Annotated in this window: 108 protein-coding genes and 1 pseudogene (1 of these 109 cut by a window edge); 52 read left to right on the top strand and 57 right to left on the bottom strand. The window is 49.2% G+C overall.

From position 1 onward, the window contains the following. From catC to patD, 11 genes are all read left to right on the top strand, one after another. Window positions 1–255 carry the 3' portion of a muconolactone Delta-isomerase gene (gene catC / locus GC128_RS06115; RefSeq protein WP_151993561.1) on the top strand. The gene continues 36 nt to the left of window position 1, outside the view, so the window shows 255 of its 291 coding nt (coding positions 37–291); its start codon lies off the left edge, out of view; the stop codon is at window positions 253–255. Between the two features lie 77 nt (window positions 256–332). Beyond that, entirely contained in the window at window positions 333–1,259 is a 927-nt protein-coding gene (gene catA / locus GC128_RS06110; RefSeq protein ID WP_151993560.1) for a catechol 1,2-dioxygenase, read from the top strand. 88 nt (window positions 1,260–1,347) lie between these two features. Beyond that, window positions 1,348–2,733: a Rieske 2Fe-2S domain-containing protein gene (locus tag GC128_RS06105; protein WP_151993559.1), complete on the top strand. Its 1,386-nt coding sequence runs from the start codon at window positions 1,348–1,350 to the stop codon at window positions 2,731–2,733. Then, window positions 2,730–3,218 (top strand): benzoate 1,2-dioxygenase small subunit, encoded by a 489-nt coding sequence (gene benB, locus GC128_RS06100; protein WP_151993558.1) that lies wholly within the window; start codon window positions 2,730–2,732, stop codon window positions 3,216–3,218. The genes GC128_RS06105 and benB overlap by 4 nt, the downstream gene beginning before the upstream one ends. A 14-nt stretch (window positions 3,219–3,232) precedes the next feature. After that, window positions 3,233–4,261, top strand: coding sequence for a benzoate 1,2-dioxygenase electron transfer component BenC (gene benC, locus GC128_RS06095; protein ID WP_151993557.1), 1,029 nt, complete (start codon window positions 3,233–3,235; stop codon window positions 4,259–4,261). Between the two features lie 9 nt (window positions 4,262–4,270). Continuing rightward, window positions 4,271–5,044 (top strand): benzoate diol dehydrogenase BenD, encoded by a 774-nt coding sequence (benD, locus tag GC128_RS06090; RefSeq protein ID WP_151993556.1) that lies wholly within the window; start codon window positions 4,271–4,273, stop codon window positions 5,042–5,044. A gap of 338 nt (window positions 5,045–5,382) precedes the next feature. Further along, entirely contained in the window at window positions 5,383–6,528 is a 1,146-nt protein-coding gene (gene ydcS / locus GC128_RS06085; RefSeq protein ID WP_151993555.1) for a putative ABC transporter substrate-binding protein YdcS, read from the top strand. 13 nt (window positions 6,529–6,541) lie between these two features. Further along, a complete protein-coding gene (locus tag GC128_RS06080) occupies window positions 6,542–7,567 on the top strand; it encodes an ABC transporter ATP-binding protein (RefSeq protein ID WP_151993554.1) in 1,026 nt (341 codons plus the stop codon). 7 nt (window positions 7,568–7,574) lie between these two features. Continuing rightward, entirely contained in the window at window positions 7,575–8,513 is a 939-nt protein-coding gene (locus GC128_RS06075; protein WP_370640065.1) for an ABC transporter permease, read from the top strand. After that, on the top strand, window positions 8,503–9,309 hold the full coding sequence (locus GC128_RS06070; RefSeq protein ID WP_151993552.1) for an ABC transporter permease: 807 nt from the start codon (window positions 8,503–8,505) through the stop codon (window positions 9,307–9,309). The genes GC128_RS06075 and GC128_RS06070 overlap by 11 nt, the downstream gene beginning before the upstream one ends. Before the next feature lie 19 nt (window positions 9,310–9,328). Further along, window positions 9,329–10,753, top strand: coding sequence for an aminobutyraldehyde dehydrogenase (gene patD / locus GC128_RS06065; protein WP_151993551.1), 1,425 nt, complete (start codon window positions 9,329–9,331; stop codon window positions 10,751–10,753). Between the two features lie 46 nt (window positions 10,754–10,799). Here patD and GC128_RS06060 read toward each other — a convergent pair whose 3' ends face one another. From GC128_RS06060 to GC128_RS06050, 3 genes are all read right to left on the bottom strand, one after another. After that, entirely contained in the window at window positions 10,800–11,936 is a 1,137-nt protein-coding gene (locus GC128_RS06060) for an HlyD family secretion protein (protein ID WP_151993550.1), read from the bottom strand. A 4-nt stretch (window positions 11,937–11,940) separates the two neighbouring features. After that, complete coding sequence (locus GC128_RS06055) at window positions 11,941–12,267, bottom strand: DUF3302 domain-containing protein (RefSeq protein ID WP_072009402.1); 327 nt, start codon at window positions 12,265–12,267, stop codon at window positions 11,941–11,943. A 184-nt stretch (window positions 12,268–12,451) separates the two neighbouring features. Further along, the gene (locus tag GC128_RS06050) at window positions 12,452–12,640 is read right to left on the bottom strand and encodes a YegP family protein (RefSeq protein WP_151993549.1); all 189 of its coding nucleotides are present in this window, start codon (window positions 12,638–12,640) and stop codon (window positions 12,452–12,454) included. A 166-nt stretch (window positions 12,641–12,806) separates the two neighbouring features. On the opposite strand from GC128_RS06050, the gene GC128_RS06045 reads away from it, so the two are divergent. Together GC128_RS06045 and yqfB are read left to right on the top strand one after the other, a co-directional pair. Next, window positions 12,807–12,980 (top strand): GhoT/OrtT family toxin, encoded by a 174-nt coding sequence (locus GC128_RS06045; protein WP_151993548.1) that lies wholly within the window; start codon window positions 12,807–12,809, stop codon window positions 12,978–12,980. Window positions 12,981–13,047: 67 nt separating this feature from the next. Beyond that, window positions 13,048–13,362: a N(4)-acetylcytidine aminohydrolase gene (gene yqfB / locus GC128_RS06040; RefSeq protein ID WP_151993547.1), complete on the top strand. Its 315-nt coding sequence runs from the start codon at window positions 13,048–13,050 to the stop codon at window positions 13,360–13,362. Window positions 13,363–13,574: 212 nt separating this feature from the next. Here the strand turns inward: yqfB and GC128_RS06035 are convergent, their stop codons facing one another. Beyond that, window positions 13,575–13,790 (bottom strand): YdcH family protein, encoded by a 216-nt coding sequence (locus GC128_RS06035; RefSeq protein ID WP_064518993.1) that lies wholly within the window; start codon window positions 13,788–13,790, stop codon window positions 13,575–13,577. 303 nt (window positions 13,791–14,093) lie between these two features. Between GC128_RS06035 and GC128_RS06030 the strand changes: the two genes are divergently transcribed. The 3 genes from GC128_RS06030 (at window position 14,094) to tsr (ending at window position 17,204) form a co-directional block, all read left to right on the top strand. Continuing rightward, on the top strand, window positions 14,094–14,855 hold the full coding sequence (locus GC128_RS06030; protein WP_151993546.1) for a siderophore-interacting protein: 762 nt from the start codon (window positions 14,094–14,096) through the stop codon (window positions 14,853–14,855). 10 nt (window positions 14,856–14,865) lie between these two features. Continuing rightward, complete coding sequence (locus tag GC128_RS06025) at window positions 14,866–15,453, top strand: PadR family transcriptional regulator (protein ID WP_151993545.1); 588 nt, start codon at window positions 14,866–14,868, stop codon at window positions 15,451–15,453. Between the two features lie 86 nt (window positions 15,454–15,539). Next, on the top strand, window positions 15,540–17,204 hold the full coding sequence (tsr, locus tag GC128_RS06020; RefSeq protein ID WP_151993544.1) for a methyl-accepting chemotaxis protein: 1,665 nt from the start codon (window positions 15,540–15,542) through the stop codon (window positions 17,202–17,204). Window positions 17,205–17,290: 86 nt separating this feature from the next. Here tsr and GC128_RS06015 read toward each other — a convergent pair whose 3' ends face one another. From GC128_RS06015 to GC128_RS06000, 4 genes are all read right to left on the bottom strand, one after another. Beyond that, a complete protein-coding gene (locus GC128_RS06015) occupies window positions 17,291–18,898 on the bottom strand; it encodes a carboxylesterase/lipase family protein (protein ID WP_151993543.1) in 1,608 nt (535 codons plus the stop codon). A 171-nt stretch (window positions 18,899–19,069) separates the two neighbouring features. Continuing rightward, a complete protein-coding gene (locus tag GC128_RS06010; protein ID WP_151993542.1) occupies window positions 19,070–20,107 on the bottom strand; it encodes a type II toxin-antitoxin system HipA family toxin in 1,038 nt (345 codons plus the stop codon). A gap of 2 nt (window positions 20,108–20,109) precedes the next feature. Further along, complete coding sequence (locus GC128_RS06005; RefSeq protein ID WP_151993541.1) at window positions 20,110–20,424, bottom strand: HipA N-terminal domain-containing protein; 315 nt, start codon at window positions 20,422–20,424, stop codon at window positions 20,110–20,112. Further along, on the bottom strand, window positions 20,409–20,732 hold the full coding sequence (locus tag GC128_RS06000; protein ID WP_151993540.1) for a helix-turn-helix domain-containing protein: 324 nt from the start codon (window positions 20,730–20,732) through the stop codon (window positions 20,409–20,411). The genes GC128_RS06005 and GC128_RS06000 overlap by 16 nt, the downstream gene beginning before the upstream one ends. Before the next feature lie 311 nt (window positions 20,733–21,043). Here GC128_RS06000 and GC128_RS05995 point away from each other — a divergent pair, with 311 nt between their 5' ends. From GC128_RS05995 to GC128_RS05960, 7 genes and pseudogenes are all read left to right on the top strand, one after another. Next, window positions 21,044–22,078 carry an MsnO8 family LLM class oxidoreductase gene (locus tag GC128_RS05995; protein ID WP_151993539.1) on the top strand — a complete coding sequence of 345 codons (1,035 nt, stop codon included), beginning with the start codon at window positions 21,044–21,046 and terminating at the stop codon, window positions 22,076–22,078. A gap of 10 nt (window positions 22,079–22,088) precedes the next feature. Next, window positions 22,089–23,225 carry an amidohydrolase gene (locus GC128_RS05990; protein WP_151993538.1) on the top strand — a complete coding sequence of 379 codons (1,137 nt, stop codon included), beginning with the start codon at window positions 22,089–22,091 and terminating at the stop codon, window positions 23,223–23,225. Between the two features lie 63 nt (window positions 23,226–23,288). Continuing rightward, window positions 23,289–25,561, top strand: a pseudogene (locus GC128_RS23060) (NtaA/DmoA family FMN-dependent monooxygenase). Window positions 25,562–25,571: 10 nt separating this feature from the next. Continuing rightward, window positions 25,572–26,075 carry a GNAT family N-acetyltransferase gene (locus GC128_RS05975; RefSeq protein WP_134182543.1) on the top strand — a complete coding sequence of 168 codons (504 nt, stop codon included), beginning with the start codon at window positions 25,572–25,574 and terminating at the stop codon, window positions 26,073–26,075. A gap of 9 nt (window positions 26,076–26,084) precedes the next feature. After that, a complete protein-coding gene (locus GC128_RS05970; protein ID WP_064518975.1) occupies window positions 26,085–27,011 on the top strand; it encodes an amino acid ABC transporter permease in 927 nt (308 codons plus the stop codon). Next, entirely contained in the window at window positions 26,995–27,774 is a 780-nt protein-coding gene (locus GC128_RS05965; RefSeq protein WP_064518973.1) for an amino acid ABC transporter ATP-binding protein, read from the top strand. Before GC128_RS05970 ends, GC128_RS05965 begins: the two co-directional genes overlap by 17 nt. A gap of 9 nt (window positions 27,775–27,783) precedes the next feature. Beyond that, on the top strand, window positions 27,784–28,680 hold the full coding sequence (locus GC128_RS05960) for a transporter substrate-binding domain-containing protein (RefSeq protein WP_151993535.1): 897 nt from the start codon (window positions 27,784–27,786) through the stop codon (window positions 28,678–28,680). Here the strand turns inward: GC128_RS05960 and GC128_RS05955 are convergent. Next, entirely contained in the window at window positions 28,667–29,251 is a 585-nt protein-coding gene (locus tag GC128_RS05955) for a TetR/AcrR family transcriptional regulator (RefSeq protein WP_151993534.1), read from the bottom strand. The two genes, GC128_RS05960 and GC128_RS05955, sit on opposite strands and share 14 nt — an antisense overlap. 94 nt (window positions 29,252–29,345) lie before the next feature. Here GC128_RS05955 and GC128_RS05950 point away from each other — a divergent pair, with 94 nt between their 5' ends. Further along, on the top strand, window positions 29,346–30,236 hold the full coding sequence (locus GC128_RS05950) for an ABC transporter six-transmembrane domain-containing protein (protein WP_064518969.1): 891 nt from the start codon (window positions 29,346–29,348) through the stop codon (window positions 30,234–30,236). Here the strand turns inward: GC128_RS05950 and tyrP are convergent, their stop codons facing one another. Both tyrP and GC128_RS05940 read right to left on the bottom strand, forming a co-directional pair. Beyond that, the gene (gene tyrP / locus GC128_RS05945) at window positions 30,237–31,448 is read right to left on the bottom strand and encodes a tyrosine transporter TyrP (RefSeq protein ID WP_151993533.1); all 1,212 of its coding nucleotides are present in this window, start codon (window positions 31,446–31,448) and stop codon (window positions 30,237–30,239) included. It abuts the gene before it with no gap. Between the two features lie 608 nt (window positions 31,449–32,056). Beyond that, complete coding sequence (locus GC128_RS05940) at window positions 32,057–32,977, bottom strand: DMT family transporter (RefSeq protein ID WP_151993532.1); 921 nt, start codon at window positions 32,975–32,977, stop codon at window positions 32,057–32,059. Between the two features lie 205 nt (window positions 32,978–33,182). Between GC128_RS05940 and GC128_RS05935 the strand changes: the two genes are divergently transcribed. Both GC128_RS05935 and GC128_RS05930 read left to right on the top strand, forming a co-directional pair. Further along, on the top strand, window positions 33,183–34,097 hold the full coding sequence (locus GC128_RS05935; protein ID WP_151993531.1) for a LysR family transcriptional regulator: 915 nt from the start codon (window positions 33,183–33,185) through the stop codon (window positions 34,095–34,097). Window positions 34,098–34,271: 174 nt separating this feature from the next. Further along, the gene (locus GC128_RS05930; RefSeq protein ID WP_064518959.1) at window positions 34,272–34,907 is read left to right on the top strand and encodes a carbonic anhydrase; all 636 of its coding nucleotides are present in this window, start codon (window positions 34,272–34,274) and stop codon (window positions 34,905–34,907) included. Between the two features lie 633 nt (window positions 34,908–35,540). On the opposite strand, the gene GC128_RS05925 is transcribed toward GC128_RS05930, so the two are convergent. From GC128_RS05925 to ycgZ, 7 genes are all read right to left on the bottom strand, one after another. After that, a complete protein-coding gene (locus tag GC128_RS05925; protein WP_151993530.1) occupies window positions 35,541–36,833 on the bottom strand; it encodes a glycoside hydrolase family 10 protein in 1,293 nt (430 codons plus the stop codon). Window positions 36,834–37,147: 314 nt separating this feature from the next. Continuing rightward, window positions 37,148–38,485, bottom strand: a complete 1,338-nt coding sequence (locus GC128_RS05920) for an HlyD family type I secretion periplasmic adaptor subunit (RefSeq protein WP_226812008.1) — start codon at window positions 38,483–38,485, stop codon at window positions 37,148–37,150. Beyond that, window positions 38,485–40,224, bottom strand: coding sequence for a type I secretion system permease/ATPase (locus tag GC128_RS05915; RefSeq protein ID WP_151993528.1), 1,740 nt, complete (start codon window positions 40,222–40,224; stop codon window positions 38,485–38,487). Before GC128_RS05915 ends, GC128_RS05920 begins: the two co-directional genes overlap by 1 nt. 10 nt (window positions 40,225–40,234) lie before the next feature. Beyond that, window positions 40,235–45,562 (bottom strand): peroxidase family protein, encoded by a 5,328-nt coding sequence (locus GC128_RS05910; RefSeq protein WP_151993527.1) that lies wholly within the window; start codon window positions 45,560–45,562, stop codon window positions 40,235–40,237. Between the two features lie 860 nt (window positions 45,563–46,422). After that, on the bottom strand, window positions 46,423–46,701 hold the full coding sequence (locus tag GC128_RS05905; protein WP_034455564.1) for a biofilm development regulator YmgB/AriR family protein: 279 nt from the start codon (window positions 46,699–46,701) through the stop codon (window positions 46,423–46,425). A gap of 37 nt (window positions 46,702–46,738) precedes the next feature. Then, on the bottom strand, window positions 46,739–47,062 hold the full coding sequence (locus tag GC128_RS05900; RefSeq protein WP_151993526.1) for a hypothetical protein: 324 nt from the start codon (window positions 47,060–47,062) through the stop codon (window positions 46,739–46,741). A 167-nt stretch (window positions 47,063–47,229) separates the two neighbouring features. Further along, window positions 47,230–47,469, bottom strand: a complete 240-nt coding sequence (gene ycgZ, locus GC128_RS05895) for a regulatory protein YcgZ (protein WP_151993525.1) — start codon at window positions 47,467–47,469, stop codon at window positions 47,230–47,232. Window positions 47,470–47,816: 347 nt separating this feature from the next. On the opposite strand from ycgZ, the gene GC128_RS05890 reads away from it, so the two are divergent. From GC128_RS05890 to GC128_RS05870, 5 genes are all read left to right on the top strand, one after another. Continuing rightward, complete coding sequence (locus tag GC128_RS05890; RefSeq protein ID WP_151993633.1) at window positions 47,817–49,037, top strand: diguanylate phosphodiesterase; 1,221 nt, start codon at window positions 47,817–47,819, stop codon at window positions 49,035–49,037. An 89-nt stretch (window positions 49,038–49,126) separates the two neighbouring features. Next, the gene (locus tag GC128_RS05885; protein ID WP_151993524.1) at window positions 49,127–49,867 is read left to right on the top strand and encodes a MerR family transcriptional regulator; all 741 of its coding nucleotides are present in this window, start codon (window positions 49,127–49,129) and stop codon (window positions 49,865–49,867) included. Window positions 49,868–49,958: 91 nt separating this feature from the next. Then, on the top strand, window positions 49,959–50,186 hold the full coding sequence (locus tag GC128_RS05880) for a hypothetical protein (RefSeq protein WP_034455569.1): 228 nt from the start codon (window positions 49,959–49,961) through the stop codon (window positions 50,184–50,186). Between the two features lie 348 nt (window positions 50,187–50,534). After that, a complete protein-coding gene (locus GC128_RS05875; RefSeq protein WP_151993523.1) occupies window positions 50,535–51,185 on the top strand; it encodes a cell envelope integrity TolA C-terminal domain-containing protein in 651 nt (216 codons plus the stop codon). A gap of 850 nt (window positions 51,186–52,035) precedes the next feature. After that, complete coding sequence (locus tag GC128_RS05870; RefSeq protein ID WP_151993522.1) at window positions 52,036–52,980, top strand: hypothetical protein; 945 nt, start codon at window positions 52,036–52,038, stop codon at window positions 52,978–52,980. A 365-nt stretch (window positions 52,981–53,345) separates the two neighbouring features. On the opposite strand, the gene arsH is transcribed toward GC128_RS05870, so the two are convergent. Further along, on the bottom strand, window positions 53,346–54,050 hold the full coding sequence (gene arsH / locus GC128_RS05865; protein WP_151993521.1) for an arsenical resistance protein ArsH: 705 nt from the start codon (window positions 54,048–54,050) through the stop codon (window positions 53,346–53,348). Window positions 54,051–54,136: 86 nt separating this feature from the next. On the opposite strand from arsH, the gene GC128_RS05860 reads away from it, so the two are divergent. The 3 genes from GC128_RS05860 to arsC all read left to right on the top strand — a co-directional run bounded on the left by GC128_RS05860 (window position 54,137) and on the right by arsC (window position 56,284). Next, window positions 54,137–54,457 carry a metalloregulator ArsR/SmtB family transcription factor gene (locus tag GC128_RS05860; protein WP_034455583.1) on the top strand — a complete coding sequence of 107 codons (321 nt, stop codon included), beginning with the start codon at window positions 54,137–54,139 and terminating at the stop codon, window positions 54,455–54,457. A gap of 46 nt (window positions 54,458–54,503) precedes the next feature. Further along, window positions 54,504–55,793 carry an arsenic transporter gene (locus GC128_RS05855; protein ID WP_151993520.1) on the top strand — a complete coding sequence of 430 codons (1,290 nt, stop codon included), beginning with the start codon at window positions 54,504–54,506 and terminating at the stop codon, window positions 55,791–55,793. Between the two features lie 62 nt (window positions 55,794–55,855). After that, the gene (gene arsC, locus GC128_RS05850; protein ID WP_151993519.1) at window positions 55,856–56,284 is read left to right on the top strand and encodes a glutaredoxin-dependent arsenate reductase; all 429 of its coding nucleotides are present in this window, start codon (window positions 55,856–55,858) and stop codon (window positions 56,282–56,284) included. Window positions 56,285–56,372: 88 nt separating this feature from the next. On the opposite strand, the gene GC128_RS05845 is transcribed toward arsC, so the two are convergent. Together GC128_RS05845 and GC128_RS05840 are read right to left on the bottom strand one after the other, a co-directional pair. Further along, the gene (locus GC128_RS05845; protein WP_151993518.1) at window positions 56,373–56,735 is read right to left on the bottom strand and encodes a VOC family protein; all 363 of its coding nucleotides are present in this window, start codon (window positions 56,733–56,735) and stop codon (window positions 56,373–56,375) included. 118 nt (window positions 56,736–56,853) lie between these two features. Beyond that, entirely contained in the window at window positions 56,854–57,324 is a 471-nt protein-coding gene (locus GC128_RS05840) for a GNAT family N-acetyltransferase (protein WP_151993517.1), read from the bottom strand. 206 nt (window positions 57,325–57,530) lie between these two features. On the opposite strand from GC128_RS05840, the gene GC128_RS05835 reads away from it, so the two are divergent. Further along, a complete protein-coding gene (locus tag GC128_RS05835; RefSeq protein ID WP_151993516.1) occupies window positions 57,531–59,144 on the top strand; it encodes an ABC-F family ATP-binding cassette domain-containing protein in 1,614 nt (537 codons plus the stop codon). Window positions 59,145–59,283: 139 nt separating this feature from the next. Next, on the top strand, window positions 59,284–59,985 hold the full coding sequence (locus tag GC128_RS05830; RefSeq protein WP_151993515.1) for a GNAT family N-acetyltransferase: 702 nt from the start codon (window positions 59,284–59,286) through the stop codon (window positions 59,983–59,985). A gap of 63 nt (window positions 59,986–60,048) precedes the next feature. On the opposite strand, the gene GC128_RS05825 is transcribed toward GC128_RS05830, so the two are convergent. Then, complete coding sequence (locus tag GC128_RS05825) at window positions 60,049–60,942, bottom strand: LysR substrate-binding domain-containing protein (RefSeq protein WP_151993514.1); 894 nt, start codon at window positions 60,940–60,942, stop codon at window positions 60,049–60,051. A 170-nt stretch (window positions 60,943–61,112) separates the two neighbouring features. On the opposite strand from GC128_RS05825, the gene GC128_RS05820 reads away from it, so the two are divergent. After that, on the top strand, window positions 61,113–61,955 hold the full coding sequence (locus GC128_RS05820) for an MBL fold metallo-hydrolase (protein ID WP_151993513.1): 843 nt from the start codon (window positions 61,113–61,115) through the stop codon (window positions 61,953–61,955). Window positions 61,956–62,013: 58 nt separating this feature from the next. Here GC128_RS05820 and GC128_RS05815 read toward each other — a convergent pair whose 3' ends face one another. The 7 genes from GC128_RS05815 to GC128_RS05790 form a co-directional block, all read right to left on the bottom strand. After that, window positions 62,014–62,724, bottom strand: a complete 711-nt coding sequence (locus tag GC128_RS05815; protein WP_151993512.1) for an ArsR/SmtB family transcription factor — start codon at window positions 62,722–62,724, stop codon at window positions 62,014–62,016. Further along, window positions 62,721–63,113, bottom strand: coding sequence for an amino acid-binding protein (locus GC128_RS05810; protein WP_151993632.1), 393 nt, complete (start codon window positions 63,111–63,113; stop codon window positions 62,721–62,723). The genes GC128_RS05815 and GC128_RS05810 overlap by 4 nt, the downstream gene beginning before the upstream one ends. Beyond that, a complete protein-coding gene (locus GC128_RS05805) occupies window positions 63,106–63,429 on the bottom strand; it encodes an antibiotic biosynthesis monooxygenase family protein (RefSeq protein ID WP_151993511.1) in 324 nt (107 codons plus the stop codon). Before GC128_RS05805 ends, GC128_RS05810 begins: the two co-directional genes overlap by 8 nt. A gap of 232 nt (window positions 63,430–63,661) precedes the next feature. After that, window positions 63,662–63,826, bottom strand: coding sequence for a YnfU family zinc-binding protein (locus GC128_RS23055; RefSeq protein ID WP_226812007.1), 165 nt, complete (start codon window positions 63,824–63,826; stop codon window positions 63,662–63,664). Between the two features lie 203 nt (window positions 63,827–64,029). Next, a complete protein-coding gene (locus tag GC128_RS05800) occupies window positions 64,030–65,196 on the bottom strand; it encodes a methyl-accepting chemotaxis protein (protein ID WP_151993510.1) in 1,167 nt (388 codons plus the stop codon). A gap of 198 nt (window positions 65,197–65,394) precedes the next feature. Then, window positions 65,395–65,985, bottom strand: coding sequence for a lipid-binding SYLF domain-containing protein (locus GC128_RS05795; protein WP_151993509.1), 591 nt, complete (start codon window positions 65,983–65,985; stop codon window positions 65,395–65,397). Between the two features lie 310 nt (window positions 65,986–66,295). Further along, window positions 66,296–66,517, bottom strand: coding sequence for a hypothetical protein (locus GC128_RS05790; RefSeq protein ID WP_151993508.1), 222 nt, complete (start codon window positions 66,515–66,517; stop codon window positions 66,296–66,298). Window positions 66,518–66,747: 230 nt separating this feature from the next. Between GC128_RS05790 and GC128_RS05785 the strand changes: the two genes are divergently transcribed. Beyond that, window positions 66,748–67,473 carry a substrate-binding domain-containing protein gene (locus GC128_RS05785; RefSeq protein ID WP_151993507.1) on the top strand — a complete coding sequence of 242 codons (726 nt, stop codon included), beginning with the start codon at window positions 66,748–66,750 and terminating at the stop codon, window positions 67,471–67,473. Here GC128_RS05785 and GC128_RS05780 read toward each other — a convergent pair. The 3 genes from GC128_RS05780 to GC128_RS05770 are packed head-to-tail and all read right to left on the bottom strand — an operon-like array spanning window position 67,457 to window position 70,252. Then, window positions 67,457–68,209 carry an ABC transporter ATP-binding protein gene (locus GC128_RS05780; protein WP_151993506.1) on the bottom strand — a complete coding sequence of 251 codons (753 nt, stop codon included), beginning with the start codon at window positions 68,207–68,209 and terminating at the stop codon, window positions 67,457–67,459. The genes GC128_RS05785 and GC128_RS05780 overlap by 17 nt on opposite strands. Continuing rightward, on the bottom strand, window positions 68,206–69,210 hold the full coding sequence (locus GC128_RS05775) for a FecCD family ABC transporter permease (RefSeq protein ID WP_151993505.1): 1,005 nt from the start codon (window positions 69,208–69,210) through the stop codon (window positions 68,206–68,208). Before GC128_RS05775 ends, GC128_RS05780 begins: the two co-directional genes overlap by 4 nt. Continuing rightward, window positions 69,200–70,252 carry an ABC transporter substrate-binding protein gene (locus GC128_RS05770; protein WP_151993504.1) on the bottom strand — a complete coding sequence of 351 codons (1,053 nt, stop codon included), beginning with the start codon at window positions 70,250–70,252 and terminating at the stop codon, window positions 69,200–69,202. Before GC128_RS05770 ends, GC128_RS05775 begins: the two co-directional genes overlap by 11 nt. A 143-nt stretch (window positions 70,253–70,395) precedes the next feature. Between GC128_RS05770 and GC128_RS05765 the strand changes: the two genes are divergently transcribed. The 3 genes from GC128_RS05765 (at window position 70,396) to GC128_RS05755 (ending at window position 73,379) form a co-directional block, all read left to right on the top strand. After that, entirely contained in the window at window positions 70,396–71,187 is a 792-nt protein-coding gene (locus GC128_RS05765) for an ABC transporter ATP-binding protein (protein ID WP_226812006.1), read from the top strand. 231 nt (window positions 71,188–71,418) lie between these two features. After that, window positions 71,419–72,375 (top strand): ABC transporter substrate-binding protein, encoded by a 957-nt coding sequence (locus GC128_RS05760; protein WP_151993502.1) that lies wholly within the window; start codon window positions 71,419–71,421, stop codon window positions 72,373–72,375. Then, the gene (locus tag GC128_RS05755) at window positions 72,375–73,379 is read left to right on the top strand and encodes a FecCD family ABC transporter permease (RefSeq protein ID WP_151993501.1); all 1,005 of its coding nucleotides are present in this window, start codon (window positions 72,375–72,377) and stop codon (window positions 73,377–73,379) included. The genes GC128_RS05760 and GC128_RS05755 overlap by 1 nt, the downstream gene beginning before the upstream one ends. A gap of 26 nt (window positions 73,380–73,405) precedes the next feature. Here the strand turns inward: GC128_RS05755 and GC128_RS05750 are convergent, their stop codons facing one another. Both GC128_RS05750 and GC128_RS05745 read right to left on the bottom strand, forming a co-directional pair. Next, entirely contained in the window at window positions 73,406–74,194 is a 789-nt protein-coding gene (locus tag GC128_RS05750) for a phosphotransferase family protein (protein ID WP_151993500.1), read from the bottom strand. 22 nt (window positions 74,195–74,216) lie between these two features. Further along, the gene (locus GC128_RS05745) at window positions 74,217–74,507 is read right to left on the bottom strand and encodes a VF530 family protein (protein ID WP_154150454.1); all 291 of its coding nucleotides are present in this window, start codon (window positions 74,505–74,507) and stop codon (window positions 74,217–74,219) included. Between the two features lie 145 nt (window positions 74,508–74,652). On the opposite strand from GC128_RS05745, the gene dsbG reads away from it, so the two are divergent. After that, window positions 74,653–75,417, top strand: coding sequence for a thiol:disulfide interchange protein DsbG (dsbG, locus tag GC128_RS05740; protein ID WP_151993499.1), 765 nt, complete (start codon window positions 74,653–74,655; stop codon window positions 75,415–75,417). 24 nt (window positions 75,418–75,441) lie between these two features. Here the strand turns inward: dsbG and GC128_RS05735 are convergent, their stop codons facing one another. From GC128_RS05735 to GC128_RS05715, 5 genes are all read right to left on the bottom strand, one after another. Continuing rightward, window positions 75,442–76,377, bottom strand: coding sequence for a zinc-dependent alcohol dehydrogenase family protein (locus GC128_RS05735; RefSeq protein WP_151993498.1), 936 nt, complete (start codon window positions 76,375–76,377; stop codon window positions 75,442–75,444). 63 nt (window positions 76,378–76,440) lie between these two features. Then, window positions 76,441–77,892 (bottom strand): tagaturonate reductase, encoded by a 1,452-nt coding sequence (locus tag GC128_RS05730; RefSeq protein ID WP_151993497.1) that lies wholly within the window; start codon window positions 77,890–77,892, stop codon window positions 76,441–76,443. Between the two features lie 155 nt (window positions 77,893–78,047). Next, a complete protein-coding gene (locus GC128_RS05725; protein ID WP_151993496.1) occupies window positions 78,048–79,487 on the bottom strand; it encodes a GGDEF domain-containing protein in 1,440 nt (479 codons plus the stop codon). A 171-nt stretch (window positions 79,488–79,658) separates the two neighbouring features. Beyond that, complete coding sequence (gene glsB, locus GC128_RS05720; RefSeq protein WP_151993495.1) at window positions 79,659–80,585, bottom strand: glutaminase B; 927 nt, start codon at window positions 80,583–80,585, stop codon at window positions 79,659–79,661. A gap of 118 nt (window positions 80,586–80,703) precedes the next feature. Then, on the bottom strand, window positions 80,704–81,501 hold the full coding sequence (locus GC128_RS05715) for a PhzF family phenazine biosynthesis protein (protein ID WP_151993494.1): 798 nt from the start codon (window positions 81,499–81,501) through the stop codon (window positions 80,704–80,706). A gap of 165 nt (window positions 81,502–81,666) precedes the next feature. Between GC128_RS05715 and GC128_RS05710 the strand changes: the two genes are divergently transcribed. Further along, window positions 81,667–82,860, top strand: a complete 1,194-nt coding sequence (locus GC128_RS05710; protein WP_151993493.1) for a sugar transporter — start codon at window positions 81,667–81,669, stop codon at window positions 82,858–82,860. A gap of 42 nt (window positions 82,861–82,902) precedes the next feature. Here the strand turns inward: GC128_RS05710 and GC128_RS05705 are convergent, their stop codons facing one another. After that, complete coding sequence (locus GC128_RS05705; protein ID WP_120064240.1) at window positions 82,903–83,574, bottom strand: MarC family NAAT transporter; 672 nt, start codon at window positions 83,572–83,574, stop codon at window positions 82,903–82,905. Window positions 83,575–83,774: 200 nt separating this feature from the next. Between GC128_RS05705 and marR the strand changes: the two genes are divergently transcribed. Genes marR through marB form a run of 3 tightly spaced genes read left to right on the top strand, consistent with a single transcriptional unit; the run spans window position 83,775 to window position 84,872 of the window. Then, entirely contained in the window at window positions 83,775–84,209 is a 435-nt protein-coding gene (marR, locus tag GC128_RS05700; protein ID WP_151993492.1) for a multiple antibiotic resistance transcriptional regulator MarR, read from the top strand. Between the two features lie 20 nt (window positions 84,210–84,229). Continuing rightward, window positions 84,230–84,604 (top strand): MDR efflux pump AcrAB transcriptional activator MarA, encoded by a 375-nt coding sequence (gene marA, locus GC128_RS05695; RefSeq protein WP_151993491.1) that lies wholly within the window; start codon window positions 84,230–84,232, stop codon window positions 84,602–84,604. A gap of 52 nt (window positions 84,605–84,656) precedes the next feature. After that, complete coding sequence (gene marB, locus GC128_RS05690; protein WP_034455622.1) at window positions 84,657–84,872, top strand: multiple antibiotic resistance regulatory protein MarB; 216 nt, start codon at window positions 84,657–84,659, stop codon at window positions 84,870–84,872. Window positions 84,873–84,917: 45 nt separating this feature from the next. Here marB and eamA read toward each other — a convergent pair whose 3' ends face one another. Beyond that, window positions 84,918–85,811 (bottom strand): O-acetylserine/cysteine exporter, encoded by an 894-nt coding sequence (eamA, locus tag GC128_RS05685; RefSeq protein WP_151993490.1) that lies wholly within the window; start codon window positions 85,809–85,811, stop codon window positions 84,918–84,920. A 188-nt stretch (window positions 85,812–85,999) separates the two neighbouring features. Here eamA and ydeE point away from each other — a divergent pair, with 188 nt between their 5' ends. After that, a complete protein-coding gene (ydeE, locus tag GC128_RS05680; protein ID WP_151993630.1) occupies window positions 86,000–87,202 on the top strand; it encodes an efflux MFS transporter YdeE in 1,203 nt (400 codons plus the stop codon). A gap of 40 nt (window positions 87,203–87,242) precedes the next feature. Here the strand turns inward: ydeE and GC128_RS05675 are convergent, their stop codons facing one another. The 9 genes from GC128_RS05675 to atzF form a co-directional block, all read right to left on the bottom strand. Continuing rightward, complete coding sequence (locus GC128_RS05675) at window positions 87,243–88,412, bottom strand: GNAT family N-acetyltransferase (protein ID WP_226812005.1); 1,170 nt, start codon at window positions 88,410–88,412, stop codon at window positions 87,243–87,245. A gap of 103 nt (window positions 88,413–88,515) precedes the next feature. Continuing rightward, complete coding sequence (urtE, locus tag GC128_RS05670) at window positions 88,516–89,214, bottom strand: urea ABC transporter ATP-binding subunit UrtE (protein ID WP_151993488.1); 699 nt, start codon at window positions 89,212–89,214, stop codon at window positions 88,516–88,518. 1 nt (window position 89,215) lies between these two features. Continuing rightward, a complete protein-coding gene (gene urtD, locus GC128_RS05665) occupies window positions 89,216–90,013 on the bottom strand; it encodes an urea ABC transporter ATP-binding protein UrtD (RefSeq protein WP_151993487.1) in 798 nt (265 codons plus the stop codon). Beyond that, window positions 90,013–91,086: an urea ABC transporter permease subunit UrtC gene (urtC, locus tag GC128_RS05660; RefSeq protein WP_151993486.1), complete on the bottom strand. Its 1,074-nt coding sequence runs from the start codon at window positions 91,084–91,086 to the stop codon at window positions 90,013–90,015. Before urtC ends, urtD begins: the two co-directional genes overlap by 1 nt. Further along, on the bottom strand, window positions 91,086–92,576 hold the full coding sequence (urtB, locus tag GC128_RS05655; protein ID WP_151993485.1) for an urea ABC transporter permease subunit UrtB: 1,491 nt from the start codon (window positions 92,574–92,576) through the stop codon (window positions 91,086–91,088). The genes urtC and urtB overlap by 1 nt, the downstream gene beginning before the upstream one ends. Before the next feature lie 58 nt (window positions 92,577–92,634). Continuing rightward, window positions 92,635–93,906, bottom strand: a complete 1,272-nt coding sequence (gene urtA, locus GC128_RS05650) for an urea ABC transporter substrate-binding protein (RefSeq protein WP_151993484.1) — start codon at window positions 93,904–93,906, stop codon at window positions 92,635–92,637. A gap of 28 nt (window positions 93,907–93,934) precedes the next feature. Then, window positions 93,935–94,615 (bottom strand): GntR family transcriptional regulator, encoded by a 681-nt coding sequence (locus tag GC128_RS05645; protein ID WP_151993483.1) that lies wholly within the window; start codon window positions 94,613–94,615, stop codon window positions 93,935–93,937. Next, entirely contained in the window at window positions 94,612–98,232 is a 3,621-nt protein-coding gene (gene uca, locus GC128_RS05640; protein WP_151993482.1) for an urea carboxylase, read from the bottom strand. The genes GC128_RS05645 and uca overlap by 4 nt, the downstream gene beginning before the upstream one ends. A 10-nt stretch (window positions 98,233–98,242) precedes the next feature. After that, complete coding sequence (atzF, locus tag GC128_RS05635; RefSeq protein WP_151993481.1) at window positions 98,243–100,039, bottom strand: allophanate hydrolase; 1,797 nt, start codon at window positions 100,037–100,039, stop codon at window positions 98,243–98,245. Window positions 100,040–100,488: 449 nt separating this feature from the next. Between atzF and dtpB the strand changes: the two genes are divergently transcribed. After that, on the top strand, window positions 100,489–101,967 hold the full coding sequence (dtpB, locus tag GC128_RS05630) for a dipeptide/tripeptide permease DtpB (RefSeq protein WP_151993480.1): 1,479 nt from the start codon (window positions 100,489–100,491) through the stop codon (window positions 101,965–101,967). Window positions 101,968–102,035: 68 nt separating this feature from the next. On the opposite strand, the gene GC128_RS05625 is transcribed toward dtpB, so the two are convergent. From GC128_RS05625 to GC128_RS05610, 4 genes are all read right to left on the bottom strand, one after another. Further along, the gene (locus GC128_RS05625) at window positions 102,036–102,269 is read right to left on the bottom strand and encodes a DUF2526 family protein (protein ID WP_151993479.1); all 234 of its coding nucleotides are present in this window, start codon (window positions 102,267–102,269) and stop codon (window positions 102,036–102,038) included. Between the two features lie 325 nt (window positions 102,270–102,594). Beyond that, window positions 102,595–103,095 carry a GNAT family N-acetyltransferase gene (locus tag GC128_RS05620; RefSeq protein WP_151993478.1) on the bottom strand — a complete coding sequence of 167 codons (501 nt, stop codon included), beginning with the start codon at window positions 103,093–103,095 and terminating at the stop codon, window positions 102,595–102,597. Between the two features lie 72 nt (window positions 103,096–103,167). Continuing rightward, the gene (locus GC128_RS05615) at window positions 103,168–104,766 is read right to left on the bottom strand and encodes an ABC transporter substrate-binding protein (protein ID WP_151993477.1); all 1,599 of its coding nucleotides are present in this window, start codon (window positions 104,764–104,766) and stop codon (window positions 103,168–103,170) included. Window positions 104,767–104,938: 172 nt separating this feature from the next. After that, window positions 104,939–105,652, bottom strand: a complete 714-nt coding sequence (locus GC128_RS05610; protein WP_151993476.1) for a glutamine amidotransferase — start codon at window positions 105,650–105,652, stop codon at window positions 104,939–104,941. A 197-nt stretch (window positions 105,653–105,849) separates the two neighbouring features. Between GC128_RS05610 and GC128_RS05605 the strand changes: the two genes are divergently transcribed. Genes GC128_RS05605 through GC128_RS05595 form a run of 3 tightly spaced genes read left to right on the top strand, consistent with a single transcriptional unit; the run spans window position 105,850 to window position 112,286 of the window. Then, window positions 105,850–107,178, top strand: coding sequence for an SrfA family protein (locus GC128_RS05605; protein ID WP_151993475.1), 1,329 nt, complete (start codon window positions 105,850–105,852; stop codon window positions 107,176–107,178). A 3-nt stretch (window positions 107,179–107,181) separates the two neighbouring features. Next, window positions 107,182–110,154 carry a virulence factor SrfB gene (locus GC128_RS05600; protein ID WP_151993474.1) on the top strand — a complete coding sequence of 991 codons (2,973 nt, stop codon included), beginning with the start codon at window positions 107,182–107,184 and terminating at the stop codon, window positions 110,152–110,154. Beyond that, window positions 110,151–112,286 (top strand): virulence factor SrfC family protein, encoded by a 2,136-nt coding sequence (locus GC128_RS05595; protein ID WP_151993473.1) that lies wholly within the window; start codon window positions 110,151–110,153, stop codon window positions 112,284–112,286. The genes GC128_RS05600 and GC128_RS05595 overlap by 4 nt, the downstream gene beginning before the upstream one ends. 48 nt (window positions 112,287–112,334) lie before the next feature. Here GC128_RS05595 and GC128_RS05590 read toward each other — a convergent pair whose 3' ends face one another. After that, entirely contained in the window at window positions 112,335–112,718 is a 384-nt protein-coding gene (locus GC128_RS05590) for a tautomerase family protein (protein WP_151993472.1), read from the bottom strand. Continuing rightward, entirely contained in the window at window positions 112,718–113,026 is a 309-nt protein-coding gene (locus GC128_RS05585) for a carboxymuconolactone decarboxylase family protein (protein WP_151993471.1), read from the bottom strand. Before GC128_RS05585 ends, GC128_RS05590 begins: the two co-directional genes overlap by 1 nt. 100 nt (window positions 113,027–113,126) lie before the next feature. On the opposite strand from GC128_RS05585, the gene GC128_RS05580 reads away from it, so the two are divergent. Next, window positions 113,127–114,014 carry a LysR substrate-binding domain-containing protein gene (locus GC128_RS05580; protein WP_151993470.1) on the top strand — a complete coding sequence of 296 codons (888 nt, stop codon included), beginning with the start codon at window positions 113,127–113,129 and terminating at the stop codon, window positions 114,012–114,014. A 305-nt stretch (window positions 114,015–114,319) separates the two neighbouring features. Here GC128_RS05580 and GC128_RS05570 read toward each other — a convergent pair whose 3' ends face one another. After that, window positions 114,320–115,117: an MBL fold metallo-hydrolase gene (locus tag GC128_RS05570; protein WP_151993469.1), complete on the bottom strand. Its 798-nt coding sequence runs from the start codon at window positions 115,115–115,117 to the stop codon at window positions 114,320–114,322. Between the last annotated feature and the right edge of the window lie 226 nt (window positions 115,118–115,343).

The raw sequence follows: 115,343 nt of genomic DNA, 5'->3' as shown, positions 1-115,343 counted from the left end.
CTAGATATGCCGGAAGCAATAGCTACAGAAGTTAAAGCTAAAGAAAAGGCCTATTCGCAAGCTTTACAGCAAGAAGGTAAGTGGCGACATATTTGGCGCGTTGCCGGTCTGTATTCAAATATCAGCATTTTTGATGTCAAAGATGCTGATGAACTGCACGAAATATTAATGGGGTTGCCGCTATACCCTTACATGGATATTCAAGTGGACGCTTTGTGTCGCCATCCATCATCAATTCGTAACGACGATAAGTAAATAACAATAATAATCTATCTTAACCATGCTCTTTTTTAGGGTGTGGTTCCCTACAAATAAGCAATGAGACAATCATTATGACAAAGAACTTTATTAACCAACCTGAAGTGCAAGCATTATTAAGAGAGAGTGCCGGTTTAAATAGTGCGGAGGGTGATGAGCGTTTTAAGAATATTATTCATCGCCTGTTAGAAAATATTTGTGCATTGATTGATGATTTTAATGTTACAGAAGAAGAGTTCTGGCACGCAGTTAATTATCTGCACGAGTTGGGTGGCAGCAAAGAGGCGGCATTATTAGCCGCTGGCCTTGGCATTGAGCACTACCTGGATTTACGCCAGGATGCTCTGGATGCAGCAGCCGAGATTGAAACCGGCACCCCACGTACTATTGAAGGCCCCCTGTATGTTGCTAACGCGCCACTTTCTCAGGGCCATGATCGCATGGATGACGGGAAGGACAATGGTAAAACCATGTGGCTGTTCGGAACTGTGCGTGACACGAAAGGCAACCCGGTGGCAAATGCTGTTGTTGATATCTGGCACGCCAATACGCTGGGTAACTACTCCTTCTTCGACTCAAGTCAGAGCGAATACAACCTGCGCCGCCGCATTAAAACTGGTAGTGATGGGCGTTACAGCGTGCAAAGTATTGTGCCATCAGGCTACGGTTGCCCACCGAACGGCCCGACACAGCACCTATTGAATGGTTTAGGACGTCACGGAAATCGCCCAGCACATATTCATTTCTTTGTTTCCGCGCCAGGCCATAAACATCTCACCAGCCAGATCAATCTCAGTGGTGACAAATATCTGTGGGATGATTTTGCCTTTGCAACTCGTGACGGATTAATTGCCGATCCGGTAGAAGTGACCGATACGCAGACTATTAAAACGCGTGGCTTAAATGGCCCGCATACCGAAGTGAATTTTGACTTCACGCTTTGCGTTTCTCATTCACCAGAAGAAGAGTCCCGTATCGCTCGCCTGCGCGCCAAAGAATAATAAGAGTGCCAGCACAAGCTGGCACCGCTTTCACCTCTGGCCACATATTACATCGCGAAATAAAAGATCCCCAACGGGAGATTAAGCTATGCAAAATAAACTGGATTTATTAAAGAAAAAAATCAGTAACGCGCTAATTGTTGATCGTGAAAATAACATTTATCGCTACAACAGAAATATCTTTATTGACGAGCAGCTATTTGAACTCGAAATGAAACATATATTTGAAGGAGGTTGGGTCTATCTGGCCCACGAAAGCCAAATTCCTGAGCCAGGTGATTATTTCACGTTAACCCTTGGTAGGCAGCCAATAATTATTACACGTGATAAAAAGAATGAATTGCACGGTTTAATTAATAGCTGTGCTCATCGTGGTGCCATGTTATGCCGCCGTAAAGCGGGTAATAAAAGCTCGTTCACCTGCCCATTCCACGGTTGGACGTTTAGCAATAACGGTAAGTTACTAAAAGCTAAAGACGAGAGTGTGGGTGGCTACCCAGAAAACTTTAAGCAACACGGTTCCCACGATCTTAAAAAGTTACCGCGCTTTGAGTCATATCGCGGGTTCCTGTTTGGCAGCCTTTCAGAAGATGTTATGCCGCTTAATGATTATCTCGGTGAAACTCTAAAAATCATCGATCTGATAGTGGATCAGGCACCTGATGGGCTCGAAGTTCTGCAAGGTGCATCGAGTTACATTTACGAGGGTAACTGGAAACTGGGTGCTGAGAATGGGGCCGATGGTTATCACGTCAGTGTCGTCCACTGGAATTATGCCTCGACTATGTCGCGCCGTAATTATGAAGAAGAGGGGACTCAGGCGGTGGATGCCAATGGCTGGTCGAAAAGCATTGGCGGTGGCTACGGTTTTGAACATGGGCACATGCTGCTCTGGACGCGAGCACTTAACCCGCAGGTACGCCCGGTATTTGCCGAGCGTGAACGTTTGACTACCCAGTTTGGTGAGTTGCGTGCCGATCAAATGGTGAATGAAACGCGCAATCTATGCCTGTACCCCAATGTTTATCTGATGGATCAGTTCTCCACTCAAATCCGTGTAATCCGCCCTCTGGCGGTGGATAAAACCGAAGTCACAATCTATTGCTTCGCACCTAAAGGCGAAGCCTCTGAAACACGAGCCACACGCATTCGCCAGTACGAAGATTTCTTCAATGTCAGCGGTATGGGCACGCCGGATGATTTGGAAGAGTTCCGTGCCTGCCAGAATGGATATCTCGGGCAAAATCTTGAATGGAGCGACCTGAGCCGTGGAGCGCAGCATTGGGTTTATGGGCCTGATGAACATGCCCAAAAAGCAGGGTTTGTGCCGCAAATGAGCGGCGTACGTTCCGAAGACGAAGCGTTGTACATCGCGCACCATCATCACTGGCAGCAAACCATGCTGGCGGCGATTGAAAAAGAGCAGCGCAGTTACGACGCCTCCATTACCCAACGTGTGGAGGTGACGCCATGAGTCTGGATATCAACGCTATCAGCCAGTTTCTCTATTATGAAGCGAGTCTGTTAGACGATCGTCAATGGGATGAATGGATTAGCTGCTATAGCCCGAAAGTGGTGTACTGGATGCCAGCCTGGGGCGATGACGATCAACTCACTACCGATCCTTATAGCCAAATTTCACTAATTTTTTACCCAAACCGCCAGGGTCTGGAAGACCGTGTATATCGCATTAAAACGGAGCGTTCCGGGGCCAGTACGCCCGAGCCAAGAACGACGCATATGCTGTCAAATATCGCCATTGTCGGCCAAAGCGGTAACAGCGTCGATGTGCGCTACAACTGGGTGACACATAGCCATCGCTATCAGCAGAGCGGTTATTTCTTTGGCACCACATACTGCACCCTGGATTTGAGCGAAAGTCGCCCGCAAATCACCCGCAAAACTATTCATCTGAATAACGATTACATCCGTCAAGTGATCGACATCTATCACGTCTGAGAAGAGGTAATGCCATGAGCTTTAACATCGCCCTCAACTTTGAAGATGGGGTCACACGCTTTATTTCCTGCAATGTGGGTGAAAAGGTGCTGGATGCGGCCTATCGCCAGAAAGTGAATTTACCGATGGATTGCTCTGATGGCGTATGCGGCACCTGTAAGTGCCACTGTGCGAGCGGAGAGTACAATCTCGGTGAAGATTTTCTGGAGGACGCGCTCACCGAAGATGAAGTACAGCAACGCCTGGTACTAACTTGCCAGATGGTACCCGACTCTGATTGTGTGATTGATGTGCCAGTATCAGCGTCGGCCTGCAAAACAGGCATCGGCAGTTTCGAGGGGACGGTAATACGCAGTGAACCACTGACATCCAGCGCAATAGAACTGGTCATCGGCCTTGATAAGGGCATCGATTTCTTGCCAGGGCAGTACGCCAATATCCAGATCCCTGGTGGGACACAGGTACGCGCCTATTCGTTTAGTTCGCTACCTGGTGATTCGCAGGCAAGTTTTCTGATTCGCAATGTTCCTGGCGGCATGATGAGCACCTGGCTTGCGCAGCACGCGAAAGCAGGGGATGTATTAACGCTCACAGGCCCAATGGGTAGTTTTTATCTGCGCCCGGCGTTACGCCCGATTTTGATGTTGGCCGGTGGTACGGGACTGGCACCGTTTCTTGCCATGCTTAAACAGTTGGCGAAAACTCCCGCCGAACAGCCGATTACGCTGCTTTATGGTGTGACGAAAGATACCGATCTAGTGATGGTCGAGGTACTTAACGAACTGGCGGCTCGCTTGCCAAATTTGACCTGGCTGCCGGTAGTCACCGATGAAGCTTCCGCCTGCCCACAAAAAGGCTATGTCACCGATCACTTCAGTGAAGAGTTGCTTAACCAGGGTGAGGTGGATGTGTATCTGTGCGGGCCACCACCGATGGTTGATGCGGTTTTACGCAGTTTCCGCGAGCGCCAAATAACCCCAGCGAATTTTCATTACGAAAAATTCACTCCCAGCCAGAATGCAACGGACAGCGCGGCAGCCTAAGGAGCCATAATGCGATTTCATAACAAAGTAATGGTGATTACCGGGGCGGCCCAGGGCATTGGTCGCCAGGTTGCTGAACAAGCCGCTAAAGAGGGCGCGCGACTGGTTTTGATTGATCGCGCTCGCTACGTTCACGAACTTGCGCAAAACTTGCGTCAACAAGGTAGCGAAGTGCTGGCCATTGAGGCCGATCTTGAACAGTGGCAGAGCACTGAAAAGGCGATGAGTGAAGCGCATCAGCACTTCGGCGTGATTGACGTGCTGGTTAATAATGTTGGCGGGACAATTTGGGCTCGTCCTTTTGTTGAGTATCAGGCTGAGCAAATTGAAGCTGAAATCCGACGCTCGTTATTTCCTACGCTGTGGGGATGTCGCGCCGTCTTACCTTACATGCTCACCCAACAACGCGGTGCGATTGTGAATGTTTCTTCTGTGGCAACACGTGGGGTTAACCGCGTGCCATATTCCGCCGCCAAAGGTGGGGTAAATGCGTTAACACAATCGTTGGCGATGGAATATACCGGAAGCGGCATCCGTATCAATGCCACGGCACCGGGCGGCACAGAGGCGCCTGCACGCCTGACTCCTCGTAACCAGGAGCAGCCAAGTCCACAGGAGCAAGAATGGTATCAGCAGGTAGTAGACCAAACCAAAGAGAGCAGTCTGATGCATCGTTATGGCTCGCTTACTGAGCAGGCTAATGCGATTTTATTTCTGGCAAGTGACGAGGCAAGCTATATCACTGGAACTATCTTGCCAGTAGGCGGTGGTGATTTAGGTTAGCGATAAAAAGAATAGAGGCCGGTTATCCGGCCCCAGTCGGACGCCTCACTTTCACCGCCATCCATATGAAATTTCAATAATTGCGAAAATCGATAGCGCAGATTAGCCGCCTCGCTTACACCTTATCTACACTTTAAAAATCATCCAGTTATCTTACCGCGGGAAAAATTTCAGTGATGCGCCTTACTGCGCTGTCTATCACATCCTGGTGAAATTTCCTTGCCGTCCTGTGCTTGCCATATTTACGCAGACTATTGTTTTTGTACGGGGATTTTTTTGGACTTCGGCACTGATTGTTTAAGCGTGCCGCCTTTACCTTTCAGACAGGAGTAGCAGCAATGCGTACAAAACAGGCTATATGGTCTCTTTCCACCCTCTGTTTGACCGTGCTTTCTGCACAGGCGGCGGGGCTTCCAGACAAAATAGGTGCCGGTGAAGGGCAGCTCGATATCATCGCCTGGCCGGGTTATATCGAACGAGGTGATACCGACAAAGCGTACAACTGGGTTACTGATTTTGAAAAAGAGACCGGTTGTAAGGTGAATGTGAAAACCGCCGCGACCTCTGACGAAATGGTCAGTTTAATGGCGAAGGGTGGTTATGACCTGGTCACCGCCTCGGGCGATGCTTCGCTGCGCCTGATTATGGGCAAACGCGTGCAGCCGATTAATACAGCACTGATCCCAAACTGGAAAAATGTCGATCCACGGCTGGTGAAAGGCTCCTGGTTTAACGTGGGCGATAAAGTTTATGGCACACCGTATCAGTGGGGGCCGAACCTGCTGATGTACAACACCAAAACCTTCCCAACACCGCCTGACAGCTGGAGCGTGGTGTTCGTCAAACAAGATTTACCGGATGGCAAAACCAACCAGGGGCGTGTGCAGGCCTACGATGGGCCAATTTACATCGCCGATGCCGCGCTTTTTGTGAAAGCCACACAGCCACAACTGGGCATTATCGACCCTTATCAGCTCACCGAAGAACAATATGCCGCAGTGTTAAAAGTACTGCGTGACCAGCATGGTCTGATTCACCGTTACTGGCATGACACCACCGTTCAGATGAGCGACTTCAAAAACGAAGGCGTGGTCGCTTCCAGCGCCTGGCCATATCAGGCTAACGCCCTGAAAGGCGAAGGCCAGCCGATTGCCACCGTATTCCCGAAAGAGGGCGTCACCGGGTGGGCAGATACCACCATGCTGCATGCTGATGCGAAACATATGAACTGCGCCTACAAATGGATGGACCACTCGCTAAAAGCGAAAGTCCAGGGGGACGTGGCGGCCTGGTTTGGCTCACTGCCTGCGGTAGCGGAAGGCTGTAAAGCCAGTACGCTTCTGGGTGACAAAGGCTGTGAAACCAACGGCTACAACTACTTCGATAAGATTGTGTTCTGGAAAACTCCGGTCGCCGAAGGCGGTAAATTCGTGCCGTACAGTCGCTGGACCCAGGATTATATCGCCATTATGGGCGGCCGCTAAGCCTGGAGGCGTTATGTCGTACGCTGTGCAGTTCAGAAACGTTTCGCGCCTGTACGGTGACGTGCGGGCCGTGGATAACGTCTCGATTGATATCGATGACGGGGAGTTTTTCTCGATGCTCGGGCCTTCCGGCTCGGGCAAAACCACCTGTTTAAGGCTGATAGCCGGTTTTGAACAGGTGACTTCTGGGGAGATAGCTATTTTTGGCAAACCGGCACAAGACGTGCCGCCTTATCAACGCGATGTGAACACCGTTTTCCAGGATTACGCCTTATTCCCCCATATGACGGTACTGGAAAACGTCGCTTATGGACTGATGGTGAAAGGCGTTGATAAAAAGACGCGACTTGCCAAAGCTCAGGAAGCACTGGAACGCGTGGCGCTCGGCTTTGTTCATGCCCGTAAACCGTCGCAGCTTTCCGGTGGCCAGCGTCAGCGTGTGGCACTGGCACGAGCGTTAGTGAATCGTCCGCGAGTGTTGTTACTTGATGAGCCGCTGGGGGCACTGGATCTTAAACTGCGTGAGCAGATGCAGGGCGAGCTGAAGAAACTCCAGCGTGAATTGGGCATCACCTTTATTTTCGTCACCCACGACCAAAGCGAAGCGCTGTCGATGTCCGACCGCGTGGCGGTGTTCAATAACGGGCGCATCGAGCAAGTGGATACGCCACGCCAATTGTATATGCAGCCGCGCACCGCATTTGTGGCCAGTTTTGTCGGTACATCAAACGTGTTACAACCGGCCCTTGCGGGGAAAGTGTGTGGTGAGGAGGGGCTATTTTCTCTACGCCCTGAGCATATTGTGCTCAACGATCATTCTGGCCAGAGCGGTGGAATCAGCGTTAGCGGCATGATTCAGGAGATCCATTATCAAGGGGCGGCGACGCGACTCGAACTGCGCCTTGCCGACGGCGAAAAACTGCTGGTCAGTGAAGCGAACCCACAGCGGATTATCAGCGAAGAGCGCTATCAAATTGGCCAGCAGGTCACCGCAGTCTGGCCTCGTGCGGCGATGGTCCCGCTGTTGGGGGAAGGATGAAATGGATATGAGTCTCCCCACATCGCATCCTGACAACCGCCTGATGCGGCGCATCGCCACATTTTTGTGGCAGCGTCCAGGATTCTGGTTGGCCTTACTGCTCCTGCCACCGCTGTTATGGTTCGGTGTTATTTATCTTGGTTCGTTACTCACGCTACTGTGGCAGGGGTTTTACACCTTCGATGATTTCACCATGTCGGTCACGCCTGACCTGACCTTTGCCAATATCGCGGCGCTGTTTAACCCGGCTAACTACGACATTATTCTGCGCACCCTGACGATGGCGATTGCGGTCACGCTTGCAAGCGCCGTGCTGGCGTTTCCGATGGCGTACTTTATGGCGCGTTATACCACCGGCAAGCTGAAAGCGTTTTTCTATATCGCCGTGATGCTGCCAATGTGGGCCAGTTACATTGTTAAGGCTTACGCCTGGACGCTGTTACTTTCCCGTGATGGCGTAGCGCAATGGTTCCTTAACCATATGGGACTGGAACCACTATTAAACCTGATGCTGACCATTCCAGCTGTGGGCGGTAATACGCTATCCACATCCGGTTTTGGGCGCTTCCTGGTGTTCCTCTACATCTGGTTGCCGTTCATGATTTTGCCGATTCAGGCCGCTCTTGAGCGTTTGCCACCGTCATTATTACAGGCATCGGCAGATTTAGGCGCACGCCCGTCGCAAACCTTCCGCCATGTGATTTTACCGCTGGCAATTCCTGGTGTGGCCGCAGGTTCAGTGTTTACGTTTTCGCTTACGCTGGGTGATTTTATTGTGCCGCAGTTGGTGGGGCCGCCGGGGTATTTCATCGGCAATATGGTCTATTCCCAGCAAGGCGCGATAGGCAATATGCCAATGGCGGCTGCGTTTACTCTTGTACCGATTGTATTAATCGCTATTTATCTTTCACTGGTGAAACGACTGGGGGCCTTCGATGCACTCTGAACGCGCACCATTACTGCTAAAAATTGCCGCCTGGGGTGGGGTTATCTTCCTGCATTTCCCGTTGGTGATAATCGCTCTTTATGCGTTTAACACCGAAGAGGCGGCATTTAGCTTCCCACCAAAAGGACTGACGTTGCACTGGTTCAGCGTGGCGGCATCGCGCAGTGACATTCTTGACGCTGTGACGTTGTCACTTAAAATTGCTGCACTGGCAACTATACTTGCTTTGATCCTTGGCACACTGGCTGCCGCTGCACTGTGGCGGCGTGAATTCTTCGGCAAAAATGCCATCTCGTTATTGTTGCTGTTACCGATTGCTTTGCCGGGAATTATCACGGGCCTTGCGCTGTTAACCGCCTTCAAGATGATGAATTTTGATCCGGGCTTTTTCACCATCGTGGTTGGGCACGCAACGTTTTGCGTCGTTATTGTGTTTAACAACGTCATCGCTCGTTTTCGTCGTACCTCTTACAGTTTGATTGAGGCGTCGATGGATCTTGGTGCCGACGGCTGGCAGACCTTCCGCTATGTCATTTTGCCTAATTTAGGGTCGGCATTACTCGCTGGAGGGATGTTGGCGTTTGCGCTGTCGTTTGATGAAATTATCGTCACTACCTTTACCGCCGGACATGAACGCACATTGCCGCTGTGGCTCCTCAACCAATTAGGGCGTCCGCGCGAAGTTCCGGTCACGAATGTGGTGGCGCTAATGGTGATGTTGATGACAACCATTCCGATTTTAGGGGCGTACTGGCTGAGCCGTGGTGGAGATGAAGTCGCGGGCAGCGGTAAATAATGTTGAAAAGGGTATCACTATGCAAAGCCAGCTATTAATAAACGGCCAGTTAGTGCAAGGCCTTGGGGAAAAATTGCCGGTATACAATCCGGCGACTGGGGAAGTGCTGCTTGAGATTGCGGAAGCCAGCGCGGATCAGGTAAACGATGCGGTACGGGCTGCAGATATTGCTTTTGCTACCTGGGGGCAAACCACGCCAAAAGAGCGTTCGGAACATCTACTAAAACTGGCAGATGTTATCGAGAAAAATGGCGAAGTATTTGCCCGTCTGGAATCGCAAAACTGCGGCAAACCCTATCATTGTGTATTGAATGATGAGATCCCGGCTGTGGTGGATGTATTCCGCTTCTTTGCGGGCGCAAGCCGCTGTTTGAATGGTTTGGCGGCGGGGGAGTATCTCAGTGGTCATACATCGATGATTCGCCGTGACCCTGTGGGCGTGGTGGCATCTATTGCACCCTGGAACTATCCACTAATGATGGCGGCCTGGAAACTCGGCCCGGCACTCGCCGCGGGTAACTGTGTAGTGATCAAGCCTTCCGAAATTACACCGCTTACTGCTTTCAAACTCGCTGAATTGGCAAAAGATATTTTCCCGGCTGGCGTATTGAACGTGTTGTTCGGACGCGGGCAAACTGTGGGGGATGTGCTGACCGGTCACCCGAAAGTACGCATGGTCTCCTTAACCGGCTCAATTGCCACAGGCGAACACATCATCAGCCACACCGCACCTTCGATTAAGCGCACCCATATGGAACTGGGAGGTAAAGCGCCGGTGATTGTCTTTGATGATGCGGATTTAGATGCCGTCGTCGAAGGTGTACGCACATTCGGATATTACAACGCCGGGCAAGACTGTACTGCCGCGTGCCGAATTTACGCCCAGAAGGGTATTTACGACAAACTGGTGGAAAAACTAGGGGAAGCGGTCAGCAGCCTGAAATATGGTGCGCCAGACGATGAGTCTACAGAACTTGGCCCGCTGAGTTCCGCCGCTCACCTCGAGCGCGTAAGCCTTGCGGTGAATGCCGCTAAAGCGCTGGCACACGTCAAAGTGGTGACGGGCGGGGCGAAAGTAGAAGGGCCGGGATATTACTTCCAGCCAACGCTACTTGCGGGTGCGAAGCAGGAAGATGACATCGTACAAAAAGAGGTGTTCGGCCCGGTGGTCAGCATCACGAGCTTTGATGATGAGGAGCAGGTTCTGGGTTGGGCTAACGACTCAAGTTATGGATTGGCTTCATCAGTCTGGACAAAAGATGTCGGTCGCGCACATCGCCTGAGTGCTCGTTTGCAGTACGGTTGTACATGGGTGAATACCCATTTCATGCTGGTAAGCGAAATGCCGCACGGTGGGCAAAAACTCTCAGGTTACGGCAAGGATATGTCGCTGTTTGGGCTTGAGGATTACACCGTTATTCGCCACGTGATGATTAAGCACTAGCGTTATCTCACCACCTCCGGGAGAGGTGGTGATTATTTTTTACAACTTAATGATCCAGATACAAATAGTGCATCCAACTGGTCATCCGCAATAATACCTTACGCATAACAGACACATGGGTGAAGTGATCGGAATAGACGGCAACTTGTGCAAAGATCCCATCGGGTAAGGCATCCACTTGCGCATTTGGTACGAGCTCAATCACCGCTAATACGCCGTCACTTCCGGGGGTTAGCGTTAGAGATTGCAACGTACCTTGAGCCTGATAAGAACCGCCTGGAACCACAGGCAGAACCGTTGTCAGTTTACCCTGGAAAACCTGCCCCGGTAGCGCATTGAACACCACTTCGGCTTCGTCACCAACTTCTAAGCGTAACAAAGAGTTTTGTCTGAATTGGGCAATAATCTGGCGTTTTTGTTGCGGGATAAACACCATCACCGGACGTAACGGAAGGGCGGCTGCATAGGTTCCCGGACGAATCAGAACTTGCGTAACATAACCATCGCTGGGGGCACGAATAACGGTTTGGTTAAGATTATATTTGGCTTCAGCAAGCTGGGCGCGCAGGCTGACAATCTGTGATTGTTCGCCGTTCACCATGCTGTCTAACTGGCTTTTAATTTGAGACTGTTCAGCAACAGAGCCTTTTACCAGTGCATCTTGCGCCAGAAAGTTTTGTCGTGCGTTATCAATATCGCTTTCAGAGAAGGGATTCACGCGGGCTTTGCTGCCCTGAAGATAACGTTGGTAGTCTTTATACAGTCTGTCGCGTTCGGCGGTGACGCGGGTCGTGTTGGCCACAGCAGCATCAAGTTGAGATTTGAGTGACTCTGTGCTGTGAATTTCCGTCATTAAATCAGCTTGCAACCTGTCGACACGAGCTTGATAGCGCGTAGGGTCTATTTTAAAAAGGACTTCACCTTTTTTAATCATCATATTTTGTTTATCGGTGACTTCACTGACAATTCCCGTTACCTGTGGAGTAAGTGGAATAGAAATAACCGCTTTTTGTGCGAGATAAGTATAAGGGTGGTTGTAGTTCATTAATAAAATAAGCGCACCAATTAAAAACACCCCGCCTAAGGCAGCTGTTGGCACTGTCCATTTATTTACCGGTATTTTAAAAATCTTAAATACGGCCCACGCAAAAGCAACATACGTCAGGATAATGAGCAGATCCATGATATTACTCCGATGGAGTTATTTTGTTGTTATCCAGTTTCTGTTCCAGTTCGCTTACGCGTTGCTGTAACGAAGCCAGTGTTGCGTCGGCATTTTGTTGCATGCCCCATCCGCGTTCAGGGCGGTAGAGCGTTGCCCAAATCCATAAGAATGGCCATATAACATGCAGAGTAAATAAACTTACCCACCCGGCGACGTGAATCGCATCGGCGTGAGGGTGGTTGCGGGCTTTGGCTATCAGGTAGGGAATGTCGTGAAGAATAATAATCCCATAAAAAATAATGAGAAAGACAACGATCAGAACACCCAGCGCGAAATAGTTGAGGAACATAATGACCTCGATTGAGAACTGCATTTTTATTAAAGATAGTCGTTATCTAACTCAGGGTTTATGAATCAGTAAAATTTCACCCGGAATAATTAATTACCGCCCTAATGACGAGGACAACGCCGGCATTTCCTTTCCTGAAAAATCGTAATAATGAAAACTGGCGTCATCCTTTTTCTTTTGTTAATTACTCAGTTTCGTCGCGTATATCCGTCGATGAGGCATTTTTTTGAACGGATTCAATCCCTTTTTGGGCCGCCGCTTTTGATGAGTACATTTCGCTTTGTGCAATAACTTGCCCGTTTGACGCTTTCAGCACGAAATAAAATGGCTCCGCTGTCGCTTTCGTTGATTTCTTTAAAACATAGTGTCCCATAGAAAATCTCCGCAGTTACCCAAGGCCCAATGCCTGTGGGATAACTTAAATATAGTGCAATCAACAAGCGAGACGGTCAGGGGAGTTTGATGGGAGCAAAAACTTGATCTGAGTCATAAAAAAGAGCATATTTTGCGGGAAATTTTTCAAACTACCCATTATAAAAATGACTCTTTATCAAGATATGTTGGTTTTTTACGCTGTAATGTCGTTAATCACTGCTTCTGTTACCTGGTTTTTGGCTCATGATACCAAACGAATTAAACTATTAAGCTCTGTGCTGGTGGGAGCGACCTGGCCAATGAGCTTTCCAGTGGCTTTAATGTTTTCTTTGTTCTAAAAGCCGTCATAATTCAAGCCGAATCACTACAACTCGAATGATTTTGGGTTAGCTAACCAGGTATTCCATGAATGACATAACTTTTTTCCAGCGTTTCGAGAACGATATCGTCGCCGGGCGCAAAACAATCACATTGCGTGATGCCTCTGAATCTCACTTCACCGCAGAGCAACAACTGCGAGTCGGGCGTTATGAAGATGACGTTTATTTTTGCACTATTGAAGTGGTCAGTGTGACGCCAGTGGCTCTTGACCAACTGACCGATGAGCATGCACGGCAGGAAAACATGACGCTGCCAGAACTCAAGGAAGTGATTGCTGAAATTTATCCGGGTCTGAATGAGCTTTACGCGATTGTATTTAGCTTGGTATACCCTAAATAATTCGAGTTGCAGGACAAAAGGCTTTAGCCTTTTGAACAGCGCTTGCGCTGGCCCCTTCGGGGCGAGGCTACGCCGAGTAACGCGGCGACGCAGTGAGTCCCCAGGAGCTTACTTGAGTAAGTGACTGGGGTGAGCGAGGAAAGCCAACGCACATGCAACTTGAAGTATGACGGGTATAAAGGAAGGGGAGCGCCCCCTTCCTGACAACGAACCTAATGACTGGCTTTCTTCAACATCTGATACAACTCATCTTTTAGCCGCAGCTTCTCTTTTTTCATCTGCACGACCTTTTCGTTGTATCCCGTCCCTTTTGGTCCCCCCTGGCGTAAAATCTCATCGTCGAGTTGATTGTGCTTGTCAAACAAGCTGAGGAAACGTGGGTTAGCGGATTTTAGTTCGTTGATCAATTCACGGTACTCAGGAAACATTGCGAACCTCCTGGACTGTTCTACCCGTCATGCTTCAATTGCGAATTATTTGGGTAGAGGGTGGGTGAATGGAATTTGCTGGCAGTCACTGCCAACCCCAGTGTATGCACCACTTAAAGCAAATTGAAAGCGCCGCTTGGTAAGGGTTTGTCAATTTGCGACCTGTGAGACGAGTTAGTTAAATTGATTAAATTTTCATCGGAATGCGACTTGTATAATCGCAAAAATTGATAACGACAATCTCATACTCATGTGCTAAAACATATCTATGATATATCTTACACAACAAATAATGAGAAACCGATGACCACACAAACCAAACCTAAACTTCCTAAGCGCGTAAAAAACGAGCTCAAATTCCGTGAATTAACCGTTAAAAGCAAACAAACGGTCGCTGGCTGCTTCCACCGTATTGTTTTTACCAGTCCTGAACTGGTTGGCTTTTCTTCACAGGGGTTTGATGACCATGTAAAAGTCTTCTTCCCACCTGAAAACGGCGACTTTGCGCGCCCATCAGTTACCGACGACGGCATTGTCTGGGGCGAAGGGCTGCGTCCCATTTCTCGCGATTACACGCCTTTGTCTTTTGATGCCACACATAACGAATTGACGCTCGATTTCTATATTCACGATGGTGGAGTGGCAAGCATGTGGGCTGATAAGGCTGCTGAGGGCGATACATTGCTTATCGGCGGGCCAAGAGGGTCGCTCGTTATCCCAACCGATTACGCATTCCAACTCTATATTTGCGATGAAAGTGGTTTACCTGCAGTCCGTCGCCGCTTGCTCTCCTTACCCGAACACATTTCATCTGTCGTGCTAGTCAATAGTCACCATGCACAAACTCACGAATATCTCAGCGATTTTGAACATGCGTGCGTTGAGTGGCTTGATACCGAATCCATCGCAAGCAACGTCCGTTCCATTGAATTCCCGGAGACTGACTATTTCGTCTGGATTACCGGCGAAGGGCACGATGTGAAACAACTGAGCGATGAGCTGCTGGAAAGCCGTGGCCTGGACGCTGATTACGTTCGCGCTGTGGCTTACTGGCATAACAAATAAGGAAACGAACATGAGAATCCAACATATTCATCATCGTTTTTGCGCCAAACATGAACGCCATGAACAGCATGGTTTACACGGTGGCCATCATGGTCATCACGAACACGGGGGAATGGAAGGCAAAGCGCGGATGCGCCGTGAACGTTTGTTTGATGCCAACGACATTCGTCTGCTGATCCTGCACTTCCTCTCAGCCAACACAGCCCATGGTTATGAGCTGATTAAATCCATCGAGGCCACCGCAAAAGGTGAGTATGTGCCAAGCCCTGGGATTATTTACCCGAACCTCTCATTGCTTGAGGAGATGGGGTTTATCAGCGCCGTGCAGGGCGAAAGTAACAAAAAAGCCTGGATGCTAACCGAAGAAGGACATGCCGAACTTGCTCAGCAACATGAGCACCTCGGCCATATTATCTCGAGGCTTGAATCGCTAGGAGTATTAGGCGATAACCGCCGGATTCCAGAAATACAGCGTGCCATCCATAACTTCAAAATGGCGCTCAATACCAAACTTGGCCAGAGCGATTTGCCAAAAGAGACGCTGTATAAAATCATCGATACCCTTGATCAGGCGGCGAAGGATATCGAACGCAGTTAATTTCTCCAGTTCTCGACAATGAAGCATAAAGATTCGCCCAAATCTGCCGAAACTATATGCTTCTGTTGCCATGAGAACAAATTAGCATGTTAAATCGCATAAAAGTTGTAACCAGCCTTCTGTTTGTGCTGGGTTTATTCGGCATTTTACAAATGACGTCTGGCGGGTTGTTCTTCAACGCGCTGAAAAACGACAAAGAAAACTTCACCGTACTGCAAACTATTCGCCAGCAGCAGTCCACACTCAACGGCAGCTGGGTTGCGTTATTGCAGACTCGTAACACGCTAAACCGTGCCGGTATCCGCCATATGATGGATACCAACAATATCGGTAGCGGTGCGACGGTAAATGAGCTGATGCTGATTGCCAGCCAGTCGTTAAAGCAGGCCGAAAAAGAGTGGGCGGCATATGAATCTTTGCCACGCGACCCGCGTCAGAGCGAAGAGTCCATCAATGAAATCAAGCGCAACTATGTGATTTACCACGGTGCGTTGGCCGAGCTGATTCAGCTGCTTGGCGCAGGCAAAATCAACGAGTTCTTCGACCAACCAACCCAGAAATATCAGGATGGGTTCGAACAGCAGTACGTCAACTATCTGCAACAAAATGACCATCTGTATCAACAAGCGGTAGACGACAATAACCAGTCATACTCACAGGCCATCTGGATTCTGGTGGTGATTCTGGCGCTGGTTATCGCGGCGATTATTACCGTTTGGCTGGGTATCAAGAAAACCCTTATCGAACCTTTGCATCGCTTGATTGATAACATCCGCCATATTGCGGACGGTGACCTGATGCATTCTATTGATGTGCAAGGGACCAACGAAATGGGCCAACTGGCAGCAAGCCTGCGTCATATGCAGTCGGAGCTGGTGAGCACAGTGAACGAAGTTCGTAACGGCGCACATGCGATTTATAGCGGTGCCAGCGAAATCTCTATCGGTAATAACGACCTTTCTTCCCGTACTGAACAACAAGCGGCTTCGCTTGAAGAGACTGCTGCCAGCATGGAACAGTTAACTGCGACCGTGAAACAGAATGCGGAAAATGCGCGTCAGGCAAGCCAGCTGGCATTAAGCGCATCAGAAACTGCGCAGAAGGGCGGCAAAGTGGTGGATAACGTGGTGCGCACCATGAATGACATCGCCGGTAGCTCGAAGAAAATTGCTGACATCACCAGCGTGATTGACGGTATCGCTTTCCAGACTAATATCCTGGCACTGAACGCCGCCGTTGAAGCTGCACGTGCCGGTGAACAAGGACGTGGTTTTGCGGTTGTTGCCGGTGAAGTGCGTAACCTGGCGCAGCGTAGTGCGCAGGCGGCGAAAGAGATTAAAGGGCTGATTGAAGATTCCGTCAATAAAGTAGATACCGGTTCAACCCTGGTTGAAAGTGCGGGTGAAACCATGGGCGAAATCGTCAATGCGGTCACGCGTGTGACGGATATTATGGGTGAGATTGCCTCGGCGTCTGATGAGCAAAGCCGTGGTATCGACCAGGTTGGGCTGGCGGTTTCTGAAATGGACCGTGTGACGCAGCAAAACGCCGCATTGGTTGAGGAATCTGCCGCTGCTGCTTCGGCTCTTGAAGATCAGGCAAGTCGGCTGACCCAGGCGGTAGCCGTGTTCCGTATTGGTCAGGAAGCCAAAAAAGAACCCCGTAGCGTTGAGCCGAAGCTGACTCTCACTCCGGTACAAAATCGCAAAACCCCGGTGAGCGATTCAAACGAGAATTGGGAAACCTTCTGATTTTCGTCATGTGAGTCTTGAATACGGGCAACAACATAAATGCTGTTGCCCGATATTTTGACTTCGCGAACTGTTGCGGATAGCCGTTATTGCACGTCTGTGCGCCAGCGCATCGGGAATACCCCATCGACACGGAAACTTGAAAGAAAACGGAAACGCTCAAGTTGAGCAACGCCTTTAGGTTCTGTCGTTTTACCCAAAACCTGGATCAAACCCTTTTCGTCATAAACCGGCCAGTGCGGTAATCCTGGGCCATTCGGATCCGATTTCTTCGCAAAATTGGTCCAGTAATTCATTAAAAGGTCAGAGAATGCATAATCGGGTGCTGCCGCAGGAACCCTACTTCCGATAACATGTTGAGGTGTTAGGGTGCCGAACACAAACGGGACATCGGTTATATGAGAGGCGATGGCGACATAAGGTGAGGTGTAAGTAAATTCGTAGCCATACACCGGCTCACCAGACTTGCTCTGCAACTCAAGCCACTGCCAGGTTTGCTCGCTGATGGTAAAGTCAGAGGTCAAGTTCTCTGCCGACGTATTGGCCTCGGCATCTGTTGAAGCCGGGTAGAGTTTCAGAAACTCGGCAAGTCGTTCCTTCCCGAACATACGCTGCGCTGCATCTCTGAACTCCTGGGCATTGGCATGGGGCAAAGAAAATGCCTTGAAAGGATAATATTCAGCTTCCTGCCATCCGGCCAGAAGAGGGATTTTCATCTGTTCGCCACGGGCGAATACCGCTGCTGGAAACTCTGGTACGACAAAATGATCGACGTTCGGCGAGAATGCGGTGATGATCGGATTCTTGTCAAAATTCCATAGCGCGGCATTATTTAACGCATCCGCAGGCATGGATCTGAGTTCAGAAATAGATTTCGCGCCCATTTTTTGCATATACGCCTGGCCCCTTAAGCGAGATTCCTCAAAGCTCTCCAGCGGGCCATATTTACCGTCCCAGAATGCGCCACTCTGGCCGATAGCTTTATGAAACAGTCCCTTCGCAGGCGGAGACATCATCAATATCCCCACGGACATTGCACCAGCCGACTCACCAAATAACGTGACGTTGTCGGGGTCACCACCAAACGATGCAATATTATCTTTCACCCAGCGTAACGCAGCGATTTGATCCTGCAGGCCGTAATTACCTGATGCGCCTTCGGCATCCAGTTCAGGATGGGCCATAAAGCCCAATACCCCAAGGCGATAATTTAAGGTGACCAGCACGACACCTTTTTCCGCCAGTTTGGTTCCATCGATGGTTGGGTCGCTGCCTGAACCGAACTGAAAACCACCGCCGTGCAACCAGACCATGACGGGCTGTTTATCAGACGTTTTTTTACTGGTGGTCCAGATGTTTAATGTCAGACAGTCTTCATTTCGGGGGGCGCCGGGGACCGGATCTTTTTCCAGTGCCGACAAACAACGGTTTCCTGGCAGATGCGCATCCCGCACACCATCCCATGCTTTATGCGGCACAGGCGCATGCCAGCGAAGCTCACCCACTGGGGGTTCTGCATAGGGAACACCTTTAAAAGCCAGCACGCCATGTTCATCACGATCGACACCCCGGATGACACCTGAGCGTGTCTGCACTTCTTCGCGTACTTCTTCAGTATCCGTATCCGCATTGGCAAAGCGAACCGGTACAAAGGCGGCGCAGGCAATTAACCCAGACAATAGTAAAAGTTTCATAAAATTCCTTTTTAATCTAACCGTTAGAGATTTAGCTCTCAGTGACTCGATGCAGTCTGGTGGCAAAAGAAGATAATATGAAATAGATAATTTTGACCAATCAATCATTTTTAATGATTGATTGGTGATTGAGATAGTGATTGATGGAATTACGCCGCCTGTCTGTGCGTTCTACAACTCGACCTCATCAAGGCGCATTAAACGATCCAGGCGCTGATGATAACAACGCAGCGTGGCATCAATTGCCTCGGCTGGCATAAATGAATCACGATATACGGACTCCACAACCCGGCTCTCTTTTTGCAAATCGTTCAGCAGTTTCACAATAAGCTTCTCGGTTAAGCCCATTCCTAACCCAAGCTCCCGGAAATCCATTCCCAGATATTCTCCATATGCCGTTTTGAAACCCGGCGCTAACTCCCGGTCACCTTCTTCACAGATAAGCAGGGGCAGCGCCATAAATCCGGAACTAAAAATAGCCGGATAGGGTGCAACAGAGACAAAGTCATAAACCGGGGATAGAGTGGGTTCGCCAACTCTCGGGTGCATCAACCCGAAATTGCGCAGATGCATATCGTTATTACCCAGCAAATAGGCATAGGCGATACGGCGGAACAAGTCGATTTTAAAGGCGAGGTTGCTGTTTACATGCTGGGTCAGGAACACAGCCAGTTGCTGATAACTGACATATTGCTTTCCGTCACTGCCGGTTTTGCCGTACTTTTCACCGACATTCATTGCTGCATCAAGTTGTTCCTGGTGAACAGCAACCCCGGTTATCATATCCCGATCAAAGCGACGGATAACAAAGGCCAGCTCACGCTCAGTATCACTTCCTTCGGGCGAAAAACTCACTAATCCATGCGGCGGTACGTCAAACCCCAGTCGCGACATGAGCGCCATTGTGGCGTGTTCGTTTTCCGCCAGATGAGGGAATTCGGCCGGAGAGGGTTTGAGTATGTATTCACCCTGATGCTCTACCACCGCAAATTCGCTATCGCGTACCACCATTTGCAGTTTCGGCTGATACCCGGAAATACTCATTCCGCGCTGGGCTTTTGGCAATTCGTGAATAAATTCACTGCGCGTAAAACTCAGCTGCGGGTTGACCTTACCGGAGCTGGTCAGGTGCTTGAGGCCTTTGTTCGAATAACCAGACTCTCGCTCTTTGGCCTGTACCAACGGAGTCAAAAGAATGTGGCAGCGCATTGTTAATCCTCCAGGGTATTGACCAGCTGTACTGCGCCAATCAGGTTTTTGCCGTTATCAATCAGCATACCGAGTAGATCATGCTCATCGCGTTGTTGCAGTTGGCTGTAACGCATCTTCAACCAACCTTCCGGTGCTAATGATGCAAAAAAGGGCGGTAGTGTCCGGCTGTGAAAGTGGCCGACACGCACCGGTAAACTTAAGGAGAGCGGCGGCCCGATATAGTCGGCATAGTAGCTAAATGCAAAACCGTCATCGTCCTGGCGCAGTTCACCCACAGGTTCACCGTATAGCCACACTTCTACACGGCGGCGCACAGTTTCACTCCTAATGCGTCAGCAACTCGCAAAACGGTACCAAATTTGACCTGGTCGGGATCTTTAAACAGGCGCTTCAATGTTGATCCCGACACTCCCGTTTGCAGCTCAAGGGTTGCTAAATCGATGTCCAACTCTTTGCGACGTTGGTTTAGTTGTTGCCCCAACTGCTCAGACTCAGTAATGGTCTGCTCGGTTAGCGTCAGGTCAGATTCTTGGGCTCGCAACGCTACCGCTTTTTTAACATCACTCAATAATTCGCTCATGGTATGCAGTTTGGCTTCGAGCGTTGCATTGTCATAGTTCATATATGACCCTTATATTGACATTCTTACAATGAATAGGTTTTTTATGAGCCATAATTTATGGAAAGTATCATAAATGGTCTTTTTGATAAATTAATAATAAAAATGGGTCATTTATGGACCACTGTCAATCAAAGGTATCATAAAAGGTCTTTTTATGATTAAAAAATACAAATGAAGACCAAATATGAGCCTTCCAATTGCAGCGTACGGGCTTATCCAGTTTTTGGCTAACTAAATGTAAATTAATTGTTTCACTCGTGTTGGCGAAAACCTTATTAATTAAGGCATGTTAAACAATACGAGTTTGTCGCATGTCTTATCGAATCAGCCTGCTGGATAAAAGTCCGGTCGCAAAGGATGGCACTCCTGGCGACGCTCTGAAGCACACGTTACATCTGGCTCAACAGGCCGAAGACTGGGGTTATCACCGTTTCTGGATTGCCGAACACCACAACACTTCCCGTCTGGCAAGTCCGTCTCCTGAGTTGCTTATTGCCTGGATTGTTGGGCAAACCCGCCGCATTCGTGTCGGCTCCGGCGGGGTGATGTTGCAACATTACAGCCCTTATAAAGTGGCGGAAAACTTCAATTTATTAGCAAGTCTTGCTCCGGGCCGTGTGGATCTCGGTGTAGGTAAAGCGCCGGGTGGGTTGCCGCTTTCCACGCAAGCATTGCAACGTGCCGGGCAAGATAAAGAGTCGTTCGCGGAAAAACTCACTCAGCTTGATAACTGGCTCTCATTACCAGCAGCGCAGGATGACGAGGAAACCTTACGTGCAACCCCCGTTCCTGCACAAAGCGCTGAGCGTTTCTTGCTGGGTGCAAGCCTTGAGAGCGCAGAACTTGCCGCAAATCTTAACTGGAATTTCGTCTACGCCGCCCATCTGAATGGCGATAAAACTCTAATGCGCGACGTTCTTAACGCCTGGCACAGCAAAAGCCAGCGCGACACGCAGGTGGCTGTGCAGGTGATTGTGGCAGCGGATGCGCATACTGCCGACGCACTGGCAAGTCTGGTTGAAATCTGGAGCGTTGAGCTTGAAAACAACCAACGCGTTAGTGTCGCCAGTGAAGCGCAGGCACACGCATTTTCTCGCCAGGCGGGCAGCGCCATCAAAAAAATCGAACACCGCGAACCCTCGCTGCTTAAAGGCACCGCCGAGGTAGTTCAAGCCGGGCTTGCGGCATTAAGCCAGCAGTTTGGCATCGATGAATTTATTATTGATACCCCAATTGCCGACCCGGCAACACGTTTGCAGTCGCTGCGTTTGTTGGCAGGTAAAACGACCGAGAAACCCGTGTCTGATTTTGCCCCCTCCTTTACTGCACAGCATGAAGCCTGGTAAGGGGATGACAATGACATTCGCCCCACAGACATTCGAACAACAGCTTATCGACTGGCGACGTGAGCTCCACCAAAACCCTGAACTGTCCGGCGAGGAAGTGGCAACTACCGCTCGTATAAGGCACTGGCTGGAATCCGCAGGGCTGCGTCTGTTGCCGTACTCACTTACCACTGGTGTGGTGGCTGAAGTAGGGCACGGCGATAAGGTGATTGCGCTACGTGCTGATATTGACGCACTGCCTATTCATGAAACCAGCGGCGTCTCTTTTAGCTCACAACATGACGGCGTGATGCATGCCTGCGGGCATGATGTTCACAGCAGCGTGATCCTCGGCGCAGCCTTGTTACTTAAGGAGCGTGAAGACCAATTGGCGGGTCGCGTTCGCTTGCTGTTTCAACCGGCAGAAGAAAACTTTACCGGCGCAAAGGCATTGATTAAGGCCGGTGCGCTGAAAAATGTCTCAGCCATTTTTGGAATGCATAACGAACCCGGTTTACCTGTCGGCACCTTTGCCACCAGAGGCGGTGCATTCTATGCCAATGTCGACCGCTTTGTTTTGCGGGTGAAAGGGAAAGGCGCGCATGCCGCTCGCCCACATGAAGGCCACGACCCGATTGTGTTGGCAAGCCAGCTGGTTCTCGCGCTACAAACTATCGCCAGCCGCGATATCGATACGCTGGATTCAGTGGTCGTAAGTGTGACTCGCATACAAGGAGGGAATACCTGGAATGTGCTGCCTGAAAACGTTGAGCTTGAAGGAACGGTGCGCACGCATCGTGGCGATATTCAAAAACAGGTCGAGAAACGTATCCGCGAAATTGCTTTCGGCTTAGCCAGTGCATTTGGCGCACAGATTGAAGTGGAGTGGTTTAACGGGCCGGTGACGTTAATCAACGATGAGAAATGGGCAGCGTTTTCTATGCAGGTCGCAGAAAATGTGGGTTACAAGACACAAACCTCCGAACTGCATATGGGTGGCGAAGACTTTGCTGTTTATCTGCAAACCATTCCCGGGGCGTTTGTCAGTATTGGTAGTGCCAGCCCTTATGGTTTACATCATTCGGCGTTTAATCCGGATGAGGCATTAATTGAGAATGCGGCGCGATATTTCGCGACACTTGCCGAACAGGCATTACTAAAAAATTAACTATTGCTCATTTGCAGGGGTATCACTCCCCGGGATGCGTGCGGCCAAAATAAAGGGGTACATATGTCAAATAATCGACAACTGCGTCTTGGAACAATCTTACATGGCGCATCAGGAAATATGTCGGCATGGCGTCACCCGGCAGCGATTGCTGATGCCAGCATTAGTTTTGAATTTGTGAAAGAAACGGCGTTAAAAGCAGAAACGGGCAAGCTGGATTTTTTATTTGTCGCAGACGGTTTATATATTAACGAAAAATCGATCCCTCACTTCCTGAATAGATTTGAGCCATTAACGGTGCTGTCAGCATTAGCCAGCGTCACTTCGCATTTGGGGTTGGTTGGCACACTGTCTACCTCCTACAGTGAACCCTTTACCGTCGCTCGCCAGTTTGCAAGCCTTGACCATTTGAGTAAAGGGCGTGCGGGCTGGAACGTGGTGACATCGCCACTGGAAGGCTCGGCGAAGAACTTCTCCCGTGAAAAACATCCGGAACATGCGCTGCGGTACCGCATTGCTGATGAATATCTGGATGTGGTGAAAGGGCTGTGGGATTCCTGGGAAGAAGATGCATTTATCCGTGATAAAGCCAGTGGGCAATTCTTTGACCCCAATAAATTACATACCCTGGATCATCGCGGAGATTTCTTCCAGGTAGCAGGTCCATTAAATATTTCCCGCACGCCGCAAGGGCGTCCGATTGTATTCCAGGCTGGCGCATCAGACGACGGCAAGAAATTAGCCGCCCGCCATGCAGATGCTATTTTCACCCATCATGAAACCCTCGAAGAAGCGCAACATTTCTATCGGGATGTTAAACAACAGCTGGAAACTCATGGTCGCCGTCATGAAGACCTGCACATATTCCAGGGTGTGAGCGTGATTGTTGGCAAAGATGCTGACGATGTGGAGAACCAGTATCAAACGACCGCCGCACTGGTCTCAATTAACGATGCTCTGAATTACCTCGGCCGCTACTTTGAGCACCACGATTTTAGCCAGTATCCGCTTGATGAGCCGTTCCCGGATCTCGGAGACCTAGGGCAGAACAGCTTCCGCAGTACTACAGATGAAATCAAACGTAATGCTCACACTCGCAATCTGACGCTACGCCAGGTGGCACTTGAAGCCGCATCACCGCGCCCACGTTTTTCCGGGACGGCACAGCAAGTGGCAGATGGGTTGCAGCAGTGGTTTGAAAGCTATGCCGCCGACGGTTTCATTATTCAGGGCGGTACACCAGATACCTTCCCACGCTTTGTCGATGAAGTGGTCCCGGTTCTGCAAGCTCGCGGGTTGTTCCGCAAGGAGTATCCCGGCACCACGCTGCGCGAAAGTTTGGGCCTGGCAGAACCCGTGAATCAGTTTTCGTAACATCACAATAAAAAAGAGAACCTGCTATGCAAAAAATATCGCTAATCCTTGCTATCGCTCTGGCACTTTCTTCGGCACAAACTCTGGCGCAAGAAGTCACCATTAACGGCACTGGCGTCAGCCTCGAAGCCAATAAAACGCCGATTAACACGGCCGTGAATCCATCGGCAGTGGCCCAACTGCCAAAAGATCATCATTTTGCGGTTCCCGGTAAATTCACCGTGGCAGTTGCAGCGCTTAACTCACCACCACTGACAGTGTTTGCTGAAGACAACAAAACGTTGCTCGGCAGCGAAGTCGATATTGCACGTCTGGTGGCTGACAGCTTAGGACTTGAGCTCAACGTCGTACCCACATCCTGGGAAGACTGGCCATTGGGTGTGGCATCGGGGAAATACGATGCGGCAATCAGCAATATTACCGTGACCAAAGAGCGCAAACAGAAATTTGACTTCGCCACCTACCGTAAAGACTCGCTAGGGTTCTACGTGAAAGCCAACAGCCCAATCAAGAAGATTGAGAAAGCAGAGGATATTGCCGGGCTGCGCATTATTGTCGGCTCGGGAACCAACCAGGAATCTATTTTGCTGGCGTGGAATGAAGAGAACCTTAAGAAAGGGCTTAAACCTTTCACCCCGGTTTATACCAAAGACGATGCGGCACAAACGCTGGCATTGCAGTCCGGCCGCGCCGATGCGTTCTTTGGCCCCAATGTAACGGGAGCCTGGAAGGCCGCACTCACGCAGAAAACCCAATTAGTTGGTGTGGTTGATGGCGGCTGGCCGAAAGCTGCGCATATCGCCGTCACGTTGAAGAAAGGCAGTGGACTCGTGGAACCGGTACAAACCGCGCTTAATGGCGTCATCAAAAATGGTGATTACCACAAAGTACTGAACCGCTGGGGAGAAGGTGTAGAGCAAATCCCTTCATCTGAAGTTAACCCAGCCGGTCTTGGCGATTAAGGAGCAGAACATGCGTGAACAATTTCGTGATGTTTCACCCGAGGCGCCAGAGCTGCAGCCGATCATTGCTGGGCTATTTGGCGAATATGAAGCGCGATACGGGGACTATTTTTCCCGTGATGCCGAAGTCGAACTTACCGAGTGGTACCTGGCACCGCAGGGCCTGTTTATTGTTCTGGAGCGTGACGGTGAAATTATTGCCACCGGCGCTTATAAGCCATTTGATGAACAGACTGCCGAAGTTAAACGTATCTGGACGCATCCCGCACTACGCCAACAAGGGCTTGCTCAGCGTGTGATGCGTGAACTGGAAAGTCGGGCGCAGGTTGCCGGTTATCGCCATATCTATCTGACTACCGGTTTTCGCCAGCCAGAAGCGGTGAAGCTTTATCTGAGTCTTGGCTACCAACCGCAGTTTGATATTCACCGTAACCGGGAAGAATACAGTGTGGCTCCGTTCGACGGCCGCTTACGTTTTACCAAAGAGTTGGCTCGTCTGAGCAAAACGGCCTGAGGAATACTTATGCATACCCCATCAACGATAAAAGTGGTTCCTGCGCGCTATCCACTCAGAACACTCGGTGCAATTATCGCTCTGTTTGTGCTGGCTGTGGTTATCCAGTCGGTTGCATTTAACCCCCGTTGGGAGTGGAGCGTCTTTGCCCGCTGGTTCTTCGACCCGGTGATTCTTGAAGGACTGGCGCAAACTTTACTGCTGACGCTAATAGGGACTGTGCTGAGTGTCGTGATTGGCGGCATGCTGGCGCTGGCACGGCTTTCATCTTCGTGGCTGCTAAATAGCCTTGCGTGGAGCTATATCTGGCTGTTTCGTTCACTACCACTGATCGTGGTGCTAATTATTCTCTATAACTTCTCCTATCTGTACGACACGCTCTCGATTGGTATTCCGTTTACCCAAATTCAGTGGGGAAGTTACCAAACGATAAACGTGCTGGGGCAGTTTTCTACCGCCGTGGTTGGGCTGACGTTAGTACAAAGTGCCTATACAGCCGAGATTATTCGCGGTGGTTTCCTTGGTGTGGATCACGGCCAATATGAAGCGGCTGCGGCATTAGGGTTACCCGCATGGCGACGTACGCTGCGTATTATTCTGCCGCAGGCGCTGCGCACCATCTTGCCTTCAGGTTTTAATGAAATTATCAGTCTCGCTAAAGGCACAGCGATGGTTTACGTGTTGGCGATGCCTGAGCTGTTCTACACCATTCAGATGATATACAACCGCACTCAGGAAGTGATCCCACTGCTAATGGTGGGGGCGGTCTGGTATCTGGTTATCACAAGCGTGCTGTCGCTGATTCAACATCTGGTCGAACGTTGGCTGGCACGTAGTGAACGCCGCTCGGCGATTAATCAACAAACTCCCGCTCGTAATCCGTCACATCAACCGGTGCTGCAGACTCAGGAGACCGCCCATGTACCAATCCCATAACCAGACTGGCCAAATTTCGATTACCGGCGTGAGTAAATATTTTGGCCGCCATAAAGCGCTGGATAACGTCTCACTGGAACTGGAACCCGGTTCGGTCACGGTGATACTTGGGCCGTCAGGTTCCGGTAAATCCACCTTGCTGCGTGCGATTAATCATCTTGAACGTGTCGATGAGGGGTTCATCCAGATAGATGGTGATTACATTGGCTATCGTCAGGCCGGCGACAAGCTGTATGAACTCAAAGAAAAAGAGATCCTGCGTCAGCGCATTAACGTCGGCTATGTGTTTCAAAACTTTAATTTGTTCCCGCATCTCACGGTGCTGGAAAACCTGATTGAGGCACCGATTGCTCATAAACAACTGAGCCGTAAAGCGGCGATTGAACAAGCCTATCAGCTGCTCGATGTGGTGGGACTGCGTAATAAAGCGGATGCCTGGTCGCGCCATCTTTCCGGTGGACAGCAACAACGTATCGCCATTGCGCGAGCACTGGCACTGCGTCCACGTGTGATGCTGTTTGATGAACCTACGTCCGCACTCGATCCGGAGCTGGTGGGCGAAGTGTTAGACGTGATTAAAAAACTGGCCCGTTCCGGCACCACGCTGGTGGTGGTGACGCATGAAATCGGTTTTGCCCGTGAAGTGGCGGATAACGTGGTGTTTATGGTCGACGGGAAAATCGTTGAACAAGGCAGCAGCGATGAAGTGCTTAACCATCCACAACATTCGCGAACGCGTCAGTTTTTATCAAAAGTTCTCTAAGGAGCAGTTATGAAATTTGTCCCACTGGCGCTGTTGATAGTGAGTACAGCGAGCTTTGCACAGGGAAGTCTCGATCTTAAAGCTAATGAAGTGCCGATACATACGGCTAAAGACCCGGTGGCTATCAGTAAAATTCCTCAGGGCTATAAATTTGTTGAGCCGGGTACGCTTACAGTCGCCATTTCAGCACTAAATTCGCCACCGCTGGCGATGCTGGCGAGTGATAACCGCACAAGGATCGGCAGTGATCCTGATATTGCACGTTTGCTGGCCGATAGTTTAGGGCTGAAGCTCAAACTGGTGCCTACCGCCTGGGAGGACTGGCCGCTTGGCATTACATCCGGTCGCTACGATGTGGCACTGGTGAATATTGCGGTAACCGAGCAGCGTAAAACCAAGTTTGATTTTGCGACCTATCGTGTCGATTCGCTGGCATTTTCGGTGAAATCAGACAGTCAAATTCAAAAGATTGCCGGGCCAGCAGATGTTTCCGGCCTGCGTATTATTTTGGGTTCGGGTACTAATCAGGAAAAAATCCTGTTGGGTTGGAATAAGCAAAATGAACAAGAAGGGCGCAAACCGGCTCAACCGATTTATTTAACGGATGACGCTTCTGGTAACCTTTATATTCAGGCCGGACGTGCTGATGCGACTTTCGGCCCGCAGAGTGTGGCGGCCTATAAAGCCGCGTTAACCGGGAAAACGCGTGTTGTTGGGCTTGGGCCTAAAAAAGCCTATGTTGCTACCACTACCAAAAAGGGTAATGGTCTGGTTTATGCGCTACAGGCCGCGCTGGATGGCGCGGTGAAACGTGGTGAATATCAGCAAGTTCTCGACCGTTGGGGAGAAAAGGGCGAAGAAGTCGCTTCGTCTGAAGTGAATCCTCCGGGGATCACTTACCCGTAATTAAAATCTGGCTGATAAAAGCCTGGATATCTTCTAAGGCCTGATCGCGAGCAAGTGGCGCGCTGTCGATAATCAGTTGATCCGAATACCCGTTTAGCAATGCACCAAGCTGGCGGGTTACTCGCAAGACATCGGTCTGGCGGAAAACGCCGCTTTCAATACCCGCCTCAATAATACTCGCCAACAAAGCATCCCATTTTTCGGTCAACGTTAACGCCAGTTCAGCATAAACCTTGTTATGCACCGCGAGGCGCCACAGCGATCCGTACAACTCCCACACGGCATCCGCTCGGTCGGGTAAATAGTCTTCCACGAAAATATTCAAACCCTGTTCGGGCGGCAGGGCGCGCGTTTTTTGGCTAAAAGTCGCCAACTCTGCGTACATAAAGCGCGAAAAAGCTTCAATGCATAACGTCTGCCAGTCTGGGAAATAGTGGTAAATATGGCTACGGGCAATCCCTACCTGTTCTGTTAGTTCGCGAGTGGTGACCTTTTCCACTCCTTTTTCAGTAAACAGGGCGATCGCTGCATCAAGAATATTCTCTTTTAGAACAGTCGCTTTTTCTTTCATCACGGCACCTTCGTTGACTTTGAGCAAGTGCTCAAATAGACTTCCTTCACTCTTGAGCAACCGCTCAAGAATAACAATTTAAGAATACAAAGTCATGCATACGACCCAAACCGCGGAGCTTAAACCATCACGCGGCGCAATGAATACATTAAAAAAACTCGCAAAACTCCACAGTAAAAAATTAGTGATTACGCTGATGCTGGTGGTCGCTGAAAACATCATCTATTTGCTCTATCCATTAATGGCCGGATTTGCTATCAACGCCATCATTAAAGGGCAACCGCTACATGCATTGCTGTATGCGCTGGTGGTCTTTGTGATGTGGGCGATAGGCGCTGCACGCCGCAGCATGGATACCCGGACATTTGCCAGAATCTACGCCGGTCTTGCCGTGCCGGTAATCCTTGCGCAGCGCGAGGATGATCATAGTCATTCGACCATCGCTGCTCGCGTGACGTTGTCACGTGAATTTGTCAATTTCTTCGAAACACATTTGCCGCTACTGATTACCTCTGTAGCTTCGATTATCGGCGCAGTGATTATGTTGCTGACTATTGAGTTCTGGGCGGGTGTCGCTTGTTTTGGCGTGTTGATTTTCTTCGCCATGTTCCTGCCGAGCTATACACGCAAGAACGAAATGTTGTATGAGAAACTCAACGACAGGCTGGAAAAAGAGGTGGGTTTTGTCGGCACAGCCAGTGAAAACACACTGAACAAGCATTACAACTTTTTGGCGCGTGTTCGTATTCGTTTGTCCGACCGGGAGGCATATGGCTATTTATCTATTGGTATTGCCGCAGCGTTCCTGTTCGCGATGACCATTTGGCTTATGACCGTGAAAGGTGTCGGGAACGCCGGGCATATTTACTCTGTCATGACCTACATGTGGATGTTCGCCATGAGCCTTGATGATGGCCCATCTCTGCTTGAGAAGTACTCGCAGCTTAAAGAGATAGGCAAACGCGTCAACACAGGACTTGTGTAATTAACCCACTTCCGGCAACGCGCCGGATGCAATCAACGCCTGAATCACAATCACGGCGATACCGCAGGCAAACACCAGAATCAGCAGCGGTTTGCCGCCAGCAACACGGTAGCCAGGCTCGTTTTGAGTCTGGCGACTTTTCCAGACCAAAAGTGACGGGATGATTAGCGCCAGTATTGCCAGCGCAACACCGGCATAACCCAGCGCCATCACAAACCCTTGCGGGTAGAACAGGGCGAAAACCAACGGCGGTACAAACGTCATCAACCCTGTTTGCGCACGGCCCGATGCATTACGTTTACGGTTGAACAGGTCGCTCAGGTAATCAAACAACCCTAACGACACTCCGAGGAATGAAGTTGCCAGCGCCAGATCCGCAAACAGATGCACCGCCAATTCGACATGCGGCGAGGCCACTACTTCACGAACCGCCTGCAATAAACCATTCAGCCCTGAATGGTTAGCTAACAGCCCGCTAAACACACCCGAATCAATCGCACCCAGCGTGGCAACTTGCCAGAAGATATAGGCAACTAACGGGATTGCGCTGCCAATGATAAACACCCAACGCAGTTTGCGCAGGTTGCCATCAAGGTAACTAACAATACTCGGCACGCTGCCATGGAAACCAAACGAAGTGAAGATCACCGGAATGGCTGAAAGCGCGAGGCCTTTCTCCAGCGGCAATGTCAGTAAATTAGTGTGATGGATGTGCGGCATCATCAGCCCCAGCATTACCACCAACATGATTACCTTGGCGCTAAACAACAGGCGGTTGAACATATCCACCATATGGGTACCGATGCAAACAATGCCCCCGGCAACAATCGTGAACAGCAAAACCCCAGTGGTGACCGAAATATTAGTAGAAAACCACTGGCTCAGGCTTGCCGATAACAATTCTCCCGCGCCGCTGATATACGCCGCCGTCAGCGCATACATCAGGAACAGCATGCTAAAACCGGTAAGCCATTGTCCAGGGCGTCCAAGGTAGCGACGGGCAAGGGTGCCAAGCCCGGTGTCTGCGGAAACGTGTTGATAAACTTCGACCAGAAGCAGTGCTGTGTAACACATCAACCCCCACAAACCGATGAGCAACAGGAAAGTCACTCCAAACCCAACCCCTGCTGAAGCCAGCGGCATTGCCAACATTCCTGCACCAATAGTGGTACCGGCGACGATAAAGATACTGCCAAGAGTGCGATTCTTCACGCTTCCCTCTGAATTTACGCTTGTAATAACGAGATTATGCCGCGCAGGGTAAGGGATTGTTACGACTCCGTCAAATGAGGGTTACATGAGGTGTAATTTTATGTTTACGATTTTTCATCGAAAATTTCATAGCCAATATTCAGTGCAATCTTATTAATTTTTTAAGTACAAGCCAATTAATGCATTTTTATGATTAATCAGTATCTACACTTCGGAACTTAGTCAGCTTTCAAAATTACTTTCTGATAAGGTTCTAAATGAAATATTGCATCAAAATATCATTCATAGAAATAATCCACGTAAAGTAGGTCGATCTGAAATAAGTGTTACGTGGATAGATAAAATTCCGTTAGCTAAAATGACGGAAAATACCAGAGATCATTTTAATCAAATCATTAGTGCGAAAGTAGAACTCGCAGATGCTTTATTTGTAGATATAAATAACTCATCAACAACATCATCATGTTCTGCATTTTTATTTCAGGCCAAGAGGGCAAAGACACTTGAATTACCTTAAGGAAGTGGCGTTCGACAAACGCTACTACCCGATATCACCTTTGGTTTTATGCTGCGAAAAGACCAGGTGCTGACACCGGCTTACGAATATTTTATCGACTGTATGGGTCAGGAGCTAAAAGCTTCTGCTTTGTAGCCATCGAGCAAAGTGCAATTCCCAGCGTGATAAGCAGCGCGCTAACGAGATGAAAACCGTGTAACGGTACATTGAGGAACAGTACGCTAAACACGCCACCGCTAAGCGGAATAAGGTGCGAATAGACTTCACCACGCGTCGCGCCAATGGCCTGAATACCTTTATTCCACAGCAAATATGACAGCCATGACGGGAAGATAACCAGGTAACCCAGCCCTAATAAGAAGCCTGAATTAAAGTAGGTTTTCATCTCAGATGCATAGTGGGCCGACGAATAGAGTGATAACACCGGCAGCAGCACTATTGCGCCAATCGCGGCACTTACCGCAACAAATGCATTCCCACCAACCTGTTTTGGTTTGAGGCGCAAGAACGCGCAGTACAACGCCCAACTGACAGCCGAACCCATAGTCCACACGTCGCCACGATTGAGATTTTTAAGCATGTCTATATGCAGAAGGTCACCTTGCATCACCAGATAGATCACACCCAAAGAGCTAAGCACCACACCATAAATATTGCGTCGTGAAATAGCCTCTTTGAAAATAAACTTATTAATCAACAACACTAATGCAGGCGTGGTGGATAAATATATCGCTGCATTTAATGATGAGGTGTATTGCAGGCCGATATATAGCGTCACCGGGAATAACACTTGCCCGCATAAAGCGAGGAAAAACACCGTGTATTTTGCCTCAACCATCGCCTGCCATTGCACTCTTATCTGCCGGAAATAGAGGCTGATGAGCAACAGGGCGGTGAGCATCCAGCGGGCCTCCGACAGCACAATGGGGTCAACCTGCGCGACCAGTTCGTGGCCCACTACATAGTTTCCACCCCAGAAGCAGGCGGCAAGGCTTAACAGTAAATACGGCATAATTTGAGTTCCAGAAAATGGTTTAATACACTCAGCTATAGATTCAATGCATATAGGCGATTTCACGCAGCTGATAAAGACTACGTGGAACTAGCGGTTTGACACCTGGTTGTTCTTGAGTTATTGCCTTTCTTAGGACCATAGTAGGGTTGCGGGGCAATCAAATCTAATTCATCTTTTTCATGGCGAGGTATAGTTTAAAACTATGAGGTTCACACTACGGCAGCTGGAGTTTTTCATCGTGCTTGCGCAAACACAGCAGATTTCCAAAGCGGCATCGCGCTGTAATATCTCGCAGTCGTCGATGACGGTCGCCATGCGCAACCTCGAAGCCTCGTTAAACAACCAGCTGTTTTTGCGCCAGTCAAAAGGTATTGAACTCACCGCCGCAGGTGAGCGCTTCCTGCATTATGCCCGTAAGATTATTAATGACAGCCAGCTTGCCATCGACGATTTGCTACACCAACCGCAACTGGAACAAGGCACAGTGAATATTGGCATCGCCAAAACACTTTCCGCTTATTTGCTTCCGGCGATTATTCTTGAAGTTGAACAGCACTTCCCATTAATGACGATTAATTTCATTGAGGAGAATCCACAGGAATTAACCGAATCATTAAAACGTAAGGATATTGATTTCTCGCTGCTGTTAACCTCAAATATTGCGCACGACAACGCCCTGAAAACAGAAATCTTTATTCGTTCACCGCGTCGACTTTGGGCCGCACAAGGCCATCCACTATTGAACCAGTCTGTCATTCATCTGGCAGATATCGAAAACCAGCCATTCTTGCTGTTGGATACTGACGAATATCCCGATGTGATTAAAGAGCACTGGCGCACGCGTGGTGGCAGCCCAAATATCACTTTCACCACCACATCGTTCGAAACGGTGCGCAGTCTGGTCGCAAAAGGAAAGGGGGTGACGATATTGTCGGATCTGGTTTACCGCCCGTGGTCGCTCGAAGGGTTACGCGTGATGCGCCGCAGCATTGCCGACAGCACCACCTACATGGATGTTGGCGCGGTAACGCTTGCTGAATCCTCGCTGAGCGAAACGGCAACGGCAGTGCTGACTTATTTGCGCAGGGTGATAACGCGGTTGGGTGAGGAGAAATGATAGTGACCTGGAACCAATGCAGATTATTCGAATCAAGGGGATATAAAGCAACATGAAAAGAAGGGTGAAATATAATAACAATAAATATGTGGATATATATATCGCATGACAGTTTATTGATCTGCCATTATCAGCGTGGCATCATATCGGCACAAAAGATATATAGGGCTTACGATGAAAGACGTTATTGACGGTTTTTTGAGGTTTCAGAAAGAAGCATTTCCGCAACGTTCCAAACTCTTCAAAAAACTCGCATCAAATCAAAATCCTAAAACACTTTTTATTTCCTGTTCTGACAGCCGACTGGTTCCTGAATTAGTGACACAGCGTGAACCGGGTGAACTGTTTGTCATTCGAAACGCGGGTAATATTGTGCCACCGTTCGGGCCTGAGCCCGGTGGTGTTTCAGCTTCAGTTGAATATGCGGTGATGGCGCTTGGCGTTCGTGACATCGTGGTTTGCGGGCATTCGGACTGTGGAGCAATGACAGCTGTCGCCAACTGCCAGTGTCTTGACCATATGCCGGCCGTTGCCCATTGGTTACGTTATGCAGATGCTGCAAAAGCCATTAACGAAGCGGAAGAGCATAGCTCAACGCAATCTCGCGTGGACGGCATGGTGCACCAAAACGTGATCGCTCAACTTGGGAATTTACGTACTCACCCTTGTGTTGCGTTAGCACTTGCGAAGGGCAACATCACGCTTCACGGCTGGGTTTATGATATTGAATCGGGATGTATTGAAGCTTTCGATAGCAAATGCGGGAAATTCATCTCGTTATCAGACAATCCTGGTGTAACGGCGTCTTAATTAGCCATTTATCAAAACTTCCGCCACGGGCAATAACCGGGCGGAAGTTTTCAGTTGGTCCGTTAAACCAGCTTCCGAATGGCATGGATAGCCTCGGATTATTCCGGGGTTTATTTTTAATTAACGATAATGGTGATGATGCCAGCTGTGGTGATGGCCTCCATCCCTGTAAATACAGCCAGACAGGCTCATAACAATTACTATACTACTGATAATTAATAAAAATTTCTTCATGATTGATACCGTTTCTCACTATTAACATTACCAGTGATTATCGGTGGATATAAAAATGGAACAACCAGATAAAACTCAATTTCATCCCCTTCACATTTTCCTCAATATTGCTCAATTAATATTCATGGCATAATTAAATATAACAAATAACTAATACGGCTGAATTGATATGCTAATCGCTGAACAAAATAAGACTATTTCGATTGGCGTTTTTGAACCGCAGTGGGGATACAAGAAGAGTTGGGCAACGCTGTCTCATGTTGGGAATAAATGAAGCCCAATTTTTTGATGCATTTACGTGAATTCTGCTGCACCGATGTACTACCAAAACAGCAGAATTCACGTAGCGACGCCATTTTAAAACAAACCCATTTTATTCAATAGGTTATATAGTAGATATTAACTGCCCCAGCGGTTTTTAAGGTAGCTAACGGCTTCTCTGGTCTGTGGCTGGTTAAGATTATTTTCTCTGAACAAAATGGTGCCGCTGATTTGTGGCAAAGATTCGTTCAGATCGAGCTGTTTTTTCAGCTCGGGCACACCACCATTTACAGTCCAGTCCGGCTCTTTCCTGGACGGTTCGCCGACTTTGTAGAGCGCAACGCCAATATAGAGCCGCGTATTTGTTGGTTTCACAACGTCGGCCCACCATTTTGCGAGCACATCATACCGGGCGGCATCTCGCGCGAATGGCCAGTACAACTGCGGGGCGATGTAATCCAATAGGCCCTGTTGCACCCACTTTCGTGTATCAGCAAAAGATTCATCATATGCCGCTGCACCTCTGGTATCGGAACCAGCCGGATCAAATGAACGGTTGCGCCATACACCTGCAGGGCTCACACCAAATTCAACACCCGGTTTTAACTGTTTGATAGTTCGAGAAACTTGTTCAATTAATTGCTGCGTGTTGTGCCGACGCCAGTCCGCTTTTGAATCAAATCCCTGGCCATATTTTTGGAATGTCGGGTTGTCGTTGATGAAGGACCCTGGGGATTCTGTATAGAAGTAGTCATCAAACTGCACGCCATCAACGTCGTAACGCGATACCACTTCAGCAACGACGCTGGTAATCCAGTCACGAACTTCCGGAATCCCAGGATCTAATACATAACGATCGCCTGATGTACGAATCCAGTCACGATGCAGCACAAACACGCTCGGTGGCTGTTCCGACAAAGTGTTGTTGAGTTCTGCAACGGTCGACGGTTTGGTATTTGTGGAAACACGGTAAGGGTTAAGCCAGGCGTGAACTTTTATACCGCGCTTGTGCGCTTCATCGAGCATAAATTGCAGTGGGTCGTAACCTGGGTCTTCACCAATTTTGCCCGTCAGTACATCTGACCATGGTAAAATTTTTGATTGCCAAAGCGCTGTGGCATCGGGTTTGATCTGGAAAAATACGGTATTAATTCCAAGACTTTTCAGGTTATCTAATTTGTTTTTTAGCGCCTGCTGTTGCTGGCTAACGCGAGTGGAAGCGTTGTTGGGATTTACTGATGCAACAGGGGGCCAATCAAGACGAGATACTGTTGCGAGCCATACGCCTCGTACTGGTTCTTTATTTTGCGATGTCGGATGCGTCTGTTTAGTCACCGGGGTCACGAGTGAGACCGGTGGTTTTGAAGAACAGCTGGCAAGTAACATAGCGGCGATAACAAAGGCGCCTGACGTTTTCACTTTTCTTGTCATTAGCGGAAAGCTTCGAGAGCGGCTGATGGTAGACTCCAGGTTTGCGGCACATAGTCAGGAACGAATATTCTCTTCTGATTCGCATTTAAGTCAATGATGTAGATTATGTTAATTAGCATCGGGAAGACTATACCCGAGAAACTTCGAGAAGCAGGTAGGCGGCAAACGAACAAATCCCGATGAGCTTACTGAAGTAAGTGATTCGGGTGAGTGAGTGTAGCCAACCCCCCTGCATTTTGAAGGGCGACGGGTATATATAGAAGAAAAAATAGTAGCGAGTGGCACTATGGCCACTCGCCTTAAATAAGATGGCATCAGTACTCCTTGAACGCCAGTTCCAGACGAGCGATTAATGGCTTGAACAGATAGCTCAAGAATGTTCGCTCTCCGGTTTTAATCGTCACACTTGCCGGCATGCCCGCTTTAATTTTGTAGTCGCCCAACAAACGCACACCTTCTGTAGAGACCTGAACTTCGGCAAGGTAATAGGGCTGCTGTGTGGCCTCATCGATTAATCGGTCAGCCGAAATAGTTAACACGCGAGCAGGAACTGACGGTAACAAAGCATGGTTAAGGGCAGGGAACAGCACATCAACCGTCAACCCGGGAACCAGTTTATCAATGGCATGTACCGGTATTTTTGCATCTATTTGCAGAGGTTGCCCGGCGGCAACAATATCCATTAAATGTTCTCCTGGCTGAATAATGCCGCCCACAGTACTGACTTTTACATCCAGAACGATGCCATCAATAGGTGAACGAATTTCCGTATTATCCAGTTCATGCCGAGTCGAAACTAACTCATCTTCAAGCATGGAGACTTCTTTTTGCTTTTCCGTAAGCTCTGATTCTACTTCCCGGAGATATTGATGACGTACCTGATACGCTTTGATCTTCAGTTCATTTTGCTGTGACTTTAATTTTGCGATATTCAGAATATCTTCTGATACGCTACCGGATATTTCAGCAGCCTCACGTTCAAGCACCAACAATTGCGCTTTAGGGTAATAATTTTTTTCACTTAGCGCTCTTATGGCACCTAACTCTCTGTTAATCAGACTGAACTGGTGGTCACGATAGCCCTTTATTTTATTTAGATTGTTGGTCTGCTCAATAAGGCCATCAAGCGTCTCCTGAATCATTGATAATTCATCCTGGATATTTTTTCTGCGTGTATCGAATAACTTTTCTTGCAGATTTCTGACCTCAATCAGGCGTTTATTATCAGCAAATTTTTGTGTCAATGTATTATCAAAAGCAATGGTTTCCAGGCCGCCTCGTTCTGCCAGCAAGCGGTCTTCAATACTTTTTGCTGACATATATTGTGCATTTAAGGTGCTATAACGCATGCCAAGTTGCATTTTATCCAGTCGCACTAACACCTGGTTTTTTTTAACCAGGTCGCCTTCTTTAATAAAGATATCGGTGACTCGCCCACCGCTTAAATGCTGAATAGTTTTACGGTGGCTTGAAACTGTCACCGTCCCGTCAGCCACCACACCAGCATCTAAAGGAGCCTGTACCGCCCATAATAAGAAACCACCAACGCCAAGTGTTATAACGATGATCCCTCGCAGTATTGGAGGCCATATATTGGTATCAACGCTGCCGGAACCGGGGGGTTGCACGTCTTTATTATTCTTTTTCATCATCAGGCCTCTCGTTGCTGTTCAGTACTTGATGGAGAGGAGGCCGCTACCGGTTTTAATATATTGGCCTGCCGTAGATTGGCAAAAACCTGGTCGCGGGTGCCGAACTCTTGCATGGCTCCGTCATTGAGCAGTAAGACTTTATTGACCACGCCAAGCAGCGTCGGGCGGTGCGAGATAATGACGGTGGTTTGGCCTTGGGTGCGCAGCGTATTTATCGCTTTGACGAGGGCAAACTCACCAGCATCATCCAGATTAGCGTTTGGCTCATCCAGCACGATGAATGCAGGATTGTTATAGACCGCACGCGCCAACCCAACTCGTTGCCGTTGCCCACCTGACAACTGGTGTCCACCTGCACCCAGAGGTGTGTCGTAGCCTTGGGGGAGACGTAGGATCATGTCATGCACGCCAGCCAAAGTTGCGGCAGCGACGATAAGTTCGCTATCGTTTTCAGCAAAACGGGCAATATTTTGCGCGATACTGCCGTCGAATAATTCAACATCTTGTGGGAGATAACCGATGGATGGACCAAGCAACTCTTTATCCCACTGGCAAATATCTGCGCCGTCAAGGCGAACCTTACCGGATAAAGGTTTCCAGACGCCGACCAGCAACTTCGCTAGTGAGGTTTTCCCTGAGGCCGAAGGGCCAATAATACCCAGCACTTCACCTTTCTCTAGTTGAAATGAGATATTACGTAGCAGTGGAGCATGTTGGCCTGGTGCTGCGGCAAAAACACTTTCAACACTGATATTCCCTTTTGGGCGTGGCAGGGTCAGGACCTCTTTGGGCGCTGGATACTCCTTCAGCAGTGTTGATATCTGATGCCATGCGCTACGAAATTGTACAAACTGCTTCCAGCTTCCGATGATTTGTTCTACCGGGTTAAGGACTCGCCCTAGAATGATAGAAGCGGCAATCATCAGCCCTGGGGTAATTTGGCCTTCGATCACCAGTAAAGCCCCGGCTCCCAGCGCAATAGATTGCAGCAGCACGCGCACAAAGCGGCTTAAACTGTTTAATCCGGCTGTTTTATCGGCAATCTGCGTTTGTAATACCAACACTTTGTCATGCTGTTCCCCCCAGTGGAGTTTTAGGGTGGAAAGCATTCCCATCGCTTCTATAGTGTCGGAGTTTTGTAATTGCTTATTGAGTTTGCTGGCGTTATTGATGGTTAACGCATGTGCTTGCTGAATAGGGCGTTTAGTCGAAAATTCCGAAACCAGGGTCAGGATAAATAATATTGTTATGCCTCCCAAAGAGAGGTATCCCAACAGTGGGTGGACAAGAAAGGCAATAAATAAATATACCGGTGTCCAGGGAATATCCAGCAGCGCAAATAAACTGCTGCCGGAAAGAAACTGACGAATTTGATCCAACTCGGCTAACGCCTGGGCAGGGTTACTATCGCCTGTAGCAACTTTTCGTTTAAATGCAGCATTAAAAACTAACTTATTCATTTTGACATCGAGCCGATTGCCAAGCCTGATCATGACGCTTGAACGGGCCGATTCAATCATCGCAATAACGATGTATATACCGACAATAAGTAACGTCAACATCAATAAAGTCGTCGTGTTTTTACTGACCAAAACACGGTCATAGACCTGCAGCATATATATTGCCGGCGCCAGCATAAGCATGTTAATTACACAACTAAAAAACAATAACATTATAAAGGTCGGTTTAGTCCCCTTTAATGCACTCTTCAGTTCTGTTGGCGTATGCTGGCGCGACATAGTCTTCTCCTTACGCAATCAGTGAGTTATTGCCATTATTAGCGGCAAAGGTTGATGGTAATTCGAGAATGAAATCACCAATATTAACGCTGGTTGAGTTCACCCCGACTAAAGTAATGACATCAGCACCAACGGTAACGACGGTATTACCGTTGTTTCCCGTAATCGCGACGTTGCCGTTAAAACTACCCGAAGTAATACCTAACAAACTTAAATCGAGGTAATCCTGCCCACCAACGGCGTTACTGTCGAAACTAGTGATGCGGTCTTGCCCAAAGCTTGCGCTGAAGGCGAAGATGTCATTACCTGTGCCACCGTCCATGGTGTCATTACCCGCCTGGCCGTTGAGGGTGTCGTTCCCTGTGCCGCCAGAAAGAATATCGGCACCCGCTCCACCAATCATCACGTCGTTGCCAATCCCACCCTGGAGGTTATCGGCACCATCGCCACCATCAAGGAAGTCATTACCGTTCCCACCGATCAGCTGGTCGTTGCCTCCCATCCCAAACAATGAGTCATTCCCGTTGCCGCCAGTGATGGTGTTAGCAATAGCGTTCCCGGTACCGATGAAACTGCCCTGGCCGGTAAACACCAGTTCTTCGATGTTATCGGTCAAGTCATAACTTGCGAGCCCGGTTCGGACAATATCTGTACCGGCATTGAGTCCTTCGATAACGTTGTCGCCCACGTTATCAACGATATAGGTATCATTTCCGGCACCGCCGGCCATGCTATCTGCTCCCAGACCACCATCGAGATCATCGTTGCCAGCATCTCCTTGCAAGATATCTTGTCCTGCTTCACCTGCCAGGCTGTCGTTGCCTGCACCTCCGACCAACAAATCGTCACCCGCACGTCCAAGCAGAGTATCGTTGCCGCCTTCACCACGTAGGATGTCACTCCAGGCGGTGCCGATGAGAGTGTTACCAGCGTTAGATCCAATAATAAGATCGCCAACCGGCTGTGTAGCGGCAGATGTGAGGACAACAGGGGCGTTTCCTTCATCATCTGTGACTGTCACCACCACTTGCAGAGTCCTGCCAACCATCGCCTGAGCCGGAGTGAAGGTAGCCGCTGTGGCACCAACAATATTCACAAACCCGGTCGCAGTGCTCATTCTCCATTGATAATTAAAGTTACCGCCTGTCAACCCGTCCGCATCAGCAATACCGGAGACAACAGCAGTAAGTGTCACGCTTTCGGTCGGTGTCAGGTCATTAATCACCGGGGCACCAGTAGTCGGCTGGTCGCGCACCATAACGGCCTGGGTTTGAGCCGAAACCAGGGTTTCAGCATCACCCATACGGTCATTGAAACTAGCAACCACACGCAGTGGAGCACCCAAAATAGCACCAGGGACTCTGAACTCCTCACCAACGGCCTGATCACGCCATTGGCCATTGGTAAATGCCTGCCATGTCAACGTGATAGCTGCGTTAGCCGCAATACCATTCCCATCCTGCAGATTCGCCAGGTTGACTCGCAGGAGGTCACCAACTTCTGGTGTCGGGTTATCAATGGTGAGATTGCCTGTTGCCTGTTGTGCTGTTACCCACAACTGTTCACCGTTGCCAAACTCCACTTTTTCGATGTTCAGCAGGCGGTCAACACCGTCATCAAAATTCAATGCGGCGTCGGGGGTAGCGTGGTCAACCCGGAGGCTGCCATCGGGCATACGGGTAAAGGCATAGTTGCTACTGACATCGCGGTACACCGCAACGTCGGTTTCAGGGCCATTACCCTCACGCAAGATCTCACGCACTATCGAGAGTTGATGCGGTTTTAAGGTGCCTGCCAGCATGTAAGATTTCAGTTCGTTCATGCTGTCGGCACTGGTGATGCCCGGCATTCCGCTGACGGCAATTCGCACGTTCAGCCACGAGTCGCCATCAATAATATCGTTGCCCGCTTTACCGGTTATGCGGTCGCTGCCACCACCACCGAGTAAAATATCGCTGCCATCATCGGGGTTAAGCAACACTGCATTAGGGTCCGTGGAGTGTGCAACACCGAGAATGGCCTGCAGACCGCTAATCCTGTCAGCACCTTCCTGGGTAAGATTGTTGGAGAGCGGGGTGCCCAGAACCGGTGCAGTCCCGAGAGGTTGTTCGGTGCCAACTAACACGTCGTTGTGTTTCCAGCCCGATAACCCCTCAACCAGATCGAAGCGATCCCGCAGGATAAACTCTTGTTGGTTAACGAAAATTGGAATACCGAGGTCGGAATTAGCACCATGCGGGTCGCCTTTATGGATTGCCCAGTCGAAACCGGCCATGCCATTGTTGCGCTGAATCCCCGGGCCCTGAACCATGATGTCGTCGCCAGCTTCGCCATCGTAGTCCGTATCGTTACCCTGGCCGTTAAGCACATCGTGGCCAACGATAGTACTGTTGAAGAACAACTCGGAGTTTTCACCCGTCAGTGAGTCAAACCCGTCACCACCTTCCAGCCAGTCATCACCTTCGTTACCGAGCAGAGCATCAGCGCCGGAGCCACCCAGAACAAAGTCATTGTCCCGGCCAGCAAACACTTCCTGGGCATCTTCGCCAACCACCACAAAATCACTGCCACTGCCGCCGAATACCAGATCGTTACCGTTACCGGAGAAGATGACATCATGACCTGCGTCGCCGTGCAGGAAGTCTGCATCGCCAACTGGCGTGCCGGTGTCGGTAATAATGTCATTACCATCACCACCGTGAACCACATCCGCTTCGTCGCCACCATCAAGGCGGTCATCGCCACCATCACCCCACAGGCTGTCGATGCCTTTACCGCCGATTAACGTATCGTTACCAGCAGAACCACCGAGCACCACATGCCCATCGCCGGTGTATTTAAGGTAAGCGCCGTCAGCTGCGCCATCGCCGTTAACATCCTGAGTGGCAGCGCGTCGTGTCAGCAAAGGCGATAAGAGATCTTTTAATGGGTTACCCCACTTTGGGTCAGCTTCTGTTTGCAGAGCCCGGTTCACTTCGAAAATATGGTCTGGAGTCTGGAATAGGTTAGCGGGCAGGTGAGACGAACCATTTTCCCCAAGGTCGCTGTTGCGCATAACCAGCGCGGAGAATGAGTTGGCTTCCAGCTCGTTGAGCATGTTCAGACCCTGAGCTCGGCTCAGATAGTAGAAGCGGTCGCCGTCTTGCAGCATTTCCATTTGCGTTTCAAAGACAAAGTTGAAGGTAGAACCCAGCATCCCACCAAACTCGTTCTTCCGCTCAGCAAGCCCACCAATCCAGAAGTCGACCATGTTCAGGCCAGACTCTTTAGTGGCCCACGCGCCGGTACTGTTGAAGAAATCCATCGCATCGGCAGGCGGTTGGGAAGTGCCATCGCCAAACAGCAGGAAGTTCACCGCATCGCGTTTGCCTTCAATGGTGGTAGCGCCAAGAATCAACTCATGCTGACCGTAAGCGGCCATAAAGTTGATGATAGAGGCCGGGTTTTTCAGGTATGTAGTGAAGTCGGCCCAACTGGTATAAGGGCGCAGCTCACTGTTGCCGCTAAGTTCAAAGAACTGCTCACGGGCCTGGTTCAGTGTTGGCATTGCCGTATCACGGCCACGAGCAATGTTAAGAGCACCTAAATCAAGCGGTAACCCGATAAGGTTATTACGCAGCGCATCGGTAATAAATTCATCAATTTCGTTACCGACTTGCCGTGTCATACCGCGAACAATCGCGCCAATTGCTTGTTCATCGGAAACCGCACCACCGTTAATTTCATTAAAGGCGACCGGATTCAGGAACGCTTCAATCAGGCCAATGTCACCGTTTTGCATATCGATATCGGTACGCGCTACGGTTTCTGTCAGCATAGAGTGGCCAAAACGGTAAACCACGTGTGCGAACTCAGCAAAAATCAGCGGGTTAATGTCTGCCGTATTGGAGAACACAAACGGGTCGACAGCAGGCTGTACGGTGCGGGCAAACTCTTCGAAGACCAGGTGCTGATACTGCATCTCCGTGGTGAAACGACCTGCCTGGAATAAATACTCACCATTCCAGACCAGGGTGCCGGTATCGGCTGGGAGCTCAGTTATCTGGTGCGCTGGCATTAGCCATTGGTTGATAAGATCGATATCACCGGTTGCCAGCAGGGTGGTTTTATACTCTTCCACCAGGCGATTATGCTCGCTGTGGAAGACGGCATGCACCGCGGTTAAACCGATGTTTTCGTTGCCACGTCCATCACCGGTGATGAAGTGGCGGTCGAGCAGTTCGTCATCGTAGGTTCCGGCGACCTGAACGCCACCAATCACATCATCGTCATCGGCCAACAACCCTGCTTTTGGTGCAGCAGTGTGGGCAATGTCGTCCAGGAAAGCATGCCCGGTGCGCAACGTTCCTGGGGGTAAAAAATCACCATTCGCTTCAACCAGCCCGGAAGTGGTAACGATCTGCACTTTGCCATTTTCACTTAAGATCAAGTTGCCGTAACGGTCAGTGGCCAGCAGCGGAACATTAAACACGTCCTGATCGGTGAGTTTAATTCCAAGCATGGTTTCAGCCTGGTTTTTGACATCAGCCCAGGTTGCCAGCCCACCGTTCGCACCACCTAATAAATTGCCGGTAGGTTCAGGTTTTCCATCAATCATGACGTATTCGCGGATGAAAATCTGATGTGAAGGGTGGGAGGTATAGGTTTGGTTTTGATCGATGAAGGGGGTGGTGAGGTTGACAGTTTCATGGTTGGCATCAACTTTTGCCCTGGTTAATACCATGAAGTTATTGGCGCCTAAATCATCGCTCCATAAGGGATCATCGGGTTGCAGTGGAATGAATACAATGCCGTTTCCCTCCTTTGGAATTAAATCCAGACCGTGGTCAAAGAATTGCCCGAATAATGTCATCCAGCCATTGAAAGCAGGGGACAAACCCACATCCGGAGACAGGTTAGGAATCGACAAGCTACCATTTGCCGATGTGGTTCCTCCTCCAGGGGCATCTTGTAAGCCATTATGCGCTTCGACTGCTGCCGGGTTGGAAGCGGTTTGGTCCGATATCAAGTTACTGATAATACGCGGGTCTGCATCAACGACCGTGCCACCGAGTTGGGTATAACTGGTCATGGCATCCGCATCCTGCCAGTTCAGCTCGGTTAGTCTTGGCATGTTTTGATCGGCTGAACCGTATAGCTCCTGACCCGGAAGAAGGTTATTCCACGAGCCATCTACGGTACGGATACCGTAGGGTAATAACGGACTGGAAACTAAATCTCGAAGTGCATCGCCATTAACACTTCCGTCTGAGTTTGTCGCTGCTTCAGATATCTTTATCTGCTTGAGAATAAAAGCAAGATCGTGCAGCGTGACAGTAAAGTCATATTGTGAGGCCATAAATAATTACCCCTATCTTTACCTTGAACTAGCTATCATCACTCGTCCCGTCTTTTTCAAAAAAGGCAGGAGAATGAACCGTGTGTATTGAAATGAGTTATCGAGTTGCAATGTCGCAACCAAGGTCCATTTTTATGTAATAAAAATATTGGCTACCTTATAAGAGTTATTCTCCCTGTAAAAATACTTAGCTGAATAAGTTTATTTCCTCGCTTGCAAAGATAATTTTAATTAAGTTAAAGACAGCCTCAGCCTTTTGAATTTGCAGGTGCATTCAAGGCGGAGGGTTTTAAATACTGATGACTCGTGTATATGGCTGAGGTTTTTACCCTATATGACACTTTTGTTATATTAATAACTATGGTTTTTCTTTGCGTTACTTCTCTCATGCTTTTTTATGAGAAAAAATAAAAGTTGAAACAATTCTGACGAACAGTAATCACAATACGTTATTTTCTTCATTTGATGGGGGTGGGTAGCAAGTTTTTCTTACGGGATTAGGTGAGGGTGGATAATATAATAGATTGATAAGCCTCATCATTAAACACTGTAACCATGACTTAGACGTTTAGCCTTTTGCCAAAAAAGTCAAATGATAAAAAATCTCATCATTAATAATGATAGGTGATGTTTTCATTTCTTTACGTTTCGATTCTATGTCGGCTAAGTATTTATGCTATCACTTTTATAAAAATCATTAATATCACCATATGATGGTGGGGGTATTTTCATTACGTAATAACACTGTGCAATTAGCATGCTGATTTTGCTGTCATCCCGGAGTAGGGATGACAGCTTACTTTTCTATTTTCTGAAGTCGAGCATTCAAGAAATGGAAAATTGATACTATTGCTGCACGATTAAATATCATCAAAAGTATGGTCAACAACAATCTCAAGGGTTTTACGCACGATGTCGATGGTGACGACATCATCAGTGGATTCAATAGCCTCAATCAAACGCTGAATTATGGCTTTATTAGTTAAATGTCCATCAGTAGCAAGAATGCTGCGTATTACCGCTCCGAGTAATACGGCCTCATCAGCCAGCATGTCGCCAGCGTTACGAAAATATGCGGTCAAAGCTGTGTTTGGCAGGGTGGCATAAATTTCTGATTTATGAAGCGTCATCTGGGTCATTTACTTTCACCATGAGTAAGTTGAGTGTGTAGGGCAGTCAGTGTTTTTTACTACTGCCAGGATCAGGGCTATCGTCGAATAACTGATATGCCTTGTTTTTTTGTTGTATCGGGCTCTCCATGTCCCACTGCTGTTGAGCCGAAACTGAATTACGTCGAGAAATGCCCAGGCGTTGGTGACTGATATCGGCAATGACGTCCGCTATCAGATTTCGCCTCTGTGCATCTCTTTCTGACGCTTCCATTGCTTGCAGTTTTTCAATCAGGGACCGGGTACTGATGGGTCCGTTATCGTAAAGGATTGATAAAACTGCTTCTCCAATCAGTTGATCGATTTGTTGCTCTCTTTTACTTCTGCTCATAACTGCGTCTCTTCTTGCCACCGTGTTTCGTTACCGAAATGTGGCTTGAAATCAGCCCTCGTTCAGGAGGTCAGCTGAAGGTTGCCAGGCTTTCTATATTGCCCGAAATAATGCTCCCGCAAGTGTTGATCTAAAAAGCCAGTAATTTGCGCTATAGCCGTTTGAACTTAACGGTCAAAAAGCATGCCAATCAAAGTGTGGTAGTGACTCTCTTCTTCAGGACCTGATGCTTCTTCAACCCGACGTAACAATTTTGTACAGATTGCTTTGCGGTTCAAACTGCGTCCGTCGCTCAGGATCTCCACCACTATTTGCCCGAGTGTTTCCTGCTGGGAAGGCAGGGCCGCTTTGGAGAAATATCGGGTGATAGCGTTAGCTGTATCGGGTACGTAGTTGTTCTGTTGCATCAGTCACTCCTGTAAATATGCAGTATTTAGTAATATGTACAAATAAAGTTATACAATGATTAAAAAGTTGTACATAGAAAAGTGTAAGGATTTTTCTTAAAAGCTTAAGCATTAAATGCTATACATTTAATTTCAATTAGTTAGCTTGGTAAGTAGTTTGAGTCTGCAACGTTCACTGTATAGGTTAATCATTTCATGGCCTCCGCAATGGCCAAAAACATGCGAATTCAAGCGTACATGTGTTTAGTTATTGTTAATAAGTTATTAATTTTAATGTATTTTAAGTGGGTGGTTTGGCAAGTCATCTGCTACTGTAAATGCCTAAACAGCTTTCTATTGGACACAGCATGCTTACAACCATCATTTACCGCAGTCATATCTGTAAAAACATACCGTTTCAATCAGTTACAGATATGGTTGCCGCTGCAAATGTTAAAAATGACCAGGCCGACGTGACTGGCATACTGCTGTTCAACGGCACGCATTTCTTTCAGATGATTGAAGGCCCGGAAGAGAGCGTTTTAAGTATTTACCAACATATTTGCCAGGATAATCGCCACTACAACATTGTTGAGCTGCTTTGTGATTACGCTCCCGCACGGCGGTTTGGAAAGACCGGTATGGAACTCTTTGATTTAAGAGAGTACGACAGGGATGAAGTGCTACAGGCTGTACTGGATAAAGGGACTTCGAAGTACCAGCTATTTTACAACGACCGTGCGCTTAAGTTTTTGCGTACATTTGTTGAAGCCACTGAAAAAGAAAACTATTTTGAAATTCCACCTGCAGATTCCTGGGTGTTTATCCCCGACAAAAAAGGGGTTCATACCGAAGCTGTTATTGCTGATAACACGGCAGATTGTAGTTTTGCTTTTCAGCCCATGGTTGACCCGTTTGCTCAGAAAATCTTGTCCATTGAAGCTTTGCTGCGCACACCTGGCGGGGATTCAACAGCCACCTATTTTGCTGGATTAAGCGGTAAGGCACTTTACGAGGCGGACCTCAATAGCAAAAAAGTCGCCTTTGCGATGGCGAGTGCGCTCAAACTTGGCGAGCAGTCTGTTTCGGTTAATTTGTTGCCAATGACGCTGGTGATGATTCCTGATGCGGTTGATTTCTTGTTAAGAGAGATTCAGACAAATGGACTTGTTCCAGAGCAGGTAACCGTAGAGTTTACTGAGAGCGAGGTGATATCGCGCATTGACGAGTTCACCGATGGAATCAGACAACTCAAAGCAGCAGGGATTAGCGTAGCGATAGATCACTTTGGCGCCGGATTTGGTGGGCTTTTGCTGCTGTCACAGTTTCAGCCAGACAGAATTAAAATTAACCGCGCGCTGATTAAGGATGTCCATAAAAGTGGCCCACGGCAGGCAATTATCCAGGCCATTATCAAATGCTGCGCATCGCTTGAGATATCCATTTCGGCGGTTGGAGTGGAGAAGGCGGAGGAGTGGATGTGGCTGGAATCAGCCGGAATCTCGCATTTTCAGGGCAACTTGTTTGCCTGTGCCCAACTCAGTGGCATATCCGCCGTAGCCTGGCCTGAAAGGAAAGCAGATCTCTAATTCAGGTTGTACAATGTAAAAAAGGTTGTACAACCAGCACGGAGTCGTTAGTTTCAACATGGACGTTTTAAGCTCACAACGAGGGATTAATGACCTTATACAGTATCGGTGAAGTTGCCGAACGATGCGCAATCAACCCTGTCACGCTGCGTGCGTGGCAACGCCGTTATGGATTATTCAAGCCGCAACGCAGTGAAGGCGGGCATCGACAGTTTGATGACGAAGATATCCTGCGTATTGAAGAGATTAAACGCCTGATAAAAAGTGGCGTGTCCGTAGGGAAGGTTAAAGCATTGCTGGAAGCGAGTCAGACGACGACTCATGACCATGAGGCATGGCGCTCACAGCAGGAAGAAGTAATGACTGTGCTGCGCCTTGTACAACCCGCAAAACTCCGCACGAAAATTGCAGATTTAGGTCAAGTATTTGCTGTTGATATCCTCATAGACCATGTTTTTATCCCGGTACGTCAGTGTCTTGGCCTGGATAAAAATACCGCAAGGGCAATGATTAGCCTTCTTGATGGATTGCTTATTGAGTACGTTATCCAGCGCCTCGCTGACTCTCGAAACAAAGAAGGTAAAGACACTTTACTGATCGGCTGGGAAAGCGAGGACAGAACCCGTCTTTGGCTAGAGGCCTGGCGTCTTTCACAGCATGGCTGGCGTCCTGATGTGCTGGCCGATCCTCTGGATTCACCTCGACCGGAATTATTTCCAGGCCAGCATATTTTTGTCTGGACAGGGAAGGTACTAACTTTGCGTCAACAGGAACAACTGGAACACTGGCAGAAGCAAGGCTTCGCCATTAAGTTTCATTCAGGCCAGTAACCAAATCGTGAGCTACAACCCTGTATAGAAATGCGGAACGTGGTTAATAGATAACTTCGCCAGAGTTCAGGCATAGCTAACAGGATGCAATATGGAAAATTACGCGAACATCAGCGGCGATTCACAAGTTGTCAGTTTCCAGATTGATACCAACTCGATCAAAGTCCGTTTTAAAAATAATCACGTTTATCTCTACGATCTTCGCCATCCAGGACCTGAACATCTGGAAAAGATGAAAGAGTTGGCTCGAGCTGGATGGGGCCTGAATACTTATATAGAAAGCGAAGTAAAATCCGATTACTCATCAAAAGTGTTTTAGCACGCAATACGGAACTGTGGATGGCTGCCAGTTAGCTATTTCAGTTCCGTTTTGTTTCCTGGTTTCAACCAAGGGCAATCGCATGCGAATCTGGTAAAGGGTGAGGTGAGTTAGCCTGGTGAATTCTGAGATGGTATCGAGTTTGTATCCTGATATGCAATTTAACATAATATACATTATGCGCACCAAGGTAAGTTAAGGCAGAATCCAGTGATTTCGTGGTTAGTCTTTACCATGCATAACATGTTCGTTCATTTGTCGCTTGGTTCGCATAACGGCTGAAATGTCTTGCGGCCTTTTATCTGAACTACGGGTCGTCCTGTTGTTTTTCTTCAGGACCCGATTTAAATGAAACGACTGATACTGACTTTGACTGCAACTGCATGCCTGACCTTTCCTGCACTAGCGACAGCAGCAAATCCGGCACTGTTGAGAATAAATGCGACGTGTAACGCTTATGCAAATATGTCGAGAATAGCCAGCCCGGATGTGGTTTATGAGATGTGCCTGAATGGAGCCAAAGAATCGATGCAAGGTCGAGACTCCGTATGCGAAAGCAAAATACGACAATTCAGGGAGCAAGCAGATACATTAGATGGAATGGGACGCGCTGAGTATATTGAAATCGCTCAGGCATATCGCATGGGTTGCAATGCAGGAAAACAACCATCTAAAATAAATGATGAAAGCAAATCAGCAAGAGCGAAAACTTTATCGCCAGAAGAAATAAAAGAAAGACAAGAGATACACAGTTATGGTGAGGAGATACGAAAAGTATTTGGCCAAATGCGGGCTGATGCACCCGCCTTGAAAGGACAGAGATGCTCTGTGAAAATATGGTTTTCTCAAAATGGCAATGTACTGTCTACAAAAGTTGAGTCTGGTGATGATGATGCATGCTCTTATATTTTAAGAAGAACTAAAGGTATGAAGCTCAGTCCAATGAACGACAGTCAGTATAAAGCATTCAGAAATACGCCAATTGATTTTGGTTTCTAGAAACAGACTTTGACAAAGTGAAGTTCTGATTCTTCTTTTATTAATATTGTTACGGGTCTTCACTTCTGTGGAGACTCTCTTTTCTTTTAATATTATATAGTAATTGTTATTTGTCAGCTCAAGCCGCATGGCTCTCCTGCGGAGGGCTTAAAACAAATGAAGTCCTTCATTGAACAATTAACAAATCAGAGGTAACAATAAGAAGATAAGAGGAAGTAACAAACATAATAAAACAATAAGAGTATATATAATAACAGCAACCCCGGAAGGGATTAGCCGAGCTTAGCATGGATATTTTAACCTGTAAACAAGGCACTCTTCTTTTTATTATTCTCACCCTATCGGGTAAAATCAGGACAATACCCACCTCACCCATCGCACGGTATGCCATTTAAAGAATGCAGGTAATGCAATCCATACAGTAAGGGCTTCACCCTCTTAAAATCGCATACAGAAAGCCACAGGTCACAAATCACCCATTCATAGAAATACTGTATAAACAGACAGCGGTTGAATATGCCCGACTTCACAGCCCTGAATCAGTAATAAGCACCCTTTTCTGCCCTGTTTATGCCGCACAGAACGCCCGTAGCATGCAGTAACTGGCTGACCTGATGCATAGACGCACTGACTCTGTGACAGCCCTGAGAGGCTTCTGCTGAACGGTAACACCAACTGGCACATTGTATCATTTGTAAGATTTTTTATTATATTTTTGAATGTATTACATGAATATAATCCCACACATTCCCCGCAGTGTTTGCCTGAATGAGCGCGAAAAGAAAAAGAGGACCCGCCCGGTTCTTTTTCCTCTCACCTTTTTCATTCTCAACATGCAGGAGATTTTATTGTGGACAGTTATAAAAGAAAGAATCGTAATAATCGTTATCATGAGAACTATACACATGATGTTCTCTATCCCGGAGCAGTATTCCAGACAAAGAAAGACGGAGAATGCACTGTTCTTGGTCGTTCCGAAGATAAGAGCAGGCGTGGTTATTACGTTATTCAGTTTAAGAACAGCAATATCATTAAGGAAGCCTATGGTGCACATATAAAATCAGGAAGCGTATCAGATGAAACATTCCCTGCCACAGAAGAAGAGCGGCAGCAGTTATTAATGAAGCCACGTTATTTTGATGTGGGTTATATTGGTAACGGAAAGCATTCAACCATTCAGAATGCTACAACCAATCAACGAACAAGGTCATTCATTCTCTGGCATAACATGCTGGCAAGATGTTATATGACATGCAAAGGAAAGCCCTATTTCAAAGGCTATAAAGGGGTGGTTGTTTGTGAAAGATGGCACAACTTTCAGAACTTTTGCAACGACCTTCCTGCACTTCACGGTTATAAAAAATGGAAGAACAATCCCGGTGAATATGAACTGGATAAAGATTTCTCTCATCGTCGTATTTATTCTCCGAATACCGTTGCTTTTATCAGTGTCACTGAGAATGCAAAAGAAGCAGGTTTACGACGTGCTGCAATGAAAATCACACGGGAACAATATCATTCAATAAACAGAAGGCGTGAAGAAATACTTCTCGATGCCGAAGAGGAGCTTAATAAGAGCAAAATCACTTATGAAATTATACTTTCCGGAAATATGAAAATAATCATATCCGAAACACCCTACGGAACGGTGGTATTCTGGCCATTAACGTGCAGGATTCAACGAAACAGCTACATGACAGAAGGAGATGCATCCGTTTATGTTCGTTATCTGAACTGGATTAAGCAGCAATGGGAAAGCAGAAATCCCTGCATAAACAGCGTTGCTGTAAGTTAGTGAAATATCATAAGATAGTCATAAAATAACAAGTGCAAATGCTGCGCTTATTCGATGTTTAAATATAAACAATTAAGGATGAATCTGTAATTCAGATGTTGCCGCAATGTTTATCATGACAGTAAATTAATGCTGCCTGATAATTCAGAGCTTAAGGCTAAATGTCAGCACTTCGTGCAGCCATTCAACATGTTCAACACATTATGCGCACCAAGATGAGTTAAGGCAGAATCCAGTGTTTAATCAACCTAATTGCCCTGGTTGCTGATAGCTTCTGGCAGTTCTTTCTCCAGCGCTGATACCATCACTCTGGCCATCTCATAGTTCGACTGACCACCACGATTTGTTTCGGTATTTGAAGGTGCTCAGATTTTTTCCTGATTAACCCGATTGGACAGCTCCTGATGGCTTTCTTTCCTTTCGCTATAGCGGTCGGCCAAATACTCAGTATGTCCTTTCAGGATTAACGTTATTTTGAATAGTTCTTCTGCGACATCCACAATCCGGTCATACCAGGCTGAGGGTTTCATTCGTCCTTCATCATCAAATTCTTGCCACGCCTTCGGTACCGATGACTGATTTGGAATGGTGAACATTCGCATCCAACGGCCAAGTATTCGCATCTGATTTACCGTATTGAATGACTGCGAACCGCCGCTAACCTGCATTACGGCCAGCGTTTTCCCTTGCGACGGACGAACAGCGCCTTCGCTCAATGGTATCCAGTCAATCTGGGCCTTCATCACTGAACTCATAGCTCCGTGTCTTTCCGGAGAACTCCACACCATTCCATCACACCACCTGACCAGTTCCCGCAATTCCAGCACTTTCGGATGGGTTTCGGGTGCATCATCAGGTAAAGGCAGGCCGGAAGGATTAAAGATTTTTACCTCAGCCCCCATTTCGCTAAGTAAACGCCCTGCTTCTTCGGCTGCAAACCGGCTGTACGATCGCTGCCGAACTGAGCCGTAGAGGATCAAAATGCGCGGCATCGTTTGGGTATCGCCTTGCAGTTTGCTGGCAATCTCATCATCAAAACATTCTCGTTCGATTGCTGATAAATGCGTCATGAAATTTCTCCATCTTAAAAACTAAGCTTCAAAAGCAAACATATATGATTTAACATATGTATCATGAATTCATAGCGAGGTTCAACATGCTACAGCCTGTTCAGCTTTTTAAACTGCTTGCCGATGAAACCCGTTCGACCATCGTGATGCTACTCCGGGAGTCCGGTGAGCTCTGTGTTTGTGATATCTGCGCAGTAACAGCAGAATCCCAACCGAAAATATCCCGTCATATGGCGCTGTTACGCGAAGCGGAGCTGGTCACCGATCGCCGGGAAGGAAAATGGGTGCACTATCGCTTGTCACCACACATGCCAGCCTGGGCTGCGACCATTATTGAATCCGCATGGAATAGTGAGCGCGATAACATCCAGAAAAAGCTCAGTGCAGCTTCATTATCCTCATGTTGATAACGAAGAAACACATTCACTTAATCAAATATGAATGGAGTCTGTAATGTTAGTGGCAAGTGCGATTTTTTTGTTCACTCTCGTTTTGGTCATCTGGCAACCCAGAGGTCTTGGGATTGGCTGGAGCGCCATGCTCGGTGCTGGTCTGGCATTACTAACAGGCGTCGTTCACCCTGGGGATATCCCGATAGTTTGGCAAATAGTCTGGAATGCGACGGCCACCTTTATCGCGGTGATAATCATCAGCCTACTGCTGGATGAATCTGGTTTCTTTGAATGGGCCGCATTGCATGTTGCACGCTGGGGCAATGGCCGAGGCCGACTGCTTTTTACCTGGATTGTTTTGCTGGGTGCAATGGTGGCAGCACTGTTTGCCAATGATGGTGCCGCACTTATCCTGACTCCGATTGTTATTGCGATGCTGCTGGCGCTGGGTTTCAGCCGGGGGGCTACGTTAGCCTTTGTCATGGCTGCAGGGTTTATCGCTGATACCGCCAGTCTGCCACTGATTGTCTCGAACCTGGTGAATATCGTTTCGGCGGATTTCTTTAATCTTGGATTCACACAATACGCAGCCGTAATGGTGCCGGTTAACCTTGTCGCCATTGCAACAACGCTGGTTATGTTGCACCTGTTTTTCCGTAAGGACATCCCCGCCGTTTACGATGTTTCCCTATTAAAAGAGCCCAAACAAGCAATCCGGGATGCCAGTACGTTTAAAGCCGGTTGGCTGGTTCTGCTTTTGCTTTTAGTGGGGTTCTTTGGCCTGGAACCACTCGGTGTACCAGTCAGTCTGGTGGCCGCCGTTGGAGCACTGATTCTGCTTGCTGTGGCAAAGATTGGTCATACCATTAATACTGGAAAAGTACTGCGTGGTGCGCCCTGGCAGATTGTTATTTTCTCACTGGGTATGTACCTGGTGGTCTACGGTTTGCGCAATGCGGGACTGACTCACTACCTTTCCGCCCTACTCAATCAACTTGCAGAGCAAGGTTTGTGGGTGTCGACATTAGGAACAGGGTTCCTGGCAGCCTTCCTATCTTCAGTTATGAACAATATGCCGACTGTTCTGATCGGGGCCCTGTCAATTGATGGCAGCGTAGCCTCGGGGGTTATCAAAGAAGCAATGATTTACGCCAATGTTATCGGTAGCGATCTGGGGCCGAAAATCACCCCTATTGGCAGTCTGGCAACATTGTTATGGCTGCATGTTTTGTCGCAGAAAAATATAACGGTTACCTGGGGATATTACTTCCGAGTAGGCATAGTCATGACTATTCCGGTGTTGTTCGTCACGCTTGCGGCATTAGCCCTGCGGTTGTCAGTCCCCCTATAACTGTTGTTTAAAGTACGGCCCTGGAAGAAATATTTTGTGGGCCTCAACAAGAGATCATCACGATGAGCAATGTCACTATTTATCATAATCCCGCTTGCGGAACGTCCCGCAACACATTGGAATTAATTCGCAACAGTGGTATTGAACCCACAGTTATTCTGTATCTGGAAACGCCGCCAACCCGTGATGAACTGAAAAAGTTAATCGCCGATATGGGGATCACGGTCCGTGCGTTATTACGTAAGAATGTTGAACCTTACGAACAATTAGGGTTGGCAAGCGACACCTTCAGTGACGACCAGTTGATTGCTTTCATGTTGCAGCACCCGATACTGATTAACCGGCCAATTGTTGTCACGCCATTGGGTACCCGTCTATGTCGGCCTTCAGAGATAGTTCTGGATATATTGACTGATGGGCAACGTGGCGCATTCACCAAAGAGGATGGTGAGCAGGTTGTTGATGAGCAAGGCAAGAAGATCGATAAATAGAGGACAATCAACGAACTATTAGCCGCTGCGGGTTTTAATTCTTGCAGCGGCTATTTGCTGAGTTTGTGCAGGAATAGAATTCCTTGGTTCACCATGCTTCTGGTTCGCGAAGCATATGTACAATATTACAGGGGCTCATGACCCATCCTCCTTTAAACCCCTCGGGCAAAGGCTCGACAGCATCACATCTGACAACTCCACACTTATCCATATGTGTTTCAGCTGACTTAAAATCGGGTGTGAACATTTCAAGCCAGACCTCAGCCTGGCTCAGACCTGGTGCTTCATCAATCCACAAACGGTTCGGGCCAAATTCAAACCCGGTAGCGGGTGATTTATCCGTGATTTCCTTGAGTCCGATGGCATTACGATAAAAATCAAGCGTCTGCTGGTATTGGTGTGATGGCACTTTAATCGCAATATCAATACCACCCTTAATTTCTGCATTCATAACACTTTCTCCAGGCTAAACATTGCAAAAAGCAGAACAGTTCAAGTCAGATTTTGAGGAAAAGACGAGCCATTACGCTCATCTGTCAGGATAGTCGAGAGGGAGAAAATTAGGTGGGCTACAGCTCAATGGACATGTCCATACAGCGCAGGTTTGCCTGAGCAAGAGCAGAAGAATAGAGGTTTTCTCGTAATAGAATAAAGCCATGTTTTTCATAGAAAGATTGCGCGTTAGGCGTCGAGGACAATGTTAATTGTTTAAAGCCACGTTTACGCCCTTCTTCTTTAATCACTTCCAGAATAATTCCGGCAAACCCTTTGCCTATATAATCGGGGGCGGTAAAAATAGCCTCAACACTCCCCTCGGAAAGGTCGAGATAACCTGTGGCAACAGGTCGATTGTCTCGCCCATCAACGACGAAAAATGGATTGGCCTCGATAACCACTCTGTAACTTTCAGGCATCGCTTCAGGTGTCCATGCTGCAATTACTGCAGCGCTGTAGCTATTCTGGCATCCATGGCGTATAGCTTGATTTCTGATGTTCCAGCACTCTTCTGCCTCTGCAGGCGTTGCCAATCTAACTTTCATCGCTTCACTCCCCATTTGCGCGAATTTACTTAAATCACGTTTTTCACCCGAACCTTTACTTTTTTCATACCCTATTTAAAATGTCCATAATCATTTCTTCTTTAAAGGTATTCGTCCAATGCGCCATTGATGCTGCCGTCTGTCTGACGGCCAATTTACTTGTCCCGACTTATCGGGCCAGTTTGTGGCATCTATGGAGTAGTTACATGACGAATTCATTCATTACGCTTGAAAGCGTATCTTTTGTATTACCTGACGGCACTCCGCTGTTCTCTCAACTCAATGAATCTTTCGACTCACGCCATACAGGTCTTGTTGGGCGAAACGGTGTGGGTAAAAGCGTTCTCACGCAAGTTCTGGCCGGGATAATCCCTCCTTCATCGGGCAGATGTAACTGTTCCGGCGTTGCGTATTATCTGGCTCAGCAAACCCACTATCAGGCAGAAATGACCGTTGCAGAACTCGCAGGGGTTCAATCCATTATTGGCGCACTTGAGCGCATCGAAATGGGTAGTGTCTCAATGGCAGATTTTGAATTGGTCGGCCAGCAGTGGGACATACGCCAGCGTTTGGACATTGAGTTAGAGCGGTGCGAATTGGGGCATCTTGCGCCATCAACACCTGTCAGCCAGTTGAGTGGCGGCGAAGCCATGCGCGTGTCACTCATAGGAGCCTTGCTTTCACAGGCCGATTTTTTGATTCTCGATGAGCCCAGTAACCACCTTGATAGAGCAAACCGTCTTGCATTGATTGCTCAGTTACAACGCTGGCCCGCCGGGCTACTGGTGGTAAGCCATGATCGAGAATTGCTGGAATCGATGCAGCGGATTGTTGAGCTGTCATCCATCGGCTTGAACAATTATGGCGGCAATTATTCGTTTTACGTTCAGCAAAAAGCGCAAGAAACACAAAGCGCACTTCAGTTGCTGGAACAGCGAAAACGTGAACGCCAGCGCGAACAGAAGAGCCTTCAGGATCAGAAGGAACGTTTAGAGAAACGGCAATCGCGTGGTCATCGCCAGGGGCGAGAAGCTAATCAGGCTAAAATTTTGCTGGGCGGACTAAAGCAACGCAGTGAATCGTCGGCCGGTAAATTAAATCAACTCCATCTCGCCGCTCAGGAATTACTTGATCAACGCGTGCATGAAGCGGCAACGCGCGTTGAAGATAATGCTGAAATCGTTGTGCATTCGCTTGCTGTGAACTCTCCTTCACGGCGGCTGGTTGCAGAGCTAAATCAGATACAACTGCCCTTCGTGACAGCTTTTTCTTCACCATTGAACCTGTCGATATACGCTCAGCAACGCATCGGTATCGTTGGATGTAACGGCTGCGGAAAATCGACACTTTTAAACGTACTATCTGGCAAACTTCAGCAATCAAGCGGTGCTTTCCGTATCCCACATGGCCATACCTTACTTAATCAACATCTCGACAACCTTGATCCGCAACGTTCAGTTCTGGAGCAGATACGTGAAGTCAACCGCAATGCCAGTGAGGCTGATTTGCGCATGCGGCTTGCGCAGTTGGGCCTGGATGCTCACAAAATCCAAATTGCCAGCGGATGCCTGAGTGGTGGTGAGCGCCTGAAAGCTGCGCTGGCGTGTGTGTTGTACGCTGACCCTATTCCCCAACTATTGCTGCTGGATGAACCCAGCAATAATCTCGATTTGCCTTCTATTCAGGCACTTGAAACAATGCTGCGGACTTATCAGGGGGCTCTGGTGGTGGTTTCGCACGATGATACATTCTTGAAGAACCTGAATTTAACGGAACGCTTATCTATCACCGAGGGTTGCTGGCAACTTGACGCGTGTTAAACGATTAAGGGGAAATAAAAGGTCATCAGTATGATAGCTAGTTTGTGACACTTGATTTGATCATCATGTTTTTAATAGGCTCTTTGTCGTTACCACAATGGCTATCGCGCAATTTTGCAAAGCAGAAGGTGAATGATCGTTGAATACGAATAAATATGGTCAGCCTGTGGGTTTCCCGCTTTCCGACTGGCAACCTGCACCCTTTCCGGCCCGAGCCCAGCTCTGTGGCCATCACTGTTATCTTTTACCTCTTGAAACCAGCCATTGCGGTGATCTTCTTGAAGCGTTCTCACAGGCGTCTGATGATAGAGACTGGACCTGGCTTGGTGCTGAGCAGCCTACCTGCTTACAGAAAATGCAGCTTTGGGTTGAGAATAAAATTAACGATTCCGGGCTGGTTGCATGGGCCGTGGCCGAAATAAACAGTGGTCTTCCGGTTGGTGTCGTCTGCTTTAGCAATATTGATGTTGTTAACGGTGCGATCGAAATAGGACATGTCACTTGGTCACCCAGGATGCAACGAACCGCCATGGGCACAGAAGCCATATTTTTGTTGCTGAAAAATGCATTTTCTCTGGGCTATCGACGCGTGGCATGGCGTTGTGACTCGCTCAACCTGGCTTCCAGAAATGCGGCAGACAGACTGGGATTCACATTTGAAGGACGCTTCCGTCAGGCCATGACACGCAAACAACGCAACCGTGACACGGACTGGTTATCTATTATCGATATTGAATGGCCAACAGTAGAAAGCGCACTTTCAGGCTGGCTTTCACCGGGCAATTTCAGTGCTCGCGGAGAGCAAAAGCGAAAACTTGCGAGTTTTCGAAGTAACCCATAACGTTTTCAATACTGATGCAATATGGTCGCTGGTGCGGCCATATTTGCTCCATCGTATTACGCGCTATTGCCCGCTATCAGTGATTTCAGCCCTAAGCCATTGCTCGAAAGCCTGTAGTGCGGCGTCATTTATTCCAGTCTCTACTGGTTTCACCAGGCAAAAGATTTTACTCAGCACTTCAGATTTGGGCCAGGGCGCTGCAAGTGCCCCACTGCTGAGATCTTTTTCAACATACATCCACGGTACTAATGCAACGCCATCCCCTGCCAGCGCCGCTGCGATTGCCATTTCGTGAAGGTCATATCTGACCCCTTGAGCCGGGTTATCAAGGACAATTCCACTTTCACAAGCGTAGCTATACCAGGCCTCCGGATTTTGTCTGCGATGAATTCGCGGTAGCTCGTTCAACAGGCTGGAAAGATCTTTATCTGTAAGCAGCTCTGGATGACATACCGGAACCAGATTCTCCTTAAACAGGAAATCCATGCGCATACCCGCCCACGCGGGGTGATCAAAATGCACTGCCGCATCAAAGCCACTACCGGTAAGAATAAATGGATCGATTCTGGCCGCTATATTCAGTGTGATGTCTGGATGCTGCTTTCTGAAACCGCTCAAGCGAGGAATGAGCCAGCGGCTGGCAAAGGTCGGCAGCGCAGCTAACTCCAGACTTCTGTTTCCTTCCGGCATTCCCGTTATGTATTGAGTATCTCGGTCCAGGCGCTCAAGCGTTTCACCCACGTGACGTGCATAGCGCGCCCCGACAGGATTGAGCTTCACGCGACTTCCCGTTCGGTCAAATAGTTTACATTTCAGTAGCGATTCGAGGCGTGCAATTTGACGGCTGATGGCGCCTTCTGTGAGCGAGAGTTCTTCTGCCGCACGGGCAAAATTACCGTGCCTTGCTGCGGCTTCAAAAGCCAGCAACGAAGCGCTACTGGGGATATTTCTACGCATAACCGCTGCCTTTTTTGTTGAGGGTGGGTTTTATCATCAGTGACAAAATGTCACTGAATCATGAAATAATATCGATTCAGAAGCGATAATACAGCGTGTAGCATGACGAAATATCAGTTGAAGGATTATTCCTTCTCCACAATTTGTCTTGCTCTCAAGAGGAACCGTTCATGAGCTATCCGTCCTTTGCATCTCATCAAATCGGTGATTACCAGGTTACCGTCCTGAGTGACGGAAATATGTCTGCGAGTCTTGAATTATTGTGCGGTATTGATATTGCTGAGGCTGGTGAAATACAGCGTAATGCCGGGATTTCTGAACCAGGCAATATTCACATCAACTGTTATCTTATCCGTGGCGCTGGGCGAACCATTTTGGTTGATGCGGGTACAGGTGGTCTGAATAATGCTGGAGGGAAGCTCAAGGAAAACCTTTATGCGGCCGGCAGTAGCCCAGAAGAAATCGACACCCTTCTTTTAACGCACGGTCATCCTGATCATATTGGCGGCCTGCTCGATATTGAGGGGCACCCCGTTTTTAAGAATGCGACACTCCATCTTAATGCTCTGGAAGCAAAATACTGGCGCAATGATACCTGGCAAAAACAAGCAAGTGAGCGTGGTCAACGCAATTTTGCACTGGTGCGCCGAACGCTGGATGCCTATGAAAAGAGTGTCAGATTTTTGGATGGGAATGAGATTGCTAAGGGTATTCATCCGGTCTGGCTACCGGGGCACACGCCAGGTCACACCGGGTTTCGCATTGAGTCGGATAATAAAAGCCTGGTGATATGGGGAGATATTGTCCATTTCCCACATATTCAATCAGCACAACCGGCTGTTTCTATTGCGTTTGACTGCGACCCTGTTCAAGCGGAAGCAACCAGGAAAAGAATTCTGGAACAAGCAGCCCGAGAAAAATGGCTCATTGCAGGCATGCACTTTGCCAGACCGGGATTTGCTCACGTTATTCCTGAAAATGATGGGTATCGTATCGCATACGTTGAAGCTTAACAGGCTGCTGAAGAGCAAAGGATTGCTCGGAATCAATGCTTTGAAAATTTCGTTTTATTCAATTCACAGTGAGCTGGAATAACCGTAAAAAAGCGACTTTGCCCTTTTCTGTAATTACCACTTCTCTGTAACCAGCGATTTTAGTTATCCACCCCTTTTGTTCAAAGAACAGCATCAGTGCAGCACCGGCATTGCCTCCAAGGTGAAATCTTCTCTCGCTCCAGTCAAGGCAAGCACAGGAGCTTTTGCGCCTGCTATTAGGATCGATGAGCACGCCCATCTTCTGAAACTGGAGCGTTCCCATCGGCGAAAGCAGATTACCATCAGGAGAAAACCAGCCTTCTTTGAACATGAAGTTATAGATTCCAACAGCAACTTCTCCGGCCATATGGTCGTAGCATGTCCGGGCAACACGTAAATGTGACGGTGTTTTGGTCTCAAGCGTTTTTCCACTGTGCACTGATACCACCATCAAAGTTTCAAGAAGAGCTGCAATATCGCTTCCAGCCAGGCGGTAATAACGATGCCGCCCTTGAGACAGGCATGTAACTAAGCGGCTATTAAGCAGTTTTGCGAGATGCGCGCTTGTTGTTGATGCGGCGATATTGGCAACCGTACTTAATTCTGTTGCCGTCCATGCCCGACCATCCATTAGCGCACAAAGAATGCTGACCCGCGATGGGTCAGCAATAGCCGATGCAACAACTGACATGGATGTTTCGAGATAGTCAGTTTCATCAACAGCAGTTTTTGAAACTTTTAAATTCATTCCGCAGGCACTTCCCATTGTTTGGTTACTTTAGCGGCAAGGTCGTTATTGTCGGTCAGAAGAATCAAACGATTATGATGATCGCTATATTGTACATTGATATTAATTCCATTCAGAGAAATGACATTGGCAATTTCACCAAGCTCTCCAGGCTTTTCTTGTTTTAACTTTCTGATTAATGGCAATGTGATATTTTTAACATTCAAACCAGCCTCGCTAAGCACTTGCCTCGCAAGCTCACCATCTTCAACCAGAAAATGAGCATGGCTTTCATCACCGATGGTAAAAACTCCGCCGCCTTCAAGTCCTACCCCGCTTTGGCCCAGTAAAGATCCCAGCGATGACAGTGCCCCCGGAGTATTGGTAAGAATAACGTGAATGTCATACATGGCCAGAATCTCTATTTTCAGATGAATAATCGCGCAGGACATGTGCAACTCTGATTCTGTAAAAAGAAAATATAGATTCCCGCCCTTCAAATTGAGCAGCCTGGTGTTTTAGGTTTTGTTTCCACGTTATGACAGACTCTTCACTTTCCCACCATGACAGCGACAGGATTTTTCCTACGGTATTCAAACTTTGAAAACGTTCAATTGAAATAAAACCTGCAATTTGCTCCAGCTCTGGCTTTAATTCTGCAGCCAGTTGTAGATACCGCTCTTGTTGTGTAGGTATGGCATTCGCTTCAAAAAGTACCGCAATCATAATACTGCTCCTGAATGTACGCTTGTGAAGCCTACTATAGGGATTCAATAAGATGATGCTTCGTTGGTAAGCGAAGTATGAATGTTCAGGAGAAGTTTCAGGGGTTTTAATCGCCATTACGTGCGCTGATTTGTATGCTCAGCGCAGGTTCTTTGGCGCAATTCGCCAGAGAGAATCTTCATAAAAGATGAGGATTGCTGGCGTTAGCCGCTACGATCTATGGGCAACAGTATTAGCGAGGTACAACAAACAGTGATTTGCATTTTGGGCAGAGCAATGTTTGCCCCTGGCGAATTTTGTTAGCGGGAAAAGAGGCTTTATTTCCACAGATTGGACATGTCACAGTGCCATTTGTGGCGTTACTAAAGCGCTTCATTGCATAATCGAATATAGACATGATGATTAGCCTTTCAATGAATGAGGTTCATCGTATCACGCCCTGATCAAATAGCGCACAAATTATCCAGCAGATAATTGAATCTTAAATTAATAAAAATATCTTTAGCCATATAATTAAATATTTACCATTAAAAAACTGCACCTTAATGCGTTGAATATCCAACAGTTGGGGTGCAGTTCAGGTCATTCAATTATAGTAATTTAAAATGTCTGCCAGTGACCTTCTGATGCATGTTTTTCCTGCTTCGTTGGGACTAAGAGCGGAGCCACAGGCATCGTGTTTTTATCTTCACCATTCAAGCGTAAATTATTGGTTCTTTTTTGAAGTTCTACGACCTGGTTTTTTAGAACATCTGAGGATTCTGCGAGTTCCACAACGACTGCAGCATTACTCAGAGTGACTTTTTCCAGCTCGGACAAAGCAATGGTTATTTGTTGAATACCTTTTTCCTGCTCGTTCGTCGATATGAAAATATGCTCCATCAGCATGTTAAGATCATCTGATCCTGAAACGATGTCGTGCATATTTTTTTCTGCTTCAGATACAAGTTTTGCACCCTGCATTACATTGGTATTTGTTTTTTCAATCAGTGCTTTTATGTTTTTGGCAGACTCAGAGCTTTTTTGAGCTAACACCCGGACTTCACCCGCCACCACTGCAAATCCTTTGCCGTGCTCACCAGCTCGCGCGGCTTCAACCGCTGCATTAAGCGCCAGGATATTCGTCTGAAACGCTATCCCATCGATAATGCTAATAATTTCGGTCATTTTCTTCGAACAATCAGTAATTGATACCATATTCTCAGTGAGTTTATGCATCAACTGACTTCCATGGCCTGCAGATTTATGGGCTTCATTGGTGATATCGTTTAACTGGCGGGTGTTTTCTGCATTGCTCTTGGTCCCCGCTGAAATCTCTTCCATGCTTGATGCGGTTTGCATCAGCATGGCCGATTGTTGTTCAGTTTTGACTGATAGTTCGGCACTTTGGTTAGCCAGCTTGCCGGATAAAATGCTGGCCGAATTGGATGATTTTCTTATATCCATGACCAGACTGGATATTTCTTTTGCGAGGCTATTTATCCCTGGAATTAATTTCCCCGCACAGTTATTGCCAAACTCGCGGATAGAAATTGATAAATTCCCTGAGTTGATTTCATCAATATTTCTTTTAACCTCGTTAATCGGCCTCACAAGATATTTAGTCATGTAAAACCATAAGGTTGAGATCAAGACAACGCCGACGATGTTCAACATGAGGATGACACTCACGTTTGCTACCAGAAGGAAGGCCATAAGATCAATGAAGACAAAAGAGGCAGATATAAAAACAAGGATAACGGTTCTTACGCTGTAGTTGTTAAGCATACCTAACCCTATAACATGTTTTGCTGGTTCTTAATTTATTGTCGGTATTGATGAAAAAGCCAGTGCCTAATTGAAATTGAAGCTATGTATTGCCATAAGTAAATGAAATAGTTTTTTACACTTCTTTACCCTTCTGCTTTTGAAGCTGGAAAATTACCTATAAAAAAACGGCACCATCGTGCCGTTAGCTTCTCTAGATTATTTACTGTTCAAAGCATCATCTGGCCAGTATTTGTAACCATTAACCATGGCTTGTGCGGCAAGGCCTTTTTCAGTGAGTTCATACACACCCACAGGTTTAGGCACTGCTACATTGTCCGGTGCAACAGCACTTGCCGAAGCCCCCAACGCAGGCAACCCTTTATCATCATATTTGGCCGCGGCATTCGCATCAGCGCCGACAATATAGCCATTCTTAATGAAATTGCTCAGCGCTTTGCTGTCCTTAAACACCAGTACGGTTCGCTGTTGCTTCACCCCCATCCCCAGTCCTGCCCCGGCCTGTGCCATCTTCATATAGGTGTCTTTCCCTGACCTGAGGTCTTTCACAACCCCATATCCACTGCCAAATCCAAATAATAAAATCTTGCTGCTATTATTGGAGAATACCGCATACCCTTTTGACTTCAGAATCTCACTGCGGGCTTCAGGGTGGACCTTATACAGTTTTATCAGCGTATCAATTCGCATCTGCTGAATGGCACTTCGTTGCTGGCTAGCCGTATCGCCCTTTGCGCTACAACCCGCAATAGTCAAAGCGGCAATTAGAATGAGCTTTTTATACTTCATCTATATCCTGATTCAAAAAATAGGTGGCAAAACGAACAAATTCTGTTGCCAAATACTAAAAATAAGAATGCGGATTTTATGTTTCAGCAGTGTTGCGTGTTATTTAATTTGTGCTGAATTTTATTTTCTTTGTTTAATTTTATACAAGATTTAACTGGAAATGATTTTGATATTGAAGGTCAGTGCGGTGGGAACAAAAATTAGCCACATAGCGTGGCTTTCAATTTTAGTATGATTAATTCCGCACGGCATGGGTATGCCTTTCAGCGAAATATAAATACCAGTAGGAATATAGCAAGAGGGAATAATGCTAAAAAAGATAACTCCCCGAAAATTGACTTAACGAATCCAGATTGTCCTGCGAGTTTTCGTTAAGTTTTTTGATGGCTTCTTGCTTACTATCTGTATCAAATTCCAGTTGGTACTTTTTATATCCTTCTTGTTTTAACTGCTGGACACTACTCTTGGAAAGCTCACTTTTAGCAAACACTTTTGTTGCGCTACCATTGACATAAAAAACGTATTTTTCCATTTCAGAATCCCCTGAGAAGTTGAATACGAACTCATCGTTATTATTAGCTCAATAGCGAGTCATACTATGCTAGTTTCAGTTGGAAAAAGGTTAACAATGTCAAAATAGTGGTTAAATTTCAGCATGGAACTTAATATCCCCCATGACTGGCTACAACCTTCAGTTAGCAATAAAAAACAGTATTATTAGACGGTGTATTCTCCATGACTCTTAAGGTTCAAAATCAACCCATGAGATCTCCTTTACCTTTGTTTGCTGCTGGCAGTCTACGGCTGGCTTTAATCCCGCTACTTAACCATTTTACCCAACTCACAGGGATTGAGGTTGAAGCACAATACGGCCCGGCAGGGTTGTTGAGAGAGCGTATCGAAGCTGGAGAGCCCTGCGCCCTTTTCGCTTCTGCCAATCGGGAGCATCCTCAATACTTACTTGCGACAGGTAAAGCGACCAAAACCCAGACCTTCACCTGGAATCAACTGGTATTAACTACGCAAAAAAGTGGCAACTGGCTAGATTTGCTCACTGACCCAGCACTACGGATTGGTACTTCCACGCCTGGGTGTGACCCATCTGGTGATTACACATGGGCACTGTTTGATAAACTCGAACAGCTTCAGCCAGGTCTTGGGCAGCAACTGCGCCTGCGGGCAATTCCGCTGGTTGGTGGCCGTGACACGCTCAGCATCCCACCTGGTGAGTTGGCAAGCGCCTGGATTTTGCGCCAGGGCTTCGCCGATGTGTTTATTGGCTATGCGCATTATGGCAAAGCGCTGAGTGGGCAGCCGGATATCCGTTGCGTACCAATTGCGCCAGAACACAATATTCGCTGCGAATATCAGTTGGCTGTGCTCGAGAATTCCGCAGAGGTAATGGCACTGGTTGAATTTATTCTTAGCCATGATGGACAAGCGTTTCTGACTAGCGCGGGTTTTTTACCGCTCACTTCTCAATCGTAAAGAGTGGCGCAACAAACGGGGTGGCATAGTTGTCCATCCTGATTTTCCGCAACGTTAAACCATAAGCTTGAGACAGATTCTCTTCAGAAACGATGGTGTCGGTCGCGCCGGCCAACCATTTCCCTCCCGGCAAAAGCAGCAGCGTATGAGTTGCAACCTGCAATGCATGAACTGGATCATGGGTGGTAAAAATGATGCCGCGATGCTGGCGGTGAGCCAGATCGCTAATCAGTTGTAACACCACCTCTTGGTTGGCTAAATCCAACGCCGAACAAGGTTCATCCAACAATAAAATTTGGCTGGCAGTCACAAGCGCGCGGGCAATCATCACTAATTGCTGTTGCCCGCCAGAGAGAGAAGTAAAAGGTGTTGAAACCAACTGTGCAATATTTAACTGTTCCAGCGCCTCGATAACTTTCTGCTTATCCGCACTGCCCGGTTGTGAAAATAGCTTCACATGCTGCGCCCTTCCCATCAGCACCACATCGCTTACCGAGTACGGAAAGGGCAAGTGCGAATGTTGCGCAACAATACCAATTCCACCCTCATTTTCTATATTCCCAGCAAGGGGTCTTAATGTACCTGTCAGCGTGTCAAGCAAAGTGCTTTTCCCCAAACCGTTGCGTCCGAGAACAGCCCAAACCTCCCCTTGCTGGCAGTGAAAGCTGAGCGGTTCAAACAATGGCACTTTGTGTCCGTATAACAGTTGCTGAACACGTAATTCACCCGTTTTCATCGACGGCCTCTGCGGCTTGAGTGTATTAGCAAAAAGGTAAACAGTGGTGCACCCAATAAAGCGGTGATGATTCCCAGTGGTATTTCGGCTTGCATTAACGTGCGGGCAATATCATCGACGACAATCATAAAACCGCCACCCATCCAGAAAGCTGTAGGGAGTAAACGGCGATGGTCAACCCCCACCAAAAGACGCGCCAGATGAGGAATGACTAATCCGACCCACGCAATACTGCCACTGACAGCAACCTGGGCTGCGACCAAAAATGCACAGCAAACCAATACGCTGCGTCGAAGTGGTACCACAGAAACACCCAATGCCTTTGCGTCTTTATCGTTAAGTGACAATAAATTAATGCGCCAACGCAACTGGAACAAAATCGCAGTAGAAATTATGACCGGAACAGTCAGCATCAAAACTTTATGCCAGTTGGCGGTTGCGAAACTCCCCAACAACCAAAAGACGATATTAGGTAAAACTTCTTCTGTATCGGCCTGATATTGAATAAGGCTTACCAGGGCTGCAAAAAAACCACTCAGAATGATACCGGAGAGAATCAGCACCAACGCGTTTTCTCGCCCCTGCAATGCGGCAATCGCATAGACCAGAATCAATGCGCTCAGTCCGAAGAAAAATGTCGACCCCATCATCAATAACGGTTCAAGACCAAGCAGAATCGCCAGCGTGCCGCCAAAGGCTGCACCTGACGTCACGCCGATGATATGTGGATCAACCAGCGGATTATGGAAAACCCCTTGCAGGGTTGCTCCACATAATCCCAGCGCGCCACCGGCAAGCAAAGCCATCAGAATACGCGGTAGTCTTACCGTCCAGATGACCTGGTTGGCAATGCCTTGCGAATCAGAGTAATGAGTTAGCTGATGGAGAACTTCACTTAGCGTAAGTGAATATTGTCCTAAGCAAAGTGAAGCAACTCCCAGCAGCAGCACTGAGATAATCAGTACCAGTTGCTGGGGGATAAATGACTCACTACTTAGCATCGGGCTGCCAGTTCACACGATAAAAGTTCTGGTAGTAATCTTGCGCCTGGGCATCGACATCAACGTTTTTGTAGGCATCCGGATAGAGTTTTTTCGCCATCCACAACTCGCCAATCGCCAGGGCTTCCGGCATTGGGTAACCCCAGGCTTTCGCATATTCAGGCATTAACCAGACACGATGGTTTTTCACGGCATCAATACCCTGCCAGTTCGGGTCATTCAGGATTTCAGTCACCACCTGCGGATAGCGATCCTGCACGAAGATAACTTGTGGATTCCACTGTAATACCTGTTCCAGAGAAACCTGGCGCGCCCCTTTTACGCTGGCTGCAGCAACGTTCAACGCACCTGCGTGCTTCATCATAAGCCCAGTGTATTTACCTGAGCCATAAGTCATCAAATCAGGGTTCGCCATGTAGACACGCACTTTCTGCGTATCAGGGATATTTGCAACCGGAGCGTTAAATTTCTTACGCGCCGCAAAGGTATACTTGATGAGTGCTTCACCCTCAGGTTTGCGCCCCACCACATCTGCAATGAGACGGATACCTTGTTTTAGCCCTTCGTTGTAGGCCAGCTCTTCATCCGCCATCGTCGGATTCATTTTACCCTGCTGCCCGTCAGCATCCTTTCTTAAAGAGACTGCCACGACAGGGATTCCAGCATTCTGAATCTGCTGAATCATCTCAGCGGGTGCATAGTTGGCGACGAATACCACTTGCGGGTGAATGGCCAGCAAGCTTTCGATATTTACCGAGGTGAGATCACCCGGAGTAGGCAGCGAGGTAATCTCAGGCATAAAGCGTGAAAACTCAGGCCCAAGCTGTTTTTTCCAGCTGGTCATCACACCTGCTATTTCATTTTGTGCATTGAGCTGAACCAATAGATTCAAGGTCTGATGCTGTAACACCACCACTTTTTCAACATGATCAGGAATAGTGACCTGGCGACCAAGTTGGTCAGTGATGATTCTGTCTGCCTGAGCGTTCAATGCGAAAAACATACTGGTGAGAACCAGTACGATATTACGAAGTATTAACATAGTTGCCATCTGGGAAAGGAGTAAATTCGATATATATTAAATTATATAGCGATGGCATTGGCAACTGATTATCGATCCTTACTGCTTGCCTGGCAAAACATGGCTGCTATCCTAAGCGCCATTTTCAGCTAATGACATTGCCAATGAACGCGCCTGAATGCCTGCTATCTGTTCGTGACCTAACCCACTTCTTTGCCGGTAAAACACCACAGGTGAATGCGGTGTCATTTGATATTTATCCCGGTGAGTTTGTGTCGATAATAGGGCCAAATGGTAGCGGGAAATCGACTGTGTTACGGCTTATCATCAGCGAGCTGCTACCCGCCCACGGCGAGATTGTGATTCAGGGTAAAGCGTTAAGCACCATGAAACCCATTGAACGCGCGCGCTCCATCGCGCTACTGACCCAACATGACAACGCAGATTTACGTTTAACAGTCCGTGAATATGTGGCATTGGGGCGCATTCCCTGGCAGGCCGAATATCCAAATGTTGAACATGAAAACGCCATTACCGAGGCGATTAACGATGTTGGCATCACGCATCTACAACAGGTTTCTTTGGGGAAATTATCCGGTGGTGAGCGTCAGCGAGCAGGTTTAGCCCGTGTTCTGGCCCAACAACCGGCTTTGCTGTTGTTGGATGAGCCGACCAATCATCTCGACCCACTCGCCCGTCATCAGTTGCTCAGTCTCGTCAGACACAAAAACATCACCACCATTGCGGTGTTGCATGATCTTGAATTGATTCAACCTTTCTCAGACCAGGTTCTGATGATGAACCAGGGGCAACTGATTTGCCGAGGTACGCCGGAGCAGGTTCTGGACTCACCCTGGCTTGCAAAGATATTCGGTATGCATAGCCTGCATGTTACACATCCCAACAGTGGCAAAACACTGCGCATCTTCGAAGCCCTGCCATCACAATTTGATTGAAATACAAATAACTAAGCATTGTTTGATCTGACCAGACCTATTCACCCCATCAATTCCTGTATGGTGCGGCGGTTTATCAGGAGGCGAGAGTTTCGCTTTCGGTTCTGCCGTTTTAGCGCACGTCGCTATCAGGGAAGTGTGCTCAGGTGAGGTTCCATTCTGGACACCCTGTCCCCGCTATTCATGTCCGCAAGGTCAGTCATTTGCGGCAATAGTGAAACAGGAGTATGTGTGAAAAAATCAATTCTAGCGGCGTTACTGACCGTGATTTCTGGCGGTGCGGGTGCCTCTGGCTTCCCGGTCACCGTCGATAACTGTGGTAAACCAATGACGTTTACCGAGGCGCCTAAGCGCATGGTCGTTCATGACATCAATATGTCTGAAATGGCCTTCGCTCTACATCTGCAACCAAAAATCGTAGGCGTCAGTGGCATTTCTGGCTGGTACAAAAATATCCCGGCATTTACTCGTTTGCAGGGTTCTATCCCGGAGATAGCGCCGAAATACCCGTCGATGGAAACGTTACTGGCGGCAAAGCCCGACCTGTTCTTCGCCGGCTGGAACTATGGTTTACGTGGCGATGTCACGCCCCAGGCACTGGCGAAATTTAATATCAAGACGCTGATCCTGAGTGAAAGTTGTATTCACGTTAATAGCCATCGCCCACGCGCCAGTATGGATCTGCTGTATGGCGACATGCTGCGCCTGGGTAAAGTATTCGGCAAAGAAGAAGATGCCGTGAAGTTGGTCGATAGCTGGAAAAGGCAGGTTGCGAACTTAACCCAAAAGACTGCCCGGCTTAAACCAGTACGCGTTTTCCTCTACGATTCTGGCGAAGATAAGCCGTTCACCAGCGGTGCGTATGCCATGCCAACAGCAATTATCGAAGCTGCTGGCGGTAAAAACGTCATGGATAAGATGGATAAAAGCTGGGCCGCGACCAACTGGGAAAGTGTTGCCGCCGCGGAGCCTGAGTTTATTATTTTGATGGACTATCAGTCTGACTATAACGGTGGCGCTGATGGATTAAGGCGTTTCCTGGAACAACATCCGTTGATGAAGAATACGCCAGCGGTGCTTCATCATCGCTATCTGAAACTGAAGTATCAGGAGCTAACACCTGGCCCTGCCAATATCACCGCGATTACTAAACTTGCCCGCGCATTTTATCCGGCAGCATTTAACTAATGTTCGCTAACAAGCGGTTTTTGCTGGTGTGGATAGTCGCCCCGCTGTTGCTTGCGGGGCTCGCTCTGGCAAGTGTTGCGAATGGCAGCGTAGCACTCTCTTTTTCGCAAGTGTTGACCTCCCTCGGCCTGGTGCATGGTGAGGTCGCTCCGATGATAAAAAGCATCGTGCTCGAATTACGACTACCGCGCACGATACTGGGCATGATTGCCGGTGCCGGGTTGGCTCTGGTCGGTTCCTTGCTCCAAACCACCACGCGCAACGATTTAGCCGATCCCTTTTTATTCGGCCTATCTTCTGGTGCTTCTGCAGGCGTGGTGCTGGTGATAACCCGTCTTGGCGACAGTCTGGGTTCGTGGACATTGCCCATAGCCGCATTTGTCGGTGGGATGCTGTCTGCCGCTGCCGTGATGATTATCTTTATGTCGCAATCACATAAAGGAACTGAAAAGCTGATTATATGTGGGCTGGCAGTGTCATTTTTATTTGGGGCGTTGACCAACTTCCTGATTTTTTCCGGCGATCAGCGGGCCGCCAGCAATGCACTATTTTGGGCGCTTGGCGGTTTAGGTTTTGCGCGCTGGGAAAATCTCGGATTTGCCGCGACCGCATTGCTCATTCTCATTGTGCTTATATCCCGACGCTGGCGAGCCCTCGACGCCCTGTTGGCTGGAGAGCAAACCGCCTGGTCACTGGGTATTAACGTCAATCGCTTACGAACCGAGGTTTTCCTCTGCTGTTCTATGGCCACCGCAATCCTGGTGTCACTAACCGGGGTGATTGGTTTTGTTGGGTTGATGGTGCCCCATCTGGCGCGTCCATTTGCTGGTGTGCGTCATCGGAAATTATTGCCACTGGTGGGCATAATGGGGGCAATCCTTCTCTCTGCGGGTGACATTCTTAGTAGAACCCTCGCCGCCCCTCAGGAACTGCCAATTGGGATTATCACAGCCGGTGTGGGCGGCGTGTTTGTTCTGGTGATTCTGCTACGCCGCGTCAGCTAAATACTAAGCGTCACTACGGCGACGGCCTATCCTAAGAATTGCCGTAGCTGAGTTAGCCATGTTGGCAAATGGCTGCGATACCAATCGATATATTTGCTGAGATCGGCCTTATGGTTGCGAGAAAGAATATCGAGGACTTCGGTGACTATCCATAATTTGCAGATAGCAATCTCCTGAGCCAGCGCTGCGGCATCAGTGGATGGTGAAACTTCCTGATATCGTTTTGCGATATGAATGTAATCAGAGATGTTTCCCATCCCTTTAATTAAGGGGGCGAGGTCAATTGCCGGGCTGCCGGTACTGAATCGCTCCCAGTCATATAACACCACTTCTCCCTGATCTCTTATTCCCCAATTCCCGGCATTGGTATCACCAGAGATAAGCGTTTGTGGGCTAAACAGACATGAGCCATATTTTTCTATATCGAGAACAATCGCAACAGACTCACTCGGTAACTTCAGTAGATCAAGCGCGTTTGTAGTTTTGTTCTGCATCCAATGGTGGTTTTTAAAAGCCCAATGCTTATCGACGGGATATTGATGAATACGTGTAATTGTCGTCAACACGTCGCGGCGCTCCGCTAACTCATGTTGACTCATAGCGTGGGGAATATATTCCAGCGTTAATGTCTGGGTTTTGGCATCACACGCTAACAACTCGGGGATAGCGATACCAGCGGAGCGAAATACCGGAGCAACATTTTGATAAAATTGAAACTCGACTGTACTGCTCGGGCTTTTTTCAATGCATTCGATACTATTGAATGACGTTCGACGAACACGGGCAGCCCCCATTTTTGCCAGACAATCACTCATCACTTCACCCCGCTATTGGTTACTACTCTTGGTCTTTCTTGCTCTGCCAGTTGGCCCACGGGCTATCAGCTGGAAGGTCTTGTGGCGCCTCGTTTGTTGTCTCCACCATATCGATATACAGATCTTCGACTTCTTTACGCGCCCATGGCGTGCGGCGCAAAAACTTGAGGCTGGACTTCACGCTTGGGTCGCTCTTGAAACAATTGATATTGATAAGTTTTGCTAATTTTTCCCAGCCGAAATGTGCAACTAACGCATTCACAATAGCTTCAAGCGTCACGCCGTGCAGAGGGTCTTTTGATGAGTGGGTCATAATGCGTCCAGTAGATCTAAATAATTGCGCATAAGATAACAAAATAACGCGGCCTCATCTTTCTAAACGAGAACTTTCCTTACAAGCGTACGACATGTAGCCTACCCGGGCATACATTCATCAAGAGAATGATAAGGAATACGTAATGAAACATGCAGTATGGACCCTGTCGCTTGCCCTGCTAACCAGCACTTCTGCGCTGGCAACTGAGGCTAAACTCCCAGCCCCAATTACCGCCTTACAGCAGCAAGGATTTGAACTCAAAGGTGAATTTAAAGGCCCTGGCGACCTGCTAGGCTACGTGATGCAATTCCAGGGGCAAGGCACAACCGTGTTCCTGACCCCGGATAAACAGCATGCAATTATGGGTAATCTGGTTGATGCCACCGGGAAAAACCTCAGCGATGCGCAAGTCGAGAAATGGGTTTATGCGCCCATGGCCAAAGAGATGTGGCAGAAACTTGAGAAAAATCACTGGATAGCAGCAGGAAAAGCAGATGCTCCGCAAATTGTGTACGCCTTTGCCGACCCGTACTGCCCGTACTGCACTCAATTTTGGCAGAATGCGCAACCCTGGCTGAATTCAGGAAAGGTACAGCTGCGCGTCTTAATGGTTGGGATGTTACGCCCGGACAGTGGGCAAAAAGCCGCAGCCATCATGATGGCTGACGATCCGGCTAAAACACTGGCGGAATATGAGAGTAGCAAAGGGAAATTGGCATTAAAAATCCCGGCAACCATCAAACCAGAAATCACGAAAGCGCTGGAAGATAACCTGGCGTTAATGGATGAACTGGGCGGCACGGCCACCCCATCTATTTACTACCTCAATAAAGATGGGCGTCTGCAACAACATCAGGGCCTGCCGGATGAAGAGACCATGAAAACGATCATGGGCGGCGATAAGTAACCATTCACGGGTGACGTTGTCACGTTACATCGCCAAAACTGGCTTACAACGTCGCCCTGAAACAGCAAATTCCCGTAGTGCATCCCGCCACTTCGCCAGTGCAAATAGCTTAACATCGGGTAACTGGCTGTTCGCAAGTAGCGGCCAAAGCTCGACGAACCACTGCTGCCATTCTCTTGAGTCAGTCACAGCCAGGGTATCGCGCAGATGAAATCTCTGAGGTCTTGTTGCATAGCTTTTGGCTAGATAGGGTTCACCACTCAGTAGGCCGTAGGAAACAAAATCTGCTTCAGCCTGAAGATGAGATAGCAGCAAAGTCGCAAGGCTCCCGCCCACCGCATCAAACACCACATCGGCATACTGTGCGGTAATCCGCAACGCTTCATGGTCATCCATGGTAAGCGGCCTAATGCCGTTCTGAAGCAACATCGCTTTTTGATCTTCATTACGGCATACCCCAACGACTTCAGTCGCCCCCTGAATAGTGGCCCACTGAGCAAGCAATGCCGCACATGAGGAGTTTGCCGCGGTGAGTAACACACGCTTCCCCTGCACCGGCCATTGTTTTAGCATCACGAATGCCGCAAGCGGGTTGATGTATCCTCGGGCGGCTAAAAGATCGGGAGTGTTATCAGGGACAGGTACAGCCCATTGTTGGGGGCAATCAACCCATTGCTGCCAGGTGCCGTCACCGCGTAACGGCAAAATGCGTTTACCAATCCACTCGGGGTTATCCGCATCGATAACGACACCAACGCCTTCGTAGCCCACTATTCGCGGCGGCATCACTCGATGACGATAAGCGCCAGTTATCGGGATCAGGTCGGAAGGATTGACGGGGGCATAACGCATTTGTACGCGCAGCATTGCGCAAGGGCGCGGAGTAAGTTCTGCCTGCTCGAAAGTAATGACGTGTTCTGGTTGGCCAAATTGCCGAAACCAGAGTGCAGAATTGTGCATAAAAAAAGTGCCTCTAAGCTAAGCCTGGAGGCACTATATCAAGGTTTACTACCGGTTTTGCACTTAGCAGTAACGAGCTACTGCGGCACGCATACCCTGAGTCAGAATAACCTGCAAATCTTCGCTAACTTTAGCAACCAGACCTGGAACCTGAGTCAAATCCTGACCCCAATGGTCGCTATCGCACAGTACCGCTTCAACCAACTGCTGCTCGGTGATCTGTTTGTCGCCAAGTGAAGCCCACAGTTGCTGATAACGCACCAACCAATGCTCGTCATCCTGTAGCGGATAGCTTTCGTTGTTACGCTCGCCTTTATAGAAGGCAATCAGTGCTGCCAGTGCGAAAGTCAGACGCGCAGGTAGAGTACCGTTAGCCTGCTGGCCTGCCAGCAATTGCGGCAGAATACGGGTACGGAACTTGGTCATGCCGTTCAGCGCGATAGACAGCAGTTGGTGCTGAATATACGGGTTCTGGAAACGGCTAGTCACCGCTTGTGCGAATGACTGTAATTCGTCACGTGGCAGATCCAGTACCGGGATGATTTCTTCAGCGATGGTCTTTTCTACGAAGCCACAAACTTCGGCATCGTTCATAGACTCACCAACGGTGTTCAAACCAGCCAGATAAGCAACTGGAACTAACGCAGTGTGAGCACCGTTCAGGATCGCAACCTTACGTTCTTTATAAGGTTTGATGTCATCAACGATCAGCACGTTAAGCGGATATTTATCCAGACGCAGCTCTTGCGCCAGTGACGCAGGCCCCTGAATAACAAACAGGTAGAAGTGCTCAGCAGCGGCCAGGAAGCTATCTTTGTAGCCCAAAGATTTTTCAATATCGGCAGCTTCGTCACGCGGATAACCCGTAACGATACGGTCCACCAGCGTAGAACAGAATGTGTTAGCGTCGTTCAGCCATTGGGTGAATGCTGCAGGCAGTTCCCACTCTTGTGCATAACGCAGAACCAGTTCTTGCAGTGCGTCACCGTTGTAGTCGATCAATTCGCAAGGAATGATAACCCAACCTTTATCCGCAGCACCGTTGAAGTGAGTAAAGCGTTCGAACAGCAAACGGGTCAGTTTAGCCGGGTAGCTTACCGCTGGCGCATCTTCAAACTTATCGCCTGCATGGTAGCTAATACCCGCTTCGGTGGTGTTAGAGAACACGAAACGCATGTCTGGGTTATGTGCCAGTTTCAGGTACGTTTCATATTCTTGATAGACGTTGATTTCACGGGTTACGGAGCGAATCAGACGCGAGTCACTTACCGCTTCGCCCTGCTCGTTCAGACCACGGATAACCGTAGTATATAGCCCATCCTGGGTAGATAACGACGGCGGGAATGCGCTGTCGATAGGACGTACGATAACAACGCCCGCGTCTAAGTCCGTGTGTTCATTAAGAAGATCGACTTGCCAGTCGATGAAAGCACGCAGGAAGTTGCCTTCACCAAACTGGATAATACGTTCAGGGTATTGGGCGCCAGGGAAGTCTTGACGATTAAGTGTTTTCACTATGTTGTTCCTTGGTGTGTTCAGGATGAGCGACCATAAAAATCCTGTCCAAATTACCAGAACTCAACGAAGTGAAACCCCGTTTTGATCAAGTTAGAGTTGTTATACCAATTATTTTTACACCCATTTTTGGTAGAACAACTCTCTATCTGCGACTAACTATTGATAGCCAGTTCTTTATAGGTGGCAGTGCTTGTTTGATTGCGGCCATTACGCTTCGATAAATAGAGGTATTTATCAGCCTCCGCGAGCAATGAGTTAAACACATCAAGCAGCGGCTCATTTCCAGGCGTTGCAACAGCAAGGCCAATACTGACGGTAATAAACAATGTTTGTTGCTGATAACGAAACGCTGTGAGTTCTATGCTCTGGCGAATTTTCTCCGCAATCTTATACCCCTCATCTTCGGAATTGGTGCTACAAGCCACCACAAACTCCTCACCGCCCAGGCGTGCCACCAGCCCTTTATCACCCACCGCCTTTCTTAATTGCCCGGCAAAAGCGCTTAACACGACATCCCCACATTCATGACCATAGTTGTCATTGATACGTTTGAAATAATCGATATCCAGCAGCATCACAGACAAGTTTTGCCCAGGTTTATGCATTAACGGCGCGGTGATTTTCAGCGCTTCATAAAGACCTGAACGAGAATGCACACCGGTAAGATAGTCATAATCGGCACGCAGCGAGGTCTGTTTAATCAGGCGGTTAATGGCATCTACGCTGACCGACACGATCAGCGGGCAAATCGCCATAGTGGCAATCCCCAGACGTGCAGAGAACATCTCATTCACCACCAGCGGATGGTTATCGTGGATCACCACTATTGAATTGGCGACCAGAACAATCTCGATAGCGCCGGTTAAAAACGTAACCAACGCGGTCATCGGCAATGGGTAACGGATCGCACACCAGATAAGGGCTGGCAGCGGGAATGCTAAACTCCCTGCACCGCCAATCACTACTGAGGCAATCACCGAAATGATAACGCCCAGCAGCGGGTAGAGTTTCGAAAAATGAAAAGCAGGCATCTTCCCCCACTGCGGCCATTTAGCCATAAGCAAAAATGGCATCATCAGAACCCCGGTAGAGAATTGCTCACTAAACCAATCGCCAAACAATGGAAGAAACTGACGATAGTCTGATGAAGGGCCAAGGGAGCCCAAAGATCCTAATAAAGAACTGAGCAGCGAACCAATAAGACAAAAATAGAAAAGTTTAAAGGCATTAATGGCCCAATTATTTTCATCTTCATCTCGGGAATAACGGAGTAATAGCAGGGCTACAATGATAATAAACACCATATTGGAGAGATTTATTATCGCTGATTGCCAACCCCAATGCGTGGTAAAAGCGTCGTAAACCACCATCGCGCTATAACAGAGGAAATAATATACAGGGCGATTCAGGAACGGGTTGCGCACAAACACGGCAGCCAGCACGGCATTCAGCGGCCAGAACAAAGACAGCTCATCAATCAGGCGAAGTGAAGCCCCAAAGAAGTAAAACAATGTAGTAATAAAAAATATATTTATGGCGTTAGCCAGCCATTTTTCAGGCGAAAAGATCTTAAATTTATTTTGATTAGACATGCTGTTTTAACTCATATTTATGCATGCACTGCTTAATAAAATAATACAACGAGATGAGTGCAAAAAATGAATTTTAGCTTAGCATATTTTATCTGGTACGACCTGTGGCCAACGAGATAAAACTTATAAGCCTGATCCATCAGGCTCTAATATGCCTGGCTTACGAAAATCTTAGAAAATTGAGCGGCCAATTCGCTGCGCCAGAATCTCAAGTGCTGCCGTTCCCGCAAGCGAGTTCCCCGAAGCATCCAATTCCGGGCACCAGACAGCAATCGACATCTCATGCGGCACAACGGCAATGATTCCCCCGCCGACACCCGACTTACCCGGCATCCCGACACGATAGGCAAACTCACCGGCACCATCATACATTCCGCTGGTGACCATCAATGCATTAATCTGCCGGGCTTGTTGAGCCGTGATAATGGGATCAGAAAGATGCAACGCGCGCCCCTGGTTTGCCAAAAACAGGAAGGTTTTTGCCAACTCAGTACAGCTCATTTTCAACGCGCAGTAGTGGAAGTAATTTTGCAGGACGGTTATGACGTCATTGTCGAAATTGCCGAATGATTTCATAAGCCAGGCAATAGCCGCGTTACGGGCAGAATGTTCAAACTCAGATTTCGCTACGCGTGAGTCATAAGCCAGGTCGGGTTGCTCCGCAAGCAAACGCACCACTTCCAGCATACGTTGCTTCGGCGCACTCAAGCGAGTCTGCAACATATCGCATACCACTAACGCGCCGGCATTAATAAACGGATTACGGGGTTTACCTTGTTCAAGCTCCAACTGGAGTAAGGAATTGAATGGTTGCCCTGATGGCTCTTTACCCACGCGTTGCCAGATTTCGTGCTCGTCATAGCGCGCCATTGCCAATGCCAGACTCAGTACTTTAGAGATCGACTGAATGGAGAAGCGCTCTGTCGCATCCCCTGCGCTAAATACCTCACCGTCTACAGTGCAAACTGCAATCCCGAGCTTATCTCCTGGAATTTCCGCTAGTGCAGGAATGTAATCCGCCACTTTACCGCGACCAATTAATGGCCGTACCTGTGTGAGAATATCTTCCAGCAATTGATTATCTAACAGACCTGGCACTGCAAACTCCTGATTGGCGGGTATTTTACGCCCGCCATTATATCAGACCACCGCCACGTCAGGCAGATGAAAACGCGCAACAGCGCTTTCCAGCCGATGCGTTTCAAGTGAAAACAACTCAGCTGCGCAGGAATACTTTCCCAATCAAATAAGTTGCTGCTTTACCCGCTATAAGCACTCTGTCGCCAACGAGTTGACATCGTAAATCACCACCACGGCTGGAAACCTGACGAGCCAACATCTGTGTTTTGCCTAACCGTTGCGCCCAGTACGGAATCAACATGGTATGAGTTGACCCGGTAACCGGATCTTCGGTAATCGCCGCAGCAGGTGAGAAGAAACGGCTGACAAAATCGTAACCTTCAAGCTCAGCAGGTGCCGTGATGCAGACCTTTTGGTTGAGCTTGAGCATCAATTGAATATCAGGATTTACCGCTTCAACCTGCCGTTGATTCTCGAGCAGAACGGTATAAGTGCGCCCAAGCCTGACTTCCTGGTAATCACTAATCCCCAGACAATCGAGCAGTAATTGTGGCGGCTCAACAGGCTCGCTGCTGGTTGCCGGGAAATCCAACGTTAACCAGTCACCATTACGGGTAACCGTCAGTGGGCCAACGAAACGGGTAGTAAAGTGGATTGTGGCCTCAGGGTAATTGAGATATTCAAAAATCACATGCGCCGTTGCAAGCGTTGCGTGGCCACAGAGATTAATTTCCCCCTGCGTGGTGAACCAGCGCAATTCAAAACCGCTGTCGGTGGTGATAAAAAACGCCGTTTCCGACTGATTATGCTGACGCGTCATCGCCAGCAAGGTTTCATCCGGCAGCCATTCTGTGAGTGGACAAACCGCCGCTGCGTTGCCGCCGAAAGTCGTATCGGTGAACGCATCCACCATATAAAAATCAATTTGCTGCATCGCATTATCCCTCTTTTTGAATCTATGACTTCTAACATGCCACGGCTGATGTATTTATCAGAACAATAAAATGAGAGATAAATCACAAATCGGTTGTATGGGTGAGTTGATGGTTTTATGATCGCCCCTCACCAAACCTTTCATTTATCAGCGCGAAACCCATTTATGACAACAAGCAACGTATCACGCAAAACGGCGTGGTTACGCGTCGTTACTCTCGCGGTCGCCGCCTTTATTTTTAACACTACGGAATTTGTTCCGGTCGGTTTGCTGTCTGACATCGCCGACAGTTTTGGCATGCAAACCGCGCAGGTCGGGATCATGCTGACGATTTACGCGTGGGTCGTAGCGCTGATGTCGCTACCGTTTATGTTGCTCACCAACAAGGTCGAGCGTAAGCGGTTGTTAATCTGCATTTTTGCGCTGTTTATCGCCAGCCACATCGTCTCTTTCGCCGCCTGGAACTTCACGGTGCTGGTGATTAGCCGCATCGGCATCGCGTTCGCGCACGCTATTTTCTGGTCGATTACCGTCTCGCTGGCGATTCGTATGGCTCCAGCCGGTAAAAAAGCCCAGGCGATGAGCCTGATTGCCACGGGTACGGCGCTGGCGATGGTCTTAGGTTTACCGCTCGGGCGCATGGTCGGGCAGTATTTCGGCTGGCGCACCACCTTTTTGGGTATCGGCGTCATCGCCGCCCTGACGCTGTTCTACGTCATCAAGCTGCTGCCTAAATTGCCGAGCGAGCATTCGGGTTCGCTGAAAAGCGTGCCTGAGCTATTTAAACGTCCGGCGTTAGTCAGCTTATATGTGCTCGTCGCCGTGGTCGTTACCGCGCATTACACCGCCTACAGCTACATTGAACCGTTCGTGCAAAACGTCGCTGGCTTAAGCGCCAATATGGCGACGTTCCTGCTGTTAGTGCTTGGCGGTGCCGGGATTATTGGCAGCGTGATGTTCGGTAAATTGGGCAACCGCCACTCGTCAACGCTGGTGAGCTGCTCAATCGGCCTGTTGGTCCTGTGCCTCGCCTTGTTGTTACCTGCGGCACAAAGCACTGTGAACCTCACTATTCTGTGCCTGTTCTGGGGCATCGCAATTATGGTGATCACGCTGGGAGTGCAGGTGAAGGTTCTGGCGCTGGCATCGGATGCGACTGATGTGTCGATGGCGTTATTCTCAGGGATTTTCAATATCGGGATTGGCGCAGGCGCGTTAGTCGGAAACCAGGTGAGCCTGCATTTTGAAATGTCGAGTATCGGGATGGTGGGTGCGGTTCCGGCACTGATTGCACTGGTAGGTTCGGTATTAATTTTCCGCCGCTGGCCGGTATCGCTTGAAGAACAACACAGCCATTAATTGAAGTAAAAAGGCAACGGTGTTTTGCCGTTGCCTTTTTGCTTAATTTGCCGGGAAATGGGTCACTATTTCCAGGATGCCGTTAATAATAAACTGCACGCCCATACAGACTAATAAGAAGCCCATCAGGCGAGAAATCGCTTCAATTCCGCTCTTACCCACCAGGCGCATAATTGCCCCTGAACTGCGCAAACTGCCCCACAAAATCAAACCCACTAACGCAAAAATAAGCGGTGGTGCCACCAGCACAACCCAATTGGAAAAGTTCACGCCGTGCTCAACGGTGGACGACGAACTGATGATCATCGCAATCGTCCCCGGCCCAGCCGTGCTTGGCATGGCGAGCGGCACAAAGGCGATATTGGTATCGGGCTCTTGTTCAAGCTCTTCAGCTTTGGAGTGCGCCTCCGGCGACTCGTGGGCTTTTTGTTGCGGGAAAAGCATGCGGAAACCAATAAATGCAACAATCAACCCACCCGCAATCCGCAAACCGGGAATGGAAATACCAAAGGTATTCATCACCACCTGCCCGGCGTAATACGCAACCATCATGATGATGAATACATTAATCGACGCCATCAACGCGGTTTTGTCGCGGGCCTTTTTGTTCATATCTCCGGCAAGCCCGAGGAACAATGCTACTGTAGTCAAAGGGTTAGCCAGCGGCAATAACACCACTAACCCAAGCCCAATAGCCTTTACCAATTCCATCATCTGCTGTCCTTAATTTCGGTGTCTTTTTGCGCTCTCGAGTATAGCAGCCTGCTTGCTCTACATGGGTTAGCAGAATTGTATCAATGTTAAAAACTGAACCGTTTTAGCTATTCGTGTCATCACCGACTCATAACGTTGACTTATGGTTGCCTGAGCAATAATATCTGCCGTGATTAAATATACTTGCCTGGGCAATCATAGTGAAAGATAAAAACGATCTGTTTAACGAAATGATCCCTCTCGGGCAACTGATCTATATGGTTAACCAGTATAAGGAACGCCTGCTTAACGAGCATCTTTCCCCGCTGGATGTCACTTCGTCTCAATTTAAAGTGCTCTGCACTATCTATCGAGAAGAATGCATAACCCCCATGGAGTTAAAGAAATCGCTTTCTGTGGACCTCGGTGCGTTAACCCGCATGTTAGACCGCCTGATTTGCAAAGGATGGGTCGCGCGCTTACCGAATCCCAACGACAAACGGGGTGTGCTGATAAGACTGACTCCTGATGGAGCCAAACTTTGCGAGAAATGCCGCAGCCTTTTGGGGAAAAGCATGCACCAAGAACTAATTAAAAACCTGACAACCGATGAAGCCGACACGCTTTATCACTTGTTAGCAAAGGTATTACCGTAAACCTGGAATGAGGTGAAACGATGTCCAGACGGAACAATGATTCAATAACAATACAAAGCATTTTGGACTGGATTGAAGAGAACCTGGAAACCCCGCTCTCCCTTGAGAAGGTTTCGCAGCGTTCTGGCTACTCGAAGTGGCACCTGCAAAGGATGTTTAAAAAAGAGACCGGGCATTCATTAGGCCAATACATCCGTAATCGAAAACTGACCGAAATCGCACTCAAGTTGAAAGAAAGCAACGAGCCGATTCTTTATTTGGCGGAGCGCTATGGGTTTGAGTCGCAACAGACACTCACCCGCACGTTCAAGAATTACTTCTCTGTGCCACCTCACAGATTCCGCGTTGCATGTTCAGGTGGCGAAGGAAAGTTTATTCACCCGCTAAATCATTAAAAAATTAACAAACGCTATGCAACCGTCTGGTTAAAACAGACACCGAGGATTTATGAAACGTTTTATCGGCGCTGTAAGCCTGGTACTGATTCTGGCTTCCGCTAACGCTCTGGCGGAGCAGCCCGGCAGTTTTAACGCCACCCAAAGCAATCACGGCGGGATGATTCTCCCTCCTTCTGACAACAATACCAATTGCAGCTCCCGCGATACGATTGGTGATAAATCAGAGTTGTTGGGTACGCCTTACTACCACGAAAGTACGCGCTAATTTCCGCATCTGGCGGGCGCACTTATGTTAGCCCGCCAGAAGAAATTAACTCACTATCGCCCGTCTAATCCGCAAGCCAAAGACGTTAATATACAAGCCCCCCATAATCAGTAACGCCCCTGCCAACTGAGTGAACGACAGTGTTTCATCCAGTAGCCACGCGGCACTCGCCATCCCCACAACGGGCACCAGCAACGACAATGGCGCAACTCGCCAGGTTTCATAGCGCCCCAATAAACTTCCCCAAATGCCGTAACCGACAATCGTCGCCACGAAGGCCAGATATACCAGCGACAAAATCGTCGTCATATCAATGGCAATCAGGCTTTGCCACATTACACTTGGGCCATCAAGCAAGTAACTGGCGGCAAAGAACGGCAGCACCGGGATTAATGCGCTCCACACCACCAAAGACATAATCGGTGGACGAGGTTCAAGCTGCATGATTTTCTTATTAAAGATATTCCCACATGCCCAGCTCAGCGCCGCCGCCAACGTCAACATAAAACCGAGCAAGGCAACATGCTGCCCGCCGAGACTGCCCTCAATCAACACCAGCACCCCGATCACCGCAAGCGTTATTCCCGCCAGTTGTTTACCTTGCAGGCGCTCCTGAAACACAAACGCACCAAGGATAATGGTGAAAAATGCCTGCGCCTGAAGTACCAGTGAAGCCAATCCTGCTGGCATACCAAACTTGATAGCGCTAAACAGAAATGCAAACTGCCCAAAACTGATAGTCAGCCCGTAAGCGGCAAGCAGGCGAAAGGGAATTTTAGGACGCGCGACAAATAGCAACGCGGGAAAGGCAACCAGCAGAAAGCGCAGACCAGCCAGTAACAGCGGCGGCATATTGTGTAATCCCATCTTAATGACTACAAAATTAAGCCCCCACACGACAACCACCAGCATCGCCAGTAGCCCATCTTTACGCGTCATACCCTGCCCTCGGTTTATTGCAATTTTGTTAAAATTTAAGGCTATATCCAATCTGAAAACAGATACAGATCGCACTTTTAAGCATAAGTACAGAAAGCATTCCATGATAAACGCCATCTATACTTTGCCGATTCTTCATGCTAAATGTGAAACACATCTTCGTGAACATACTAAAAACACACAACAAAATGGTTTCTTTAGCAGCTCGTTTTTCTGGTAAGCAACTCTCCATCAGCGTTTTACTGCTCTCTTCACTACTACTCACCGTAGGGCGCGGCCTGACACTGCCATTTATGACCATTTATCTTTCCCGGCAGTACGGTATGCCGTTAAGTGAAATTGGTATGGCGTTGACCATCGCGCTAACGGCGGGCGTGGTGTTTAGCCTATGGTTTGGCATTCTCGCGGATAAATTCGACAAGAAAATATACATGCTTTTGTCGATAGTGATTTTCCTCGGCGGCTTTATCGCTATTCCGTTGGTGAATAGTGCCGTTCTGGTGGTGGTGTTCTATTCACTGATAAACTGCGCGTATTCAGTATTTGCTACGGTGCTGAAAGGGTATTTTTCTGACACGTTAGAAATTCACCAAAAGCCGAAAATCTTCTCGCTTAATTACACCTGCGCCAATATCGGCTGGACGGTCGGCCCGCCAATCGGCACGTTGGCGGTGCTCTACAGCACCAACCTACCATTTTGGCTTTCAGGTCTAACCGCAATCATCCCGTTTATCGTGATTAGCCGCTATGTGCATAGCGTTCCGGTTGCCCCTTCGCGTTCTAACGACGGGGCCGTACTTTCCCCGCGGCAGATGCTTAAAGACAAGGCATTGATGTATTTCACCTTGTCAGCATTTCTTGGTTCACTGGTGTTTGGCTCTTTTGCTGCCTGTTTATCGCAATACGCGATTGCTATTTCTGATTCAGATTTGGCACAAAAAGTGGTGGGTGTAGTACTACCGGTGAATGCTTTTGTGGTGGTGGTTTTCCAATATATGGTCGGCAAACGCATTCGCCCGGACAACATCAAAAAACTGATGGGCTACGGTACGCTGTTTTTCATAGTGGGTCTGGCAGGTTTTATGATTTCAGGCGAGAACCTGCTGTTATGGGGAGTTTCTGCGGCAGTGTTTACACTCGGTGAGCTAATATTTGCGCCAGGTGAATATATGCTGGTTGATAACATTGCACCTGAAGGGCTTAAAGCGAGCTACTTTTCGGCGCAGCAGTTAGGTTGGTTAGGCGGTGCATGTACCCCGCTGTTCACCGGTTTGATGCTAACCTGGTTCCCGCCATCAATGTTATTCGTAGCGCTGATGGTGGCAATTGCACTGGCCTATCTGATGATTGTGAAAGGAATGGCGGTGAAACCGCAGTTGGCTCTCAATTAAATGGTGGATGTCGCTTCGCGAATCCACCCGATATAACTGACTACAAATTCTTGCGATACTGAATAAACCCAGGCTTATCCGCCAACTTGTCGTATAACGCCTGGCCTGCCGCATTGGTTTCGTGAGTATGCCAATAAACCCGCCCGCAACCTTTCGATTGTGCATGCTGATAAACACCTTCAATCAGTGACCGGCCAACCCCTTTGCCACGCGAATCAGGCGCGGTAAACAGATCTTCAAGATAGCAATGATCCTCAGCCGACCAGGTGCCACGGTGATAAACCATATGCACAATACCCACCATTTTACCCTGTTCATCGAACGCGCCCAGCGCATACATAGGCTCGGCGGCATCAAGCATTCGCTGCCATGTTAATTTCGTGACAACATCACTGATTTGCGAGTTGTAAAACGTCAGATACCCCTGCCATAACGCAGCCCACTGTGTGTAATCGCTTTGCACCAGAGTGCGCACCTGCACCGCATGTCTGGCCTGGATTGGATGATTGCTCATCAGACTTGCACGGATCCTGGCCAGCCCCTGCTTCTGCACGCCGTCAGCCATATTTTCAACACTGAGCCACACTTCAAACGCCTGTTGAATTTGCGGCCATTCGCTATCGAGAATTGAAAACCACGCTGTATCTCGAGTGCGCTGTTTATAAACTATCGCCTGGCGGAAAAGTCCTTCATAACGGAAACCCAGGCGAATAGCCGCATGGCGCGATGGGCCATTCAGGCTGTCACACTTCCACTCATAACGACGGTAACCCAGCTCAAAGGCGTACTTCATTAACAGGTAATGAGCTTCGGTTGCCTGAACGGTGCGCTGTAATAATGGTGAGTACATAACGAAACCGACTTCTATCACACCATTTGCCGGGTCGATGCGCATTAGAGACAGAGTGCCCAGCGCGTCGCCGCTTTGGGTATCAACTACTGCGTAATGCATGGGATCGTGGCTTTGTGTCGCAGTCTCTATGAAATCGGCAAATTGCTGAAGGCCCGCAAAGGGACCAACACTCAAATACGTCCAGCCGCTGTTGTCTTTTACCGTATTCCACGCAGCCCAAAGTGAAGCGGTATGAGAAGGTGCCAGCGGTTCAAGGCGGCAGTAACGCCCTTCCAACACCACACGCTGTGAGCGCGGGCAAGGCTGCCAATCCGGAAGTGCATGGCCAACCGGTTGTTGATGTTCATTAAGAGTCAATTCAGGCCTCCACGGGCGCAATAACGATAAGTTACCTGAATATAAACAAGTTATGGCATAACAAACAGAGCCATAACTTTTATGATAAACCAGACCATAATGTCTAAATCGCCACCAGCCCCCTGACCCCATCGGTTTCCATATCGGTACCCTTACCACGCTGGATAATCGAGCCACGCGACATCACCAAATAGTTATCGGCAAGCTGTGCGGCAAAATCATAAAACTGTTCCACCAGCAAAATAGCCATATCACCTTTGGCGGCAAGGCTACTAATAACCTGACCGATCTCCTTAATTACCGATGGCTGAATCCCCTCTGTTGGTTCGTCCAGAATCAATAACTGTGGTTTACATGCCAGCGCACGACCTATTGCCAGCTGCTGCTGTTGGCCACCAGAGAGATCGCCACCGCGCCGTTGTTTCATCTCTTTAAGCACAGGGAAAAGCTGGTAAATTTCTTCCGGCACCTGCTTTGCATCTCGCCCTGCAAAGCGCGAAAGCCCCATCAGCAAGTTTTCCTCCACCGTCAGACGCGGGAATATTTCGCGCCCTTGCGGCACATAGGCAATTCCCGCCTGCACACGCTGGTGTGGTTTACGGCTGGTGATATTGTTCTGCTGCCAATTTACGCTGCCTGATTTTGCCGGGATCAGCCCCATCAGGCATTTCAATAGCGTACTTTTCCCCACCCCATTGCGCCCCAGCAGGCAGGTGACTTCACCAATTTTTGCTTCAAACGAGACGCCGCGCAGAATATGACTGCCGCCGTAGTATTGGTTTAGATCGTTGACCTGTAGCATTTCATCTCCCCAAATACACTTCAATCACCTGCTCGTTGGCCTGCACTTCACGCAGCGAACCTTCCGCCAGCACCTGGCCCTGATGCAGTACCGTAACGTGATCGGCGATGGTTTCCACAAAGCCCATGTCATGTTCCACCACCATCAACGAATGCTTACCCGCCAGCCTGCGAAAAAGCTCGGCGGTATACTCGGTTTCGGCATCCGTCATGCCTGCTGCGGGTTCATCAAGCAGCAGCAAATGCGGCTCCTGCACGAGTAGCATCCCGATTTCGAGAAACTGTTTTTGCCCGTGGGAAAGCAATCCCGCTTTACGATTTCTTTCCGCCCCAAGGCGCAAAGTCACCAGCATTTCGTCAATGCGATCCCGTTGTTCAGAGTTGAGTTTCGCCCGCAGGCTCGCCCACACCGATTTATCTGTTTTCTGCGCAATCTCCAGGTTTTCAAACACCGTCAGGGCCTCGAAAACCGTCGGCTTCTGAAATTTACGTCCGATGCCACGTTGAGCGATATCCGCCGGCTCTAAACGCAGTAAATCGGTCGATTGATCGTAAAATGCTCGCCCACTTTGCGGTTTGGTTTTCCCGGTAATCACATCCATCAATGTCGTTTTACCGGCACCATTCGGGCCAATCACGCAGCGCAATTCGCCAACGCCAATATTGAGTGAAAGATCGGTCAGTGCCTTAAAACCGTCAAAACTGACATTAATGTTTTCCAGCATCAGCACCGGATCGGTTTGATCGCGGAATCGGTCTGCCTCGTACTGCCGAGTAAATAGCGGTTCTCCTGGTAGCATTATTTTTCTCCCTTACGCAGCAAGCCGATCACGCCACGCGGTAAAAACAGGGTTACGACAATAAAAATCAGCCCCAGGAACAGCTGCCAGTATTCCGGTACCGCCATGGTGAAATAGCTTTTCGCCCCGTTAACCAGCCCTGCGCCAAGGATTGGGCCTATCAAGGTGCCGCGTCCACCCAACGCCACCCAGATAGCCGCTTCTATAGAGTTGGTTGGCGACATTTCGCCAGGGTTGATGATGCCAACCTGTGGCACATACAACGCCCCTGCCAACCCGCAAAGTACCGCAGATAAGGTCCATACCAGCAGCTTGAAACCTTTTGGGTCGTAACCGCAGAACACCAGGCGGTTTTCTGCGTCGCGTACCGCTGTCAGCACACGGCCAAACTTGCTGCGCGCGAGTGCAAAACCTATCCCTAGGCTTGCCAGCAGCAACAACACCGTGGCGATAAACAACCCGATGCGCGTGCTCGTGGCGGTAATCTGCATGCCTAAAATAGTGGTGAAACCGGTGAAACCGTTATTACCGCCAAAACCAGTTTCATTACGAAAGAACAGCAGCATTCCGGCGTAGGTCAGCGCCTGGGTCATTATCGAGAAATAGACGCCTTTGATTTTTGAGCGGAAGGCAAAAAAGCCAAATACCAGCGCGAGCAACCCCGGCACCAGTACAATCAGGGCCAGCGCCCAGGCAAAATGCTGGGTGCCCCACCAGAACCACGGCAGTTGATCCCAGGAAAGGAACGACATAAACGCGGGCAGCCCGTCGCCTGCGGCCTGGCGCATCAGGTACATCCCCATCGCGTAGCCGCCGAGGGCAAAGAAAATGCCGTGCCCAAGAGACAACAGTCCGGCGTAGCCCCACACCAAATCCAGCGCAACGGCTACCGTGGCATAACAGAGGATTTTGCCGACCAGCGTCAGCGTGTAAGTCGAAAGACTCAGTGGATGGCTGGCTGGCAACAGCGTCAGAAACGGCAATGTCAGCATCAGCACCACAATCAGCGACCCCAGCACCATTGAGATGCGCGGCGCTTTGCGGGTGAGTGTTAACGTTAGCGGCTGGCTCATCAGTCAATAACCCTCCCTTTCAGGGCGAACAGACCTTGCGGGCGTTTTTGGATAAACAGAATAATCAGCATCAGGATGAGGATTTTACCTAGCACCGCGCCAATTTGCGGTTCGAGGATTTTATTGAAGATACCCAGACCGAATGCCGCAGCCACGGTTCCCGCCAACTGGCCCACACCGCCGAGCACCACCACAAGGAAGGAGTCGATGATGTAGCCTTGTCCCAGCTCGGGGCCGACATTGCCAAGCTGCGAGAGCGCTACGCCGCCAAGACCTGCAATGCCTGAACCCAGCCCAAACGCCAGCATATCCACACGTCCGGTTGGCACGCCGCAGCAGGCAGCCATGGCACGGTTCTGCGTCACAGCTCGCACATTCATGCCAAGACGGGTTTTGTTCAGCAGCAGCCAGGTAAACAGCAATACCAGCATCACAAAGCCAATCACAACGAGACGGTTCCACGGCAAAATCAGGTTCGGCAGCACTTGTACGCCACCAGACAGCCAAGCCGGGTTGGCGACTTCCATGTTCTGTGCACCAAATACCATGCGCACAATCTGAATAAGCATCAGGCTGATGCCCCATGTTGCCAAAAGTGTTTCCAGTGGGCGACCGTACAAATGGCGAATCACCGTGCGCTCCAGCGCCATACCGATTCCAGCGGTGATAGCAAAGGCGACGGGCAAGGCGACAATCGGGTAAAACGTCAGCCATGATGGCGCGTAGTGCTGAAATAAGCTTTGCACCAGCCATGCGGAATACGCACCGAGCATCAGCATTTCGCCGTGCGCCATATTAATCACGCCCAGCAAACCGTAGGTGATCGCAAGCCCCAGTGCGGCTAACAGCAAAATAGAACCTAACGAAATCCCCATAAAAGCCTGGCCGAGAATGTCGCCCAGCATTAAACGGTGCTGAATTTTTTGCAGCCCTTCGCTGGCGGCTTTGCGCACCTGTGCATCGGGTTCGGTCTGCGCATCACTCAGCGGTTTGAGCAATGCTTGCGTATCGGGGTCAGCAGAATGGCTCAGTAGTTCGACCGCATTTAAGCGCACTGTGGCATCAGTGCTGGCCAGCTGAAGTTGAGCAATCGCGCCTTCAAGAGCGGTGCGAACTTCTTCGTCAGTCTCGACTTTAAGTCTTTGTTCCAGCAATGGAAGCTGGTCTGGCTGCGCCTCGCGCTGCAACGTTTTAGCCGCCTGCAAACGTAGCGTGACGTTGTCACTCACCAATTGATGACTGGCAAGTGCGCTGCCGACCAGAACGCGTAACCGATTAGTCAGGCGCACTTTTTTATCATTAATCACCAGATTTTCTTGCGCCAGAGCGTTGAGTAACGGTAAACGTTTTGCATCCGGTGCCGCCGCCCAGGTTTGCAGCAGTTTCGCCTGTTGCGTGCGGTTCGCTGCGGCAAAATCTTCGGCATCTCCGGCGCGGGCGAAGCACGGCAGCAGCCAGGCCATGATTAACAGCCAGCGTACATATTTCATGGGCGTCTCCTTGAACTCGATCGGTTCCCTCTCCTTGAAGGGAGAGGGAGAGAACTAGCTAGTTGCTCGCCATTTTCACAGGCTCTTCAGACTTCTTGTCGTTGCCTGCAATGAACGGGCTCCACGGCTGTGCGCGTACCGGTGCATCGGTCTGCCACACCACGTTGAACTGGCCGTTGCCTTCAATTTCGCCAATCATCACTGGCTTATGCAGATGGTGGTTGGTGGCGTCCATGGTGAGCGTAAAACCAGATGGCGCTTTGTAGGTTTGCCCCGCCATCGCCACGCGTACTTTGTCGACATCCGTAGTTCCGGCTTTTTCCACCGCCTGTGCCCACATATGGATGCCAACGTAGGTTGCTTCCATCGGGTCGTTGGTGACAACGGTGTCAGCATTCGGCAGCTTGTGAGCTTTGGCGTACGCTTTCCATTCGGCGACAAACGCTTTGTTGGTTGGGTTATCAACCGATTCAAAGTAGTTCCACGCCGCCAGGTTGCCGACCAGTGGTTTAGTGTCGATCCCTCGCAACTCTTCTTCACCGACCGAGAACGCCACTACCGGCACATCGGTTGCTTTCAGACCCTGGTTGGCGAGTTCTTTGTAGAACGGTACGTTGGAGTCACCATTAATGGTGGAGATAACCGCGGTTTTGCCGCCTGCGGAGAATTTCTTGATGTTGGAAACAATGGTCTGGTAATCGCTGTAACCAAACGGGGTATAAACTTCTTCAATGTCTTTATCCTGCACGCCTTTGGAATGCAGGAAAGCGCGCAGAATCTTGTTGGTGGTGCGCGGATAAACGTAATCCGTGCCCAGCAGGAAGTAGCGTTTCGCCGCTCCGCCGTCTTCACTCATCAGGTATTCCACTGCCGGAATTGCCTGCTGATTAGGTGCAGCCCCCGTGTAGAACACGTTTGGCGACATCTCTTCACCTTCATACTGCACCGGGTAGAACAGCAGCCCGTTCAGCTCTTCAAATACCGGCAACACAGATTTACGCGATACCGATGTCCAACAACCAAACACCACCGCCGCTTTATCCTGGCTTAACAGTTGGCGCGCTTTTTCAGCGAACAGCGGCCAGTTTGACGCCGGATCAACCACCACCGGTTCAAGCTGTTTCCCCAGTACGCCGCCTTTGGCGTTAATGTCAGCGATGGTCATCAGCGCCACATCTTTGAGCGGCGTTTCAGAGATAGCCATAGTGCCGGACAGCGAGTGCATGATGCCCACTTTGATGGTGTCGGCAGCTTGTGCGCTGAAGGCCAGCCCCATGCTGACTACCGAAGCGGAGAGCGCGAAAGCTTTAATGAAGGTGCGACGTTGCATAGTGTGTATACCCCAGATTTAACCCGAATTAGCGAATAACCCCATGCTTCGCCTGATGAAGCATATGGAGAGTAATTTGACGGACCTCTTTCTGACTTGCGGCGATATGGTCGTGTAAGCGGGTCTGCGCCTCCTGAAGTTGACGGTTCAAAATGGCGAGCAAAATCTGTCCATGCTCGAGATATGTGGCACTTACGCGCGGACGTTTGGTGAAATCCAGCCGCCGCACAATACGAATTTTTTCGGTGATTTCGCGATGGACCCGCGCCATTTCCGGGTTTCCTGTGGCCTCAACCAGCGTCATATGGAACACCTCGTCGTGGCTTGCAACTTCAGCGCCATCGGCCAGTTGTGGCGCATCAATCCAAAACTGTTTCAGCGCCTGAAGCGGCAGCGGACGCACCTCTGTGGGCAATATACACAGCCGTTTTATGGCTTCGAGCTCCAGCACAATGCGCAGATCGTAGAGCGACTCCAGATGGTCGAAATCCACCGCTTTAATTTGCCAACCACTACGCGGCTGCACTTCGACATATCCTTCTTGCTCCAGTGCATACAACGCCTGGCGCACCGGCGTACGGCTCGCGGCCATACGTACCGCGATGTCGTTCTCACTGAACCTGTCGCCGGGCAGCAACTGGAAATCAAAAATTTCCTGCTTCAACAAGCGGTAGATACGCTCGGCGATGCCTTCGGGGTTCTTATTCACACCGCATCCAGCCACAGCAATGCATCACCCGGCCCTACCTGGCGACCCTGCTGGCAACTGATACGAATAACGGTGCCATCGCATGGTGCGCTCACCATCAGCTCCATTTTCATGGCTTCCACCACGATCAGCGGCTCGCCCTGCTTCACAGCCTGTCCTGGCTCCACAAGGATCTTCCAGATATTGCCGTTGAGATCCGCGCTCACCAGCTGGCCTGGCTGGTCTTCAACCACCTCTTGTGCCGCTGACATCGCGCTCTCGACAGCAGCATTTTCCTGCTCCTTCCAGTGCGCCACTTCACTGACAAACGCACGCTGTTGGCGCGAGCGGAAATCAGCAATGTCGTCGGCATTGTCGGCAAGAAAGGTGGTATAAGCGGCAAAATCGAACTCGACCTGTTCAACACGCACCTCGGCACGTCCTTCACGGAATGCGCTACGGAATTCAGTCAGTTCGTCTTCGCTGACCGGATAGAAACGCACCTGGTCGAAGAACTTCAGCAACCATGGCTCATCACCAAACTGTTCGTTCTTAAGGAATTTGTTCCAGATAGGCAACGTACGCCCCACCAACTGGTAGCCACCCGGCGAATCCATACCGTAGATGCACATATACATACCGCCAATACCGACGGTGCCTTCAGCAGTCCAGGTGCGGGCCGGGTTATATTTCGAGCTAAGCAGGCGATGGCGCGGGTCGAGTGGCACCGCGCAAGGGGCGCCGAGATACACATCCCCCAATCCCAGAATCAAATAACTGGCGTTAAAGATGATGTCCCGCACTTCATCACGGTGCGCCAGCCCATTGGTGCGCTGAATGAAATCGACGTTATTGGGCAGCCACGGTGCATCGGCGCGCACGGTTTCTTTGTAACGTTCAACCGCCGCAAGCGTGGCGCTGTCTTCAAAGGCCATCGGCAGATGCACGATGCGTGACGGAATTTTGAGTTTCGTGACATCGCCCAGCTGTTTTTCCAGGCTTAATAACAGCGTCAATAATTGCGATTGGGAAATATGCTGGCTGTCGTAACGCACTTGCAGCGAACGCACACCCGGCGAAAGCTCTTCAATACCGGTAACTCCGGCCTGCTTGATGGCTTTCATCAGCAGATAAATACGCAGGCGCAGCGCCAGATCCAGCACGTTGTCGCCATATTCGATAAGCACATAGTTGTCGCCTGCCTGGCGGTAAACCACCGCCGGTAAATCACTTTGCGCTTCCAGTTCTGCGAGAATTGCCGCACTTGAGGTGGTGGTCGGTGTTATCGACGGGTGCAAATCCGGCAGATTTAACACATGCAGCAAATTAGTGACCGCCACGTCCTGGGCTATTTCCAACGACTGCGCGTGTTCAAAGGTGATCGCGTGGAAGCGAATGCGGTCACCTGGTTTCACCTGCCCGACTTTCCACAGTTCGGCTTTCGCAATGGTGACCGGGCAGACAAACCCGCCGAGGCTTGGGCCGTCACGCGTCAGGATCACCGGGAAGTCGCCGGTAAAATTCACCGCGCCAATCGCGTATTCACAATCATGAACGTTGGAAGGATGTAGCCCCGCTTCGCCGCCGTCAGCCCGCGTCCATTCAGGTTTCGGGCCGACCAAACGCACGCCGAGGCGGTTCGAGTTGTAGTGAACCTGCCACTCGGCTTCAAAGAACGTCTGCATGGATTCAGATGTGAAGAAATCAGGCGCGCCATGCGGCCCATACAACACGCCAATTTCCCACACATCGCTGTATTGCGGGATAACTGCCGGTTCCGGGGTTTGTGGTAATGAAATTGGTGCGGGCGTAGTGCACGCTGGTAAACACGGTTGGGAGATCGCCAGTACATCCGCCACACGTAAAGTGCGCCCGGCATGGCCGCCGAACTGCCCAAGGGCAAAGGTCGAACGGCTACCGAGATAGACCGGCACGTCGAAACCATTGCGTACCGCCAGATAAGTACGGCACCCGGAAGTGGCGCGGCCCAGTTTTAGGGTCTGCCCGGCTTTGACGATCACCGGCTGCCAGTATGGGATCGCTTCATCATCCAGTGTTGCCGGGCAATCGGCGCCCGTTAACGCGATGGTGGCAGCGCTATGAAAGCGGAGCGTCGGCCCCTGCAGGGTAAATTCAAGACCTGCGGCAGACGGATGGTTGCCGACAATGCGGTTGGCAAGACGAAAAGCAAAATCATCCATTGGCCCGGAAGGCGGCACGCCAATATCCCAATAACCAAGACGGCCTGGGCTGTCCTGCACGCTGCTCCAGGTGCCGGGTTCAAGCACTTCAATGGCATGAGCCTGATAAACCACATCATCCAGCAGACGCGTCCACATCACCCCGGCTTTAAACTCCGCCAGTTGCACAATTTGACGCAGGTAATCGAGATTGGTCGCAATACCGTGCAAACGCGTGGCCGCCAGCGCCGTGTTCAGTTTACTTAACGCCTGCTGACGATCGTCACCATAAACGATCACTTTAGCGATCATCGGATCGTAAAACGCACTGACTTCACTGCCGGTACTGACCCAACCATCAACCCGCACATCCTGCGGGAAGAATACGTCGGTCAGCACGCCCGGACTTGGCTGGAAGTTTTTCAGCGCATCTTCGGCGTAAATACGCACTTCGATGGCGGCCCCTTTTGGCGGCTGCGCTAAACGCTGCCAGTCAAGCGTGACGCCTGCGGCGACGTTAATCATGCATTCGATAAGATCCAGCCCGGTGACCATTTCGGTGACCGGATGCTCGACCTGCAAACGGGTGTTCACTTCAAGGAAATAGAACGCATCGCGGGCGGCGTCGTAGATAAACTCCACGGTGCCTGCACTGCGGTAATTGACGGATTCACCGAGTGCCACGGCGGCGGCATGAATCGCTTCACGCGTGGCTTGCGGCAAATTGGGTGCTGGGGTTTCTTCCACCACTTTCTGGTTACGGCGTTGCAATGAGCAATCACGCTCACCCAGCGCTACGACTTTGCCTTTTCCATCGCCAAAAATCTGTACTTCCAGGTGACGGGCGCGGTCAACAAAACGCTCGATAAATACGCCATCATCGCTGAAAAACTGCTGGCCCATACGTTTTACGCTCGACCAGGCATCAATCAGGCTCGCTTCATCCTCGCAGCGTGTAAGACCAATTCCCCCGCCACCTGCGGTGGTTTTCAGCATCACCGGGTAGCCAATTTCAGCCGCTGCAAGTTGTGCTTCTTTCAGTGTCAGCAACAGGCCCGTTCCCGGTGTCATCGGCACATCAGCTTTAAAGGCCAGTTCACGCGCACGGTGTTTCAGGCCGAAATCCCGAATTTGTTCGGCGGTTGGGCCGATGAACACCAGCCCATTATCAGCACAGGCTTGGGCAAACTCCGCGCGTTCCGATAAAAAACCGTAGCCAGGGAATATCGCCTGCGCACCGCTCGCTTTAGCAGCGGCAACGATCTTCTCAATATCGAGGTAACTGTCCGCTGCTTTTTCGCCACCCAGCGCAATCGCCACATCGGCATCAATTACATGCTGCGCGTTAGCATCAGGTTCGGAGTAAACAGCAACGCTGCCGATACCCATTTTTTTCAGTGTTTTAATTGCCCGAACGGCAATTTCACCGCGGTTAGCTATCAATACAGAGCTAAACATTGTCGTCTCCTTAAGCGCTATGGTGGCGGGCAAGCCAGGCTTTCCAGCCGCCCCACGCGGTGATATCCGTGGCATCAGAGAGTGCTGCGGGCTCGCAGATAAACCCTTTCACGCTCCGACCATCTTCAAGCGTCAATGTGCCGATCCCTAGTGGAGCCGGGATTTCCGCCACAAACTCACCAAAGCGCGCCAGCGGGATGTCCCATAGTTCAACGGCAATCGGCTGCCCTTCGGAACTGCGTGCAAGGCCAGGTTTCGGCGGCTGTGTATTAGCCAGCGCGTAAAGGCGGTAATTGGCGGCAGTAAAGGATTCTTCGATAAACACCGCATTTCGGGTGGTGAGCTGGTGGTTGAGCGGCATTCCGCGCAGATGTGCCCCAACCACAGCGACACGAACATGATTGGCTGATAGTTTTTCGGCATTACTCACAGGCAGCGTTTTATCGGTCGCACCTAAAGGCAAATTCAATGCCTGCTGCCAGCGTTTCCCGAAGTGACTCAGCGCCTGGTCATGCCATGCGGGTGCGATAAGCGTTATCCCGGCAGGGATTCCATCGGCACGGAAATCCCCTGGCAGTGCTAAAGCACAAAGGTCAGCCAGGTTCGTAAAGTTTGTGTAGGTGCCAAATTGCGAGTTGTAGCGCACCGGTTCCTGCGCCATTTCAGCGAGGGTATGAATGGTCGGCGACGTTGGCACCACCAGCGCGTCAAACTCGCTGAGCTGTGCGTTGATTTTTTGCGCCAGTTCCGCGCGGGTGTATTCCGCCTGCCAGGCATCGCAGGCCGTGTAATTCAGACCATTTGCCACAATGCCGCGTACGGTTGGGTCCATCGCTTCAGGCTTGTTTTTAAAAATATCACCAACCGCCACGGTGCGCTCAGCCACCCACGCGCCGTAATACAGCTGCTCAGCCAACTGGTTAAAGGCCGTGAAATCAATCGGCACCAGTTCCGCGCCCTGCTGCTGCAAACGCAGCAAGGTTCTGGCGAATGCGTTTTCGCTTAAGGTGTCGCCGAAATATTCAAGACGGTCGGGAATGGCAAAACGGAGTTTTTCACTAAAGCGTGCCGGTGCAGTTTGCGGGTTTTTTCGAGAGTATGGATCTTGCGGATCGTAGCCGCCCGCCACGGCGGCGACAGTTTCAGCATCTTCAACCGTTAACGCGAACACCGAAACACAGTCATTCAGGCGACATGCAGGGACAACGCCTGAGGTAGAAATCCAGCCTTTGGTCGGTTTCATGCCGACAATATTGTTAAACCCGGCCGGGACGCGCCCGGATCCTGCGGTATCAGTTCCCAGCGAGAAACACACCAGCCCACGCGCCACCACGGATGCGGAGCCAGAGCTTGAGCCACCGCTGACATAGTCTGGATTAAAGGTATTTTTTACGGCACCAAACGGGGAGCGCGTGCCGACTAACCCGGTTGCAAACTGGTCGAGGTTCGTTTTGCCTACCACAATTGCACCCGCCGCTTTCAGGCGAGCAATTACCGTTGCATCTTTTTCTGGTGTGTAGGTAAAAGCAGGACATGCAGCGCTGGTGGGCATTCCGGCGACATCAATATTATCTTTCGCCGCAAAAGGAACCCCTAATAATGGGAAGTCACCTGTTTGTTTTTCGCCAGAATTAATTGCCTGAAAAATTGTGGTTAATTGCACATAGATTTCGTCATGCGTCGCAATATATATCCAGGCGTTATCATCACGGGATAAATCGGCATCTAATTGCTGATATGCCGCTACAAGTTGTTGGGGATGCTGGCGGTAACTGGCTACCCATTCAGACAAAGTCGCTACTGACATAAACTGGAATCCCATCTGGTATACAAGATGAGATGAATAAAGCATTTAGCGTGCCAGGTATTTAGGGCGCTGATAATCAAGAGATTTAAATATATCTAACAACGCATCATTCATTTTTCGCACTCTTATAGAGCGAAGGATTAAGTTATTTATCCAGAAAGGTGCAAATAAACAATGTCATATTATTTTCTTATGTTTATTAATAAATCGGTCGTTTTGTAGAGTGGATAACCGCGGCACACATAAAAAATGTCATGTTCATGATTTGATAGTGTGATCAACCACCAGGAAAGCAAATTAACCATACAATACCCTAAGTATCGTCCTAAATACGGCATTAACACCGAATGCGGATGCACAAAATAGAATACGATTCCATCACAGATCGAATTTAGGTATAGCGCCAATAGCTGCTTATACTTCCTTAAAATGTCTAAAGGCAAACGAACATGAATAAGCCCGCCTCTACCGGTTTATTGCAGCAACCTAAACCGTTTTTTATGATTTTTTTTGTTGAGTTATGGGAGCGTTTTGGATACTACGGCGTGCAAGGTATTCTGGCCGTTTTCTTCGTTAAAGAGCTCGGTTTTTCACAGGAACAGGCCTTTGTGACCTTTGGTGCCTTTGCCGCTCTGGTTTACGGGCTGATCTCAATCGGTGGTTACGTTGGCGATCATTTATTAGGAACAAAACGCACGATGATTCTTGGTGCCGTGGTACTGGCGCTGGGCTACTTTATGACCGGTTTGTCGCTGCATAATCCTGATATGATCTTTATTGCCCTGGGCACCATTGCGGTGGGCAACGGGCTATTTAAAGCCAACCCGGCCAGTCTGCTTTCGAAATGTTATCCGCCAAAAGATCCCCGTCTGGACGGCGCATTCACTCTCTTTTACATGTCTATCAACATCGGTTCTTTGTTGTCTTTGTCTCTTGCTCCCGTCATTGCCAACAAATATGGCTACGCCGTTACCTACAACCTGTGCGGTATTGGCTTAGTCTTCGCATTGCTGGTTTATTTCTGCTGCCGTGGCATGGTGCGCGACATCGGCTCGGAACCCGATAGCAAGCCGATGAGCTACAAAAACTTACTGCTGGTTTTAGCGGGAACTGTGCTGATGATTTACGTTTGTGCGTGGCTGATGCATAACGTAAAAGTGGCTAATATTGTGTTAATTGTGCTGTCCATCATCGTGATTTTCCTCTTCTTCCGTGAGGCCGCGAAGCAAAACAAAAGCGATCGCAACCGCATGTACGTCGCTTTTGTGCTGATGATTGAAGCGGTACTGTTTTACATTCTGTATGCCCAGATGCCGACGTCTCTGAACTTCTTTGCTATCAATAACGTGCGCCATGAAATTCTCGGGTTTACTATCAACCCCGTCAGTTTTCAGGCTCTGAACCCATTCTGGGTGGTGGTCGCCAGCCCTATTCTGGCTTCGCTGTATACCCGTTTTGGTGCCAAAGGCAAAGATCTGACGATGCCTGCCAAATTCACTCTCGGCATGTTCCTGTGTTCGTTAGGCTTTTTAACTGCCGCCGCCGCTGGTATGTGGTTTGCTGACGCGCAAGGGCTGACCTCACCCTGGTTTATCGTGCTGGTGTATTTGTTCCAGAGTTTGGGTGAACTGATGATAAGCGCGTTAGGTTTAGCAATGGTCGCAGCGCTGGTGCCGCAAACTATGATGGGTTTTATTCTCGGGATGTGGTTCCTGACCCAGGCTGCGGCCTTCCTGCTTGGCGGCTACGTTGCCACCTTCACGGCAGTGCCAGAATCCCTTAACGATCCGCTGCAAACGCTGCCGATTTATACTGGTGTGTTCAGCAAAATTGGCATCACGACCTTTGTTATCGCGCTGATTATGGCCGCAATGGTGCCGTGGCTAAACCGTATGATGAATATGCAACCGGAAGTGAAAACCGCTTAACTTCTTCGTCTTTGTTTCTTATCACGCCGCCTTCAACGAAGGCGGTTTGTGATAACACTTTCTGAAACTTAAATAATGGTGCCGCCCTTGGTTAAATCTTCGCGGCGTTGTTCCACTTCCGCTTTGTGATGATGGCCCTTCTGCGCGATGGCGTTACGTAAACGCTGCTGCTGTGCGTAACGGTCTTCGCGGGTTAGCTCAGCATCGTCGCTCAGTTCAATCAGCAACTCATTCATATGCTCAATCACATTTTCAGTTACCGCTGCGTCTACGCGGGCAATAACATCTTCCAGGTGCGCCATAACTATCTCCTTAATTTTAGAGGGTATACCTTATGACTCTGCGATAATTTTCTCAAGCTCATCCATAACCTCAGCCGATAATGTCATCTGCGCCACGGCCAGGTTTTCACGCAGATGGCTCACCGACGAATTTACAGAATGAATCTAAGGCTCCGGCCAATGCCGCTGGATTCTCCCATGATATGGAATGCCCGCATTCGGTTAATACCGATGTGCTAATGCCCCCGTTTTGAACTTGTGTGAAATCACCGTCGGGGAGCGATTGTTCGCCAAAGATCAACGAACGCGGCAGTTTGCTATAGAGGAGAAAAATGATTCCATACCATTATTCTTCAGAAGCAGGATGGGAAGAAACACCCAATATTTTGTTCATATTGATGCCGGTGACAGCAAAACCGTTAGTTTCATAGACCTGTCTGGCTCTGCGGTTATCAGCAGCCACCCGAAGTTTGATCTGGTTATAGCCTTGCTGAATTAACCGCTCTTCCAGACTTTTCATCGCCTCACTACCCAGCCCCAGGCCACGAAACTGAGGAAAGAGATAAAAGTCGTTGATGTAAACAGATTTTAGTTCTGAGTCCGGCTTATACCATAGATAGCCAATATGCTGTTCTTCACCCAAATGGGTTTGTGTAATGCATAACACGACCTGCCCGGCACTCTTTTCACCGTCCGGGAAACTTGCCTCTGTCTCACGTCGAGCCTGTAACAAAGCATCCGCTTCCGATAGTCGATAACTACTGGCTATCTCACTTGCATAATCCACGACGAAGTAATCAACAAAGGCCAGAAAATCATGGCTTAACATAGGTTTGAACGTAACCATTTTTCATCCTTGTTTGTGTTTTTGCCGAGTCCAAAATATGACGCTTCCCACATCAGGAAGCGTCAGTCGAGATTAATTCAATTTCGCTTTCGAGAAATCACTGCCATTCAGGCTAACGCTATAACCCGTCACATTGCTGCGAGTTGCGTAAAAAGTTTTACCGTTTGCCAGTGGGATCCACGGCGCTTGTTGATAGAACACTTCTTGCGCCTGCTCATAGAGTTTAGCGCGCGCAGCCGGGTCACTGGTCAATTTCGCTTTTTGCGTTAACGCATCGTAGTCTTTGTCGCACCAACGTGCGGCGTTAGAGCCACTCTTGATGCTGCCGCAACCAAGCAGGGTATCTGCAAAGTTATCCGGGTCGCCGTTATCACTCATCCAGCCAAACAGTGCGGAGGAGTGCTCGCCCTTACGCATGCCTGAAAGGTATTCGCCCCACTCAAAGGTGACGATTTTCGCGTTCACACCCACTTTTGCCCAGTCATTCTGAATCATCTCGGCGATACGACGTGAGTTTGGGTTATATGGACGCTGCACCGGCATTGACCACAAATCCGTATCGAAGCCCTTCTCAAGCCCTGCTTGTTTTAACAGCGCTTTGGCCTTTTCAGGATTGTAGGTGCGATCGTAGAGATCTTTATTGAAACCCAACATTGTTGGCGGGATTGGAGATTTAGCAATCGTACCTGACCCCATAAACACCGCATTGATAATAGCTTGTTTATCCACGGCGTAGTTCAGCGCCTGGCGTACCAGCACGTTATCAAATGGCTTTTTGGTGGTGTTAAACGCCAGATAACCGACGTTCAGGCCATCTACCGTGTGTAAGGTCAGGTCCTTGTCGGCTTTAATAGCGTCAAATTGCACCGGTGCCGGGGCTGGAATAATCTGGCATTCGTTCTTCTGCAATTTCGCCATACGTGTCTGGACGTTTGGTGTAATGGAGAAGATCAGATGTTTGGTCGGCACTTCACCATTCCAGTAGTTCGGGTTAGCCACATAGCGAATCAACGAATCAACTTTATATTCCTGCAATGCAAACGGCCCTGTGCCGATTGGCGCAGTATCCACTTTTTCAGGGGTGCCCGCTTTTAGCATCGCATCAGCATATTCTGCTGAAAGAATTGAAGCGAAATCCATACCCCAGTCTGCAAGGAATGCCGCGTTAGGTTCGCTCAGGGTGAACTGAACGTGGTTATCATCAAGCTTTTTAACTTCGGTTATCAGCTTATCGAGCCCGACATCATTGAAGTATTCGTAAGTCGCCTGCGACACGTTGTGGTACGGGTTTTTCGGGTCCTTCTGGCGCATAACTGAGAAAACGACGTCGTCAGCATTGAAATCGCGGGTCGGCTTAAACTCTTTATTGCTATTGAACTTCACGCCTTTACGGAGGGTAAAAGTATACGTTTTACCATCCGGGCTGATTTTCCATTCGGTCGCCAGTGACGGAACCGGTAAGTTGTCGCTTGGGCGAAACTCAACCAGGCGGTTATAGAGCGTTTGCGAACTGGCAACAAACGTAGGGCCGGAGCTGGCAATTTGTGGGTTGAAGGATTCTGGTGAGGCCTCTGAACAATAAACTAGCGTGTTATTCGCTGCAGCCAATGCAGCCGTTGCGGGTAAGAAACTGCTGAGCAACAGTGCGAGAAGTGTTTTCCCTGTCGACATAGTTTTGCCTTTTGTATGCTTGCCAAATGAAAAGTGAACTTATAATTTTGAGCGTCAATAACACCATAGCTCTTAAATTCTGACAAATAACAAAAGGCTCTCAGGTTATTCATTAATAGTGATATTCGTGCATTTTAACGCCACCAGCAGCACAATGCACCACCATATTCATTTACAATGACGCAACAAACTTCTGTAAGATCGCACGCGAAAAAGGCGTATCGCTCACTGCGGCTAATAACGCATCACGGTCTTTGCCTTTCATCGCCACTCTTTCACTACGGCTGGTAATGATTTTATTCATCACTGGCGCACTAAATTCTGGGTGGAATTGCACCGAAAGTGCAGTCGATGAATAGCGGATAATCTGGTGTGGATCGTGACTGGATGCTGCAAGCACCACGGCACATGACGGTAGCGTAAGCACGCTTTGCTCGTGGCTTAAAAACGTATCAAAAGAGTTTGGCAAACCTTCAAGTAACGGGTCATGACGTGCTGCATCATTCAAGCTGACGGCAATTTGCCCCACTTCGCTGCCTTGCGGATGGTAATCCACCGCACCGCCTAGCGCGTATGCCATCAATTGGTGCCCATAACATACACCTAATACCGGAACCCCCGCGCCAATAATCTCACGCAACCAGTTGGCCGTGCGCTCACTCCACTCTTCATGGTCGGTGACCATCGCCCATGAACCCGAAATCACCGCACCGCTAAACGTACCCGCCGCTGGCAGTCGCTCACCTTCAAACGGGCAAACAACTTTAATTGGGCCAACATCACCTAATGCGGCTTTAAACCAGTCAGGCTGTTCGCCAACAGCCGCGCGAATATCAGTGGGAGGATGGCCCATTTGAACCAGCAATAAAGGTAGTGTTTCTGACATTGATTGAACGCCCTTTTGATTTTGGGATGACTTTAATCAGTAGCACAAAACCTGCGAACGCCCCAAAGACTTAAGTGCAATCGCCCGATAATTAGAAAAAAGTGCCATCTCTTCCGCCGTTTGCCTGTGCCGGGAATCCGTAAAATGGAAAGTGTGAAAATGGCTCAAGCGGAGCTGAAAACAGCAGGATTGATGACGTGGCAAAAACATTATTGCGCAGCGGATGCTTAGATGATTTTCTTTCGCTCGGCGAAAACGGGCAGACTGTGTTCGACTCAGCGCTACAAATTCGCGAAACATTACGCTTACGCAAACAGCAAGCGGTGGTCGACAGCCTTGCGATACCTCAACCAAACGATGAAGGCGATCGTGTTGACTGGTACGCCCCCTTTGAAGGCAGCGTTGTCAGTTGGGCTGCCGCCAGTGATGAGCAACGTAAAAAAGCCCTGCGCTATCTCGATAACTGCCAGGCCAACATCGCCTCGCTGATTCAGCGTTGCCAACAGGCGGAAAAAACGTCCATTCAGCTTTTTGGCTCGTTACTCGCCAATACATTGCAGTTTCCGGGTAGCCCGCATGTTTATCTGGTAGACGGGAAACCGGTCATCACTTTTTGGGGGTTTGTGACGCTTAATAGTAGTGCCCGTCCTGATCCACTGGATTGCTTACGCATTGCTGAAGAACACGAGCCGGTAATTGAATTCCTGCCAGAACCGCCGCCTGCTGCGCCACCTGTCGTGGTGTTAAGCGAGCCCGATGAGCCACTCTATTCCGTGGCGGCACTCACACCTGTGGCATCTCAAAATGATGAGCCATTGGTATCAGCGCCAGAGGCTGAAGTCGTGCGTGAAACTCCCGTCACGAAAAAGCCGAAGCGTTGGTTACCTCCTGTTGCAGCCGCCATCATCGCCTGCATCGCTGCTCCACTTTCTTATTATCTGGTATCGGCACCCCATGCCGAACCTTTAGCTCAGAAACAAGCGGAAGTTAAACCTCAGACCATCGCTCCAGCAGCCATTCAGGCAGCACCGGTGGCCCATGTTTCAACTTTGCCTGTCACTCAAGCCGCGGTCGTTGAACCACCAGCGCCGGAACCAGAACCTGCTGCTGTTACAACGACAACACCGGCAGCTGAAATACCTAAAGGCGCACTGGTTTTACCGGCTGATTCGCTAAAAATTGGCTCGACAAAATTCCTCAACGGCAACTGGCGTGTGGCCATCAACGTTAAAGATTCCATCACCGGCAAACCACCTACGCTGCGTTATCAAATTGCCAACAACAAAGGCAATGTGCGGCTGGTGCATGGCGACAATATTGTTTGCAAAGCAGAAGTATTCTCTGGGCTGATGCAGTCCGGTACGTTGATGATCAAAACCCGTGGCAATGCGCGTTGTAGCGATGGCTCACGCTATCCGCTGCCGGAAATATCCTGCAAACCTGGCGAGAATGATGTCGCCGAGTGCAGTGGGCGCTACGAGGAGGACACCGTGGTTCCTGTGACATTTAAAAAAGTGGGTGATTAATCAATGTTTGCCACTCTGTATCCCTATAAGTCGAGCGTGACGCTCATTAAAGACAGCGGCATTCAGTTTCTGGATTTCGGCCTTGCTCCGCAGCCTAATGCTCCGCATACCGGGCGCTTTGTGCGTAAAACGGCGAACGGCCCGCTTTTACGCCTTGATTACGATGTGATACCGGGCAAATTTACTCTGCCAGGCACACAGGGCTCGGCTCCTGAGGTAGTGAAACCGGAAAGCACCATCACACTTGGCCATTCCCTGAAACTGCTGGATAAAACCTGGCTGCCGCTGCCGTTCCTGCGTTTTAATCCGCCACGTACTTTTGTGGGCGGCCCGGATAACTGGGCACGAGTGCAGATTCGTTGCCTTGAAACACCGGACTCGGCTGGAAACACCGTACGCATTACCATCGCACTGGATACAAAAATCCTCGCCGATGATAACCCTGCGGCCCATTTGGCTCCCACGCAAAATGATGTCCGTAACGGAGCCCGTTTTGCCCTTGCGTGGCACAACGAAGAAATTAACGACTTTATCGATCAAACCTGGGTTGATGGCTGGCTGCGTGAAGTGTTCACGCAATTTGCCACCCGCCACGAATCCAGAACAGAGCGTGAGATCAGCAACGCGCTGAAAACCTTCGAGTACCAGGCGCACTATCTCAATATTATCGAAATGCTCGGCGCACAGCTTTCAGTGCCAGAAGTGAAAATTGTCACCGCCACGCTGCAAGCCCCGGCGATCCCCGTCGATCTTGTACTGGATGTCGGCAATACCCACACCTGTGGCGTATTGATTGAAGACCACGGCGAAGCCAATGACGGCCTGCGCCAGACTGCCGAGCTGCAAATTCGCTCGCTCAGCGAACCACAAACCATCAACGAAGCGATGTTTACCAGCCGCCTCGAATTCTCTGAAGCCAAATTCGGCAAACAGCATTTCTCGGTGGAAAGTGGCCGTGACGATGCGTTTGTCTGGCCATCGATTGCCCGCGTTGGCGATGAAGCTCGCAGCATGGCTTCTGCCCGTTTAGGGACCGATGGCGCAAGTGGCATCTCCAGCCCGCGCCGTTATCTATGGGATGAAACTCCGGCCAACCAGGATTGGCGTTTTAGCCAAATGGGTGTGAAAACCCAGCGTGAACCACTGGCGACCGCTTATCCCCTGATGAACCTGATGAATGACGACGGGCAGCCGCTCTATTCATTACCGCTGGAAGACCGCCTGCCAGTGTTCTCGCCACAGTACAGCCGTAGTTCGTTAATGACCCTGATGCTGTGTGAGTTACTGGCACAGGCGCTGATGCAGATTAACAGCGTCGGCTCACGCCAGAGCATGGGGCACCTCAATGCGCCACGTCAGCTACGCCATCTGATCCTGACACTGCCTTCGGCGATGCCAAAACAGGAGCGTGAGATCTTCCGCCAGCGAATGCAGGAAGCAGTAGGTCTGGTGTGGAAAGCGATGGAATGGCACCCCACAGATGATGGTTTCACCAGCGAGCGTGATTTCCAGAAAAGTGTCGTCCCAGTCCCTGATGTTCAGATGGAGTGGGACGAAGCCACCTGCGGGCAATTGGTGTGGCTGTATAACGAAGCGTTGGTCAACTATGCCGGGCAAACGGGCAACTTCTTTAAAAGCCTCGCTCGCCCGGACCGCGAGTTAGCCGCTGATGAACTGCCGGGCAAAACGCTGCGCGTCGCATCCATTGATATCGGTGGTGGCACGACCGATATGGCTATCACCCAGTATCATCTTGATGATGGTGTCGGCAGCAATGTGAAAATTGCTCCGCGTTTATTGTTCCGCGAAGGCTTTAAAGTCGCGGGTGACGACATTTTGTTGGATGTTATCCAGCGCTGTGTGCTCCCTGCATTACAGGCACAAATTCACCAGGCAGGTGTGGTTGATACCACCGGTCTAATGACCACCTTGTTTGGTGAGTCCGGGCGCATGGACACGCGAGGTACGCTGCGCCAGCAAACCGCACTGCAACTGTTTATCCCTCTTGGGCATGCAGTGCTGTCTTACTGGGAAAATAGCGATCCCGACGATCGCCACGCAACACTCGAAGCGACATTTGGCGAACTGTTGGCCCAGCGCCCAACAGATAACGTGATCAATTATGTTCAACAGGCTGTACAGCACGCGCTGCCGGCTGATGCTCCAGCGTTTGATCTATTCAGCGTGCCATTACAGGTTGAACTGGCATCGCTACAAGAAGCGTTACTTGCAGGGCAATTCACTCTGACCGCCCCGCTTCAGGCGCTGTGTGAAGTGATAAGCCACTATTGCTGCGATGTGCTGTTGGTCACCGGGCGTCCGGCCTGCTTGCCAGGCGTGCAGGCATTATTGCGCTACCAACAACCGGTACCAGTGAACCGCATCGTCTGGTTGGATAATTATCAGACTCATGAGTGGTACCCATTTAGCCAACAAGGCCGTATTGGCAACCCGAAATCTACCGCCGCTGTTGGCGCCATGCTGTGCAGCCTGGCGATGGACTTGCGCCTGCCTGGCTTTAACTTCAAAGCCTCTGACATTCAGGCGTACTCCACTGTGCGCTATCTGGGCATGCTCGATGGCAACAACACATTGGTTGAGAAAAACGTCTGGTATCGCGATATCGATCTCGACGATGCGAAATCAACGCTTGATACCCGTCTGCATTTCCCGCTACGCGGCAATGCTTGTCTCGGTTTCCGCCAGCTTGATGATGCCCGCTGGCCTGCCACACCGCTGTATACACTGGCGATTAACTCACCGCAGTTGGCAAAAGAGATAGCCGGTGAAGGTGTGCTAAATGTGCGCTTGCAACAAACACGCGAAGCCGATGCTTTTGTGCTGGCGGAAGCCTGGTTGCAGGATGGCAGCAAAGTGCCACTTAACCAGCTCAGTTTTAAATTGAATACCCTGGCAGGAAGCTACAGCGGAGCCAGCCATTACTGGATTGACAGCGGGAGCGTGTATCAAAAATGAACCAAATAACCTCAACGCTGCACCCTTTAGTGGACTGGGTACAACAGACTCGCCAGACTGTTCCCCTGGTGGAAAATGAAGCCGATGGGCTACTGTATAAACTGGCTACACTCCAGCAGCGTCAGCACCAGCTTGACTTACAGACGGAGCAACCGCTAACAATTGGCTTATACGGCCACTCGATCGCGGGCAAGCATCACCTATTGACCACACTACTGGGCGATAATCATGAACGTATCGAGATTATGCTCGGCGGAAAAGTGCTGGATTATCTGACGCACATTAACCCTGGGCATGCGCCCGGTATTGCCGTGCGTTTTACTCGCCGCGAACTGCCGGTTGCGGAACATTATCCGTTACTCATCACGCTGTGCAGTAGCAGTACGCTTGCTCAGCGTATGATTCGCCAGTATCACGCCAACAGTGCTACCCGTTTTGCGCAGCCCGAGGTGATCGCATTAAAGCTCAAAGAGTTACAGTCTCGCCGCCAGGCACAACCGATGCCAGGGCTGACACAGCTGCAATTCTCCGATATTGCACAAACTTACCAGCAAGTGGTCCGCCGCCAACATCATCTGGATAATACGTTGTGGCAACAAATGGCCGAGCTTCTGCCGTGGCTAAGCTGCGCCGATCAAGCCACATTACTGGCACCACTTTGGGGAGATAACGCCACCATTACCGCTCACTGGCAGCATCTCGCGCAGACGTTGAATCATTTAGGTTACGCCCATCAGGTTTTAGCTCCTGCCAGCCTGCTGGTGGATACCTTCCTGCTTCCGGTAGAAGGCTTCTTGATCCCCACCACGCCAGATGAACCAGAAATGAATGCGGACGTGCTGGTTTGCCCTCTGGTCAATCAACAAGCCGGGACACAGACCAGCCTGGCTCAGCAGGATTTACAGCAGTTGAGCGCGGAAATTACGCTTTCGCTTAACTACCAGCCACGCCTGGCACAGGTTGAAGTGGTCGATATTCCCCTCGCGCAGCTTGATGATTACGCACAATATCTACAGCCCGATAAATTAGTGGTATGCAATGCGGCAGCCGAGCGTCGGGAAGTGAATGCAGTTGGTAAAATGCTGGCGCGTTGGGTCGATAAAACCCAGGCCAGTAATGCCACTACACCAGGTCTGATTTGGGCGATTACTCCGCGCGATGCCCGTTTTACCGGCGCTAACCTTGATGAAGGCGTGCAACGTGTTATAGGTCTGCCAGGTAAACGTTGGGGGACTTTGCAAGCGCTGGATAGCCGTAATATGCACCGTTTGCTGGAGTGGCTTGCCGATGCGCTGGTTCCGGCACAGCGGACACTGCGTATTGAGATGTTGCAGGCCGCGCTGAATACGGAAGTCAGCGCCCTGTTCACCCATATGATTGAAGACGAAAACCTCACACCGGAACGCGCACGTTCTCAGGCTGAAGGTCTGGTGCGCGCGCTGCAATCCCACGCGGCCCTTCATGGCGAACTGCTGGCAAGCTTATTGCCGGAGCGCCATGTCTTACAGCAACGTTGGGTAAGCCACCAGCAATTACGTAGCCAACAGCCGGCGGGTTTCCATCTGGATATCGATCTGTTTGCAGAAGCAGACAGCAGTGAAACACAAACGCGCAGCCCTGACAGTTTTGCCACCGTAGTACATCTGTTGTGGATTAATCATTTGCGTCAGTTGGCAACTCGCCACGAGGTTGCTCATCTTTCCGGGCTGGATAACACTCAACTTCAGGCACTTTGCCAATTGTTGATTGTCGCCAGTTATCGCCTGAAATTACCTGAACAGCTTGAGTCGGCATTGCGCCACGGTGATGGCAGCATGGCGCAGGAAATCACCTGTGTGACAGCCGTATTAGGCGATTTTGTTAGCTGGTTGGGTTATGCCCACGTTGCTCCAGCTTTGCGCCCGGCAAGTCGGGTGAATAAAGGCTCACCTGTGTTTGCACCACAAAAACAGGCGACAGCCAGCACCCGCCTGGTGCGCTTGGGCGAGCAACCCGCTCGTGGTAGCACGCTTTACGTCTATGACTGGCTGGTGGCGCTATATACCCGCGCGGTGGAAAACATCGGCTATCGCCATCCGCTGGATGTGAGCGATGCTCAGAAAGCGAAACTGAAAGCGTTGTTGAATTTGTAACCCTGCAACGGGTGGATAATTTTTGCGCTTATCCACCCGACAAAACTATCATAGCGGGCAATACATCTGACCGTTGCTAAAACTCCAGTCATCAGTCTGATTAAATTGAATAACTACCATCACATCATCAGGATGGATAGCTAATTCCTGATGCAAACGCTCGCTAAGTTGGTGGTAAAAGCTCTGCTTTTGTTCGCTAGTACGTGCTTTCCCGGCAGTTATCTGGAACAAAATAAAGTTATCACTGCGTTTACCGCTCAGATATTCACGGTCAAATACGCGCTGGCTGATGGGCAATCGCTCGAAAACCTGAAATTTATCTTTTAGCGGTACCGCAAATTGCCCGGTCAGGCTCTGATGCAAAATCTCAGAAATCTTCGCCAGTTGTTCATCATCATAATGTTCACCAAGGGTGATTCGGGTAAAAGGCATCAGTGAGTCTCCTCATCCATACAACTTAGTGCGGACACCGCAGCAGGCCAACCTGCGTAAAATGCCAGATGGGTGAAAACTTCCGTCAGTTCCTCATTGCTCAAACCATTTTGCCGGGCAAAGTTCAGATGCCATGGCAATTGTTGCATGCGCCCAAGAGCGACCAGAGTTGCCACCGTGATTAAGCTGCGATCGCGTGGCGACAGTTGTTCGCGCGTCCATATATCATCAAAAAGCACATTATTGCTCAGCTCAGCAAGCTTCGGGGAGAGGCGGGAAAGCGTATTTTTATCGAGTGTTTTGCTCATGTAGTTCGCTCCTGATTGACAGTGAACTCATCATGGCGCAATAGTTACGTCCACAAAATCGCATAATTCAAAACTAACCATCCCGATTTTAAGGACGATAATGAACAAACTGGCCCCGACTCTCGATCTGGATGCACTACGAAGTTTTGTTACCGGCATTGAGTCAGGCAGTTTTGCTCAGGCGGCGACTCGCTTGTCCCGTTCAACTTCGGCAGTTAGCGCGCAATTGAAAAAACTGGAACGACAGTGTGATGCCGCTCTGGTGGTAAAAAAAGGACGGCACCTTGAACTCACCCGTCATGGCGAAATATTGATGGGCTACGCGCGGCGAATTCTGGAGCTTAACGATGAAACTCTGCGCGCCCTGAAAGGTGAGTTGCTGAAGGGTGAAATTCGCATTGGGATGCAGGAAGATTTTGGTGAATCACTGATGCCAGGAATACTCGGCCAGTTCAAACGCCATCATCCCGGTGTCAGGATTGTGGCAAAAGTCGACCGCAACCAAGCCCTACAGACAGCACTTGATAACAGCCAACTCGATATGGCGCTGATGTGGCAGCCTGCAACAGCATCCAGCCAGGGCAAGCTTCTTGGGCAGTGCAAACTGGAATGGATCCATCATCCGGACTTAGACATTCCCGCACTACTGGCAAGTGGTGAACCCTTGCCGCTAGTGATGTTTGAAAACCCCTGTCTGATGCGTTCAAGAGCAACCGAATGTCTTGACCAGGCGGGTATTGCCTGGCGGGTTATATTTGTCAGCCATAGCCTCAGTGGTATTTGGGCGGCAGTTCAGGCCGGACTTGGGTTGACGGTACGGACCCACATTGGTATGCCCAGCAATCTACATAAGGCATCTCATCTACTACCTTCACCAGGATCGCTGGGTATCACGCTTAAACAGCTGAAAATATCAGGCGCCGATAAAAGTGTACAAACTCGCCTCGCACAGTTAATGGAAGAGGCGTTATCTACGCTCAGCTATTGAAAGAGCACCCATCACCCTGCCAGCCGGTAGTTTTTAGAAATTGCTCCCACGTCAACGCGTCTGGGTTAGTCTGCCTGCTCCACAAGAGATCGCGGTCCGGGCGGTAATAACCCTGTTCAACGGCGTATTCTGTAGATGGGGAAAATTAACGTATCGTCGGTCTTACGCGGCTGGTAATACTCAAGCAGGTTAGTATAGAAAAACGCCAATGGTTTTATAAGGCGAATAAGCAATAGCACCGCCTACCATTAATGCCCGGGTGACGCTACCTTTACCCGACCTAAAAAAGGGTTGCTGCCACGCGATCACAAAACAAAAGTATCTCCTGTTGCAGGAGCGAACACGTTCGGCAACCACAGGCGTCCCCATGCCCCGGTACAATGGCAGCCCATTACTTTCTGAATTTTTAGCTGGTGTAAAAAACGCCTGACTCGCAATAACTCAAGCGGCAAAGCACTACGCAGATGGAAACCGCCAATTAATGCATAGACCTGCTTAATCCCAGTGATATTTTGACAATGACGCACAATATTTATGATCCCCCGATGCCCGCATCCAGTAATAATCACTAGCCCATGGTCGGATTTATAAATAAGCACGCCCTCATCTATAACGTAATCCACAGCAGCGTTGTCGCCACTGATAATTCCGTATGCTCTGGGTTCATCTACTTTGATTTCCCCCGACCACAAAAAACGCTCGCTGATAGGCACAGGTGTGCGGCTGTATTCCATTTGATGGCGAGAATAGTCAATGTCTAGCGATAGCTTTTTTAGTCTTCGACTAAAACCCGCAAGTTTTACTGATGCAAAGCGTTCATTGGCTATCTGAGGATGGCAGATAATACGGCTGTTATTGGGCAACCAGGGTACACCACCACAATGGTCATAATGGCCATGTGAAAGTACCGTCGCAGTAAGATCTGTGAGAGACACTCCCATCACGGCCGCATTATGCAAAAAACTACTATCAGGGCCGGTATCGAATAAAACCGAGGTTGTTTCATCCTTAATCAACAGGCTAAGCCCGGCTTTACCAAGCAACGATTTCTCTGCCCCGTCAGCCCGCCTATTTTCCAGTAATACCTTGATAGTTAATGGCATGTTTGTCCCTCACTGAGAAAAATTCATCGTCGCCCATTATAGGGAATTATTTCAAATGGTACGGTGACATGCTGCTCAGAGGCAAAAAGAATGCTCTGTTTCAAAGGGATTGAGAGTTGATAGCTGAATTAATTCCATCACCCTAAGTACATTAAATTGCTGGGAAAAGCATTTAATCCTCACTACACTCGATGACACCTTAACATTTAAATAACAAAAGAGGTGT

Origin of the sequence: Buttiauxella massiliensis (assembly GCF_902500225.1) — a bacterium.
GTDB lineage: Bacteria > Pseudomonadota > Gammaproteobacteria > Enterobacterales > Enterobacteriaceae > Buttiauxella > Buttiauxella massiliensis.
The sequence above is the reverse complement of the archived record's forward strand: the minus strand, read 5'-3'. Positions and strand labels throughout refer to the sequence as shown.

What these genes read in the sequence shown, in the direction of transcription:
- arsC (WP_151993519.1), top strand. Translation starts at nt 55,856, where the DNA reads ATGAGCAATGTCACTATTTATCATAATCCCGCTTGCGGAACGTCCCGC.
- GC128_RS05775 (WP_151993505.1), bottom strand. Translation starts at nt 69,210, where the DNA reads ATGCTAAGTAGTGAGTCATTTATCCCCCAGCAACTGGTACTGATTATC.
- GC128_RS05950 (WP_064518969.1), top strand. Translation starts at nt 29,346, where the DNA reads ATGCATACGACCCAAACCGCGGAGCTTAAACCATCACGCGGCGCAATG.
- GC128_RS05780 (WP_151993506.1), bottom strand. Translation starts at nt 68,209, where the DNA reads ATGAAAACGGGTGAATTACGTGTTCAGCAACTGTTATACGGACACAAA.
- GC128_RS06025 (WP_151993545.1), top strand. Translation starts at nt 14,866, where the DNA reads ATGAGAATCCAACATATTCATCATCGTTTTTGCGCCAAACATGAACGC.
- GC128_RS05785 (WP_151993507.1), top strand. Translation starts at nt 66,748, where the DNA reads ATGAGATCTCCTTTACCTTTGTTTGCTGCTGGCAGTCTACGGCTGGCT.
- ydeE (WP_151993630.1), top strand. Translation starts at nt 86,000, where the DNA reads ATGGTTTCTTTAGCAGCTCGTTTTTCTGGTAAGCAACTCTCCATCAGC.
- GC128_RS05975 (WP_134182543.1), top strand. Translation starts at nt 25,572, where the DNA reads ATGCGTGAACAATTTCGTGATGTTTCACCCGAGGCGCCAGAGCTGCAG.
- GC128_RS05995 (WP_151993539.1), top strand. Translation starts at nt 21,044, where the DNA reads ATGTCTTATCGAATCAGCCTGCTGGATAAAAGTCCGGTCGCAAAGGAT.
- GC128_RS05725 (WP_151993496.1), bottom strand. Translation starts at nt 79,487, where the DNA reads ATGTCTAATCAAAATAAATTTAAGATCTTTTCGCCTGAAAAATGGCTG.
- GC128_RS05715 (WP_151993494.1), bottom strand. Translation starts at nt 81,501, where the DNA reads ATGCAGCAAATTGATTTTTATATGGTGGATGCGTTCACCGATACGACT.
- GC128_RS05885 (WP_151993524.1), top strand. Translation starts at nt 49,127, where the DNA reads ATGACCTTATACAGTATCGGTGAAGTTGCCGAACGATGCGCAATCAAC.
- GC128_RS06015 (WP_151993543.1), bottom strand. Translation starts at nt 18,898, where the DNA reads ATGAAACTTTTACTATTGTCTGGGTTAATTGCCTGCGCCGCCTTTGTA.
- GC128_RS23055 (WP_226812007.1), bottom strand. Translation starts at nt 63,826, where the DNA reads ATGTCTATATTCGATTATGCAATGAAGCGCTTTAGTAACGCCACAAAT.
- ydcS (WP_151993555.1), top strand. Translation starts at nt 5,383, where the DNA reads ATGCGTACAAAACAGGCTATATGGTCTCTTTCCACCCTCTGTTTGACC.
- GC128_RS05880 (WP_034455569.1), top strand. Translation starts at nt 49,959, where the DNA reads ATGGAAAATTACGCGAACATCAGCGGCGATTCACAAGTTGTCAGTTTC.
- GC128_RS05835 (WP_151993516.1), top strand. Translation starts at nt 57,531, where the DNA reads ATGACGAATTCATTCATTACGCTTGAAAGCGTATCTTTTGTATTACCT.
- GC128_RS05860 (WP_034455583.1), top strand. Translation starts at nt 54,137, where the DNA reads ATGCTACAGCCTGTTCAGCTTTTTAAACTGCTTGCCGATGAAACCCGT.
- GC128_RS05910 (WP_151993527.1), bottom strand. Translation starts at nt 45,562, where the DNA reads ATGGCCTCACAATATGACTTTACTGTCACGCTGCACGATCTTGCTTTT.
- GC128_RS05750 (WP_151993500.1), bottom strand. Translation starts at nt 74,194, where the DNA reads ATGAGTGATTGTCTGGCAAAAATGGGGGCTGCCCGTGTTCGTCGAACG.
- GC128_RS05935 (WP_151993531.1), top strand. Translation starts at nt 33,183, where the DNA reads ATGAGGTTCACACTACGGCAGCTGGAGTTTTTCATCGTGCTTGCGCAA.
- GC128_RS06075 (WP_370640065.1), top strand. Translation starts at nt 7,575, where the DNA reads ATGAGTCTCCCCACATCGCATCCTGACAACCGCCTGATGCGGCGCATC.
- GC128_RS06000 (WP_151993540.1), bottom strand. Translation starts at nt 20,732, where the DNA reads ATGAACTATGACAATGCAACGCTCGAAGCCAAACTGCATACCATGAGC.
- GC128_RS05840 (WP_151993517.1), bottom strand. Translation starts at nt 57,324, where the DNA reads ATGAAAGTTAGATTGGCAACGCCTGCAGAGGCAGAAGAGTGCTGGAAC.
- marB (WP_034455622.1), top strand. Translation starts at nt 84,657, where the DNA reads ATGAAACGTTTTATCGGCGCTGTAAGCCTGGTACTGATTCTGGCTTCC.
- GC128_RS05770 (WP_151993504.1), bottom strand. Translation starts at nt 70,252, where the DNA reads ATGTTAATACTTCGTAATATCGTACTGGTTCTCACCAGTATGTTTTTC.
- GC128_RS06045 (WP_151993548.1), top strand. Translation starts at nt 12,807, where the DNA reads ATGACTCTTTATCAAGATATGTTGGTTTTTTACGCTGTAATGTCGTTA.
- GC128_RS05825 (WP_151993514.1), bottom strand. Translation starts at nt 60,942, where the DNA reads ATGCGTAGAAATATCCCCAGTAGCGCTTCGTTGCTGGCTTTTGAAGCC.
- benB (WP_151993558.1), top strand. Translation starts at nt 2,730, where the DNA reads ATGAGTCTGGATATCAACGCTATCAGCCAGTTTCTCTATTATGAAGCG.
- GC128_RS05595 (WP_151993473.1), top strand. Translation starts at nt 110,151, where the DNA reads ATGAACCAAATAACCTCAACGCTGCACCCTTTAGTGGACTGGGTACAA.
- GC128_RS05610 (WP_151993476.1), bottom strand. Translation starts at nt 105,652, where the DNA reads ATGTCAGAAACACTACCTTTATTGCTGGTTCAAATGGGCCATCCTCCC.
- GC128_RS06035 (WP_064518993.1), bottom strand. Translation starts at nt 13,790, where the DNA reads ATGTTTCCTGAGTACCGTGAATTGATCAACGAACTAAAATCCGCTAAC.
- GC128_RS06050 (WP_151993549.1), bottom strand. Translation starts at nt 12,640, where the DNA reads ATGGGACACTATGTTTTAAAGAAATCAACGAAAGCGACAGCGGAGCCA.
- GC128_RS05815 (WP_151993512.1), bottom strand. Translation starts at nt 62,724, where the DNA reads ATGAATTTAAAAGTTTCAAAAACTGCTGTTGATGAAACTGACTATCTC.
- yqfB (WP_151993547.1), top strand. Translation starts at nt 13,048, where the DNA reads ATGAATGACATAACTTTTTTCCAGCGTTTCGAGAACGATATCGTCGCC.
- GC128_RS05890 (WP_151993633.1), top strand. Translation starts at nt 47,817, where the DNA reads ATGCTTACAACCATCATTTACCGCAGTCATATCTGTAAAAACATACCG.
- GC128_RS05795 (WP_151993509.1), bottom strand. Translation starts at nt 65,985, where the DNA reads ATGAAGTATAAAAAGCTCATTCTAATTGCCGCTTTGACTATTGCGGGT.
- GC128_RS05955 (WP_151993534.1), bottom strand. Translation starts at nt 29,251, where the DNA reads ATGAAAGAAAAAGCGACTGTTCTAAAAGAGAATATTCTTGATGCAGCG.
- GC128_RS05705 (WP_120064240.1), bottom strand. Translation starts at nt 83,574, where the DNA reads ATGATGGAATTGGTAAAGGCTATTGGGCTTGGGTTAGTGGTGTTATTG.
- urtA (WP_151993484.1), bottom strand. Translation starts at nt 93,906, where the DNA reads ATGCAACGTCGCACCTTCATTAAAGCTTTCGCGCTCTCCGCTTCGGTA.
- GC128_RS06105 (WP_151993559.1), top strand. Translation starts at nt 1,348, where the DNA reads ATGCAAAATAAACTGGATTTATTAAAGAAAAAAATCAGTAACGCGCTA.
- urtC (WP_151993486.1), bottom strand. Translation starts at nt 91,086, where the DNA reads ATGAGCCAGCCGCTAACGTTAACACTCACCCGCAAAGCGCCGCGCATC.
- GC128_RS06070 (WP_151993552.1), top strand. Translation starts at nt 8,503, where the DNA reads ATGCACTCTGAACGCGCACCATTACTGCTAAAAATTGCCGCCTGGGGT.
- uca (WP_151993482.1), bottom strand. Translation starts at nt 98,232, where the DNA reads ATGTTTAGCTCTGTATTGATAGCTAACCGCGGTGAAATTGCCGTTCGG.
- marA (WP_151993491.1), top strand. Translation starts at nt 84,230, where the DNA reads ATGTCCAGACGGAACAATGATTCAATAACAATACAAAGCATTTTGGAC.
- GC128_RS05615 (WP_151993477.1), bottom strand. Translation starts at nt 104,766, where the DNA reads ATGTCGACAGGGAAAACACTTCTCGCACTGTTGCTCAGCAGTTTCTTA.
- GC128_RS05990 (WP_151993538.1), top strand. Translation starts at nt 22,089, where the DNA reads ATGACATTCGCCCCACAGACATTCGAACAACAGCTTATCGACTGGCGA.
- GC128_RS05965 (WP_064518973.1), top strand. Translation starts at nt 26,995, where the DNA reads ATGTACCAATCCCATAACCAGACTGGCCAAATTTCGATTACCGGCGTG.
- urtB (WP_151993485.1), bottom strand. Translation starts at nt 92,576, where the DNA reads ATGAAATATGTACGCTGGCTGTTAATCATGGCCTGGCTGCTGCCGTGC.
- GC128_RS05970 (WP_064518975.1), top strand. Translation starts at nt 26,085, where the DNA reads ATGCATACCCCATCAACGATAAAAGTGGTTCCTGCGCGCTATCCACTC.
- GC128_RS05845 (WP_151993518.1), bottom strand. Translation starts at nt 56,735, where the DNA reads ATGAATGCAGAAATTAAGGGTGGTATTGATATTGCGATTAAAGTGCCA.
- GC128_RS05570 (WP_151993469.1), bottom strand. Translation starts at nt 115,117, where the DNA reads ATGCCATTAACTATCAAGGTATTACTGGAAAATAGGCGGGCTGACGGG.
- GC128_RS05810 (WP_151993632.1), bottom strand. Translation starts at nt 63,113, where the DNA reads ATGTATGACATTCACGTTATTCTTACCAATACTCCGGGGGCACTGTCA.
- GC128_RS05590 (WP_151993472.1), bottom strand. Translation starts at nt 112,718, where the DNA reads ATGCCTTTTACCCGAATCACCCTTGGTGAACATTATGATGATGAACAA.
- GC128_RS05580 (WP_151993470.1), top strand. Translation starts at nt 113,127, where the DNA reads ATGAACAAACTGGCCCCGACTCTCGATCTGGATGCACTACGAAGTTTT.
- GC128_RS05625 (WP_151993479.1), bottom strand. Translation starts at nt 102,269, where the DNA reads ATGGCGCACCTGGAAGATGTTATTGCCCGCGTAGACGCAGCGGTAACT.
- catA (WP_151993560.1), top strand. Translation starts at nt 333, where the DNA reads ATGACAAAGAACTTTATTAACCAACCTGAAGTGCAAGCATTATTAAGA.
- GC128_RS06055 (WP_072009402.1), bottom strand. Translation starts at nt 12,267, where the DNA reads ATGTTCCTCAACTATTTCGCGCTGGGTGTTCTGATCGTTGTCTTTCTC.
- GC128_RS06030 (WP_151993546.1), top strand. Translation starts at nt 14,094, where the DNA reads ATGACCACACAAACCAAACCTAAACTTCCTAAGCGCGTAAAAAACGAG.
- GC128_RS05585 (WP_151993471.1), bottom strand. Translation starts at nt 113,026, where the DNA reads ATGAGCAAAACACTCGATAAAAATACGCTTTCCCGCCTCTCCCCGAAG.
- tsr (WP_151993544.1), top strand. Translation starts at nt 15,540, where the DNA reads ATGTTAAATCGCATAAAAGTTGTAACCAGCCTTCTGTTTGTGCTGGGT.
- GC128_RS06060 (WP_151993550.1), bottom strand. Translation starts at nt 11,936, where the DNA reads ATGGATCTGCTCATTATCCTGACGTATGTTGCTTTTGCGTGGGCCGTA.
- GC128_RS05875 (WP_151993523.1), top strand. Translation starts at nt 50,535, where the DNA reads ATGAAACGACTGATACTGACTTTGACTGCAACTGCATGCCTGACCTTT.
- GC128_RS05920 (WP_226812008.1), bottom strand. Translation starts at nt 38,485, where the DNA reads ATGATGAAAAAGAATAATAAAGACGTGCAACCCCCCGGTTCCGGCAGC.
- GC128_RS05960 (WP_151993535.1), top strand. Translation starts at nt 27,784, where the DNA reads ATGAAATTTGTCCCACTGGCGCTGTTGATAGTGAGTACAGCGAGCTTT.
- GC128_RS05915 (WP_151993528.1), bottom strand. Translation starts at nt 40,224, where the DNA reads ATGTCGCGCCAGCATACGCCAACAGAACTGAAGAGTGCATTAAAGGGG.
- arsH (WP_151993521.1), bottom strand. Translation starts at nt 54,050, where the DNA reads ATGACGCATTTATCAGCAATCGAACGAGAATGTTTTGATGATGAGATT.
- GC128_RS05755 (WP_151993501.1), top strand. Translation starts at nt 72,375, where the DNA reads ATGTTCGCTAACAAGCGGTTTTTGCTGGTGTGGATAGTCGCCCCGCTG.
- GC128_RS05940 (WP_151993532.1), bottom strand. Translation starts at nt 32,977, where the DNA reads ATGCCGTATTTACTGTTAAGCCTTGCCGCCTGCTTCTGGGGTGGAAAC.
- GC128_RS05930 (WP_064518959.1), top strand. Translation starts at nt 34,272, where the DNA reads ATGAAAGACGTTATTGACGGTTTTTTGAGGTTTCAGAAAGAAGCATTT.
- GC128_RS05905 (WP_034455564.1), bottom strand. Translation starts at nt 46,701, where the DNA reads ATGACCCAGATGACGCTTCATAAATCAGAAATTTATGCCACCCTGCCA.
- GC128_RS06080 (WP_151993554.1), top strand. Translation starts at nt 6,542, where the DNA reads ATGTCGTACGCTGTGCAGTTCAGAAACGTTTCGCGCCTGTACGGTGAC.
- benC (WP_151993557.1), top strand. Translation starts at nt 3,233, where the DNA reads ATGAGCTTTAACATCGCCCTCAACTTTGAAGATGGGGTCACACGCTTT.
- GC128_RS05745 (WP_154150454.1), bottom strand. Translation starts at nt 74,507, where the DNA reads ATGACCCACTCATCAAAAGACCCTCTGCACGGCGTGACGCTTGAAGCT.
- GC128_RS05765 (WP_226812006.1), top strand. Translation starts at nt 70,396, where the DNA reads ATGAACGCGCCTGAATGCCTGCTATCTGTTCGTGACCTAACCCACTTC.
- dtpB (WP_151993480.1), top strand. Translation starts at nt 100,489, where the DNA reads ATGAATAAGCCCGCCTCTACCGGTTTATTGCAGCAACCTAAACCGTTT.
- benD (WP_151993556.1), top strand. Translation starts at nt 4,271, where the DNA reads ATGCGATTTCATAACAAAGTAATGGTGATTACCGGGGCGGCCCAGGGC.
- GC128_RS05790 (WP_151993508.1), bottom strand. Translation starts at nt 66,517, where the DNA reads ATGGAAAAATACGTTTTTTATGTCAATGGTAGCGCAACAAAAGTGTTT.
- GC128_RS05735 (WP_151993498.1), bottom strand. Translation starts at nt 76,377, where the DNA reads ATGCACAATTCTGCACTCTGGTTTCGGCAATTTGGCCAACCAGAACAC.
- patD (WP_151993551.1), top strand. Translation starts at nt 9,329, where the DNA reads ATGCAAAGCCAGCTATTAATAAACGGCCAGTTAGTGCAAGGCCTTGGG.
- GC128_RS05900 (WP_151993526.1), bottom strand. Translation starts at nt 47,062, where the DNA reads ATGAGCAGAAGTAAAAGAGAGCAACAAATCGATCAACTGATTGGAGAA.
- GC128_RS05800 (WP_151993510.1), bottom strand. Translation starts at nt 65,196, where the DNA reads ATGCTTAACAACTACAGCGTAAGAACCGTTATCCTTGTTTTTATATCT.
- atzF (WP_151993481.1), bottom strand. Translation starts at nt 100,039, where the DNA reads ATGTCAGTAGCGACTTTGTCTGAATGGGTAGCCAGTTACCGCCAGCAT.
- GC128_RS05855 (WP_151993520.1), top strand. Translation starts at nt 54,504, where the DNA reads ATGTTAGTGGCAAGTGCGATTTTTTTGTTCACTCTCGTTTTGGTCATC.
- GC128_RS05620 (WP_151993478.1), bottom strand. Translation starts at nt 103,095, where the DNA reads ATGGTTACGTTCAAACCTATGTTAAGCCATGATTTTCTGGCCTTTGTT.
- GC128_RS05600 (WP_151993474.1), top strand. Translation starts at nt 107,182, where the DNA reads ATGTTTGCCACTCTGTATCCCTATAAGTCGAGCGTGACGCTCATTAAA.
- urtE (WP_151993488.1), bottom strand. Translation starts at nt 89,214, where the DNA reads ATGCTACAGGTCAACGATCTAAACCAATACTACGGCGGCAGTCATATT.
- GC128_RS05710 (WP_151993493.1), top strand. Translation starts at nt 81,667, where the DNA reads ATGACAACAAGCAACGTATCACGCAAAACGGCGTGGTTACGCGTCGTT.
- GC128_RS05805 (WP_151993511.1), bottom strand. Translation starts at nt 63,429, where the DNA reads ATGATTGCGGTACTTTTTGAAGCGAATGCCATACCTACACAACAAGAG.
- GC128_RS06010 (WP_151993542.1), bottom strand. Translation starts at nt 20,107, where the DNA reads ATGCGCTGCCACATTCTTTTGACTCCGTTGGTACAGGCCAAAGAGCGA.
- ycgZ (WP_151993525.1), bottom strand. Translation starts at nt 47,469, where the DNA reads ATGCAACAGAACAACTACGTACCCGATACAGCTAACGCTATCACCCGA.
- urtD (WP_151993487.1), bottom strand. Translation starts at nt 90,013, where the DNA reads ATGCTACCAGGAGAACCGCTATTTACTCGGCAGTACGAGGCAGACCGA.
- GC128_RS05925 (WP_151993530.1), bottom strand. Translation starts at nt 36,833, where the DNA reads ATGACAAGAAAAGTGAAAACGTCAGGCGCCTTTGTTATCGCCGCTATG.
- eamA (WP_151993490.1), bottom strand. Translation starts at nt 85,811, where the DNA reads ATGACGCGTAAAGATGGGCTACTGGCGATGCTGGTGGTTGTCGTGTGG.
- dsbG (WP_151993499.1), top strand. Translation starts at nt 74,653, where the DNA reads ATGAAACATGCAGTATGGACCCTGTCGCTTGCCCTGCTAACCAGCACT.
- GC128_RS05820 (WP_151993513.1), top strand. Translation starts at nt 61,113, where the DNA reads ATGAGCTATCCGTCCTTTGCATCTCATCAAATCGGTGATTACCAGGTT.